At 63.4% G+C, this 115,343-nt stretch carries 89 protein-coding genes and 3 pseudogenes (1 of these 92 running past the window's edge); 41 read left to right on the top strand and 51 right to left on the bottom strand.

Annotated elements, in window-relative coordinates; translation table 11 throughout:
- The 3 genes in view from eutC to doeB are tightly spaced (at most 38 nt apart) and all read left to right on the top strand, a layout consistent with a single transcriptional unit that may run on beyond the window.
- A protein-coding gene (eutC, locus tag D3227_RS08640; protein WP_120013707.1) for an ectoine utilization protein EutC crosses the window boundary here: on the top strand, positions 1–980 show its 3' portion. Its footprint begins 13 nt before the window's first position; the window shows 980 of its 993 coding nt (coding positions 14–993); the start codon falls outside the window, past its left edge; it ends in the stop codon at positions 978–980.
- A 38-nt stretch (positions 981–1,018) separates the two neighbouring features.
- On the top strand, positions 1,019–2,197 hold the full coding sequence (gene doeA / locus D3227_RS08635; RefSeq protein ID WP_120013706.1) for an ectoine hydrolase DoeA: 1,179 nt from the start codon (positions 1,019–1,021) through the stop codon (positions 2,195–2,197).
- A 5-nt stretch (positions 2,198–2,202) separates the two neighbouring features.
- Positions 2,203–3,204, top strand: a complete 1,002-nt coding sequence (doeB, locus tag D3227_RS08630; protein WP_120013705.1) for a N(2)-acetyl-L-2,4-diaminobutanoate deacetylase DoeB — start codon at positions 2,203–2,205, stop codon at positions 3,202–3,204.
- Positions 3,205–3,300: 96 nt separating this feature from the next.
- Here doeB and D3227_RS08625 read toward each other — a convergent pair whose 3' ends face one another.
- On the bottom strand, positions 3,301–4,518 hold the full coding sequence (locus D3227_RS08625; RefSeq protein WP_120013704.1) for an NAD(P)/FAD-dependent oxidoreductase: 1,218 nt from the start codon (positions 4,516–4,518) through the stop codon (positions 3,301–3,303).
- A 14-nt stretch (positions 4,519–4,532) separates the two neighbouring features.
- Positions 4,533–5,297, bottom strand: coding sequence for an HpcH/HpaI aldolase family protein (locus D3227_RS08620; RefSeq protein ID WP_120013703.1), 765 nt, complete (start codon positions 5,295–5,297; stop codon positions 4,533–4,535).
- A gap of 107 nt (positions 5,298–5,404) precedes the next feature.
- Between D3227_RS08620 and D3227_RS43730 the strand changes: the two genes are divergently transcribed.
- The 20 genes and pseudogenes from D3227_RS43730 (at position 5,405) to D3227_RS08525 (ending at position 26,194) form a co-directional block, all read left to right on the top strand.
- Positions 5,405–5,815: an NAD(P)-dependent oxidoreductase gene (locus tag D3227_RS43730; RefSeq protein WP_281034903.1), complete on the top strand. Its 411-nt coding sequence runs from the start codon at positions 5,405–5,407 to the stop codon at positions 5,813–5,815.
- A gap of 75 nt (positions 5,816–5,890) precedes the next feature.
- Positions 5,891–6,097 (top strand): annotated as a pseudogene (locus D3227_RS43725) (NAD-binding protein); the annotation flags it as partial.
- The gene (locus tag D3227_RS08610; protein WP_167480650.1) at positions 6,094–6,915 is read left to right on the top strand and encodes a shikimate dehydrogenase family protein; all 822 of its coding nucleotides are present in this window, start codon (positions 6,094–6,096) and stop codon (positions 6,913–6,915) included. The pseudogene D3227_RS43725 and the gene D3227_RS08610, both read left to right, overlap by 4 nt.
- Positions 6,908–7,711 carry an SDR family NAD(P)-dependent oxidoreductase gene (locus D3227_RS08605; protein ID WP_120013702.1) on the top strand — a complete coding sequence of 268 codons (804 nt, stop codon included), beginning with the start codon at positions 6,908–6,910 and terminating at the stop codon, positions 7,709–7,711. Before D3227_RS08610 ends, D3227_RS08605 begins: the two co-directional genes overlap by 8 nt.
- Positions 7,712–7,722: 11 nt before the next feature.
- Positions 7,723–8,070 (top strand): RidA family protein, encoded by a 348-nt coding sequence (locus D3227_RS08600; RefSeq protein WP_120013701.1) that lies wholly within the window; start codon positions 7,723–7,725, stop codon positions 8,068–8,070.
- Positions 8,071–8,146: 76 nt separating this feature from the next.
- Positions 8,147–8,935: a FadR/GntR family transcriptional regulator gene (locus D3227_RS08595; RefSeq protein ID WP_120013700.1), complete on the top strand. Its 789-nt coding sequence runs from the start codon at positions 8,147–8,149 to the stop codon at positions 8,933–8,935.
- Between the two features lie 289 nt (positions 8,936–9,224).
- The gene (locus tag D3227_RS08590) at positions 9,225–9,938 is read left to right on the top strand and encodes an SDR family oxidoreductase (RefSeq protein ID WP_120013699.1); all 714 of its coding nucleotides are present in this window, start codon (positions 9,225–9,227) and stop codon (positions 9,936–9,938) included.
- 11 nt (positions 9,939–9,949) lie between these two features.
- Positions 9,950–10,699 (top strand): SDR family NAD(P)-dependent oxidoreductase, encoded by a 750-nt coding sequence (locus D3227_RS08585; protein ID WP_120013698.1) that lies wholly within the window; start codon positions 9,950–9,952, stop codon positions 10,697–10,699.
- A gap of 76 nt (positions 10,700–10,775) precedes the next feature.
- Complete coding sequence (locus D3227_RS08580) at positions 10,776–11,726, top strand: LysR family transcriptional regulator (protein WP_120013697.1); 951 nt, start codon at positions 10,776–10,778, stop codon at positions 11,724–11,726.
- Between the two features lie 73 nt (positions 11,727–11,799).
- Positions 11,800–12,837, top strand: coding sequence for an amino acid ABC transporter substrate-binding protein (locus tag D3227_RS08575; protein WP_120013696.1), 1,038 nt, complete (start codon positions 11,800–11,802; stop codon positions 12,835–12,837).
- Positions 12,838–12,894: 57 nt separating this feature from the next.
- On the top strand, positions 12,895–14,058 hold the full coding sequence (locus D3227_RS08570) for an ABC transporter permease subunit (protein WP_120013695.1): 1,164 nt from the start codon (positions 12,895–12,897) through the stop codon (positions 14,056–14,058).
- 3 nt (positions 14,059–14,061) lie between these two features.
- Positions 14,062–15,141, top strand: coding sequence for an amino acid ABC transporter permease (locus D3227_RS08565; protein WP_120013694.1), 1,080 nt, complete (start codon positions 14,062–14,064; stop codon positions 15,139–15,141).
- An 11-nt stretch (positions 15,142–15,152) separates the two neighbouring features.
- A complete protein-coding gene (locus D3227_RS08560) occupies positions 15,153–15,908 on the top strand; it encodes an amino acid ABC transporter ATP-binding protein (protein ID WP_167480649.1) in 756 nt (251 codons plus the stop codon).
- A 68-nt stretch (positions 15,909–15,976) separates the two neighbouring features.
- Positions 15,977–17,401, top strand: coding sequence for an FAD-binding oxidoreductase (locus tag D3227_RS08555; protein ID WP_120013692.1), 1,425 nt, complete (start codon positions 15,977–15,979; stop codon positions 17,399–17,401).
- 193 nt (positions 17,402–17,594) lie between these two features.
- Positions 17,595–19,265: a thiamine pyrophosphate-binding protein gene (locus tag D3227_RS08550; RefSeq protein WP_120013691.1), complete on the top strand. Its 1,671-nt coding sequence runs from the start codon at positions 17,595–17,597 to the stop codon at positions 19,263–19,265.
- Positions 19,262–21,358: a hydantoinase/oxoprolinase family protein gene (locus tag D3227_RS08545; RefSeq protein WP_120013690.1), complete on the top strand. Its 2,097-nt coding sequence runs from the start codon at positions 19,262–19,264 to the stop codon at positions 21,356–21,358. Before D3227_RS08550 ends, D3227_RS08545 begins: the two co-directional genes overlap by 4 nt.
- Positions 21,355–22,974: a hydantoinase B/oxoprolinase family protein gene (locus D3227_RS08540; RefSeq protein WP_120013689.1), complete on the top strand. Its 1,620-nt coding sequence runs from the start codon at positions 21,355–21,357 to the stop codon at positions 22,972–22,974. Before D3227_RS08545 ends, D3227_RS08540 begins: the two co-directional genes overlap by 4 nt.
- Positions 22,971–24,173 carry a pyridoxal phosphate-dependent aminotransferase gene (locus tag D3227_RS08535; protein WP_120013688.1) on the top strand — a complete coding sequence of 401 codons (1,203 nt, stop codon included), beginning with the start codon at positions 22,971–22,973 and terminating at the stop codon, positions 24,171–24,173. The genes D3227_RS08540 and D3227_RS08535 overlap by 4 nt, the downstream gene beginning before the upstream one ends.
- Before the next feature lie 3 nt (positions 24,174–24,176).
- Positions 24,177–24,992, top strand: coding sequence for an NAD-dependent epimerase/dehydratase family protein (locus D3227_RS08530; RefSeq protein ID WP_120013687.1), 816 nt, complete (start codon positions 24,177–24,179; stop codon positions 24,990–24,992).
- A complete protein-coding gene (locus D3227_RS08525; protein ID WP_120013686.1) occupies positions 24,989–26,194 on the top strand; it encodes an NAD(P)/FAD-dependent oxidoreductase in 1,206 nt (401 codons plus the stop codon). The genes D3227_RS08530 and D3227_RS08525 overlap by 4 nt, the downstream gene beginning before the upstream one ends.
- Before the next feature lie 61 nt (positions 26,195–26,255).
- Here D3227_RS08525 and dhaL (D3227_RS08520) read toward each other — a convergent pair whose 3' ends face one another.
- The 8 genes from dhaL (D3227_RS08520) to D3227_RS08485 all read right to left on the bottom strand — a co-directional run bounded on the left by dhaL (D3227_RS08520) (position 26,256) and on the right by D3227_RS08485 (position 35,397).
- Positions 26,256–26,912, bottom strand: coding sequence for a dihydroxyacetone kinase subunit DhaL (gene dhaL / locus D3227_RS08520; protein ID WP_120013685.1), 657 nt, complete (start codon positions 26,910–26,912; stop codon positions 26,256–26,258).
- A gap of 63 nt (positions 26,913–26,975) precedes the next feature.
- Positions 26,976–29,072, bottom strand: a complete 2,097-nt coding sequence (locus tag D3227_RS08515; RefSeq protein WP_120013684.1) for a bifunctional sugar-binding transcriptional regulator/dihydroxyacetone kinase subunit DhaK — start codon at positions 29,070–29,072, stop codon at positions 26,976–26,978.
- A gap of 160 nt (positions 29,073–29,232) precedes the next feature.
- Positions 29,233–29,895 carry a dihydroxyacetone kinase subunit DhaL gene (gene dhaL / locus D3227_RS08510; RefSeq protein WP_120013683.1) on the bottom strand — a complete coding sequence of 221 codons (663 nt, stop codon included), beginning with the start codon at positions 29,893–29,895 and terminating at the stop codon, positions 29,233–29,235.
- A gap of 11 nt (positions 29,896–29,906) precedes the next feature.
- Positions 29,907–30,899 carry a dihydroxyacetone kinase subunit DhaK gene (locus D3227_RS08505; RefSeq protein ID WP_120013682.1) on the bottom strand — a complete coding sequence of 331 codons (993 nt, stop codon included), beginning with the start codon at positions 30,897–30,899 and terminating at the stop codon, positions 29,907–29,909.
- Positions 30,900–30,921: 22 nt separating this feature from the next.
- Positions 30,922–31,692: an SDR family oxidoreductase gene (locus D3227_RS08500; protein WP_120013681.1), complete on the bottom strand. Its 771-nt coding sequence runs from the start codon at positions 31,690–31,692 to the stop codon at positions 30,922–30,924.
- Positions 31,693–31,753: 61 nt separating this feature from the next.
- Positions 31,754–32,740 (bottom strand): substrate-binding domain-containing protein, encoded by a 987-nt coding sequence (locus D3227_RS08495; RefSeq protein ID WP_120013680.1) that lies wholly within the window; start codon positions 32,738–32,740, stop codon positions 31,754–31,756.
- Between the two features lie 133 nt (positions 32,741–32,873).
- Positions 32,874–33,878, bottom strand: coding sequence for an ABC transporter permease (locus D3227_RS08490; protein ID WP_120013819.1), 1,005 nt, complete (start codon positions 33,876–33,878; stop codon positions 32,874–32,876).
- Between the two features lie 40 nt (positions 33,879–33,918).
- The gene (locus tag D3227_RS08485; RefSeq protein ID WP_120013818.1) at positions 33,919–35,397 is read right to left on the bottom strand and encodes a sugar ABC transporter ATP-binding protein; all 1,479 of its coding nucleotides are present in this window, start codon (positions 35,395–35,397) and stop codon (positions 33,919–33,921) included.
- A 256-nt stretch (positions 35,398–35,653) separates the two neighbouring features.
- Between D3227_RS08485 and D3227_RS08480 the strand changes: the two genes are divergently transcribed.
- Both D3227_RS08480 and D3227_RS08475 read left to right on the top strand, forming a co-directional pair.
- Entirely contained in the window at positions 35,654–37,045 is a 1,392-nt protein-coding gene (locus tag D3227_RS08480) for an FAD-binding oxidoreductase (RefSeq protein ID WP_120013679.1), read from the top strand.
- A 385-nt stretch (positions 37,046–37,430) separates the two neighbouring features.
- A complete protein-coding gene (locus D3227_RS08475; RefSeq protein WP_120013678.1) occupies positions 37,431–39,980 on the top strand; it encodes a caspase family protein in 2,550 nt (849 codons plus the stop codon).
- Here the strand turns inward: D3227_RS08475 and D3227_RS41525 are convergent.
- Both D3227_RS41525 and D3227_RS08465 read right to left on the bottom strand, forming a co-directional pair.
- Positions 39,925–40,170 carry a hypothetical protein gene (locus D3227_RS41525; protein ID WP_167480648.1) on the bottom strand — a complete coding sequence of 82 codons (246 nt, stop codon included), beginning with the start codon at positions 40,168–40,170 and terminating at the stop codon, positions 39,925–39,927. The two genes, D3227_RS08475 and D3227_RS41525, sit on opposite strands and share 56 nt — an antisense overlap.
- 426 nt (positions 40,171–40,596) lie before the next feature.
- Positions 40,597–41,178, bottom strand: coding sequence for a DUF6931 family protein (locus D3227_RS08465; RefSeq protein ID WP_208646351.1), 582 nt, complete (start codon positions 41,176–41,178; stop codon positions 40,597–40,599).
- A 182-nt stretch (positions 41,179–41,360) separates the two neighbouring features.
- Here D3227_RS08465 and D3227_RS08460 point away from each other — a divergent pair, with 182 nt between their 5' ends.
- Positions 41,361–41,897, top strand: coding sequence for an OmpA family protein (locus D3227_RS08460; protein WP_120013675.1), 537 nt, complete (start codon positions 41,361–41,363; stop codon positions 41,895–41,897).
- Between the two features lie 46 nt (positions 41,898–41,943).
- On the opposite strand, the gene D3227_RS08455 is transcribed toward D3227_RS08460, so the two are convergent.
- The 8 genes from D3227_RS08455 to tagH (D3227_RS08420) form a co-directional block, all read right to left on the bottom strand.
- Positions 41,944–43,590, bottom strand: coding sequence for a caspase family protein (locus D3227_RS08455; RefSeq protein WP_120013674.1), 1,647 nt, complete (start codon positions 43,588–43,590; stop codon positions 41,944–41,946).
- A 212-nt stretch (positions 43,591–43,802) separates the two neighbouring features.
- On the bottom strand, positions 43,803–46,166 hold the full coding sequence (locus D3227_RS08450; protein WP_120013673.1) for a M23 family metallopeptidase: 2,364 nt from the start codon (positions 46,164–46,166) through the stop codon (positions 43,803–43,805).
- Positions 46,163–46,573: a DUF1036 domain-containing protein gene (locus D3227_RS08445; protein ID WP_167480647.1), complete on the bottom strand. Its 411-nt coding sequence runs from the start codon at positions 46,571–46,573 to the stop codon at positions 46,163–46,165. The genes D3227_RS08450 and D3227_RS08445 overlap by 4 nt, the downstream gene beginning before the upstream one ends.
- Before the next feature lie 165 nt (positions 46,574–46,738).
- Positions 46,739–49,198, bottom strand: a complete 2,460-nt coding sequence (locus tag D3227_RS08440; RefSeq protein ID WP_120013672.1) for a serine/threonine-protein kinase — start codon at positions 49,196–49,198, stop codon at positions 46,739–46,741.
- Positions 49,199–49,203: 5 nt separating this feature from the next.
- Complete coding sequence (locus D3227_RS08435; RefSeq protein WP_120013671.1) at positions 49,204–49,977, bottom strand: PP2C family protein-serine/threonine phosphatase; 774 nt, start codon at positions 49,975–49,977, stop codon at positions 49,204–49,206.
- Positions 49,978–50,130: 153 nt separating this feature from the next.
- On the bottom strand, positions 50,131–53,679 hold the full coding sequence (gene tssM / locus D3227_RS08430) for a type VI secretion system membrane subunit TssM (RefSeq protein WP_208646350.1): 3,549 nt from the start codon (positions 53,677–53,679) through the stop codon (positions 50,131–50,133).
- Between the two features lie 25 nt (positions 53,680–53,704).
- Positions 53,705–55,210: a type VI secretion system protein TssL, long form gene (tssL, locus tag D3227_RS08425; RefSeq protein WP_120013670.1), complete on the bottom strand. Its 1,506-nt coding sequence runs from the start codon at positions 55,208–55,210 to the stop codon at positions 53,705–53,707.
- A gap of 324 nt (positions 55,211–55,534) precedes the next feature.
- Complete coding sequence (tagH, locus tag D3227_RS08420; protein ID WP_120013669.1) at positions 55,535–56,578, bottom strand: type VI secretion system-associated FHA domain protein TagH; 1,044 nt, start codon at positions 56,576–56,578, stop codon at positions 55,535–55,537.
- Positions 56,579–56,868: 290 nt separating this feature from the next.
- On the opposite strand from tagH (D3227_RS08420), the gene D3227_RS08415 reads away from it, so the two are divergent.
- The 3 genes from D3227_RS08415 to D3227_RS08405 are packed head-to-tail and all read left to right on the top strand — an operon-like array spanning position 56,869 to position 59,973.
- Positions 56,869–59,196 (top strand): type VI secretion system Vgr family protein, encoded by a 2,328-nt coding sequence (locus D3227_RS08415; RefSeq protein ID WP_120013668.1) that lies wholly within the window; start codon positions 56,869–56,871, stop codon positions 59,194–59,196.
- Positions 59,197–59,209: 13 nt separating this feature from the next.
- Positions 59,210–59,632, top strand: a complete 423-nt coding sequence (locus D3227_RS08410) for a DUF6484 domain-containing protein (RefSeq protein ID WP_120013667.1) — start codon at positions 59,210–59,212, stop codon at positions 59,630–59,632.
- Positions 59,632–59,973 (top strand): hypothetical protein, encoded by a 342-nt coding sequence (locus D3227_RS08405; RefSeq protein ID WP_120013666.1) that lies wholly within the window; start codon positions 59,632–59,634, stop codon positions 59,971–59,973. Before D3227_RS08410 ends, D3227_RS08405 begins: the two co-directional genes overlap by 1 nt.
- Here the strand turns inward: D3227_RS08405 and D3227_RS08400 are convergent, their stop codons facing one another.
- Genes D3227_RS08400 through tssA form a run of 17 tightly spaced genes read right to left on the bottom strand, consistent with a single transcriptional unit; the run spans position 59,974 to position 79,968 of the window.
- A complete protein-coding gene (locus D3227_RS08400; protein WP_147377586.1) occupies positions 59,974–60,885 on the bottom strand; it encodes a hypothetical protein in 912 nt (303 codons plus the stop codon).
- Between the two features lie 9 nt (positions 60,886–60,894).
- Positions 60,895–61,971, bottom strand: a complete 1,077-nt coding sequence (locus tag D3227_RS08395) for a DUF4150 domain-containing protein (protein WP_245451698.1) — start codon at positions 61,969–61,971, stop codon at positions 60,895–60,897.
- Positions 61,866–62,885, bottom strand: a complete 1,020-nt coding sequence (locus D3227_RS08390; RefSeq protein ID WP_120013663.1) for a beta-ketoacyl synthase N-terminal-like domain-containing protein — start codon at positions 62,883–62,885, stop codon at positions 61,866–61,868. Before D3227_RS08390 ends, D3227_RS08395 begins: the two co-directional genes overlap by 106 nt.
- Positions 62,882–63,979, bottom strand: a complete 1,098-nt coding sequence (locus D3227_RS08385; protein ID WP_120013662.1) for a DUF2169 family type VI secretion system accessory protein — start codon at positions 63,977–63,979, stop codon at positions 62,882–62,884. Before D3227_RS08385 ends, D3227_RS08390 begins: the two co-directional genes overlap by 4 nt.
- Positions 63,979–64,506 (bottom strand): type VI secretion system-associated protein TagF, encoded by a 528-nt coding sequence (tagF, locus tag D3227_RS08380; RefSeq protein ID WP_120013661.1) that lies wholly within the window; start codon positions 64,504–64,506, stop codon positions 63,979–63,981. Before tagF ends, D3227_RS08385 begins: the two co-directional genes overlap by 1 nt.
- Positions 64,503–68,042 (bottom strand): type VI secretion system membrane subunit TssM, encoded by a 3,540-nt coding sequence (tssM, locus tag D3227_RS08375; RefSeq protein WP_120013660.1) that lies wholly within the window; start codon positions 68,040–68,042, stop codon positions 64,503–64,505. Before tssM (D3227_RS08375) ends, tagF begins: the two co-directional genes overlap by 4 nt.
- A gap of 1 nt (position 68,043) precedes the next feature.
- Positions 68,044–69,372, bottom strand: coding sequence for a type IVB secretion system protein IcmH/DotU (gene icmH / locus D3227_RS08370; RefSeq protein WP_120013659.1), 1,329 nt, complete (start codon positions 69,370–69,372; stop codon positions 68,044–68,046).
- Positions 69,373–69,376: 4 nt separating this feature from the next.
- Positions 69,377–70,711 (bottom strand): type VI secretion system baseplate subunit TssK, encoded by a 1,335-nt coding sequence (gene tssK, locus D3227_RS08365; RefSeq protein ID WP_120013658.1) that lies wholly within the window; start codon positions 70,709–70,711, stop codon positions 69,377–69,379.
- A 39-nt stretch (positions 70,712–70,750) separates the two neighbouring features.
- A complete protein-coding gene (tssJ, locus tag D3227_RS08360) occupies positions 70,751–71,203 on the bottom strand; it encodes a type VI secretion system lipoprotein TssJ (protein ID WP_120013657.1) in 453 nt (150 codons plus the stop codon).
- Positions 71,204–71,206: 3 nt separating this feature from the next.
- Positions 71,207–72,592: a type VI secretion system-associated FHA domain protein TagH gene (gene tagH / locus D3227_RS08355; RefSeq protein WP_120013656.1), complete on the bottom strand. Its 1,386-nt coding sequence runs from the start codon at positions 72,590–72,592 to the stop codon at positions 71,207–71,209.
- Positions 72,589–73,656: a type VI secretion system baseplate subunit TssG gene (gene tssG, locus D3227_RS08350; RefSeq protein ID WP_120013655.1), complete on the bottom strand. Its 1,068-nt coding sequence runs from the start codon at positions 73,654–73,656 to the stop codon at positions 72,589–72,591. Before tssG ends, tagH (D3227_RS08355) begins: the two co-directional genes overlap by 4 nt.
- The gene (tssF, locus tag D3227_RS08345) at positions 73,620–75,494 is read right to left on the bottom strand and encodes a type VI secretion system baseplate subunit TssF (RefSeq protein ID WP_120013654.1); all 1,875 of its coding nucleotides are present in this window, start codon (positions 75,492–75,494) and stop codon (positions 73,620–73,622) included. Before tssF ends, tssG begins: the two co-directional genes overlap by 37 nt.
- A 1-nt stretch (position 75,495) precedes the next feature.
- Positions 75,496–76,251: a type VI secretion system baseplate subunit TssE gene (tssE, locus tag D3227_RS08340; RefSeq protein ID WP_120013653.1), complete on the bottom strand. Its 756-nt coding sequence runs from the start codon at positions 76,249–76,251 to the stop codon at positions 75,496–75,498.
- Entirely contained in the window at positions 76,238–76,693 is a 456-nt protein-coding gene (locus D3227_RS08335; RefSeq protein ID WP_006204798.1) for an Hcp family type VI secretion system effector, read from the bottom strand. Before D3227_RS08335 ends, tssE begins: the two co-directional genes overlap by 14 nt.
- A gap of 47 nt (positions 76,694–76,740) precedes the next feature.
- A complete protein-coding gene (tssC, locus tag D3227_RS08330; protein ID WP_120013652.1) occupies positions 76,741–78,246 on the bottom strand; it encodes a type VI secretion system contractile sheath large subunit in 1,506 nt (501 codons plus the stop codon).
- 3 nt (positions 78,247–78,249) lie between these two features.
- Positions 78,250–78,789, bottom strand: a complete 540-nt coding sequence (gene tssB, locus D3227_RS08325) for a type VI secretion system contractile sheath small subunit (protein WP_120013651.1) — start codon at positions 78,787–78,789, stop codon at positions 78,250–78,252.
- A gap of 6 nt (positions 78,790–78,795) precedes the next feature.
- Positions 78,796–79,968 (bottom strand): type VI secretion system protein TssA, encoded by a 1,173-nt coding sequence (tssA, locus tag D3227_RS08320; RefSeq protein WP_120013650.1) that lies wholly within the window; start codon positions 79,966–79,968, stop codon positions 78,796–78,798.
- A gap of 334 nt (positions 79,969–80,302) precedes the next feature.
- Between tssA and tssH the strand changes: the two genes are divergently transcribed.
- On the top strand, positions 80,303–83,143 hold the full coding sequence (gene tssH / locus D3227_RS08315; protein ID WP_120013815.1) for a type VI secretion system ATPase TssH: 2,841 nt from the start codon (positions 80,303–80,305) through the stop codon (positions 83,141–83,143).
- 174 nt (positions 83,144–83,317) lie between these two features.
- Here the strand turns inward: tssH and ftsZ are convergent, their stop codons facing one another.
- The gene (gene ftsZ / locus D3227_RS08310) at positions 83,318–84,325 is read right to left on the bottom strand and encodes a cell division protein FtsZ (RefSeq protein ID WP_120013649.1); all 1,008 of its coding nucleotides are present in this window, start codon (positions 84,323–84,325) and stop codon (positions 83,318–83,320) included.
- Positions 84,326–84,651: 326 nt separating this feature from the next.
- Between ftsZ and D3227_RS08305 the strand changes: the two genes are divergently transcribed.
- Positions 84,652–85,527, top strand: a complete 876-nt coding sequence (locus D3227_RS08305; protein WP_245451697.1) for a hypothetical protein — start codon at positions 84,652–84,654, stop codon at positions 85,525–85,527.
- A gap of 89 nt (positions 85,528–85,616) precedes the next feature.
- Here the strand turns inward: D3227_RS08305 and D3227_RS08300 are convergent, their stop codons facing one another.
- From D3227_RS08300 to D3227_RS08290, 3 genes are all read right to left on the bottom strand, one after another.
- Positions 85,617–87,164, bottom strand: coding sequence for a hypothetical protein (locus D3227_RS08300; RefSeq protein ID WP_120013647.1), 1,548 nt, complete (start codon positions 87,162–87,164; stop codon positions 85,617–85,619).
- Positions 87,165–87,224: 60 nt separating this feature from the next.
- Complete coding sequence (locus D3227_RS08295; protein ID WP_245451696.1) at positions 87,225–88,292, bottom strand: glycoside hydrolase family 5 protein; 1,068 nt, start codon at positions 88,290–88,292, stop codon at positions 87,225–87,227.
- A 75-nt stretch (positions 88,293–88,367) separates the two neighbouring features.
- Entirely contained in the window at positions 88,368–90,530 is a 2,163-nt protein-coding gene (locus D3227_RS08290; RefSeq protein WP_281034902.1) for a GumC family protein, read from the bottom strand.
- Positions 90,531–90,842: 312 nt separating this feature from the next.
- On the opposite strand from D3227_RS08290, the gene D3227_RS08285 reads away from it, so the two are divergent.
- Together D3227_RS08285 and D3227_RS08280 are read left to right on the top strand one after the other, a co-directional pair.
- Positions 90,843–92,186 (top strand): lipopolysaccharide biosynthesis protein, encoded by a 1,344-nt coding sequence (locus D3227_RS08285; protein ID WP_245451695.1) that lies wholly within the window; start codon positions 90,843–90,845, stop codon positions 92,184–92,186.
- The gene (locus D3227_RS08280; RefSeq protein ID WP_120013643.1) at positions 92,183–93,277 is read left to right on the top strand and encodes a glycosyltransferase family 4 protein; all 1,095 of its coding nucleotides are present in this window, start codon (positions 92,183–92,185) and stop codon (positions 93,275–93,277) included. The genes D3227_RS08285 and D3227_RS08280 overlap by 4 nt, the downstream gene beginning before the upstream one ends.
- On the opposite strand, the gene D3227_RS08275 is transcribed toward D3227_RS08280, so the two are convergent.
- Positions 93,263–94,741, bottom strand: a complete 1,479-nt coding sequence (locus D3227_RS08275; RefSeq protein ID WP_120013642.1) for a glucosamine inositolphosphorylceramide transferase family protein — start codon at positions 94,739–94,741, stop codon at positions 93,263–93,265. The two genes, D3227_RS08280 and D3227_RS08275, sit on opposite strands and share 15 nt — an antisense overlap.
- Positions 94,742–95,032: 291 nt before the next feature.
- Between D3227_RS08275 and D3227_RS08270 the strand changes: the two genes are divergently transcribed.
- Positions 95,033–96,187: a GNAT family N-acetyltransferase gene (locus D3227_RS08270; RefSeq protein ID WP_120013641.1), complete on the top strand. Its 1,155-nt coding sequence runs from the start codon at positions 95,033–95,035 to the stop codon at positions 96,185–96,187.
- A 76-nt stretch (positions 96,188–96,263) separates the two neighbouring features.
- On the opposite strand, the gene D3227_RS08265 is transcribed toward D3227_RS08270, so the two are convergent.
- The 3 genes from D3227_RS08265 to D3227_RS08255 form a co-directional block, all read right to left on the bottom strand.
- On the bottom strand, positions 96,264–97,490 hold the full coding sequence (locus tag D3227_RS08265) for an FAD-dependent oxidoreductase (protein WP_120013640.1): 1,227 nt from the start codon (positions 97,488–97,490) through the stop codon (positions 96,264–96,266).
- A complete protein-coding gene (locus tag D3227_RS08260) occupies positions 97,487–98,224 on the bottom strand; it encodes a WecB/TagA/CpsF family glycosyltransferase (protein ID WP_120013639.1) in 738 nt (245 codons plus the stop codon). Before D3227_RS08260 ends, D3227_RS08265 begins: the two co-directional genes overlap by 4 nt.
- A 569-nt stretch (positions 98,225–98,793) precedes the next feature.
- Positions 98,794–99,588 carry a SapC family protein gene (locus D3227_RS08255; protein ID WP_120013638.1) on the bottom strand — a complete coding sequence of 265 codons (795 nt, stop codon included), beginning with the start codon at positions 99,586–99,588 and terminating at the stop codon, positions 98,794–98,796.
- A 393-nt stretch (positions 99,589–99,981) separates the two neighbouring features.
- Between D3227_RS08255 and D3227_RS44265 the strand changes: the two are divergent.
- Positions 99,982–100,098, top strand: a pseudogene (locus D3227_RS44265) (DUF6916 family protein); the annotation flags it as partial.
- Positions 100,058–100,294, top strand: coding sequence for an invasion associated locus B family protein (locus tag D3227_RS44040; protein WP_342633995.1), 237 nt, complete (start codon positions 100,058–100,060; stop codon positions 100,292–100,294). The pseudogene D3227_RS44265 and the gene D3227_RS44040, both read left to right, overlap by 41 nt.
- Positions 100,295–100,390: 96 nt before the next feature.
- Here D3227_RS44040 and D3227_RS08235 read toward each other — a convergent pair whose 3' ends face one another.
- From D3227_RS08235 to D3227_RS08220, 5 genes are all read right to left on the bottom strand, one after another.
- Positions 100,391–101,728, bottom strand: a complete 1,338-nt coding sequence (locus D3227_RS08235) for an HlyD family type I secretion periplasmic adaptor subunit (RefSeq protein ID WP_120013636.1) — start codon at positions 101,726–101,728, stop codon at positions 100,391–100,393.
- A 19-nt stretch (positions 101,729–101,747) separates the two neighbouring features.
- A complete protein-coding gene (locus D3227_RS08230) occupies positions 101,748–103,421 on the bottom strand; it encodes a type I secretion system permease/ATPase (RefSeq protein ID WP_245451692.1) in 1,674 nt (557 codons plus the stop codon).
- A gap of 188 nt (positions 103,422–103,609) precedes the next feature.
- Positions 103,610–107,497 carry a beta strand repeat-containing protein gene (locus D3227_RS08225; protein WP_120013634.1) on the bottom strand — a complete coding sequence of 1,296 codons (3,888 nt, stop codon included), beginning with the start codon at positions 107,495–107,497 and terminating at the stop codon, positions 103,610–103,612.
- A gap of 1 nt (position 107,498) precedes the next feature.
- Positions 107,499–107,639, bottom strand: coding sequence for a hypothetical protein (locus tag D3227_RS41520; RefSeq protein ID WP_167480646.1), 141 nt, complete (start codon positions 107,637–107,639; stop codon positions 107,499–107,501).
- Positions 107,640–108,229: 590 nt separating this feature from the next.
- Positions 108,230–109,027, bottom strand: coding sequence for an IclR family transcriptional regulator (locus D3227_RS08220; RefSeq protein WP_245451691.1), 798 nt, complete (start codon positions 109,025–109,027; stop codon positions 108,230–108,232).
- Positions 109,028–109,269: 242 nt separating this feature from the next.
- On the opposite strand from D3227_RS08220, the gene D3227_RS08215 reads away from it, so the two are divergent.
- From D3227_RS08215 to D3227_RS08200, 4 genes are read left to right on the top strand one after another with little or no spacing between them, the layout of a single operon-like run.
- Positions 109,270–110,322, top strand: a complete 1,053-nt coding sequence (locus D3227_RS08215; protein WP_120013632.1) for an ABC transporter substrate-binding protein — start codon at positions 109,270–109,272, stop codon at positions 110,320–110,322.
- A gap of 27 nt (positions 110,323–110,349) precedes the next feature.
- Positions 110,350–111,849: a sugar ABC transporter ATP-binding protein gene (locus tag D3227_RS08210; RefSeq protein WP_120013631.1), complete on the top strand. Its 1,500-nt coding sequence runs from the start codon at positions 110,350–110,352 to the stop codon at positions 111,847–111,849.
- Positions 111,846–112,811: an ABC transporter permease gene (locus D3227_RS08205; RefSeq protein ID WP_120013630.1), complete on the top strand. Its 966-nt coding sequence runs from the start codon at positions 111,846–111,848 to the stop codon at positions 112,809–112,811. Before D3227_RS08210 ends, D3227_RS08205 begins: the two co-directional genes overlap by 4 nt.
- Complete coding sequence (locus D3227_RS08200) at positions 112,808–113,779, top strand: ABC transporter permease (protein WP_120013629.1); 972 nt, start codon at positions 112,808–112,810, stop codon at positions 113,777–113,779. Before D3227_RS08205 ends, D3227_RS08200 begins: the two co-directional genes overlap by 4 nt.
- Here D3227_RS08200 and D3227_RS08195 read toward each other — a convergent pair.
- A complete protein-coding gene (locus tag D3227_RS08195; protein ID WP_120013628.1) occupies positions 113,753–114,694 on the bottom strand; it encodes an amidohydrolase family protein in 942 nt (313 codons plus the stop codon). The two genes, D3227_RS08200 and D3227_RS08195, sit on opposite strands and share 27 nt — an antisense overlap.
- 77 nt (positions 114,695–114,771) lie before the next feature.
- Between D3227_RS08195 and D3227_RS08190 the strand changes: the two are divergent.
- Positions 114,772–115,343: pseudogene (locus D3227_RS08190) on the top strand (amino acid deaminase); the annotation flags it as partial.

The raw sequence follows: 115,343 nt of genomic DNA, 5'->3' as shown, positions 1-115,343 counted from the left end.
CCATCCTCACCGAAGCCGACCTGCGCAACATCGTGAAGCTCGATCTCGATGCGGTCGCCTGCGTCGAGAACGCCTTTCGCGCGCTTGCCACCTTGCCGGTGGCAATGCCGCCGATCCTGCGCCTCGACATCCCCGAGCATCGCGGCGAGGTCGACGTCAAGACCGCTTATGTGCCGGGTATCGACGGCTTCGCCATCAAGATCAGCCCCGGCTTCTTCGACAACCCGAAGCTCGGCCTGCCCAGCGTCAACGGCATGATGGTGCTGCTGTCGGCAAAGACAGGACTGGTGGAGGCGCTGCTGCTCGACAATGGCTATCTCACCGACATTCGCACTGCCGCAGCCGGCGCGGTCGCGGCAAAGCATCTGTCGCGACAGGATTCCTCCGTTGCCGCAATCTTCGGTGCCGGTGTCCAGGCCGGGTTGCAGCTCCAGGCACTGAAACTGGTGCGACCCATCGAAGAAGCCCGCATCTGGGCGCGTGATGCCGCCAAGGCGGAAGCCACCGCGGCCAACCTGCGCAAGAAGCTGGGCATCATGGTGCGCGCCGAGTCCGATGCGGCAAAGGCGGCGGCCGGCGCCGACATCATTGTCACCACTACGCCGTCGACCGAGCCGCTGATCAGGGCCGGCTTCATTGTGGCCGGCCAGCACATCACCGCGATGGGCTCGGATGCCGAGCACAAGAACGAGATCGCGCCGGCGATCCTGCGCATGGCCGATCTCTATGTCGCCGACAGCGCCAAGCAGACGCGGCGTCTGGGCGAATTACACCATGCCATCGCCACCGGCGTGATGGCTGAAGACGCCGACGTCACGGAACTCGGTCAGATCATCGCCGGCGAGAAGCACGGGCGGCGTTCGGAGAGCGACATCACCATCGCCGACCTCACCGGCACCGGCGTGCAGGACACGGCGATCGCCACGCTGGCTCGCGACCGGGCGCGGGCGGCCAACGCCGGTACTATTTTCGAAAGCTGATGCTGGCCGCGAGGCCCAACAAACGAGGAACAAGAACAATGCAGCCTACCTTGAAATTCTCGCGCGGCGAATATGCGGAGCGCCTCGCCAAGACCCGGAAGGCCATGGAAGCCAAGGGCGTCGATCTGCTGATCGTCAGCGACCCTTCGAACATGGCCTGGCTGACCGGTTATGATGGTTGGTCCTTCTACGTGCACCAGGCGGTCATCGTGCCGCCGTCGGGCGAGCCGGTCTGGTATGGCCGCGGCCAGGACGCCAACGGCGCCAAGCGGACCGCCTATCTCGCGCACGACAACATCGTCGGTTATGCCGACCATTACGTGCAGTCGACCGAGCGCCATCCGATGGATTTTCTCTCCAGCGTGCTGACCGAGCGGGGCTGGGGCAAGCTCAGAATCGGCGTCGAGATGGACAATTACTGGTTCTCGGCGGCGGCCTTCGCCTCGCTGCAGAAACACTTGCCAAATGCCCGTTTCGTCGACGCCACGGCACTGGTCAACTGGCAGCGCGCGGTGAAGAGCCCGACTGAGATCGACTATATGCGAAAGGCCGCCCGCATTGTCGAAGCCATGCACCAGCGCATCGTCGACAAGATCGAGGTCGGCATGCGCAAATGCGATCTCGTCGCCGAGATCTACGATGCCGGCACGCGTGGCGTCGACGGGATCGGTGGCGACTATCCGGCGATCGTGCCGCTGCTGCCATCGGGTGCCGATGCCTCGGCGCCGCATCTGACCTGGGACGACAAGCCAATGAAGTCGGGCGAGGGCACCTTCTTCGAGATTGCCGGCTGCTATAATCGGTACCACTGCCCGCTATCGCGCACCGTCTTCCTCGGCAAGCCGACGCAAGAATTCCTCGATGCCGAAAAGGCGACGCTGGAAGGCATGGAGGCGGGCCTTGCCGCCGCCAAGCCCGGCAACACTTGCGAGGACATCGCCAACGCCTTCTTCGCCGTGTTGAAAAGGTACGGCATCGTCAAGGACAACCGCACCGGCTATCCGATCGGCCTGTCCTATCCACCGGATTGGGGTGAGCGAACCATGAGCCTGCGCCCCGGCGATCGCACCGAGCTCAAGCCCGGCATGACCTTCCATTTCATGACCGGCCTGTGGCTGGAAACGATGGGCCTCGAGATTACCGAATCCATCCTGATCACCGAGACCGGTGTCGAGTGCCTGGCCAACGTGCCGCGCAAGCTCGTGGTGAAGGGTTGAGCCCGATGTCAGCTCTTCGTCCGTCACCGATCGCGCCGACAGTCGATTTCGACAAGGACGGCGTCCAGCACGGCTTCCTGCGCCTGCCCTACAGCCGTGACGATTCCGCCTGGGGATCGGTGATGATCCCCATCTGCGTCATCCGCAACGGCAAGGGACCGACAGCGCTGCTTACTGGCGGCAATCACGGCGACGAATATGAGGGACCGCTGGCGCTCTACGAGCTGGCCAGGACGCTCGACCCGAAGGAGGTCAGCGGCACGGTGATCATCGTGCCGGCGATGAACTATCCGGCCTTCCGCGCCGGCTCCCGCACCTCGCCGATCGACAAGGGCAACCTCAACCGCAGCTTTCCCGGTCGCCCCGATGGCACCGTGACCGAGAAGATCGCCGACTATTTCCAGCGCGAACTGCTGCCTCGCACCGACATCGCGCTCGATTTCCATTCCGGTGGCAGGACGCTCGACTTCGTGCCGTTCTGCGCCGCCCATATCCGCCCCGACAAGGTGCTGGAGGCGAAAGGTTTTGCGGCAGTTGAAGCGTTCTCTGCGCCATGGTCGATGAAGATGCTGGAGATCGACGCTGTCGGCATGTTCGACACCGCCGCCGAGGAGATGGGCAAGCTGTTCATCACCACCGAGCTCGGTGGCGGCGGGACGTCCCGCGCCGAGACGGTGCGGATCGCCCGGCGCGGTGTGCTCAATTTGCTGCGCCATGCCGGCATAGTTGCTGGTGCTGTCGAGAAGACTCGAACCCAATGGCTCGACATGCCGTCAGGCGATTGCTTCTCCTTCGCCGAGGACGACGGCATGATCGAGACGATGGTCGACCTCGGCGAGAAGGTGGAGGAGGGGCAGGTGCTGGCACGCATCCATTCCGTCGGCCGTACCGGTGTCGCGCCGCACGAGATCAGGGCCAGGATGTCGGGCCTGCTGGCGGCGCGGCATTTTCCTGGCTTGGTCAAGGCCGGCGATTGTGCCGCCGTCGTGGCCGTGCTGGTTGCTTGATGATTTCCGATGAAAGCTTGTCATGGCCGGGCAATCGTCGCATGCGCGTCAAAAGGCACACGGATCTTTCGCTGAAGCGCCAGCGCCTTCGGAAATTCAGATCACCGCTTCCTCGAGGAACGGCTCGTTGCGCGGGATCCTTTCATAGCCGAAGGGCGACAGATCGAGCGTCTGGAAGGCGCCGTGGACGATCAGTTCGGATACCGCGCGACCGACGGCCGGCGATTGCTGCAGTCCATGCCCGGAGAAACCATTGGCGAACATGAAGTTCGTCACCTCCGGATGGAAGCCGACGATGCCGTTGTGGTCCAGCATGTTATATTCATAGTGGCCGGTCCAGCTTGTCTGGACCTTCAAGGCATCGAACGCAGGAATGCGATGCCAAAGGGCAGGCCAGATCCGCTCTTCGAACTCCTCATGATGCATCTCGAAGTCGTCGTAGTCCGCCGGGCCATCGTCGAGCGGCGTATTGCCGGTCAGGAAAAGCTCCCCTTCCGGCCGCACGAACGTGCCCGAGAGGTCGATCACGTTTGGCATCCGGCCGGGGATCGGCGTGGCGCTCGAAAAGACGAAACTGTATCGCTTGTAAGGCGCAACCGGGATCGAAAGCCCTGCCATCGCGGCCACTTGCTGGGCACGCGGACCGACTGCATTGACCAGCGTTCCGCATGAGACTGTCTGGCCGGTCGCCAGCCTTGCCGCGATCACCTTTCCGCCCGCGACGTCCAGTCCGGTCACGGCGTTGTCGATGTACTCCACGCCCGCGGCACGCGCCGCGCGGCGGAAGCCGTTGAGCAGCCCCATCGAATCGAACCAGCCTTCGTCGCGCGATCCCCAGGCGCCGCCACCGAGATCCTCGACATTGAGCCAGGGGAAGCGGTCCTTCAGCAGGCCCGGTTCGAGGAACAGAGTATGAGCGCCGAGGCTGCGCTGCAGGTCGACGCGGGCGCGAGCCGCTTCCACGCCCTCGGGTGAGCAGCAATAGAGATAGCCATGTTCGCGGAAGCCGAGGTTGGGCGCCGGTTCGCCCTTGAAGTAGGGCGCCATCCGCTCGGCAAAGCCGCGGATGATCTCGATGCCGAACTGGCTGATCTTGACGTTGATCGGGTTCGAATATTGCTGGCGGATCGCGCTGGTGGACAGCGCCGTGGAGGAGAACTCGTAGCTGCTGTCGCGCTCGACCACCAGGATCGATGCGCTGGCGCCGAGCGCTTGGCTCAGCCAATAGGCGATCGACGACCCGACCGCCGCGCCACCGACGATGACGATGTCGTAGCCGGTGCTGGCAGGGGCCTTGTAGGGCGGAATGGCCATGGCTCGGTCTTTCGTCAGCGATTGAAGGAAGCAATCAAGGCGTCGGAGCCGCGCGCCAGAAGGCCGAGATCCGAACCGACCGCGACCATGGTGAAGCCATCCGCAATATAGCGGTCGGCATCGGCCTTCGCGGGCGCCAGGATGCCGCTTGCCTTGCCGGCCCTGGCAGCTGCCTGCCGCACCGACGAAATTGCTTGCTGTACATGGTCAGCGCCCGGATTGCCCATGGCGCCCATATTGGTCGACAGGTCGCCGGGACCGACGAAGAGGACGTCGACGCCGTCCACTGCCGCGATCTCCGCTGCATTGGCAACGCCGGTTTCGCATTCGATCTGCACGGCCAGCAACTGCTGCTTGCGGGCATTGGCATGATAGCCTGCAATGCGGCCGAAGGCATTGGCACGATGGCCGACTGAGAAGCCGCGGAAGCCGAGCGGTGCATAGCTCATCGCGGCGACGATGGTGTGGGCCTGGCCCGCCGAGCGCACATTGGGGATCATCAGGCTGCGGGCGCCGATATCCATTGCCTGCTTGATCAGGTTCGGGTCGTCCGACGGCAGGCGCACGACACCTTCGCAGGCAAAACCGCCAAGCACTTGCAACTGCGCCATCACACTGCGCAAATCGTTGGGGCTGTGCTCGCCGTCGATCAGCAGCCAACCAGCGCCTGAGCCCGCCACGACTTCCGTTGTCAGGGCGGACGCCAGCGAACACCAGACGCCGATATGCGGCCGTCCGTCAGCCACGGCGGCTTTCAGAAGATTGGGGCGCTCCTGCATTTCGTCAGACTCCGGCAAAACATGGATTGAAATTTGTATGATGTCATATATCATACCTATATCGAGCCGCAACTGATCTTGCAGGCCGTGTGACAAAAAGGTGGTGCATGAGGGTCGGCTTTATCGGGCTGGGCGTGATGGGTGCCCCGATGGCTCGCCATCTGGCTGCCGCGGGGCACGAGATCGTCACCGTTCTCAACCGGTCGCCCCTGCCGGCGGATCTCGAGGCCGCCGTGGTCGGGTCGGCGGCGGAGGTGGCGCGGCGATCCGAGGTCGTCATCACCATGCTGCCCGATACGCCTGATGTCGAACGCGTGCTGTTCGGCAAGGATGGCGTCGCCGAAGGGATATCTGCCGGCACTTTAGTCATCGACATGAGCTCGATCAGCCCGATCGCCACCGAGCGGTTCGCGGCGAAGCTTCGCGAGGCCGGCGCCGGCTATCTCGACGCTCCGGTTTCCGGAGGCGAGGTCGGCGCCAAGGCGGCCAGCCTCACCGTCAGGTGCGGACAGCGCTGATGGGCGGGTTCGCGTCCTCGCGCGTGCTCGAAGTGCATGGCGAGCGCATGATTTCGCGCAGCTTCGCGCCCGGCTTTCGCATTCGCCTGCACCAGAAGGGATCTGGGCCTGGCTATGGAAATCGCACGCGCCCTCGGCGTCTCGCTGCCAAACACGGCCACGGCGCAGGAACTGATGAACGCCTGCTCGGCACGAGAGGGCGGGGCGGATGCGGACCATTCCTCCCTGGTCCGGGCGCTGGAAGCGCAGAGCGGCCACGAATTGTCAAACGAAAGGGTATGAATACGATGCGCGGAACCGGCAAGGCGGATGTTTTCGTGATGCTCGCCCACCCTGTGGGTCATGCGAAAAGTCCCGGAATGTTCAACGAGATCTTCGAACAGAAAGGCCTCGACAGCCTGATGGTGCCGTTGAGCTGCCGTCCTGAGGATTTCGAGACATTCTGGGCAGGCATCACCGCCGCCGAAAACATCCGCGGCGTGATCATTTCGGTGCCCTACAAGACGGCGGTCTATCACAAATGTGCCGCCGCGCATGATCGGGCAGCACGCGTGCAGAGCGCCAATTCGGTGCGCCGCCAGGCGGACGGCAGCTGGTATGCCGACAATTTCGACGGCGTCGGTTTCATCGACGGATTGAAGGCTGGTGGCCATCAGATCGCGGGCCGGCGCATCCTGCAGGTCGGGGCAGGGGGTGCCGGAGCCTCATTGGCCTACTGCCTTGCCGAAGCCGGTGCCGAGGAGATCCGCCTGGCGGACATCGATGCCGACCGCGCTGGGAAGCTGGCGGTGCTGGTAGCCAAGGCGTTTCCAAAATGCCGTATCCAGGTCGGCGCTGCCGACCCCTCGGGCATGCATATGGCGATCAACGCGACGCCAGTCGGTATGCACGGCGGCGATCCACTGCCGCTGGATGTAAGCAAGCTGACGCCGGACATGACGGTCGTGGACATCATCATGGAACCGGCCGAGACGGCCTTGCTTCGCGCCGGGCGCGAAAGAGGCTGCCGTATCCAGCCGGGGCGCCCGATGATGGATTTCCAGGTCCGCGGCATGTCGGAATTCTTCGACATCGAGCGCAAGGACCGCGGCAATGGCTGAGGCGCAAACGGCCGTCGTGATCGGTGGCACCTCCGGTATCGGCCATGCAATTGCCTTGCGCTTTGCCGAGGACGGGTTCCGTGTCGCCGTGTCGGGGCGCGATGCGGCGCGGGGCAATGCCGTCGCGGCTGCTTGCCAAGCCGCCGGCGCTCCCGCCGCCCGCTTTTTCGAAACGGATGTCGGTGATGCCGCATCGGTCGAAGCGCTGGCACGGTCGGTAGAAGAAGCGTTCGGCGTGCCGCATGTCGTCGTCAACTGCGCCGGCATGCTGCAGAGCGGCAAGCGTGTCCTCGACCAGGGCCTGGACGAGGATGAGAAGATGTGGCGCGTGAACTATCGCGGCACACTCCTCGGCTGCCAGGTGTTCGGCAGGCTGATGTCGGCCGCCGGACGGGGCGCCATCTTGAATGTCGGCTCGCTTGCGTCGTTCGCGCCGCTTTCGCTTCCGGCCTATACGCCCGGCAAGCATGCGGTGCTGGCGCTGACGCAGATTCTTGCCGCCGAACTCGGGCCGCAAGGGGTGCGGGTGAACGCGGTTGCGCCCGGCTATACGCTTTCGGACGGGCTGAAGGCCAAGATCGCCAGCGGCGAGCGCAACCCTGACGCCATCAAGGCAACCACGGCGCTGCGCCGCTTCGTTGATCCGCGCGACGTGGCGGAGGCTGCCCTGTTCCTGTGTTCGGAGCGCGCTGCGTCGATCACCGGCGTGACCTTGCCGGTCGATGCCGGCTGGCTGGTCCAGGCGCCCTATGCGCAGTACCTGCAGGGCAACCCTATCCGCTCCGCCAGTGAATGACGAGGAAGCCAATGAACGCTATCCAGCGGCTTGAATTCGACGCGCGCATCCATCACGGCGTCATCCACAATGGCACGCTCTACTTGACCGGGCAGGTCGCCATGCCCGGCCAGTCCGCGGCAAACCAGATGCGCGAAGTGCTCGGCAAGATCGACGCGTTACTCGCCAAGGCCGGCACCGACAAGACACGCATCCTGCACGTGCAGATGTGGCTGGACGACATCCGCGACTTCGACGAGGTCAACGCAGTCTGGGACGCCTGGATGCCGAAAGAGCATGCGCCGGCCCGCTCGTCCGGCGAAGGCCGGATGGCGAAACCCGGCATGCTGGTCGAGTTGATCGTGACGGCCGCGGTTTGAAAGGCCTTGCCGGTTGGGGCATCATTCCGGCATTCGGACCTTTCATTTGGCATCCGGGCATGGTGGAAGGAGACCGATGACCAAGCGCAAGCCACTTTCCACCGTCGTGGCCGAAAGCTTGTCGGAGAAGATACGCTCAGGCAGGCTGCAACCTGGTGCGCAGTTGCCGACGGAGGCCGAGCTTTGCGCCGAGTATGATGTCAGCCGCACGGTTGTGCGCGAAGCCGTGGCGCGGCTGCGCTCCGAAGGCATGGTGATCCCCCAGCAGGGCCGCGGCATGTTCGTCAGCGAAGCGCCGGCGCCGCGCAATTTTTCGATACCGCAGGACGCGCTCAAGACCTTGCCGGAAACCGTGTCTTTGCTGGAACTGCGGCTGAGCGTCGAAGTGGAGGCCGCCGGCCTTTGCGCCGAGCGCCGGACGGAGGCAGAGGCCGGCACCATTCGCACGCTGATGGAGCAGGTCGACGCCCGCAGCGAGGATCCCGGCGCGGTGCCGGTCCACTACGATTACGATTTTCACCTGGCCATAGCCAAATCCGCGCGCAACGAATTCATCCACGGCTTCCTTGAGTATTTGCGCCCCGTCATAGTGCCGCGCTTCCAGCTTGGTCACGTGGTGGTGCCCGAACTCAAGGATGCCTATTACGCGCGCATTCACAGCGAGCACCGAAAGATCGTCGAAGCCATCGAGAAGCAGGATGGCCGCGCCGCGCGGGACGCCATGCGCAAGCATCTTCAAAACAGTCTCGAGCGTGTCCGTGCTCTTGCGCTGGCATCCGGCGTCGAAACGACGGATGCGGCACAGAAGGCCGCCGCAGCCTCGCTTTTCTCCGATCTGAAAGGGTCGGCTGTCCCGACGCGTTGATCTTGCGGAAGCGGTCCTGCCAACACGTGCCGGCAGGCGGTTTCTCGACCAAAGGCAAAGCCAGGTTTTTCGCTCAAGACGGTTGGCCGCGGGCAATTCCGCGAAGGAAAGGTCGGACAGTACTTTGAGATGCCTGACTTTTGCGGGGATGCAGCATTTGCGGACCGCAGTGCAGCAATGGCAGGCCGCCGGTCAATGAGAAAGCTTATCTTTCCTTTTTCCTGGTTTTCTTGGTTTCACTGTGCCGGCTAAAGCCACACACTGACCTCCAGAAAACGGGGAAGCCCACGTGACGACAGCCTTCATCACAGGAGCGACGAGCGGCATCGGGCGAGCGATGGCGTTGGCGCTTAGCGAGGCCGGCTACGATGTCTATGCCGTCGGCCGCAGCAAGAGCGCGCTGGAGGAGTTGCGGGCCACGCGACCCGGGATCACGCCCATCGCCGTCGACGTCACTGACCGGGAGGCGCTCGAGGCCGTGGTGAGCGATCTGCACATAGACGTGCTGATCAACAATGCCGGTGTGATGCCGCCGTTGGGCAATTTCGCCGACATGAAAATATCGGACATCGACGCCACGCTGGAGGTCAACCTCAGTGCGGCGATCATGCTCACCCGGCTGGTCGTGCCGCAGATGCGCGATCGCGGGGCAGGGCACATTGTGTTTACCGGCTCCTCGGCCGGCCATGCCGCCTTTCCGAATGTAGCCGTCTATTCCGCGACCAAGGCGGCGATCTCGGGTTTCGCGGCGGCACTGCGGGCCGATCTGTCCAGCCACGGTATCCGCGTGACTGAGATCGTGCCGGGTCGGGTCGAGACGCAGCTCTACAAGGACATCCTCGACGCCAAGTCCCGGGCCGCCATGTATGCCGGCAATTTCGCGGTCCAGCCCGAAGATGTGGCCCGGATGGTCGTGGCCCTGCTCGGTTTGCCCGCCTGGGCCGACGTTACCCGTTTCGACATCATGCCAACCCGCCCGACCACCCCGAGCGGCAGCAAGTAAGGAAATAGGACATGCAGGGTCTTTCCATACTCATCGTTGGCGGCGGTTCCGGCCTCGGCGCGCTTCTGGTCCGCATGGCGGTCGACAATGGCGCTTCGGCAGTCGGCATCATCGACATCAACCCGGAGGCGGCTGAAGCAGCACTTGAACCGGCGCGCACGAAAGGTCTGCCGACGGCTTTTGCCAAATGCGACATCCAAATAGGGCCGCAGTGCCACGCCGCCTTCGAGGCAATCGCTTCGAAGCTGGGGCGCATCGACACGCTGATCAACTCCGCCGCGATCTATCCCCGCCGCCCGCTGCTCGAAATCACTGATGCCGAATGGGATGCCTCCAACGGCATTAACGTCAAGGGCACCTACCACATGATGGTCGCGGCCGTCAGGCATATGCAGACGCAGGAACCCAAGGCCGAGGTTCGCGGGCGCATCGTCAACCTGACGTCGGTGGACGCCTTCAAGGCGCATCCGCAGAACGCCCACTATGCGGCAACGAAGGCGGCGGTGGTCAGCCTCACCCGCTCCTTCGCGCATCAGGTCGCCAAGGACGGTATCCTCGTCAATTCCGTGGCTCCCGCCGGCATGGCGACCGAGCGCGCGGCCGCGCTCGGCTTCTTGGAGGAACTGGCCAAGGCGAGCCCGCTGGGCCGCGGCGCGCAGCCGACGGAAATCGCCGAATGGGTGCTGATGGCCGGTGGCCCCAAGAACACCTACATGACCGGTGAAAACATAATTGTTTCAGGTGGTTACATCTACGCTTGAGGTCTGGCGACGGCCGCAGTGACCGTGACGTGCCGTGCATGACGGAGTTCGAAAACCGGAAGGAGTTGAGCGAACGATGACTGGCAAGCCGCGCCTTCCACCGCTGAATGCCCTGCGGGTTTTTCACGCGGTCGCGCGGCATAAGAGCTTTCGGCAGGCCGCCGACGAGTTGCTGGTGACACCTCAGGCTGTCGGGCAGCAGATCAAGCTGCTGGAAGACACGCTGCAGGTGACCCTGTTCGAGCGCAAGGGGCGCTCGATCGAGTTGACCGAGTCGGCGATCCTGCTGTCGCACTACGTCAAGGCAGGGTTCGACGAGTTTGCCGAAGGCGTGCGCCGGGTCACCAAATCTACCTACCGGGATCGCATCAATCTCAATGCGAGCCCGTATTTCGCCACCCACTACCTGCTGCCGCGCCTGTCGCTGTTTCGCGAGATATTGCCAGGTGCCGACCTTCGGCTGACGACGATGGTCGATCTGCCGGATTTCGGACGCGACGACATCGATATGACGGTGCAGTGGGGCTACGGCGGCCTGACTGACTATGACGTGACGCTGCTCGTGCCGGACCCGAAGATCATCTGCTGCACGCCGGCGATCGGCGGGCAGATCAGCTCGGCGAAGGACCTCACCCGCTTCACGCTGCTGGATACGGTGAAGTCGAAACGCCTGTGGCCTGACATTCTGCGGCACCTCGGCGTCGAGCTGGCGGATGGCGACCGCAGCATCGGCTTTGACGACGCCGCGACGATGCGGCGCGCGACGCTGCAGGGCATCGGCATCGGGCTCGTCTCGGTCATCGACGCCGAAGAAGATTTGCGATCGGGCGCGCTCGTCGCGCCGCTTGGGCGCGACGCCCTCGTCGACATGAAAGAGGAGGAAATACCGGGCTTTTACCTGGTCATGCCCAGAGGGCACCTGCGCGTGAAGGCCGTCGCTGCCTTGCACCGATGGCTGACGCAACAAGATTGGGGCAGCGATCTGAAAATCTCTGCCCTACCGAAGCCGACCCCCCTTCTCGAGTGAAGGCGGCTTTCAACCCGGGCTAGACAGCCCCAACAACATAAAAATCCAACAACCTCAACAGCGGAGAATGACTATGCAGTTTCTCAAATGGGGGGCGGCTGCCGCCCTTGCGCTCAGCCTTGCCCAAATTTCGGCGCCAGCTCAGGCGGCGGGCGGCAAGACGCTTGAAACCGTCAAGGCGCGCGGCGTGCTCAATTGTACCGGCCATGACGGCTCGTATCTCGGCTTTGCCGAAGTGGACGACAAGGGCAACTGGAAGGGCATGGACATCGACCTGTGCCGTGCCGTCGCCACAGCCGTCTTCGGCGATCCGGCGAAACTGAAGATCGTGCCGATCAGCTGGGCGCAGCGTTGGCCCTCGCTTCAGTCGGGCGACGTCGACATCGTCATCAAGGCTTCGGGCGGCACGCTGAGCCGCGACACGGAACTGGGACTCCAGTTCTCGATGTCGTACTACCTCGGCACGACCAAGGTGATGGCGCACAAGGAGCTCAACCTGAAGTCGCTCAAGGATGCAGAGGGCGGCACGATCTGCATCCCGGCAGGCACGACCATCGAACAGCAGGTCGCGGCCTACAGCCAGAAGATCGGGATCAAGCTCGAGCCGGTCGTCATCGAAAAGACGGAAGAGCTTGAGCAGGCTTACTTCTCCGGCCGTTGCGACCTCTATGCGCAATGGGGTCCAGTCCTGGCCATCGCTCGTGTGGCCAAGGGCAAGGTCGAAGACCATGTGATCCTGCCTGACGTGATCGCGGTCGAGCCGGAGGTCATGATCCTGCGGCAGGGTGACGACAATTGGGTCGACGTCGCCAACTGGACTCTCAGCGCCCTGCTGTTCGCGGAACAGGAAGGCATCACCTCCAAGAATGTCGACGAGATCAAGGCCAAGCCGACTTCGCCGGCGGTCGCCAAGTTCCTCGGTGCCGCGCCGGGCATGGGCAAGGGTCTCGGGCTGCCCGACGATTGGGCCTACAACGTCATTAAGAAGGTCGGAAACTACGCGGAGATATTCGATCGCGATCTCGGCAAGGACTCGCCCTACAAGATGGATCGTGACCTGACCAACCTTTGGAACAATGGCGGCGTTCTGTTCCCGCTGGTGGTCGACTGACGCATAGCCGGCTCCGCCAACGCGGAGCCGGCCCTCCCTCCCAGGAAAGGTCGGTCGATGTTTAAGCTGCTGAGAAATCAGAAGGTTCGCAACGCATTGCTGCAGGCGCTCTATGTCGGCGCGCTCGGAGCGCTGGTTATCGCCGGCACCCTGATCGCTAGACAGAATCTCGCCGCCCAGGGCATCACCTCCGGTTTCGACTTCCTTTTCAAGTCGACCGGCTGGGACCTGGGCTTCTCGCTTTTGCCGGCATCGGCCAATGATCCCTATTGGTGGTATTTCATCATCGGCATCCTCAACACGCTGTTTCTTGGCAGCTTCGGCCTCGCGCTGGCGACGCTGGTCGGAATGATCGTGGGGCTTGCGCAGACGTCCGCGAATGATCTGGCGAAGCTGCTCGGCCGCACCTACGTCGATGTCTTTCGAAACATCCCTCTGATCCTGCAGGTGTTTTTCTGGTACGCGCTCATCACGCACCTGCCGCCGCCGCGCAGCGCGCATGAGGGCTGGGGCATGCTGCTCACGAGCCGTGGGCTTTATCTGCCTGCCCCGAACGTCGGCGGGCTGGCACTGCTGGCGGCTTCGTTGGCCGTGGTCGCGGCAATCGTTCTGCCGATCTGGTTGGGTCGCACATCCCTGCTCAGCCGTCCACTGGGTCAACGGTTCTCGGTGCAGCTTGCGGCCGTTGCAGCCGCGCTCGTGTGCGCTGTGCTCTTCCTGTTTGCCGGTCGCCTGCCCGACAGCCCTTTGCTGGATCTGCCATCGCTGCAAGGCCTGAACTTGCGAGGCGGCCTGCGCATCCCTCCGGAATTTTCCGCACTCGTCGTGGCCATCGCGATCTATGGCGGTTCCTATATCGGCGAGATCGTGCGCGGCGGCTTCAAGGCCGTCGGCAAAGGTCAGGTGGAGGCCGCCAGTTCGCTGGGGCTCACGCCCTGGCAGGTTTTCACGCTTGTCCGGCTGCCGCTTGCGCTGCGCGCCATGCTGCCGATCCTGGCCAACCAGTATGTCTGGCTGATGAAGGCGACCACGATGGGCATAGCGGTCGGCTTCACCGACTTCTTCATGATCACCGCGCTGACGATCAACCATTCGGGTCAGACGCTCGAAGCAATCGGCATACTGATGGCTGGATTCCTCGCCATCAATTTGAGCCTGGCGGCTCTGTTCAACCGCATCAACAAAGCGATCGCCCTCAAGGGCAATCAACTGAGGGGATGAGAGATGGAAATGGTCGTTGTCGCTCCGCCTGCCTCAGGGAAGCTTGAGGATCTGAAGAGACGCTTCTTCGCGACGCCTCGTCAGGCCGTGATTTCACTGCTCTCCCTCTCGGTGATTGTCTTTCTGGTCTGGAAGCTGCTGAATTGGGCTGTCTTTTCCGCGGTGTTCGATGCAAGCGGAGGGCCAGACGCCTGTCATGCGGCATCCGGAGCCTGCTGGTCGGTCATCGCCGCCCGGTGGCGCATCATCTTTTTCGGATTGTACCCCTATGAGGAACAATGGCGCTCCGCGCTTGCCTGCGTCACGGTCGTGGCCATGACGGTGCTGAGCTGCATTCCGGCCTTCTGGACGGGGCGTCGCATCGCGCTCGTTTGGGGGGTCGGAGCCGCCGTCTTCTATGTGCTGATGAAAGGCGGACTGCTCGGCCTGGGCTTCGTCGGCGAGGAAATGTGGGGCGGGCTTGCGCTGACGCTCTTCATCTTCGTGACGACCTGCCTGGTCGGCTTTCCGCTGGCAATCTGTCTTGCCCTGCTGCGCCGCTCCGAACTGCCCTGGATATCGCGCACGACAGGCCTCATCATCGATGGCGTGCGGTCGCTTCCGCTGATCTCGATCCTGTTCACCTTCGCGATCGTCCTGCCTTTCGCGCTGCCGCAGTGGCTGCAGGGCGATAAGCTCTACCGGGTGATCCTCGGCTCGGCGCTGTTCTTCTCCGCCTATCAGGCCGAGATCGTGAGGGGCGGCATGCAGGGCGTTCCGAGAGGACAGGAGGAGGCGGCGATGGCGCTCGGCCTCAGCTATTGGCACCGCATCAGCCGCATCCTCCTGCCGCAGGCAATGCGCAACGCACTGCCGGCCACGATCAACCAGTTCGTGATCTCGTTCAAGGAGACGTCTCTGGTGATCATCGTCGGCTTCTTCGAGATCCTGGCTTCCGGCAACGCCGCCTACGGAACCGGCGAATGGCGGTTCGCCTATGTCGAGGTCTACGCCTTCATCGCCATGATCTATTTCGTCTTCGTCTTCAGCCTGTCCCGCTACGGCGCCTTCCTCGAACGGCGCATGTCGGTCGGCGAGCGATAAGGAATTTCGTGATGACCGTTCCAACTACGCAGGAAATAGCCGTCCGAGTCGAAGGCATGAGCAAATATTACGGCACCTTTCATGCGCTTCGTGACATCAACCTGACCGTCGCACGCGGAGAGAAGATCGTCGTGTGTGGCCCCTCCGGCTCCGGCAAATCCACCATGATCCGCTGCATCAACCGCCTGGAGGAACACAATGCCGGCAGCATCATGGTGCTTGGCACGGAGTTGAACGATGACGTCGGAAACATCGACGAGATCCGGCGCGAAGTCGGCATGGTGTTCCAGCACTTCAACCTGTTTCCGCATATGACGGTACTGGAGAATTGCGTGCTTGCGCCAATGCTGGTGCGCAAGATGCCCCGCGCTGAGGCGGAAGCGACGGCGCGCCGCTATCTGGAAAAGGTCCGCATCCCCGAACAAGCCTCAAAATATCCCGGCCAGCTTTCGGGCGGCCAGCAACAGCGTGTCGCCATCGCGCGATCGCTTTGCATGCAGCCGCAGATCATGCTTTTCGACGAGCCGACCTCGGCATTGGATCCTGAAATGATTTCGGAAGTGCTGGACGTGATGGTTACGCTGGCCTCCGAAGGCATGACGATGATCTGCGTCACCCATGAGATGGGTTTTGCACGGCGGGTTGCGGACCGGGTGATCTTCATGGATGCGGGCGAGATTGTCGAAGAGGCGCCGCCCGAAATCTTCTTCACTTCGGCCAAAAGCGAACGAACGCAACTTTTCCTGTCCCAGGTTCTGGGGCATTGATCAGGCTCCATGCCGCATGGATGCAATTGCGGCGCATGTGAGCCTCCCGAACTCGTACAGATTATCCCATGATCGATCCCGTCTCTGCCTTGTCGAATATCCTTGGTGCGAAAGGCTGGCTTTCGGGCAGCGATGTCGAGCCCTATCGATGGGACTGGCTGCGGCGCTACGGAGCGGTTCCGCTGGGCGTCGCTCGTCCGGCAAACACGCAGGAGGTGGCGCGGGTCGTCGAAATCTGCCGTGAGGCGGGCGTGGCGATGGTGCCCCAGGGCGGCAACACCGGCCTGTGCGGTGGTGCCGTCGCGCACGAATCCGGCGCCGTGATCCTGTCGCTCTCGCGCATGACGGCGATGGAGAAACCGGACCTCGCGAGCGGTTCGATCATTGTCGAAGCGGGCGTGGTTCTATCCACACTGCACGAGGCCCTGGAGCCGCATGGTCTCATCTTTCCGATGCATCTCGGCGCCGAAGGCAGCGCCAGGATCGGCGGGTTGATCGGCACCAATGCCGGCGGCAGCCACGCCTTGCGCTATGGCATGATGCAGGATCTTGTCCTCGGCCTGGAAGTTGTTCTGGCCGACGGCACGGTGTGGAACGGGCTGCGCTCCGTGCAGAAGGACAATGCCGGCTACCAGTTGCGCAAGCTGTTCTGCGGCTCGGAAGGCACGCTGGGCATTGTGACGCGCGCGGTGCTGAAGCTCTATCCCGCGCCCAAGCAGCGGACGACGGCGCTGCTTACCTTCGCCGATTGCGGCGCGGCGGTCGCCTTCGGAACATATTTGAGGGGCGAAGCCGGTGAGTTCCTTTCCGGCCTTGAGTTCTTTTCCGATTTCGGCCTCAAGCTGGTCCTGAAGCATTTGGCGGAGCTTTCCTTTCCACTGGAAACCAGGGGCGGGGCCCACCTTCTGGCCGAGCTCGCGTCGAGCTCGGCCAGGGTTCCGCTGGACGAGATCCTGACCGCGGCGCTGGAGTGGGGCATGGAGCAGGAGTTGGTGATCGATGGTGCGCTTGCAATGTCGGATGCCCAGAGGGCGCACTTCTGGCATCTGCGCGAGGAGCAGCCCGAAGGGCAGCGACTGGAGGGGCAGCAGCTCAAGCACGACATTTCGGTGCCGCCAGGCAAGATCGCCGAATTCATCGAGGCGGGGGAAGATATCTGCAGCAAGATCCTGCCGGGCGTGCGCACCAATCCCTTCGGCCATCTCGGCGATGGCAACATCCACTACAATCTGAGCCCTCCCGAAGGGCAAAGCGACTTTGCCGACAAGGCGTTGGAACTCGGCCAGGCGCTGGCCGCGCTGGCCACGGAAATGGGCGGCAGCTTTGCGGCCGAGCATGGTCTCGGCCGCTCGAAGATCGTGCTCGCCGACACCAACAGAAGTCCGGTGGAGCGAAACTTGATGGCGGTGGTGAAAGATGCCCTTGATCCGTCTGGCTTGATGAATCCGGGCGTTCTGATCTCTTCCTTTAGACAAAGAAAAACTTTCCAATAGACGAGATTTCTTGATTTCGCCGCGTCTCGCCAACGTGCAGGGTCAAAACGACAGGGTACTTTTCGACAATTTCCTCCATTCGCCTCTTGCCGGTTTGACCTGCCAATTAGGGGCGATCCAAACTTGTAGGCGGCAAAGTCTGTTCACGCCCATCCGCCGGCCCCCTCCCGCCGGGCATAGAGAAAGTTGATGCATGATGCGCAATGGAGGCCAGCTTCTTGTCGAGTGCCTGATGGCGTTGGGCGCGACCAAGAGCTTCGGCGTGCCGGGAGAAAGCTACCTGGCTGTTCTTGACGCTCTGCACGACACCGAAGGCAGATTGGATTACGTGCTCTGCCGCAACGAAGGCGGTGCTGCGTTCATGGCGTCCGCCTATGGCAAGCTGACCGGCTCTCCGGGGATCTGTTTCGTGACGCGCGGTCCCGGCGCCACCAATGCCGGCATCGGCGTGCATACCGCCATGCAGGACAGTTCGCCGATGCTGCTGTTCGTCGGCCAGGTGGGCACGGACATGAAGGGCCGCGAGGCGTTCCAGGAGGTCGACTATCGCGCGGCGTTCGGCACGCTGGCGAAATGGGCGGTCGAGATCGACGAGGTTTCGCGTCTTCCCGAGATCGTGGCGCGCGCATGGACGACGGCGCTGACGGGACGGCCTGGCCCGGTCGTCGTGGCGTTGCCGGAGGACATGCTGACCACGATGACGGGCGCCGCCCCGCTCCGTGGACCGGCTACCATGTTCGAACCTGCCGCCACTGCTGCTGCAGTTGCGGCAACCCATGAAATGCTTGCCGCAGCGCGCCGGCCGGTGATCCTGATCGGTGGCACCAACTGGACGGCCGAGGGACGCACTGCGCTGCAGGCCTTCACTGAGGCTTCCGACATTCCGGTGGTGGCGGCCTTCCGATTCCAGGATCAGTTCGACAATGGCTCGCCGGTTTTCGTCGGCGAGGCCGGCGTGGGCATGGTGCCTCACGTCAAGGCGCTGATCCGCGAAGCCGATGTGATCCTGGCCATCAATGTCCGCTTCGGGGAAATGACGACTGATGGCTACACCTTGCTGTCGGTGCCCGAGCCAAGCCAGAAGCTGATCCACGTCCATGCGTCGGATCGCGAGATCGGCAAGATCTACATTCCTTCCGTCGGCATCCATGCCGGCCCCAATGCTTTCGCCAAGGCGATGACCCCGGTCGAGGGCGGGTGGGCCGAATGGCGTGCCAAGGCCAGGGCAAGCTACGAAGGTGCGTTCAAGGCGCCCGCCCAGCCTGGTCCGGTCGACATGGTCGAGGTCAGTGCGTGGCTGCGCGAAAACCTGCCCGACGATGTGATCCTGACCAACGGCGCCGGCAATTTCACGGTCTGGCCGAACAAGTTCTTCAAGTTCGGCCCCAAGGCGCGGCTGCTCGCGCCGCAGTCCGGCGCGATGGGCTACGGCCTGCCGGCGGCGATTGCCGCCAAGGTGGCGTTCCCCGAGCGCACGGTCGTCTGCTTTGCCGGCGACGGCGATTTTCAGATGAACTGCCAGGAACTAGGCACGGCTATGCAGGCCGAAGCGCAGCCCATCGTGCTCATCCTGAACAACGGCATCTACGGCACGATCCGCGCGCATCAGGAGCGGCACTATCCGGGGCGCGTTTCCGGAACGAACATCGAGAACCCGGATTTCGTCGGCCTTGCCAGCTCCTATCGCTTCCATTCTGAACGCGTCGAATCCACCGCGGATTTCGCCGCAGCGTTCGGGCGGGCGCTGGCATCGCCGACAGGTGCGGTTCTGGAACTCGCGATCTCCCCCGAGGCGCTGACTCCGCGCCAGACTCTTTCCCAGATGCGCGAAGCCGCGCTCGCTTCGCAGAAGGCCAAGGCATGACCAGCAAGACAGACGACATCCGTCTCGGCGCAGACATTGGCGGCACCTTCACGGACATCGCGCTCGATGTGCGCGGAACGATCTTTTCGACCAAGGTGCTGACCACCTATTCGGCACCCGAGCAGGCGATCCTCGATGGCATCGCAATCGTGGTGCGCGATGCAAAGATCTCGGCCGCGGACATCGGCATCGTCATTCACGGCACGACCTTGGCGACGAACGCGCTCATCGAGCGGCGCGGCGCCAAGACGGCCTTGATCACCACCGAGGGTTTTCGCGACGTGATCGAGATGCGGACCGAGAACCGCTTCGAGCAGTACGACCTCAACCTCAAACTGCCGACGCCGCTGATCCCGCGCGAGCATCGCTTTACCGTCAAGGGCCGCATCGGCGCCGAAGGCCAGGAGTTGCAGTCGCTCGATGAGGTTGCTCTCGAAGAGATTGCAGACCAGATCGCAGCGGGTGGCTTTGGCGCGGTCGCCATCGGTTTCATCCATTCCTACATGAACCCGGCGCATGAGCAGCGGGCCAGGCAAATCCTGGCGCGGAAGCTGGATGTTCCGATTTCCGTCAGCGCCGAGGTCTCGCCGCAGATGCGGGAGTTCGAGCGCTTCAACACGGTCTGCGCCAACGCCTATGTCCGCCCGCAGATGGCCAGCTATCTCGCCCGGCTGCAGACGCGGCTGAAGGACATGGGCGCGGATTGTCCGGTCTTCATGATCCATTCGGGTGGCGGATTGATCTCGGTCGAAACGGCGTCCGAATTTCCGGTGCGGCTGGTGGAGTCCGGACCGGCCGGCGGCGCCATCTTCGCCGCCGACATCGCCCGGCGTTTCGATCTGGATACCGTCGTCTCCTACGACATGGGCGGAACGACCGCGAAGATCTGCCTGATCGAGGACTATGCGCCGCAGACGGCCAGGACTTTCGAGGTCGCGCGCACCTACCGGTTCTGCAAGGGCTCCGGCATGCCGATCTCGATCCCGGTGATCGAGATGATCGAGATCGGTGCCGGCGGCGGCTCGATCGCCTGGGTCGACGCGATGGGACGCATCCAGACCGGCCCCGAAAGCGCAGGCTCGGAACCGGGACCGGCCTGCTATGGGCGCGGCGGTAAACGGCCTGCGATCACCGACGCCGACCTGGTGCTGGGCAAGCTCGACCCCGACAATTTCGCGGGCGGCGCCATCAAGCTCGACGCTTCGGCTTCTCAAGGCGCGATTAGCCGCGACGTCGGCGCCCGCCTGTCGCTCAACCCGCTGTCGGCAGCCTTCGGCATCAGCGAGGTGGTGGACGAGAACATGGCCAATGCTGCCCGTGTCCACGCCGTCGAGAACGGCAAGAACATTTCGGACAATGTCATGATCGCCTTCGGTGGCGCAGCACCGCTGCACGCGGCGCGGCTCTGCGAAAAGCTCGGTCTCGACCAATGCCTCGTGCCGCAGGGCGCGGGCGTCGGCTCGGCGATCGGCTTCCTCAAAGCGCCCTTCGGCTATGAGGCGCTCGCGTCCAAACTGATCCGGCTTTCGCAGTTCAAACCAGATGAGGTGAACGCGCTGCTCGACGATCTGAAGGCTTCTGCCGAGAGCTTCGTGCGTGCCGGCACCAGCGGCAAGATCGTGCGCGAAATCACCGCCTTCATGCGCTATGCAGGCCAGGGCTGGGAAATCCCCGTCGCTCTGCCCGACAAGCCTTTCGGGGTAGACGCCGCCATCGCCTTGTCAAATGCCTTCCGCAAGAATTACGAGCGCTTTTTCGGCCGCGCCATCGACGGGCTCGACGGGCTGGAGATCGAGGTCGTCACCTGGTCCGTGAAGGCAAGCGACGAGAGGCCCGCGTCCGCGAAGCACAAGATCACCACCGGCACGCGCAACATGCCGGCTACGGTCACGCGGGAGGTTTTCGATCCGGGAACCGGAACGATGCAGACAACGGCGATTGTCGAACGTACCAGCCTCGCGGCGGGCGACCGCGTGAAGGGGCCGGCCGTGATCGTGGAGCGAGAGACATCGACAGTCGTCAGCACCCCGTTCGACGCCGTTATGCAGAGCGACGGTGCCATCCTGATGATCCGCAAGGAGCGCGTAGCATGAGCGACATTGGCGAAATCCGCATGCAGGTCATGTGGAACCGGCTGATCTCCGTCGTCGAGGAGCAGGCGCTGACCCTGCTGCGCACGGCTTTCTCCACTTCCGTGCGCGAGTCGGGCGACCTGTCGGCCGGCGTGTTCAACCCGCGCGGCGAAATGCTGGCGCAAGCGGTGACCGGCACGCCCGGGCATGTGAACACCATGGCCGAAGCCGTGCTGCAGTTCATGAACGAGATTCCGCGCGAGGAGATGTACGAGGGCGACACCTACGTCACCAACGATCCCTGGCAAGGTACCGGCCATCTTCACGATATCACGATGGTCTCGCCGTCGTTCCTGAATGGCGAACTCGTCGCCTTTTTTGCCTGCACCGCCCATGTCGTCGATGTCGGCGGGCGAGGCTTTGGCGCCGACGGCAAGTCGGTCTACGAGGAAGGCATCCAGATCCCGATCATGAAGTTCGCCGAGAGGGGCGTGGTCAACCGCGATCTGGTGAAGATCCTGCGCTGCAACGTCCGCGAACCGAACCAGGTTGTCGGCGATTTCTATTCGCTTGCCGCGTGCAACGAGGTCGGCCATCGGCGGCTCGTCGGCATGATGACCGAGATCGGCCTGACATCGCTCGACGGTCTCGGCGCGTTCATCTTCTCGCGCACGCATAACGCCATGCTGGAACGGATCAAGGTCCTGCCGAAGGGGACATGGTCCAACGGATTGGTCACCGACGGTTACGACGATCCGGTCAAGCTGGCGGCGGCCGTTTCGGTGCATGACGACCATCTCAATGTCGACTTCTCCGGCAGCGCGCCGATGAGCCGCTGGGGCATCAACGTGCCCATCATCTACACCAAGGCCTATGCCTGCTATGCGCTGAAATGCGTGGTGGCGCCCGACATTCCCAACAATGCCGCCTCGCTGGCCTTCTTCACCGTGTCGTCGCCTGTCAACATCCTGAACGCGGCCCGGCCGGCGCCGGTATCGCTGAGGCATGTCATCGGTCACATGGTTCCCGATCTCGTGCTCGGCGCGATGGCCCAGGCACTGCCCGGCAAGATCCTGGCGGAAGGTGCGGCCGCGCTGTGGAATATCCATATCTCGGCCCGGCCGGTTGCCGGCGGTACCGGTCGTCGCGCCGAGGTGCTGATGTTCAATTCCGGCGGCATGGGCGCCCGTCCCGAACTGGACGGATTGTCGGCAACAGCCTTCCCCTCCGGCGTTCACACCATGCCGATCGAAGCGACGGAGCATACCGGCCCGATCGTCATCTGGCGCAAGGAGCTCCGGCCTGGCTCGGGCGGCGATGGCGAGTTTCGCGGCGGTCTCGGCCAGGTTTTGGAAATCAGTGCGCTTGACGGACATGAGTTCGATTTCTCGGCCATGTTCGATCGCGTCAAACATCCGGCAAAGGGCCGCAATGGCGGCAAGAATGGCCAGGCTGGCGTGGTCAAGCTCGATGACGGCACGCTGATGCGGCCGAAGGGATGGCAGCATGTCCCGGCGGGACGCCGGCTGATCCTGGAGTTGCCGGGCGGCGGCGGCTATGGCGATCCGGCCAAGCGCAGCGCCGAGGCGAGGGCGCAGGACCAATCCAGGGGATATGTTACGGAGGACGGCAAATGAGCTACATCTCCTCGCGCCTGTCCGTGGTCAAGCCGTCGGCGTCGATGGCCGCCTCTCAGGCCGCCAAGGCACTGAGGGCCAAAGGCGTCGATGTTATCGACCTTGGCCTCGGCGAACCGGATTTTCCGACGCCTGCCCACATCACCGAAGCGGCCTATGCGGCCGCCAAGGCGGGCCAGACCCTCTACACCGCCGCGGCCGGCACGCCGGAAGTGCGCGAGGCAGTGGCGGCAAAATTCAGGCGCGAAAACGGGCTGGACTACACGGCCGACGACATCGTCGTGGCCAACGGCGCCAAGCAGATCATCTTCAACGCCTTGATGGCGACGCTGGAAAGCGGCGACGAGGTGATCCTGCCGGCGCCCTATTTCGTGTCTTATCCCGAGATGGTCAAGCTCCTGGGCGGCACGCCGGTCGTCGTCGAATGCCCGGAAGCGACCGGGTTCAAGCTTACGCCCGAACTGCTCGAGCGGGCGATCACGCCGAGGACCAAATGGCTGTTCCTGAACATGCCGGGCAACCCGTCGGGCGCGGTCTATTCCGAGGCTGAGCTGAAGGCACTTGGCGCAGTCCTCGCCAGGCACGGCCAGGTGCTGGTGCTGTCCGACGAAATCTACGAGCACATCATCTTCGACGGTCGTGAATTCGTTTCGTTCGGCAAGGCTTGTCCGGAGCTGAAGCACCGAAGCCTGATCGTCAACGGCGTGGCCAAGGCCTATGCGATGACCGGCTGGCGTGTCGGCTACGCCGCCGGGCCGGCGCCATTGATCAAGGCGATGTCGACCATCCAGAGCCAGTCTGTCACCTCGGTGTGCTCGATCGCCCAGGCGGCGACGGTCGCCGCGCTGAACGGCCCGCAGGACGAGGTGACCCGTTTCCGCGAGGCGTTCGAGGGGCGCAGGAACCTGGTCGTCGATGGCATCAGGCGCATCAACGGCCTGACGCTGCCGCCGCCGGAGGGAGCCTTCTATGCCTATATCGGCTGCGCCAGCCTGATCGGCCGCAAGACGCCCAAGGGCGTCGTGCTCGAAGACGATACTGCGGTTGCGAGCTATCTCCTGAACGAGGGCCGCGTGGCCTCGGTGCCCGGTGCCGCCTACGGACTTTCACCCTATTTCCGCATCTCCACCGCCACCAGCGAGGAGGTGCTTGCCGAAGCGATCGCGCGGATCAATGCCGCCGTCGCGCAAGTGGAGTAGACCATGCCCCAATACGAACGCATCCTGATCACCGGCGCGGCCGGCCGCCTTGGCTCGGAACTGCGCAAGGGGCTGGTGCCGCTGGCAAAGACGATCCGGCTGGCCGGCCGCGAACCGTTCGGCGATCTTGCCCCGCACGAGGAAGAAGCGGTGTTCGATCTCGCCGATATGGAGGCGACGATCGCGGCCACCAAGGACTGCGACGCGATCGTGCATTTCGGCGGCGCGCCGCTCGAATGCGCCTGGCAGACGATCCTGGATTCCAGCATCCGCGGCTCCTACCATATCTATGAAGGCGCGCGGAAACATGGCGTCAAGCGCGTCATCTATGCGTCGTCAGTGCACGCCATCGGCTACCATGAGGTCGAGGCGCATATCGGCGTCGACGCGCCGATGCGGCCCGACAGCCTCTATGGCGTGTCGAAGAATTTCGTCGAAAGCCTGAGCCGGCTCTATTGGGACAAGTTCGGCATCGAGACGGTGTGCCTGCGCATCTTCTCGTCCTTCCCGGAGCCGGCCGACCGCCGCATGCTGTGGTCGTACCTGTCCTTCGCCGATTGCGTCCGCTTGGTCGAGGCGTCGCTCACCGCGCCACGCGTCGGCCACACGATCTCGTTCGGCATCTCCGACAACAGATTGAAGATGGTCGACAACAGCGGCGCGAACCATCTCGGATTCTATCCGCAGGACAGCGCGGAGCCGTTCCGCGCGGCGGTCGAGGCGAGGACGCCGGTTCTGGATCCGAAGGCGCCGTCGGTCAAATATCTGGGCGGCTGGTTCTGCGAGCTAGGACATCCGGACGACGAGCCGAAATCGTGAAGCAGGGTTACGATGTGGTCATTGTCGGCGGGGCCGTGATCGGCTCCGCCGTCGCCTATTTCCTGGCCGCCAATCCGGACTTCAAGGGATCCGTCCTGGTGGTCGAAATGGATCCGACCTATGCGAAGTCGTCGACCTCGCTGTCATCCTCGTCGATCCGCAACCAGTTCTCCAACCCCATCAATGTCCGCATCAGCCAGTTCGGCACGGAATTCATCCGCAACTTCGCCGACATCATGCAGGTGGGATCCGACAGGCCTGCTCTCGCCTTCCACGAGGGCGGCTACCTGTTCCTCGCCAACACCGAGGAGCAAGCGCAGACATTGCGCGAGAACCATGCCGTGCAGAGGGCTTGCGGCGCGGACGTGGTGCTGTGGCAGCGCGATGAAGTGGCCGCCGCGTTTCCGCATCTGAATGCCGACGACATCCTGCTTGCCTCCTATGGCCGGTCCGGCGAAGGCTGGTTCAACAACACCGGCCTGATGTACGGTTTCAAGAACAAGGCGCGGTCGCTGGGCGTCGACTACGTCACCGATGAAGTGGTGGCGATTGGCCGCCAGGGCGGCAAGATTACCGATGTCACCTTGAAATCCGGGGCGGTGATATCGGCCGGCGTGCTGGTCAATGCTTCCGGTCCCCGGGCGGCGCTCACTGCCCGCATGGCCGGGCTCGATGTTCCCGTCGAGCCGCGCAAGCGTACTTTGTTCGTGTTCGACTGCGCCCAGTCTCCCGAGGGGTCGGCCACCGTAAACCAGGGTCGCCTGCCGCTGATGATCGACCCGTCCGGAGTGTTCTGCCGGCCGGAAGGCCGCTTCTTCCTGACCGGCTGTCCGCCGGTGGAAGATCCGTGTTCCGACTGGGACGATTTCGAGCCGCGCTACGACGAGTTCGAGGAGATCATCTGGCCGGCGCTGGCGGCGCGTTCACCCGCATTCGAGGCGATCAAGGCCGTGAACCAGTGGGCCGGGCACTATGATTTCAACACGCTCGACCACAATCTTGTCGTCGGTCCCCATCCGGAGGTCAAGAACTTCATCTTCGCCAACGGCTTCTCCGGACACGGTCTGCAGCAGGGGCCGGCGGCCGGTCGCGGCGTGGCGGAGCTCGTTGTCTATGGCGGCTTTCAAACGCTCGACCTGTCAGAGGTCGGCTACGAGCGCATCGTGGAGAACCGACCGTTCCTCGAAAAGGCTGTTATCTGAACCTGGCGTCGTGATCGAAGGGCTCTGACTGCAACACCAATTTCCGCGGCCGCGCCGAAGACTATCTTGCCGGTTCGCCTTCGCCAAAGGTGTCCTTCATCGCGCGCAGGATGATCACGGCCGAGGCGGCACCCGGGTCCATGTGGCCCAGGGACCGCTCGCCGAGCCTGGCCGCCCTGCCGCGGGCCGCGACCATGGACCGTGTCGAATTCGCGCCGGCTTCAGCGGCCTCCAGGATGCTGTTCCACATCTCCAGGCATCCGGCAGAACGGGCGCGTGCGTTGACGGCCGCTTCCGTGGCGGGGATCCAGGCATCCAGCATTGTCTTGTCGCCGCGCTGTCCCTTGCCGCGCTCCTTGATGCCGGTGGTCATGGCCTCGACGATCATTGCCTGATCGGCGGCCGAAAGACATTCATCCTGTTTGAGCGCTTGTGCCGCGCGCCGGAAGGCGGCCGCGTAGAGCGGCCCCGTGGAGGCGCCAACGGCGTCGAGAAAGGCCGACGCGGCGGCTGTGAACACCTCCGACGGCTGCGTTTCGTCGAGGTTGAGCTTGGCCAGTTCCGCATTCACCGCCATGAAGCCGAGCGACATGGTGATGCCATGGTCGGCGTCGCCGATGGCGCCGTCCAGGTCCGAGAGGTGGTCCTTACCCGCCTCGATCGCAATCGATATGCGATAGAACATCCTGCTCAGGCGTCGCGCCGCATTGTCCGACATCGTGTTCCTCCCAGTTCAAGCAGGATGCCGCCCGTCTTCACGGGGGGCGCCTAGTCCCTATCTTCAACCAATCCGCAGGACGGCCGTGTCGCAGGGGTGATGCAACAATTCTGTAAGCTCGGAGTCGAGGTGCATGACCGTTATCGACGCACCGACCATGTCGAGCGAGGTGCAGTAATGTCCCACCCAGTTCGCCTCTATCGTGATGTCCTTGGCGCTCAGCCGTTGCTCGACACGCCTGAAGAGAATGTACAGTTCCATCAACGGCGTTGCGCCAAATGAATTGACCAGCACCGCGACACGGTCTCCCGCCGCCGGCTTCATTTCCGAAAAGATACGGTCCATGATCCGGTCGGTGATCGCGTCGGCGCTCATCATCTTTTCGCGGAGGACGCCAGGCTCGCCGTGGATGCCCATGCCGATCTCGATGTCGTCGGGGCCGATCTCGAAATTTTGGCGGCGGGTCTGCGGCATGGAGCAAGGCTCCAGCGCGACGCCCATGGTGAAGGTTCGTGCATTGGCCTTGCGCGTCATTGCCTCGCAGGCGTCGAGCGACAATCCGCGGTCGCAGGCGGCCCCGGCGATCTTGAACATGAAGAAGTTGCCGGCAACGCCGCGCCGGCCCTCTCTGTCTTCGAGTGGAGACGAGGCGATATCGTCCGTCGTCACCACCGTGCGAACCTCGATGTTGTGTTCCGCAGCGATCTCGGCCGCCATCTCGAAATTCATCACGTCGCCGGCATAGTTGCCGTAGACGAAGAGCACGCCTTGCCCGCCCGATGCGGCATTGGCGCACTGGAAGATCGTGCCGGGAGGCGGTGACGAAAAGATGTTGCCGACCGCAACGGCGTCGGCCAACCCCTTGCCGACATAACCGAGAAAGCAGGGCTCGTGCCCGGTGCCGCCGCCGACCACAAGCCCGACCTTGCCGGGCCTCGGTCCGGTGCGGGCGACGAGGGCGCGATGCGACCCCTTGATCGGCATGACATAGGTGGCATTGGCCTTCACCACGCCGTCAAGCATTTCCTCGACGACATCATTCGGATCGTTGAGGAACTTCTTGATATGAGTGCGGAAATTGCTGGGCAGGGCCACCGTGTTGTCGACCCTCGGGCGTTGCGAGAGCTTCTGGTCGAGTTCAGTCACGCCGTCGGCATTGAGGATGCCGCGGCCGGTGGCGGCATCGGTGATCAGCACGTTGACATAGCCGCCGCGCAGCGTCGCCAGGATCGCCGGCACCTTGTCGAAACCGCCGGCGACCGCGATGCGCAAGCTGATGGCCTTAAGCATGTCGAGAGATATGCCGATCGTGCGGTCGTCGAGCGGGCCGGCCACCGGTTTGCCTTGCCCGTCGATGAAGCGGCCGGCGACGACGCCGACGGCATCCTTGGCGAGATATTGCTGCAGCGAAACCGATTCAAAGAAGCCGCTGGTGTGGATGGTTGAATTCGGACGCAGCGACGAGATGCCGAACAGCGCCTTGTTGGCTTTGGCTAAAGCGCCGAACTGGCTCTGGATCAGCGTCTCACGCAACAGCATGTCGCGAACCTCGGCCGTGGAAACGACCGCCGGCGCCGTGATGTTGATCAGCTTCGCCTTGACCGCGCCGGCGATGGCGGAGGCGCAGAGTTCCGGTGTATAGGCGAAGCTGGCGGCTGTTCCGCCGGTGGCCTGGACTATGGTGACGTCCTGAAGACCGGGCACCGATGCCTGCTCTCCGATCGCCAGGATCGTGCGCCCCCAGGCGACGGCGAGCGTGTCACCGGATTTCAAAAGCTTGGCAAGGGCTTGCGCGGCAGCTCCGCCAAGGCGATCGATCAGCGGACGCGTGTTATCGTCGCTCGGCACGACGAGACAGTCATGCAGGCCGAAGTGACGTTTGAGTTCCTGCGCGATCGACAGCGAACTCAGCCGTGACGGCTCGAGCGAGATGTTGACGATGCCGCGTGCGCGGGCATCGGCCAGGTAGCTGTTCACAGTTGCGCGCGAAATGCCCATGATCTCGGCGATGTCGCCTTGCGTCATGTGGTCTTCGTAGTAGAGCCAGCAGGCCCAGACATACGGGTCGTCGCCATAGCGTAGCGGAATGGGCTCGGACGCAGCCTCGGCGCCCGCCCGCACGGTGCCGTTCTTGCGCGCCGATGATGTCTTGACGGTCATGCAGCCAAGTTTCCCCGAATCCAAGATCGATCGCCAAGATGAGCGTAAATGGCGGAACACTCAATCTTGGTCAGATCGGGCCTGGTCTGATCGGGCACCAACCCGGCTTCCGGCTGGAAATCAGCCGGAAGCCAGTGCTCGGGAGGAGCCCTGTTCGTGTTCAGCGTCCCACGGTCGCGGACAGCTGCAGTTTCTGCTTGGCGCCGAGCGCCAGGGTTTCCAGGATCAAGGCGCAGGATGTGGCGCCGGCGTCGAGGACACCGACCGAGCGCTCGCCGAGCCGGCTGGCGCGGCCGATCCGCGCCACCAGATCCTTTGTGCTGTCGCGGCCTTTTTCAGCCGCGACGACCAGTGCATCCAGAGCTTCCGGGAACGGCTTACCGCCGGCATTAGCGGCGTCGAAGGCCTCGATGGCTGGGACGAGCGTGTCGAGCAGCGTCTTGTCGCCGACCTTGGCCGAGCCGATCGACTGGATACCGTCGAGACCGTTGGTGAGCATGGCACTGAACGTCCCGGCATCGATCGACGAGGAACCTTCGATCGTTTCGGCGAACTGCGTGAACATGACGCCATAGAGCGGACCCATCGAGCCGCCGATCTCGGTCATCAGCACGGTGCCCAGCGTGTCGAAGGCCGTGGCCAGCGACATGTCGTTGCCCCGGATCCTGTCCGCCGCCATACCGAAACCCTTAGCCATGTTGACGCCGTGGTCGCCGTCACCGATCTTGCCGTCGATCTCGCTGAGATAGGCCCGGTTCTCGATAATCCTGTCGGCCAGCGAAAGAACGATGTCGCCGGCGGAAGCGTTGTCAAACTGCTGCATGCGCCTGTTTCCTAAAGCCTTGCCGGACAATCGACATCGACGTCCAGCAATCGTTTCAGCTCGGTGTCGAGCGCCATGACCGTGAGCGTGGCGCCGACCATTTCCAGCGAGGTGAAATAGTTGCCGATATAGGTCTTGTGGATGGTCAAGCCGCGTCTACTGACCTCCGTCTCGATCGTGTCGTTGAGGATGTAGAGCTCGTTGACCGGGGTGGCGCCGAGGCCGGACACAAGCACCGCCACTTCGGTTCCGGCCGCAAGCGCATGATCGTCGAGGACGACCTTGACCATCTCGCGCGCTATTTCGGCTGCCGGCTTCAGCGGCTCGACACGCACACCCGGTTCGCCGTGATGGCCGATGCCGACTTCCATCGTGCCCGGCTCGATCACGAAGTTGGGATGCCCGACCGCCGGCAGCGTGCACGGGCCAAGGCCGACGCCGATCGAACGGCAATTGTCGATCGCCCGCTGCGCTATCGCCTGCACCTCCTGGAGACCGGCGCCTAGCGCGGCCTTGGCGCCGGCGCATTTCCACATGAAGATCTCGCCGGCTACGCCACGGCGCTTCTCGCGTTCTTCCGGTGGCGCCGAACAGACGTCGTCATTTGCGACGACGGTCGCGATCTCGATGTCTTCCTTGGCCGCGAGCTTTATGGCCATTTTCACGTTCATGTTGTCGCCGGCATAATTGCCGTAGAGGCAGACGACACCCTTGCCGCCATTGGCCTCCCGCGCGGCGTCGAGGAAGCTCTTTGCGGTTGGTGACGAGAAGAGCTCGCCGACCGCGACCGCGTCCAGCATGTTGCGGCCGGTGTAGCCGATGAAGGCGGGCTCGTGGCCGGAGCCGCCGCCGGTGATCACGCCGACCTTGCCGCCGACCGGCGCATGGCGGGCGGCGATGACGCGCGGATTGCTGCCCAGCCTGACCAGGTCGGCATGCGCCTTGACGAAACCCTTGACCGTATCCTCGACGACCTCGTCGGGGTTGTTGATGAACCGCTGCATTGTTACTCCGATCCTTCGCCGCTCAGACAATGGTGTAGCCGCCGTCGACCAGGAGGTCGGCGCCGTTGATCATGTCGGCGCCGTTCGACGCCAGGAACACCGCCGCCGCGGCGATCTCCTGCGGAAAGGCGAAACGGCCGGTCGGAATGCGCTGCTTCAGCGCCTCGCCGCGCGGATTGTCCCAGGCCTTCCTACCGAGGTCAGTGAGCACCACCGTTGGCGAAATCGTGTTGACCGTGATGCCGTGCTTGCCCCATTCGGCCGCAAGCGTCTTCGACAGACCGATGACGCCGAATTTCGAGGCGCAATAGGCGGCATGCTGGTCGATCGCGACGCTGCCGGCCTGCGAGGCCATGTTGATGATCTTGCCGCCCTTGCCGGCCTTGATCAGGGCGCGTCCGGCGGCTTGGCAGACAAGGAACGTTCCCTTGAGATTGATGTCGATCGTCTTGTCCCAGGCGTCGAGGGTGAGTTCCTCGGCGGGAGCAAGGATGGCGACGCCGGCACTGTTGACGACGATGTCGATTTGGCCGAAAGCCGCTTGCGCCGCGGCGAACACCGCCTCCACGGACTTTGGATCGGCCACGTCGCAGACGAAGGATTTCGCGCCGTTGCCGAGTTCGTCGGCCTTCGCCCGCGCAACCGATTCATTGATGTCGATCACGCCGACGACGGCCCCTTTCGCGGCAAATGCCGACGCAATGGCACTACCGATGCCGGAGGCGCCGCCGGTGACCAGGGCGACCTTGCCGCCCAGCGAAAAATTGAGATCGACGTCTATTGAATCGGTCATGGTTCTCTTCTTCCAGTCCTGATGGAAAGTGGGGCGGGCGGGCGGCCCGCCCACGGTTGTATCACTTGCGCGTCGCCAGCAGCTGGTCGACGTTTTCAGCCGTCACCGGCGTCCACGGGACATTGTAGATCTTCTCCTTGCCGTCGTTCCACGGCATGTCCTTGTAGGTTGTCCAGATATCGGACTGAGGCTTGTAGTCGCCCTTCCTGGCATTGAAGATTGCGAGGTCGAGTGCGCCTTGAGCCTGGGCGCGCGCGTCCTGGAGGATCGAGGTCATCTCGCCGGCCTTGACGGCGTGGAGCGCGTCGGTGATGCCGTCGATACCGGCAATGGCGAAACTCTTGACGTCAAGGCCGGCGGCCTTGATCGCCTCGATCGCGCCGAGAGCCATTTCGTCGTTCTGGCCGATCACGCCGTTGATCTGCTTCGGGTGGGCGGTCAGCCAGTTTTCCATCAGCGTCTGGGCTTCGGCGCGCGACCAGTTCGCCGTCTGGTCCTCGAGAACCTTGACGTCGGGGCACTCGGCAAGCGCCTTCTTGTTGCCTTCGAGGCGGGAAATCTGCGCGGACTGACCGACTGGCCCCTCGAGGATGACGACGTTGCCCTTGCAGCCGATCTTGTCGAGCACGGTCTTGGCTTCCAAATAGCCCGAGATCGTGTCGTCTGATCCGACATAGGAGGTCAGCAGATCGGAGTTGACGCGGGTGTTCGAGCCGATGACCGGAATGCCGGCGTCGGCGGCCGACTGTACGGCGGCGGCGCCCGCGTCGACGTCGATCGGTGCGAAGATGATCGCATTGTATTTCTGCGTGACCATCGTCTTGAACTGGTCCTGCTGGACCAGCGCATCATAGCGGCCGTCAAACACCGTCAGCTCGACCTCGCCGCTCTTGACGGCCGGGTGCTCCTGAAGCGCCGCCGCCCAGATCTGCATGAATTCCGCATTCAAGCCGTAGGGTGCTGCACCTATCTTGATCTTCTCCTGCGCCATCGCAGACGAAGCCAGCAGCGCGGTCGCGGATGCGAGCGCAATCATCCATCTTTTCATTTTGTTACCTCCACTTGAGTGAGCGACCGACATGGTTCGCCTTTCAACGGACGCGCGTGATGCAGGTCCGGTGCCTGAAGGGGCTGTCGAGCATCGATATTGCCAAAGCAGAATCCGCTTTGACTCCAATGCTCTAAGCCCCGTAGTTCCTCTTCTGGTCGAGCATCACAGCGCCAACGATCAGGGCGCCCTTGAGCACTTGCTGGTAGTAGGATTGGATGCCCATGAGATCGAGGCCGTTGTTCATGACGCCGATGATCAGCGCCCCGATCAATGTGCCGGTGACCCGGCCGACGCCTCCCGAAAGACTGGTTCCGCCGATCACCACCGCCGCGATCGCGTCGAGTTCGTAGGCGATTCCGGCCTGGGGAAGTGCGGAACCGGTACGGGCGCTGAGCAGCATTCCGGCGAAACCGGCAAGGCCGCCGGAGATGACATAGACGACGAACTGGATGCGGGTGATGTTGATGCCCGAGGTCCTCGCCGCATGCGGATTGCCGCCCACGGCATAGATGTAGCGGCCGAAACGGGTCCGGTTGAGGATCCACCACGAAACGGCGAACACGATCGCGAGAATGATGACCGGCGCGGGTATGCCAAAGACGTCGCCCGTGCCGATCCAGCGGAAGGCCGGCGTCAGCGCCGGGACGGGACGGCCCCCACCATAGATGAGGGTCAGCCCGCGCGCGGCCGACAGCATACCCAGCGTCGCCACGAAGGCCGGCACCGAAAACCGCGACACGATCAAGCCGGAGACGGCGCCGCAGGCTATGCCGACCAGCAGGCCGATGCCGATCCCCAGCGCGACGGGATAGGGCGCCCCGGAAATTCCGGCGGTCGCGGAGCTGGTGACGAAACTGGCGCTGACGATGCCGGCAAGCGCGACAACAGAGCCGACGGAGAGATCGATACCGCGGGTCAGGATGACGAAGGTCATGCCGATGGCGAGGACACCGTTGATCGAGGTCTGCAGCAGCACGTTCGAGATGTTGCCGGCGGTCAGGAAGAACTCGTTGGAGACCGACAGAACCGCCACCAGGATCAGGAAGGCGAGGAAGATGCCGTATTCCTGGATCAACAGCCGGCGCTGCTCGGAACCCAGCCAGCCCTTGGCCTTCTTGTCGTCGCCAACCGACATCATTTTCTCCTCTGCCGCCGAGCGAACGCCCTGTCCCGGTTCAGGTTGATAGGTGGACGAGTGATTGGGCATCCGTTTCCTCCCGGCTGAAGATTCCGGCGCTCCTGCCGGCCCGCATCACCATGATCCGGTCCGACATGCCGAGCACTTCGTCGATTTCCGATGAGATCATCACCACCGTGCCGCCGGCGGCGGCAAAGTCGCTGATGATCCGATAGATTTCACGCTTGGCGCCGACGTCGACGCCGCGGGTCGGCTCGTCCAGCAGCAGGACTTTCGGGTTGCGCAGGAACCATTTGCCGAGCACCACCTTCTGCTGGTTGCCTCCCGAAAGACCGGAGACCGGCATCGTGTCGCGCGCCGCCTTGATCTGAAACTGCTCGCGCATGTCGCGGCTTGCGCGCGCCTCCCGGGTCCGATCCATGGCGAAGGCGGGGCTCATTTCCGGCAGGCTCGCCATGCAGATGTTCGCCCGCACGGAATCGGAGAGATTGAGGCCGGTCAGCTTGCGGTCCTCGGTGACCAGCGCCAGGCCAAGCGCCATGGCGTCCGCCGGCTTGGAGATGGTGACCTCGGCGCCATCGACCGCAACACGTCCCGCCGACGGTTTGTCGAGCCCGAACAGGCAGTTGAAGATTTCCGTTCGCCCGGCGCCCATCAGGCCATAAATGCCGAAGATCTCGCCCTTCCGCACCGAGAAGGAGATGTCCTCGATCTTGTTCGGGCAAGAGAGCGCGACAACCTCTATGCCGGTTTCCGGCGTCGGCGCGTTGGTCTTGACGTACTCCTCCGACAGCTCGCGTCCGACGATCATGCGAATGAGGCCGGGCCGGTCGATGTCGGCAAGTGCGCCACTGCCGACATAGGCGCCGTCGCGAAAGACCGTGTAGGAATCGGCGATCTGGAAAATCTCCGACAGACGGTGGGAGACGTAGACGATGCCGCGCCCTTGCGCCTGCAGGCGGCGGATCGCGTCGAAGAGGTGTTGGGCCTCCCGCTCGCCGATCGCCGACGTCGGCTCATCCATGAAGATGACCTCCGCGTCGTGACTGAGCGCCTTGGCGATCTCGACCAGCTGCATCTGCGCGACCGAGAGGTTCATCATGTAGCTTGTGGCGCGAATATCGAATTCGAGATCGTCCAGCAGCTTTTGCGCTGACCGGTTCATCGCCCGGAAATCGATGCCGCCGAAGCGCGCCTTGGGTTCGCGGCCGAGATAGATGTTTTCGGCGACCGTCATATGGGGAACAGGGCTAAGTTCCTGTTCGATGATGGCAATGCCCGAGGCGAGTGCGTCGGCCGGGCTTGTGAATTCCACCTCCTTGCCGCGACGGCGGATTGCGCCGGCATCGCGCTTGAAGATGCCCATCAGTATCTTGAGGAAGGTCGACTTGCCGGCGCCGTTGCCGCCGCAGAGCGCATGAACCGTGCCGGCGCGAAGCTGAAAGCGGCCGTCGCGCAAGGCGGCGACGCCACCAAAGGACTTTTTCAGCCCTTCCACCTCGAGCAAAAGCTCCACGTCGTTCTCCTCCCAGGCATTCGGCAGTCCCGTTGGGGAGCCGATCGGCACGAGGGTCTTCGCCCCATACGTCGATGCTGACAATAGTCAGTTGATGATCGACAAATGTCAAGCGCATGATTTTGTGATGCCTGGATTGACGGTTTTGCTCCGCGCGTCCAACCTCATTGGCAAGCGTAGTTCGTGCAGCGCTGACCCAGGCTCTGCCCACAGGTAGGACGCCGGGAACAGGGCTTCTTCCAGGACATCCAGACCTATGACGCGACCGGTGGAACAGCTTCTTTCCCAGCTCCATGCGCGGTTCGACACCGCTTCTGTCCTGGTCGGTGACGCGGTCGACCCGCGTTACAGCGACGACCTTTCCGGAAAGAACGGAGTGCGCCCGGAACTCGTCCTGCGTCCGCGCACCACGGCGGAGGTGGCTGAGATGCTGCGGCTCTGCAACGACATCGGCCAGCGGCTTGTCGTCCATGGCGGCCGTACCGGCCTTGCCGGTGCGGCGCGCGTCGAGCCGGGCGAGGCGGTGCTGTCGCTGGAGCGGATGACCGCGATCGAGGCGCCTGACCGGGAGGCCGCGACAATCGTCGCCGAAGCCGGCGTGCCGCTGCAGGTGGTTCAGAACGCGGCCGATGCGGCCGGCCTGCTGTTCGGCGTTGATATCGGGGCGCGGGGAACGGCCACAGTCGGCGGCAATGTCGCCACCAATGCCGGCGGCATTCGCGTGCTGCGCTATGGCATGTACCGGGCGCAGGTGCTGGGTCTGGAAGCGGTGCTGGCGAACGGATCGATCCTGACCTCGCTAAAGGGGCTGCCCAAGGATAATTCCGGCTATGATCTCAACCAGCTCTTCATCGGCAGCGAAGGTACGCTCGGCGTGGTCACGCGCGCCTGCCTGCGGCTGCACCCGAAGCCGGCCACGGAGGTCAACGCCTTTTGCGCACTCGCCTCGCTCGAAGCGGCAATCGCCCTGCTCGGGCTGCTCAGGCAAAGGCTCGGGCCGTTGCTGTCGGCCTATGAGGTGAACTTTTCGCCCCTCTACGGCGCCATGATCGCCGGCATGCAGGCCCCGGCGCCGCTGCCTGCCGGTGCGCCCGTCTATGTGCTGGCCGAAATACAGGGCACCGAGTCCGACCGGGACGGAGAGCGGTTCGCCGCGGTGTTGATGCAGGCCGTCGAGGAGGGTGTGATCGATGACGTGGTCGTCTCGCAGTCGCCGCGCGAGTTCCGCGCCCTGTGGGATGTGCGGGAAGACGCCAACCGCTTCCTGTTTTCGATCGAGGGCCTGGTCGGTGTCGACATCAGCATCCCGCTGGCGCGGATGGCAGCATTCCTTCGAGATGCGGAAGTAGCGATCCGCACTGCTGACCGCAATGCCGAGATCTACGTCTTCGGCCATCTCGGCGATGGCAATCTCCACTATCAGGTGCAGACCAGCGAGCCGGCATTGGCCTATGATATCGTCTATCGCGGCGTGGCCGCCGCCGGCGGCGCCGTCTCGGCCGAACACGGCATCGGCCTCGACAAGAAGAAGTGGCTGCACCTGGTGCGCAGCGAGGCCGAGATCGCCGCCATGCGGCGCCTGAAGGCGGCCTTCGACCCGACCAACATCCTCAATCCCGGCCGCATCTTCGACGCCGCGCCCCGGTGATCGCAAGCGTGCTGACGCGGTGAGCGCGGCCGCAACTGCGGCCGCGTCGCCGCTTGTGGATACGCCCCGCGGATGCTTTGTGCGTCACGCAGACAAGGATGCGCGTTATCGCCTGACGGTGTTCAAAAGAGCTTCGCCGGTGGTAGCGACCACGTGTTGCGGCTCGCGACAGATGCCAGTCCGCTCGAGCCATTGACAATCATTGCGGACAGCCCGGCTCTGAGCTAATTTAGAGCCTAATCAGACGAGGAATGTGCCCGCTGTCGCGACGGCTTTTCTCTCTCTCTCTTTTCCTGTCTCGGCAGATTGTGACCTTTTTAACAGACCTCGATACCGCAAGCTGCATTCTTGTGGTCTCCGGGTAATAGCAGTTAAGGGATCTGCCATGCTCCGATGCTGCGCGTTCATTGCAGCCTTGATCCTCGCGGGCTTCACGGCGTTCGAAGCTTGCGCCGATCGAAGGGTTGCCTTTGTCATCGGCAATTCCGACTACCGGGACATTCCGGCGCTGAAGAACCCGGACAAGGATGCCGAGGACGTATCCAAAACGTTTCGGCTGGCCGGTTTCGAGGTCTTCGTCGCCAAGGATCTTACCAAGCTCCAATTCGAGGAGCAGTTTCGCAACTATCTCTCGGCGGTGGACGGCGCGGATCTGTCGGTCGTCTACTATTCAGGCCATGGCTTTCAGGTCGGTGGCGAAAATTTCCTGATCCCGGTCGATGCCTCGTTGAAAAAGGCGGCGGACATCGAGGTCCAGGCCATCAAGCTCAACGATGTGCTGGAGCAGTTGCGTTCGAAGTCGAAGATCCAGGTGATCATCCTCGATGCCTGCCGCAACAATCCGTTTCCACGCAAGGATTACTGGCTGCGAGACCAGCTTCTCACCGCGGGGAATACCGGCCTTGCGCAGGTGCGAAGCTCGCTGAACACCTTGATTGCCTTTGCCACCGAACCCGGGGCGGTCGCCTATGATGGCACCGGCGACCTCAGCCCGTTTTCGGCGGCGTTCTCGCGTCGCGCGCTGGCGCCGAACCAGGAGATCCGCACGGTCATGGCGGCGGTGCGCCGGGATGTGGTCGAGGCCACGAAAGGCCTGCAGGTTCCCTGGGAAAACTCGTCGCTGATCGACGAAGTCGTGTTCATGCGCCGCAGCAACCGCCCGTCGCTGCCGCCGGTGCTGGAAAAGGTCGTGTTGTCGGGGGTCGGCCCGGTTGATCTTGGCTTGCCGGAACCAGTCGATGTCGACGGCGGTACGATCACCGTAAGTGTCGAGAGACCGCCCGCGCTCGGGCGCCTGATGCTCGACGGCAAGCCTGTCGAAGTGGGTGAGCCCATCCAGGGCAGGGACCTGCCACGCCTGAAGATGGATGTCCCGAAGGGGGTCGCCGCGCAGGACGAGGTGGACATGCTGGCCTATGCCACCCATGACAATTGGGGCGGCCAAACCCAGGGCATACTGGTGTTCCGCGTCAAAAGCGGCGAAGGCGCCGAGGGCCAGCAGGTCATGGCTTCGCTCGAGGCCGAGCAGAAGCAGCAGGTTCTGGAGCGCGGCATTCACATCACCGGTGCGGCCGAAGCGATCGAAAACCGTGACATCGATATTCCGGTCGGCGTCGGCCCGGTTGCGCTGAAGCTGGATTTCCCGACCGACGATCCCGCGGTCAGCCTGAAGGTTTCGGGATATCCGGCGACGGGAACGCTTTCGCTGCCGGACCGGACCCTGTCGCCCGAATCGAGCCTGATGGCCGGTGAAGTCGACCGGCTGCGCTACGAGCCCCAGATCGGCGCCGGCGCGCCGGTCACGGTCGGCTTCGAGATCCGGGCGGACAGCAACTCGTCCAAGCCCGCGACGATGAAACTGTCGCCGACGGTTGACCCATGCGATACGGCCGCTGGCGAACCGCTCGACCTGCAAGGCGTCGTCCCTGGCCTGCTGCCGAACGAAATCGGCGCCACGGCGGTGAAGGTCTGCGAGGCCGCGGTGAAGGCTTATCCGGATGTGCCGCGCTTCCGCTACGAACTGGGGCGCGCTCTGCTTGCGGCCGGCAAGGTCGAGGAAGCGAAGACGGCCGTCGAGGAGGCCGCCAAGAAGGGACATGTCCGCGCCGTGTTCGAACTCGGCTACATGTATGCGACTGGAACCGGAATGGCGATTGACCGGACGCAGGCCAATGCCCTCTACAAGGCGGCGGCCGACAAGGGCGATCCCTATGGCATGACGTCCTGGGGCCGCGCCCTGTTCAATGGCTATGGCGTCAAGTCCGATACCGCCAAGGGCCTGGACCTGCTGCTCAAGGCGGCGGCGATGGGGCATACCTACGCCATGAACGATCTCGCCGCGATCTTCACCGAGGGCCGCAACGGCGTGACCGCCGATGCGGCTCGTGCCGTCGCCTTCCTGGAAGCCGGCGTGCAGCGGCAGGACATGTATTCGATGAACCTGCTCGGCCGCAATTACCTCAATGGTCAGGGCGTGGAGAAGGACCCGAAGACGGCGCTGGGGCTTTTCCAGAAGTCCATGGACCTCGGCCAGCCTTACGCTCCCGGCAGCCTTGCGCGCATGTACCGCGACGGTGTCGGCGTGGAGCAAGACCTCGGCGAAGCGCAGAGACTGTTCGAACTGGCGACCGCCCGCGGCGACCAGTCCAGTGCCTATGACCGCGCGGCCCTCGAAATGCAGAAAGGCGACACGGCCGATCAGGCCGTTGCCGTGCGTTTCCTTGCATTCGCGGTCGCACTCGATCGCCGCAAGGAGCTACCGGACGCACCGAAAGTACTGGCGCAGTTTGGAGCGAAGCCGAAAACGGCGGCGTTGAAAGAGCTGCGCCAGGAGCTCAAGTCAAAAATTTCCGCGTCCGGTTCGCTGGACGCACAACTGGTCAGCGTGGCCAGGCGAGTCTGGGAAGAAGCCAATCCGCGTCGGGACGTGTTTTGATCAACTGGGAGGCAATGGTGGGCAGGACATCGAAGCAGGCAATCATCGGAACAATTTTGTCCGGCCTTGTAGCGGGGCTCATGGGCTGCACGTCCTTGGTGCCCCAGCCTGAACCGACGCCACTTGTGGCGAAGCCCCAGCCGAAGGTCGTACGCACGGTGCCGCCGCCAAAGAAGAAGGTGATCGTCAAGAAAGTGGCCCAGCCGGCTGAGGAGGTCCAGCCGGTTGAAGAAGCCCCTGTGAAGCCGCCCGTCGTTCCCACTGCGGGTGGAGGCGGAAGCGGAGGCGGAAGCAGCGGTGGCGGCGGCGGCTGGGGAGGTTGATCAGTAAGTGTTAGGCGGGGAGGCGTTTCCGCCGCAGGCAGCAATCCAAGCGCCGAACACCGCGGTCCGCCAGCAAGCGCTGGCACTACGCGGGCAGGCTTCGTGTTCCTATGACTGCCTTTGCGCGCCATCCCGCAACTCAGGCCGAGCGGGTGTTTCAGCTTTAGGAACGATCGGGGGCGGATGCTCTCCGGGGCAAGTGTTCCATGGTCTCGGCCGGCATCGCGTGGTGCCGGTATCGAAGCGGAAGTCTGTGGTCCTGGGCAGGGGGCCATGCCCGAAATCGGGCAGAACTAATACGTGGCCGCCGATTGGTGCTGTGCCTCGATCTCCGCCATCTGGATGCCCATTTCGACAAAGGCGGAGAGAACGGCAAAACGGTCCTCGAGCGCAACACGCGCCAGTCCGGCCAGAACCCCTGCGTTGACCGCGTGGGCGGCGGGGAAGGCTTGCAAGTCCGGTGCCGCTGCCGGGTCCATGGTCGCCAGGCCGATGTCATCCCATCCCGCGGCCAGGGCGATCCAGCCGCCCGGCGTTACCGGCTGCATTGCGGCAGCCGTGCTCACCGCTGCGCGATGGTGAGGACTGTCGGGTTCGCCGACCCGATCGCGAACCAGTGCGAGCAGCTCCTGATCATTCCCGTCCAGCAGTTCGGTCAGATGGCTCAGGCACTCATGCGCCCACCAGAGGGCTGCCCGCTCGGGAAGCAGATAGGCGCAGAACGTGATCGCCTCCTCCGGCACGCGGCCGGCGAGGAGGGCGCGGCAGAATTCGATCGAAGCCTGTTCGGTCGGCGGTGTGCGCATGTCCCGGGCAATAGCGGGACTAGCCATGAAAAGATCCCGTGCCGTTCTGAATCGGAGCCCGTTGGCCATGGCCGCCACGCTTTCCCCCAGGGAATATACTCCACTCAAGCGCCCGGCGAGGCGCGGGTCAAGTCTCTCCTTTGGCTAGGCCGAGGCCGACCGGCCGCGTGCGTTTGTTCACAGACAATTGCCGCAAGATTTGGTATAGTCCGCGGCTGGCAAAATCGGATGCTCAGACAGGAGTAACCGCAATGCATTTCGGCAGTTCAGCCCTCGTGTTGGCGGTCGTGGTTTTTGCGACCCACGCCTCCGCCGATCCAACTCAGAAATCGGAAGACATCGTGAAGTTCTTTGCCGGAGCAGGCAATCTCGGCGCGGCGCGCGGCATCTGCGTCGGCACCGAGGAAGAGTGCAAGAGCAAGAGCGAGACGAACAAGGCGCCGGCCAAGAAATCCAGCCTCGACATGCTGATCAATTTCGGACTGGATTCGGCCGAGCTCAATGCGACCGCTCGCTCCGAGCTCGACGAGTTCGCCAAAGCGCTGAAAGACAGCCGGTTGAGCACACTCAGCTTCGTCGTCGAGGGCTACACCGATGCCTCCGGCTCGGCCCGCTACAATGAGGGACTGTCGCAACGAAGGGCGCGATCGGTGACCGCCTTCCTGACGTCCAGCGGCGTCGACGTCGCCCGCATCAAGGCGATTGGCATGGGCGAAAACAATCCGCGCGCGCCCAATCCCTATGATCCGGTCAACCGGCGGGTGGAGATGCGCATAAGCGCGCAATAGCCAGCGCCGGCCGGCGCATATCGCGCCGGCTCAAGAGCCCAGTCCGTCAGTCCTTGTTGAGCACGCCGCCCACGGCCACGCCGGTGCCGAAGATCAGCGCCTTGGTCAGGAAGTCGTTGTTGTTGTTCTCAGGCGGCGGGGAGTCTTCCCGCCCGACCAAGGTATCGCGGTTGGTGCGCTTCTTCTGAACGACCTGCTGCTGCTTCTTGCGGGGTTTCTGCGCCACCGGCTTTTGCGCGCGGGCCTTCTGCACCGACTGCCTTTTCGGCTGCTCCGCTCGGACCTGATCGGCGGCGTGCCTGGCGCGTACGGCGTCCATCATCGGATCCGTCTGGACAACCAGGAACGCCAGTTGCTCGCGCGTCAGGAAGGTGGTGGGCGGCAGCCCGTTCTTCTCTTGCCAGTCGCCGATCGCCTGGCGGGTCTTAGGCCCGATGTTTCCGTCGACGCGACCAAGTTCGTTGCCCAGCGCTTCGACGCGCAACTGCAGGTCGATGCGACCCTCGCGATCGAGACCGATGGCACTTTCCGTCAGCTCGGAACCGAGCGCCTGCTTCATATCGTCCGAAATGCCGACCGTCGTGCGCACGGCAGAGCCGGAGTTGGCGTTCGCCTCGTCCGCATCGAGTGCCGCGACCTGCCGGTCTTCGGTTTTGGGGTCGTTCAATTCATCGATGCTCAGCCGGGCCACGGTGGCAAAGCGGCCACTTGGAAACTGCTCCAGATAGGCTTCGTAGAACGGCACCGAGTTGCGCTTGGAGGCTTCATCCCAGAGGCGCTGCTCGACTTCCCAGGACGGAGGTTCACCAACCACCAGGGCGGGAGCGGCTGCCGCCGCGGCGCCGGCTGCGTCGGTGGCCGGTTTTGTTACAGGCGCCGCCACGACGGGTTTGCCAATGAAGACCTCGCGCCCCAGCGATGCGTTGTGCCATGGCCGCTGGCGACCTTTGGTGGTCTCGGTCACTTCGCCGCGCACGCGGGTCAGCGCGCTCTGGATCTCAATGCCTGGTTCGGTCAGGTGCCTAGCGAGCGCGGTGGAGTAGGGGCTGTTGACGCCGTTGCCGTCGAAGGCGATGGCGCCCGGATCCGTTGCATAGGCAATCAGGATGCCACCGGTGCCGACGCCTTCCGATCTTGCTTCGATCGGCGCCAGGCCGGAGCCCAGCGAGCGCGACTTCGGCAGCGAGGCAGCCAGCGTCCTGGCGAGCGGATTGTCGCGGCAGGCATCGAGGATGATGACGCCAACCGCCGGGTCGGCTGGCAATGCTGCCATGAACTCGTCGATCTGGACGGTGCGGGTCTTGAGATAGGCGGGCGACGTCAGTTCGGCGTCTACCGGGATGAGAAAATTCTTGCCGTCGACCTGCATGCCGTGGCCGGCATAGAAAATGACGGCAAGGTCGGCGTCGTAGGATTGCTCGGTGAACCGGCTGATCAGGCTGTGCATGCCCGCATTGTCCTGATCCACCCCCTCGATCACCTCGAAGCCGGCATTGCGCAGGGTCGATGCGATCAGGTGGGCATCGTTGGCAGGATTGGGCAAGGCAACCGCATGGACGTATTTGCTGTTGCCGATCACCAGCGCGACGCGTTTAGCATCAGGCGCGGCAGCATCGGGTGCCGCAGCCTGGGCGCCAAGCGAGGCCAGGACAAACAGGATAATTCCGCTCACAAGGACGGCGAACGCTTTCATGGATCAGCCCTCCGCCCCACCCGGGGCGCGCTATTGATGTCTGCGCATGCTAACTTTCACTAGCGACACAGTCGCTTCTGCCAAAACGGCTCTTGAGCGTATGTGATCTCGACCACAGTTTTGGTTCACAAAGAGCCCGAAAAAAGTTCGTTATTGTAACACTTGGCGGCAGGAACACCAACGATGACGGCGAAACGCTGCAAGGGGCAGGTTCAAAGAGTCTTCTGAATCGAGCCTATGAGGGCCGTGACGGCCTGCTTGTATTTTTCGAACTCCGGCGATGTCTGCCGGATTTCCACCGTGGTCGTTCCCTGGCCTGTTCCGGTCGTCGGCGGGAGCTTGCGGCCCATCTTCCTTTCGGCCCAGTCGACGACGTAGCTGGCGGACTTGCCGGTGAGAAACGGATTGGCCTGGATGACGGCCGACCCGAGCACGGCGCTCAATTGCGACGACCCCGGCGACGCCAACACCTGATGCGCGCCTTCCATGCCGAGGAAATGGCAGAGATAGAGCCGGCCGGCGGTGATCTGGTGGCCGCGCGCCCTGAGATAGGCTTCGCCTTCGCGCGCCAGGTTGCGCACCATCTCGCGCGAAAGCGTGGCATCGTAGCGCAGCGCGAGCAGATCGGCGGTCGACAGCGTGCGGGCGAGATCGGGGCGGTAGGTGTTCATCATCCGGATCCAGGTCTTGGATATGAACTGGCCGGCGCCGGTTGCCGAGGAGAGCGGATTCTTGGCGCGGGCACTGCCGCCGCTTTCGACATGGACGATACGGTCGGTCAGCGTTTCGACGGCAGGATCGCTCGTTGTTGCGATTGCCGCGGTCACGTTGCCGAGCGGATCGATCGCCTGGCCGTTCTGATAGAGTTCGAAATGCAGATGCGGTCCGGTCGACAGGCCGGTGGTGCCGATATAGCCAATGACGTCGCCGGCCTTCACCTTGGTGCCGACACCGCTCGCTATCGCGAATTTCTGCATATGCGCGTAGCGCGTCTCGCGCCCGTTGCTGTTCGCGATCTTCACCAGATTGCCGTAACCGCCGCCGTCGCCCTGGAAGGTGATCTCGCCATCGAAGGCGGCTGCGATCGGTGTGCCCACGGGGGCCGCCCAATCGACGCCCTTGTGGATACGAACCACCCCCAGAATTGGGTGCTTGCGCGGGCCGAAGGTCGACGTCATGACGCCGTTGACCGGCGTGACCATGCCGTTGGTGACCGTCAGCGAGCGTACCTGATCGTCGCCGCCGACGCAGGCGAACTGGCCGTCGCTCTGTTGGAAGACGAAACAGTCGAGGCTTTTTTCCGTACCCTGCACACCGACATACAAGACCCGCCCGTCGGTCTCACTCTTGCCGCGCGGTGTTTGCGAATAGATCAGGACCAGACGCTGGTCCTCGCTGGCGAAGGCATCCAGGTCCTGTCCTCTCGACAGATACATGATCGCTTCGCCGATCACGCCGGTCGGAACCTTGTTGCGCGCGGCTGTCGAATAGATTGCGTCAAGCAGGCGATACTGCCGCTTGTGCGTGCCTTCCTCCTGTGCCCCCGAATAGTTGAACAGATCCTCGCGCACCCAAGGGTCGACACCCGATACGAATGCGCCCGTGGCGTTGCGCGTCAGCGTGCCGACAAAGATGTTCTTGGCGTAGATCGAAACCTGCATTAGCGACATCGTCGTCGTCTCGCGCGTCGGCCTGAACCCACGCATGGCGACGACATAGCCCGGCTCCAGGCCGTCTCGGTTGAACAGGCTTTTGAGGGCTTCTCCCGCCTGTTTGGCATCCTCGGCGGAGAAATGCGCGTCGAGCGCAACGCTGTCCAGGCTGCGATCGTTGAGGATCTTCACGAACGTGTCTTCGGTCGCCTCGAAGCGCTGATACTCGCTGGTGACGGTCGCGACGCTGGTGTTGTTTTCGATCTGGGTCTTCTGGAACGCGGGAAGGGCGGCCTCGCCGGCATCGATTGTTTCGCCCCAGCCGGCTTCAGGATCGTCGGCATCCGCCTGCGGCTGCGCAGTGGCCGGAGCCTCTCCCGCTACCGGCGATGGCTGAAGTTCGTTCTGCAGGTCGCTGGCTGGCGCGTCGCTGGACGGCACGTCGCCGGACGGTGGCGGCGCGGTCTGCCGCTGCGCCTGGAAGAATGCGAAATCCTCCTGCGTCGACGGGATGGTGGTCATGAATTTTTCACTGGCGCTGAGCATCACGTCCGACAGGATTTCGATCTGCGGAGAGACGCCGGCCTGATCGAGCTCCGCCGGCCGCGCGATCGACTGGGCCTTCGACGAGGTGTCGGCATCGGGGGCAAGGGTGATCCACATAGGGTCCCCGGCAAGATCGATGATGGCCGGCACATAGACCGACGCGTCGGCCGGCACGTCGTCGGCGCCTTCGACGGCATGCAGTTCCTCGTCCTCGTCGCCAAAGGACCAATAGTCCGCGGTAAGATAGAAGCCGACGCCCAACGAAATCACCGCAAGCACGGCGAAGCCGGCAGCGAGGCTCAGCCACAGCCTGCGCCTGCGAAGCGCCAGGCGTGCCTGCTTCTTTGCTTTGAAGCTGGTGTCGATGCTGTGCGTCACGGATTGCTTCCGGTCAGGAAAAACGTCCACCGCGCCTGTTCGAGCGTGTCGACTTCGAGAAAGCCCGCGGCGATATGGCCGCGCTGCCAGCATTCATCGATGCCGCGGATCGAGAAGCGCCGTCGCTCGATGCACATTTCGGTCGACCCGTTCAGGATCGCATGACCGAAGACATCGGTCGCATAGATATAGACGTAGCGGTTGGTCAGCTCCTCGCGGATCACGTTTACGCACTGGTTCGCGCCGATGGTCCACCAGCCGTCGGTCTGGTCGGCATTGTCGACCTTCTGGCCGACGGCGAGATTGACGACGTCGAGCGTCTGGTTGCAGACGGTGAATTCGGCGCGCGCGGGATTGGATGACAGGATGGCCAGCAGTGCCGCGCCCAGGATCACGGCAAGCTTCATGCGCCCCGTCAGCAGCGCTCTATCTCTTTGTTTTGACGCAATTCCGGACGGAAAACCGCTACGCACTTTTCCTGGAATTGCTCTAGCCCAATCACGCTGTTGCTTGGGCGAGAGGACGGGCGGGAAGGAAGAACGCATGCGGCGGAGTTCCATCGGGCGCCCATGCTACCCGCCGAGCCGGAAATATTTGGCGGTGGCGGAGAATTCTGATCCGCTGGTCTCGATCTCCTCGAGAATCTTGGGCAGCACCACCGAGGCCGGCGTCGGCGCGGAGAAGGCCGCCGCCTGGATGTCCTGCGGGCCGGTGATCACCAGGATGATCTGCGGCACGGCCTTGCCGGCCGCCTTGTCGGCGGCGCCGAGGCCGATCGGGATTTTGAAGGTCGCTCTGTCCGATTGCACGACCATACGGTCGTCAAGGTTGAAGGCCATGCCCTTGTGGTCGATCAGCAGCACGCTGGAGATCAGGCCGCCATGCGTCACCAGCGTGCCGCCGATCGGCGAGCCGTCCGGCACCGATGTCCGATCGAGAACGAGCTCAGGCTTGTCGGCGGCGGTCCGGCCTAGAAAGCTCAGGAAACTGGTGATCTCGCACTGGGTCGGTTCGATGAGGCGGACGCTGATGTCAGGCTCGACCTGGAACCTCGCCTGGAAGTCATGCAGCATGCGTTCGAAGGGCTGGACTTGCGTGCCAAATCCCTCGATCGCGGCGGATTTGTCGGTCGCGGCCGTGAGGGTCGCATAGAAACAGTCGCCGCCGCCGAAGTCGCGCACCCAGGAGGCGCGCAGCGCCATCGCGCCGACGGGGGGCGGTGCCGGCGGCGTTTCCGGCTTGGGCACGTTCAGGGCGACATCTGTGTCGTCCGGCTGCTCGGCCGCAGGCGGTTCGGTTGGCGGCGCTGGTGTGGTCGTGGCTTCCGGCTGGCTTGCGTCCGGTTGTGACGTTTGCGCCGTAGTATTAGGCTTCGCGGGCTGGCCCGCCGGTTGCTCGGGCTTCTGGGTCACCACGATGTCCGGCTGCGGCGGAGGCGGTGTCACAGCTTTCTCGGCCGGTGTCGGGGCAGGTGCGACTTTGACGGGTGGCGGGGCGGGAGCGGCCTTGGCGGGCGGCGTAACCGTCTCCTGGCTGTCGCCTGTCACGGCCTCCGGCTGGTTTGCCGGCGGCACCTTTTCGGCCGGCGCCAGTTCGATTGGCGCTTGCGTCTCGCTTGCCGTCGGCTTCGGGGTTTCCTCGACTGGCGGGAGAGGTTCGGGCGGCTGTGCAGGCTCCGGCTTTTGGCCGGCCACGGTATCCGCCTGATTTTCAGCAGGCGGCGCAGTTGTCTGCGCTTGAGGCTGCTCTGGCGGTGTCGGCTTTGCCGATTCCGGCGCGTTGGACGCGCTATCGTTCGGGGCCGGCTTTGGTGCCTCCGGCACCGAAAGCGTTGTCTTGCCGGCAGGCGCTGGCGGCACCGGCGTCAGGATGCCGCTGAGATAGACGCCCGCCCCCGATACCACGGCCAAAGCCGCCACGGCGGCGATCGCGATGTTTCGGATCCTTGCGGGCTTTGCGGCGGCAGGAGGCGCGACCGCGCGTGGGGCGGCGGCCGAAGGTCGCGGTTCGGACAGATGCGCGGGTCGGACATGCGGAACGAAGCGCTGTCCGTCGGGGGCCCTTGAAGGCTGCTCCTGGGTTCTGGAGCCAGGCGCCAATGTTCCTCCAGCTCGTGGCAAGCCCGGCCGCTCGCGCGGCTTAAGCGAGGCCGGCGGCGCCGTTGCTTCGCTGTCGGTGTCGTCGCGAGTCATCCTGGCGATTTCAGCCATGCTGGCCGGCCGGTCGCGCGGATCCGGCTGCAGCATCGCTTCGACAATGTCCCTGAAATCGGCATCGATGTCTGAGAGGTCAGGGACGGTCCGGCGCTTTTCCACGATCTCGAACTGGGAGCCGCTCATGTCGATCGGCTTGCCGCGGAGCGCCGCGGCCAGCACCAGTCCCAGGCTGTAGATATCGGACTGCTCGCTGACATCGCCGCTGTAGAGGCCAAGTTGCTCGGGCGAAACATAATTGTACTTTCCAGCGAACTTTCCGCCGATCAGCGTCTCGCCGCCCACGGTCGCCGAACGCGCGATGCCGAAATCGATGATCTTGGCGCGGTCGACCCGGCCGCCTGGCAGGATGATGTTATCGGGAGAGAGGTCGCGGTGTATGGCACCCGCCTGGTGCACTGCGCTCAGGCCGGAGGCGAGGCGATGGCACAGCTTGCGCACGTCCTGCAGCGCCATGGCGCCGCGCCGCATGACGTCGAACAGCGATTCACCGTCGACGAACTCCATGGCGAGGTAGGGGCGGCCAATGCCTGGATCGATGGTGAAGACGTGGTAGCGAACGACCGCGTCATGCGATAGGTGATTGAGGATCGACGCTTCCTTCTTGAACAGGGACAGTATCGTCTGGTCGCGGGCGAACTCGGGCAAGACGATCTTGATCGCGACATGGTCGCCGGTCTGAATGTTGTGGCCACGGTAGACCTCACCCATACCGCCGAATGCAATGCGCTCGTCGAGTTCGTAGATGCCGCTGAGCTGCGTGCCCACGCCGGTGCTGGCCAGGTTCGGCGAGATTCGCGTCTTGTCGTCGGCGCTCATCAGCCTCAATTCTCTGTTCTGTGCTGGCTCGGATGCAGCGTCTGCCCGTTGCGCGCATCGCCGATCTTCACCAGCACGATGGTGACATTGTCGGTTCCGCCGCGCGCCAGCACCGTTTGAAGCAGGCTTTCGCATGCCGCGCGCGGTTTGCCCGACACCGCCGCGGCCTCGATCTCGGCGTCGCTGACATGCGCCGTCAGCCCATCGGTGCCGAGCACGAAAATGTCGCCCGGCATGAGCTCGCCCTGCTGGAAATCGATGACGACATCATCGCTGACACCGACCGCATGGGTGATGACATTGCGGCGCGGCCAAGTCAGTGCTTCGGCCTCGCTGATGACGCCGCGGTCGAGAAGCTCCTGAACCTCGGTATGGTCCCTCGAAACCTGCGAGATCGACGCGTTGCGGATCAGGTAGATACGGCTGTCGCCTGCCCACAGGCAGGCAAAGCGCCCATCCATCGCCAGAAGGGCGGCGAAGGTCGAGCCGATGGTTATGCCGCGTGTTCGCGATATCCTGCGGATTTCGGCATTGGCCCGGCTCAGCCTGTCCTCGAAGCGTGCGCGAAGGTCGGGTGCCGAACTGGCTATGCCGATCGTTGCCAGATGATCGACGATGCTGGCCGAAGCAACCTCTCCAGCCTCATGTCCACCCATGCCGTCGGCCACCACCCAGAGGCCGGTTTGCGGCTCGACCAGATAGTTGTCCTCATTGTGCTCGCGCACACAGCCCTTGTGACTGACGCCGAAGCTCTCAAAGGGAAGGGCGACATTGTTCAACTTGCCACCAAGCGCTTCTCAAGCGTCCTCTGTGGCGCACCGTCGGGCGCTCGCATGCGCCAGTCTGCCACAAGCGCAAACATTAGAGTATCGAAATCAAGGCTCGGGGGTCTGTGGGCCGGGCAGGGTATCGTCAAGGACTGAAAGGCCATCTCAAAACGCTTTCGGACAGCTGAACGCGGAAAGTGCGGGAAGCAGGAAGGGGACGGGGCCCGAGCCGGCCTGCAACGTATAAGCGACATCGCGTCCGCCGATGACAAAGCGCGCCGCCATATTGCCTTCGCTGCCAGTGATGGCCGCCTTGTCCAGCAGCCGCTTCAGCGCCCACGGACCGTCGAACTTGATGGCGGATTCGCGGCCCGGCATTTCCGGCGTGAGGCTGAGGCTGGCGGACGAGGACGCCGTGCCGTTCGGCCAGGCCACCGTGCTCGGCGTGTTGCCCGCCTGGCTGCTCTGGACGGTCTGTCCGTCGACGTCGAGCACCGCTTGATCGGCGTCGCCATGCAGTGAAAACGGCGTGAAGGTGATACTGATCGAGGGCACCGATCCGCCGAGCGGGAAAAAGGCGGTGCGGATTTCCGCAGCCAGCTGGAAGTCCTTCAAGGTCGACTTCGAGAGGTCGCGTCCGAAGCGCGCCTCCTGTTTCCAGCTCCAGTCCTGGCCGGTCATGTCGATCAGCGAAGCGAGGTTCTGCGCGAAGAACCGGTCCATCACGCCGCCGGGTGCGAACAATTTGGCGAAATCCGCCATCGCAATGTCTTCTGTGCCGTTGTTGGCAAAAGGATAGCGGCCGTTGACGGCCTCCTCGCAGGGCTGCGTGACCGTCTGATCGAGCGCCTGGTTCAAATTCGCCACCGAGGTCTCGGTGACGTTGCCCTCGAACTCGTCGGCCGTGGCATTGACCATCCGGGCGAGTTGCTTGGGCAGACGCGAGACATTGGCGCGCAGCGTGGCGATCTGCAGCTGCAGGTTCGCGTTGATGCGTTCCGTCTGCGAAGGGACGTCGACCGCCAGTTTCAGGCTCTGGTGGATGTCGCGGAAATTCTGGGTCAGCGCATCGATCGGCCGGCGCCCGGCGGGGCCGCCCACCAGAGCCTGGAACGACCTGAACTGCGCCTCGATATTGGCGCCAGGATGTTGGCCTTGCGTGCCCGCGGTTCCCGTGCCGGCACGGCTTTGCGATTTTCCGCTGCCGATCTGTAAGCCGATGCGAGCCAGGCCCCTGGCGATATCCGCAGTGTCCTGCGGCTGGTTTCGAGCCGTGCCGGTGTCGGCCTCGTTGCCAGGGCCGATGTCCCGGGTCAGAGCTGTCTCATCGGCGATCGCGGTAAAAAGCCGGTCGATCGGCGAGCCTGGCGAGGAGGCGGCGGACAGCGCAATGTAGTTCGGCTTATCCTTCAGCATCGCCTTGAATCTCAATTGGTCGAGAATGGCGTTCCATGCCGCGGCGAATTCCTTGCCGTAGCGGTCGAGCAGTTCGGGGCCGAGCTTGAGCAATTCCTGGTCGATGCCACCCTGCTCGCCACCGCCGCCCAGAACCCACTGGTCGTCGACCAGCATCTGCGCAATGCGCGAGAGCTGTCCGAGGTAGAAGTCACTGAAGCCGGCATGCGTGTAGAGACCGGGAACGCGAAGATCCGACAGCTCGCTGCTATCGATGCGCTCGAACAGCAGCTGTGCTTCCGGGCCGGCTTTCGCGGCAACGGAAAAATCCTGCAGTGCCGCCCCGTAAATCGCCGATTTGATCAATGCCGTGGCACGATCGGCAAGGCTCATGCGTCCGAGCGAGCGCTGCGCGGCTTCGACAAGCGGCCGGTTGAGTTCGAAGACCGGATCATAGGCGTCGTCCAGCGCAAGCATGGCGCGCAGATGCTTTTCGAGTTGCGCCCGTCCCTCGCGGTTGTTTTCGCCCGGATACCGGTTCTGCTCCCAATCCTGCCTCATCCAGGAAACGATCAGCTCGTCGTCGACCTTCGGCGCCTTGCCGCCCAGCATCAGATAAATTTTCAACGGTTCGTAGAGCGCGGCGGGATCAGCCATCTTGGCCTGGATCGTGCGTTCGGCCTGAATGAGCAGCCGCGAGCGGAACGTTCGCTCCAGCGCCTGACGATAGGCCGCCTTTGATGCCGATAGCAGTCTTTCGCGCTGGCTGAGGCCGAAGGTTTCCTCGACCGGTGCCGGCACGTCACCCGTCTCATACCCGGCAGGCAGGTTGCGAAGCTGGTCGAGTGGGCCGAGGACGTTTTCGAGGTCGACGTCGGTAACCGTCGTGCTCTTGAGCAACGCGTCTGCCGTCTGGCGATATTGGCTGATGGCTTGCGTGGTGGAATCGATCAGCGACCTGTTGTCGGCAAAGCTCAGCGCCAGCGTGCCCAGCACCGCAGCTGCGATCAATGCGATCGCGCCAAAGCCGCCATATCTGGCGATCGCCGCACGCCGCTCCGCCGCCCTGTCGTAGGAGACCCAGCCGGACTCGGCGAAAATGACGCCGGTCAGCAGGTCATGCAGAAAGAAGCTCTTGCCGGTGCCGGAAAGATGCGCCTGGGAGCTGCTGCCGAAACTGCGGCCGATCGTGCCCAGCAGCTGGTCGATCGGCGTTCCCTCCTGCGTGCCCGACGAAAAATAGAGGCCGCGCAGGGTGACGTTCACCTGGCTGCGGGCCGGATCGAATATGCCGGTGACAAACCCGGAAATTCGGCTCCTCAGCGCGGCGAATTGCGCCGGAAAGCCGAAGATGGCGATGCGCGCGACCGGATCGGCTTCTTCCTGCAGGCGGTCGGGGATCTCTTCCGCCAGTTGGCTTGCCAGTGCGTCGAATTCCGTGGCGGCCTCGCCAGCCATGTTCTTGTTGCGATCCGCGGTCTGGAAGGTCGCGCCCCAGACTTTGCGCCGGCGCGCTTCGTCGAAGTCGCCGAAATAGTCCATGAACCCGGAAACAAGATCGGCCTTGGTGAAAAGCAGATACACCGGAAACTGGATTTTCAGTGTCTCGTAGACTTCGCGCAGACGACTGCGGATCTCCGTGACATGGGCCTCGAGTTTCTGATCGTCGAGGCTGATGAGATCGGCCAGACTAATTGCCAGAATGACGCCGTTGATCGGTTGCCGGGCGCGGTGCGTCTTGAGCAGCGACAAGAAGGCGAGCCAACTGCTCTTGTCGCGCTGTGCGTCGGACTCCTGCATCGTGTAGCGCCCGGCGGTGTCGATCAGCACGGCCTCGTCGGTGAACCACCAGTCGCAGGACCGCGTGCCGCCGACGCCGGCCACCGGCTGGGCATCGCCCGAACCGGCAAGCGGAAATTTCAGGCCCGAATTGACCAGCGCGGTCGTCTTGCCGGCACCTGGCGGGCCGATGACGATGTACCAGGGGATCTCATAGAGGAAATTGCGCTTGCCGCTCGAGCGCTTGAGCGTCGCGATCGCCTCGTTCATGCGCGCCTCGAGCACCTGCGAATCGTCATTCCTGTCGCGGTTTCCGGTGATTGCAGTTTCGAGTGCCTTTTGTGCCTTTCGCATCCGCCAGAAACGCCAGCCCCAGGAGAGCGCCACGATCGCCACGATCACGCCGATGATCGTCGCGCGCAGCCAGATCGGTCCCAGCGGGCGGGTGTCGGCGAAACGGATCAAGGGGCCGGCAAACCACACCGCCGCCGAAAAGGCGGCCAGCGCGAGGATGCTGACTATCCGCAGCAGCCAGTCCATCAGCGGCGCCTCCAACTGGGCGCGCTCACAATGTCTCCTCCCGCGGGATCATCACGTCGACACGGCGGTTCCTGGCGCGGCCTTCCGGCGTCGCATTGTCGGCGATCGGCTCGTCTTCGCCCTTGCCGTCGACCATGATGCGCGAAGCGTCCTTGAATTGCGGTGCGATGATGGTTTCGACGGCCTTGGCCCGAGCGACGGAGAGGTCGAAGTTGGATTTGAACGCACTCGATTTTCGCGGCTTCACATTGTCGGTATGGCCGACAATCCTGATTGGTCCCGGTTCGGGATTCAGAGCGGCGGCGATATCCGCGGCAATCGCCTTGAATTCGGGCTTCACCTCGGCCTTGCCGGGCTGGAACAACACCAGATTGTTGATTTCCACCACGATGAAATTGCCCTTCGTGCCGACGCTCAGTCCGCCGCCCTCGACCTCCTTGGCGAGTGCCGCGCGGATGCGGTCGAGCTGGGTGCTGGCGGCGGGCGGGGCGGCTTTCACCGGTTTGGCCAGCGGCGCCACGCTGGCGCGTTCTATGGTGATTGGCGTCGACGGATTGAGCGCCAGCAACTCACCGGCGAGCGCATCGCCCTCATCGGTGATGGTGACCCGCAAGGCGAAGAATGCCGCCGTCAGCAGCGCAGAGGCGGCGGCGGCAACGACCCAAAGCGGCAGCCGGGCGGAAGGCGGCGCCATCGTCGCCGCCAGGCCTTGCCAGTGGGGGGAAATATCTTCGCCGTCACGCGGCTTGAAATAGCGAAGCGTCTCATAGACGTCGCGCCGGACGCGTTCGAGATTGTTGTCTTCGCGCGGCAACCCCCGATACTGGCCTTCGAAGCCGAGCGACAGGCAGGCATGCATCAGTTCGAGCAAATCGTAATGCGTTTCAGGTTTGGCCAGAATCTTGTTCAGCGCCTCGTAGAAGCCGGTACCGGTGGGTTCGACATGGAAGAAACGCGACACCATGCCGTGCTGCACCCAGGCGTCCTCTTTGGGCCACGGCAGGTTGCCGACGAGGTCGTCGACGGTTTCGCAAAGAGCAAACTTTGCGATCCGTGCATCCTCATCGGCAATGCCGGATTTCTCCAGCGACCGGTCGAACTTTTCGATCGCTTCGGCGATGTGTTCTGAAAGTGGCTGCGCTTCTCTTTCGACCGGGATAAGCCTGAGCTGGCCAAGCAGCATCAGCACGGGAGCTGCCGCGGCGAGGATGGGGTTTTGGGCCGCATATTTGACGCTGTCGGCGGCATCGATCAGCACAGCCTGCTGCAAGACGGGCGCTGCCGCGGAAGCGCCGGTTGCGCCGGCGACACTGGGTGGCGCCCCTTGATAGATCACAGTTCCGGACGTCCAGCCCACCGGCGCATGGCTGCCGACGCCGGGATCGAAGACCGTTGACTGCTTGGCCGGCGCCGGCTGTCCGCCATCGGAGCCGGGTTCCTGCGGAATCGGCGCCGGTTTGCGCTCGCGCCGCGGCGTTGCGCGAATGACGGTCTTGCCCGCGGGGCCGAAAGGATCGTCCTTCGAGCTCATTGCCGATCCGCAGTCCACGCGCGGTACCTGCGTTCGTGCCAGATCGGCGCGAAACGGTCCCTGGTCAGGTGCAGGAAATGCGACCTCCGCTGACGAGGGCAGTGTCCGGAGGAAGATTGGCTACGAAACGCTATCCCGCCGTAACATGACATTTGCCGCAGACCCCCAGGTCAATCAGCCGTACCCGCTTGGCGAACTGTCGTATGTGATCGTAATCTCAGAGATCGCCGATGGGAAGGACGCTGTACGCCGAGAGCTTGTTCTTCGCCGGCCAAGCGTAGGGCATGGTTTCCGGGACCTTGCACCAGGCTTCAGGTTGGCCGTCTATTTCTGCTTGTCGGCCTTGGCATAGGCGTCGCTGAAATAGGCCAGGAATACATCCAGCATGCCGTTTTCGTGGGCTTCCTCCATGCTCCGCCATGTCGCGACAAGGGCATCCCAGGCCTGGCTTTTCTTCGACGTGAACGAGGCAGGCGGCAGCTTCCTGGCCACCGCTTCGGGCGACAGGTCGTCGAGCAGCCGGGAGAGCGCGGCCTGCATGGCGGCATAGGTGGCGAATTCATGCGCCTTCAGGTCGCGGAAAGCGTCTTCGACGCTGTGCCTGGCGTCGAGATAGCCGGCCCTGCGCCGCGCGAACATGATTTCAAGGATGTCGTCGGTTCCAGGCACGAACTTCAGGGGATTGTTGTCCGTGGCGCTGATCATCGTGCGGTGCGTACTCTTGGCCAGGATTTTCGCGGCCGCACGGGCTTTCAGCAGCATCGCCAGTTCCTCGACCACTATCCGCAGCACCGCGCCGATCTCGGCGGCGACCTCATGCGGGTCCCGCGATTGAAGCAATTCCGGCGAGATGCCGGCCGCGATGGCGATTTCGCGCAGCACCTCGTCCCTCGTCGAGGGGAGGGACATGGGTTGCGGCGACGGCGCCGACACCGGCGCTCGCTCCGCCGAGCTGAAAGAAGGCCTGTCCGCGAAGTCCTGCGGCCGGCCTGTTGCGCTCGGCATTTCCCGTTGCGTCGAGCCATGGCCTTGAGGATGACCGGTCGTGGCGCGTTCGTCGTCGATCGATACGAAAATGACATAGCGGCCGATCAGCAACCGGTCGCCGTGACCGAGCCGATGCGGGTCGGCCATGCGCTGGCTCGAACCATTGATGAAGGTCCCGTTGCGCGAGACATCGTAAAGCCAGAACGCGCCTGCCTGGTAGCGGACCTCGCAGTGCCGGCCGGAGATGAACTTGTCCGGGTCGGACAAAGTCCAGTCGCAATTTTCGCGGCCGATCTCGAAGCTGCGGTCACGGGCAGCGTAGCCGGGCGAGATGTCGGCGGGCAGGGCGTCGACGTTGTTGATCTGGAGACTGATGAACATCTGCAATAGCCGCGGACCGCTAATCGATACTTCGCCATTCTAGCAGCTTGTGAGCACGGCGGGACAGCGGCGTTTCAGCCGGTCGATCGCTGGAGCCTGTTACCGATTTTAACCCCACTTTAGGGCAAGGTTCGGTCGCCGCTTGTTCTTTTTGGCCGGCGGGAAAACATATGCTAGGCTGAATAAGGCCTTGTGTGGCGATCCAAGAAGCTTCCGAACGTGATGCGGTTAACATAGCGGGAACTTCAAATCCATCACACTGGCGGCCGCGTCCTGGAGGGGCACGACCCATGCCGAACGAACGTGCCACGGTTGTGCAGACGCCGGTTGGCGCCGAGCTGTTGACGTTTACCCATCTTGTCGGTCGCGATGAGATCAGCCGCTGCTTTGCCTATACGGTGGGTTTCGTCAGCACCAGCCAAGATGTCGATCCGCTGAAAATGCTGGGAGGCACCGTTTCGGTCGAAGGCGAATCCGATCCGAAACGTTGGTTCAGTGGGCTTATCTCCGAGTTTCGGCTGACCCGCATCGAGGACCGGTTGGCCTATTATGAAGCGGTCGTCAGGCCGTGGTTCTGGTTTCTCGGCAACACCACGGATTGCCGTATTTTCCAGAAGAAAAGCGTCCCCGACATCGTCAAGGAGGTCTTCAACGATTCCGGCATCGCGGATTTCAGTCTGCGCCTGCAAGGGTCTTATCCGCCGCGCGAATATTGCGTGCAGTATGACGAGACCGATCTGGATTTCGTTCAGCGCCTGCTCGAGCATGAAGGCATCCTGTATTTCTTCGAGCACGATGAGGGCAAGCACACGCTTGTGCTCACCGATGCGATGAGCAAGCTGAAGCCGGCGCCGGGTTACGATAAGGTGCCATATCATTTCGAGGGCCAGGGCTCGCGGCGCGACGTCGAATACATCACCGAATGGATTCCGGGAAGTTCGGTGCGGCCGGGCGCCTACGTCCACACCGACTATGATTTCGAGAAGCCGGGCGCCAGCCTCATGGCCAAGTCCGCTCAGCCGTTCGGTCACAAGCAGGCTGCGGGCGAGAATTACCGCAACCCCGGCGCGCATCTCGAATTGGGGCGGGGCGACACTTTAGCTGCGATCCGGCGCGAGGAAATTCAGGCCGTTCACCAGCGCATTTCGGCGGTCGGAACGGTGCGCGGCCTGTTTTCGGGCTGCACGTTCAACCTGGAAGGCTTTCCGCGCGAGGACCAGAACCAGGAATATCTGGTGGTCAGCGCCGAATACAGGCTGTTCGACCCCGGCTACAGGGCTCTTGCCGACGTCGGCAGCGAGAACTTCAAGGTGATCCTCGGGCTGGCGCCGACCGCCTTGCCCTATCGCCCGCCACGCATCACGCCGCGGCCGATCATGCGCGGGCCGCAGACGGCGACGGTGGTCGGCCCGTCCGGGCAGGAGATCTTCACCGACAAATATGCCCGTGTGAAGGTGCAGTTCCACTGGGACCGCCTGGGCAAGAAGGACGAGAACAGCTCGTGCTTCGTGCGGGTCTCGCAGACCTGGGCCGGCAGCAACTGGGGTTTCATCCAGATACCGCGCATCGGCCAGGAGGTCATCGTCGACTTCATTGAAGGCGATCCTGACCTGCCGATCATCACCGGCCGGGTCTACAACGCCTCGCAGATGCCGCCCTACGGGCTGCCGGGCAACGCGACGCAATCCGGGTGGAAGTCGGACTCCTCGCTCGGTGGCGGCGGCTACAACGAGCTGATGTTCGAGGACAAGGCCGGCTCCGAACTGGTCAACTTCCAGGCGCAGAAGGACCACAAGCTCCTCATCAAGAACGACCGCACCAAGCTGGTGCAGCACGACCAGTCGGACCGCATCGACCACGATGCGAAGCACTCCGTCGGCCACAACCTCGACGAGGACGTCGGCAACAACAAGACGGTCAAGGTCGGCGTCGACCAGACCACGAATATCGGCAACAACGATACCGAGACGGTGGGTGTCAATCGCTCGCTGACGGTGGGGTCGAACGAGACGATCGGCATTGGGTCGAATTCGACTGAAACCATTGGCATCGCGCACACGCAAACGGTGGGAGCGGTACAAACGATCACTGTCGGAGCGGCTAGGGTCGACAGTGTCGGAGCATCCGAGACCCGAACCGTGGGTGGCCCGCAAGCGAATACGATCGGTGCGACACGGTCGGTAACCGTGGGGGCGGCGCAGAGCCACGACATCGGGGCTGCCGACAGCTGGAACATCGCGGCGGCGCAGAGCGTGCAGATAGGCGCCGACCAGAGCTTCAAGATCGCAAAGAATCAGGGCACCGACATCGGCGCAGATCGCTCTGCTAAGATTGCCAAGGATGATCTTACCGAAGTTGGCGGCAATCGCGCGCTCAAGATTGCCAAGAAGAGTTTGGTGGAAATTGGTGAGGATGGCGGGATCAAGGTTGGGAAGACCTTGTCGATTGAGGCGGGCGACGCGATCGTCATCAAGTGCGGATCGGCTGCGATCGGCATGAAGAAGGATGGGACGATCACCATCGAGGGAAAGGACATAACCATCATCGGGTCAGGCGAAATCGAGATGAAGGCTTCAAAGAATATCACGATGAAGGGCAGCAAGATCAACCAGAACTGAGAGACGGTACAGGATGGCCAGAGCGGTCACGAAAATCGAGGGCGTGGTAATCGGGATATTCTTAGGATTCGATGATACCATGCCACTGGTCGTTTTTCCCGGTAACCCGAAGGAGACAGCGCTTCCGGCGCGCAGCCTCACCGAACTGACATCTTCGATGATTGGCTCGGAAGTTGCGCTGCTGTTCCAGGGAGGTGACCCACGGATGCCTTTGATCGTCGGGCGCATTGTCGATCCTGGCCGTAAATCGGCGGCGCGGGTCATTCGGGACGGGGAGAGTGTGCAAATTAACGCCGACGAACGTCTTGAGCTGCGTTGCGGCAAAGCCACGATTGTCATGGAAAAGGACGGGCACATAACAATTCGCGGCACCTACCTTGTCAGTCACGCGAGCGCATCGAACCGCATTCGAGGCGGTTCGATCAACCTGAACTAATGTCTGTTCCGGTCCTTCGCGAGATCGTGCGCCAGCACGCGGAGATGGCTGCCTTCCTTTGGACGGCTTACGACTACCATCTGCTTCATCCAGAAGAGAATCCCGACATGGACGAAGATCGGCTAGCGCGATTGGTAGAACGGCTGGAGGCGCACCTGGACGGATTGCGCGTCGCGGGCGATATAGGTCGCGAGATCGCCAATGAACGATTTGCCGAATATCCGGAGGCGGGCGAATTATTCGTCATTAGGATGCTTCAACCCACAGCTCAGCCGATTGCCGTATCACAGCTGAATCTTGCGAGTGTGCGGAAGTATCTCGCCGCTCATCTGCCACGCTGACTATTGGATCAAGCGAAGGTCGGTGCCGTCATAGTCAAGCTGTAACGAGTTCCATTTCTTGCCGTCGAAGCGCCAGGCAATGCCATTTCCGACAAGATAGAGATACTCAGCGTCTGAACGCATGTCCCAGCCTGTACCGGCAGGGTGGAACTGGACGAGCTGGTCGCCTTGCTCTCGGTAGATGCCAAACTCGCTGTCGCCCCAGTATACCTCCCCCTGAAACTGGTGAACGCAGAAAAATCTGCTCTTTGGGGCTTCCAGTTCGATCATTTCCTCGTTCACCACACGGATACACGTGCCGTCGTTGCCGCAGGCCCGAACGACGCCATCCGGCGTTACGAACACGCCCCAAAGATCGTTTTCGATGGGCAGATCGATTGCCCTCCATCCGTCTCCGGCCAGCCGCTGCAGAGTTCCTACCTGCCCCACGCAGTGGATAAGATCGCGCCGTGCTCCATGGACGTCTCGCAAGCGATGAGGGCGATCGGGTTTCAACGCCGACCAAGCATTCCCGTCAAACGCCCATGACTGCCCCTTGTCTCCAACCATGAGAGTGAGACTGTCGCCGTAGGACCACACACGCTGCATCAAATTCTTTGCAACTTTCGTCGAGGTCCAACTGCCATTGCGGTAACGCCAGACCACCCTTCCCACTTCAAGGGCAAAAAGGTTGGTGAGGCTTGGCGAGGCGAGAGATGCAAGCCAGTCGTTAAGCTTCAAGGTTTGGCTCTGGGTTCCGGGAGCGAAGCTACTGACTTCGAAAACAACGGAATAGGCGATGTCGTGGTCCTGCGTTCCCAGTTCGAAAAGGAGGGCGCAGTGATCCCGTCCGAACGGTACGATCTGCATACATTGCGCATGATACCGTGGGTCCCGGAGGATCGTTTCGATGTCGTCGGTGAACTTGCTCACGGCTAACTCCTACCTTGTCATGGCCCGGACGTCTTTGATGCTCATAGGCGGCTTGCCGGTCGCCTTCCTATGCTCGTTGATCTTTTCCTGTATGTGAGCAAGGAAGACCGCGACCAAACAGGCGGCCACTCTTGCCTTCTCCGCAGCGGATTTGCCGGCCATGTTCTCGTGATTTTCCGCGGATGCTTCTGCGCAGGTGTCGGTGAACTCACCTAGGTTTGGATCGTCATTCTTCAGGCTGTCACGACATACCTTGCTCTTATCGTAGTGGTCCGTTCCGGTGGTTTGACCGTTTCTGATGCCACTAGGCTTGGTATCGCCTTTGGTCCATTTGGAGTGCATGCAGAGGCAGGGAGCGTCGTCACATTTGTAGTTCTTGAACTTAGCCTTGGTCTTATTGCGATTACCGGACACTGCCATGAACTGATTTTCTACGTAGTGTTCCGACCATTCCCCTTTCTTGCTGTCGCACGTGCTGTCACCGTGGCGGTGAAGAACCATGTCGTTTCTGGTCAGGATCGTTTTGCACGAGACGCCATCGACCTCCCACTGCGCCGCATGCGTCATGGGCGGCGTATTTCCCTGGGGCGAGGCGTGATTGTTCGTTGCCAGATCCGTATGGCGAACGACGGGCTCGCCGTCGAACTTAACGTCGCTCGACCAAGAATTGAAATATTCTTTGCCGGTGTTCTTGGACGTAATGACGCCCTTCTTCGCCGCGCATCCGGCCTCGGTGCCGGAGGTCTTCGTCAGATACGACTGGTTCTTAATGTTAACGGTCTTGTTGGCGATCTTGACGGTACCCGTTCCTTTGTCGGTGTCCGATGCGAAGCCGAAACTTGGGTAGGGGACCGGTACGCCCGGTGGCGTGGCCGGATTTTCGGGCGGCGTGAAGCACACGTCCGGAAACGCCCCCAAGGTTTTTGCGTCAACGGCTTTGCCGGAAATTTCCAAACCATTGGCAAAAACGTTTGTCGACATCAGCTTGCAGCCGCAAAAATGGCGGCGCCGCATGCGCCACTGTCGTTGGATGCTTCGATAAGGACCGGATTGCCCTTGTCGTAACCCTTCCAGGTTGCGGTCCATGCCATCCCGATCATCATAGGTACGACCGCCGCGCCAACGTTGCCCACGAATTCGGTCGGCGACAACAGATCTTGGAAGGCATGGCGTCCCCGGACCAATCTCAATGACGCCAGTGCTGTCTGCCGGAACCAATACTGCTCGCCTACGAGATCAGATATCCGGTAACCAAGCCCGTTCATTTCGATGCCGGTCTGGTCTAGCGCAGCGCGGTAGGCGGCCGTCATCCCATCGCCTCGAAGAGGAAGATCCTCTTTGTTGTAGATTGCGGCAAGCTCGCGGGTCAGACCGAGGCCAGTCAATCGTAGAGTCCTGCTGCTCCGTTTCGACAACAAGACCGCGGCGCCCGCTTCGCCTGGGATGAACCCATTTGGATTTTGCGGCGCAAGAATGCGGTTCTCGCCGACGTAGTGGCGAATGGTCTCCGAGGTCAGATAGCTGTCGACGCCGACGATCATAATGTAAGACGTTTCGCCGGAAGAAATGAGCCGCCGCGCCTGCTCGAGAGCGACATGCCCGGAGGGGCGACCATGAGCGATTACCCTAGAGCGCGAATATGCCTCGACCTCCACGATGTCGGCGATGCGTCGCAACAGGTTGGCAGGATTGCGGACGGGATGGCCTGGCCTGCCTTCTTCACCGATGCATAGGATCAAGGCTGTTTGACCGCGTGCTTCAGGAACTCCGCCGAACGCTTCGACAATTGCGCCTGCGGCGAGATGTGCAATGCGCTTCTCCCCGATCCAAGTTCTGGGAAGCGGCACCGGCGCCCCGATCAGCCAGCCGCCACGCGGCCCACGAAAACGTGTCTCTTGAAACCCGTCTAGTTTCGCACGCATGGCCGCGCACGAAGATGGGGCATCGAGGCCGACAGCCGTGACCATGCCGATCGAGGCGATTTCAACCGACTCGTTCATGCGTCGGTGTCCGTGGGTGTTTTCAGGTTTGCGCGGATGTACTCTTTGCCTCTGTCTATTGCCCGCAACATTGACTCACTAGGCGGGCCGACCCAGCACTCTGTAAACTCCAGGATCATGCGCTGGATTCTATGTGAGACACGCCAGACCAAGGAAAATCGCCGATTCTCCGCATCTACAAGTAGTGTATCCGGCAGCACGCTCCCATCGAACACCCTTTGCTGTTGCTTGAATAACGTCATCGAGAGTCCAGCCGAAGGAAGGCGAAAGCCCAGCCGTCCTTCTGGCGTCAGATTGACCAACTGCACCTCTTCGCCACCGCGCGGGTGGTCGATCTGCTGGTCGACTGGCGCCATTTGGAAATAGCGCTCGTCGAAATCCGGCGGCAGGAACGGAAAGATGCTCTTCATCCAGTTGTCGTCATAGGTGCCGCCATACTCGATGCGGCCGGGCCAGCCCCGGCCCATCGGCCCGAAGCTCATCGGTCTGTAGTCGCCGAAGGGCGAGCGGATCTCTTCGCCTATGGCCTGTGTGTTCGGCAACCGCAGGCCCGGAATGAGACGCTGGTTCTTGGTACGCGACCAGCCAGTGCCGACCGGGTTGTATTTGTAACTGGCGGGCAGCTTGTCCTCGGGGTCCAACCGGTCGACGCCGCCCCAGGCAACGTCATAGGAGATCGGCAATTTCAAGAAAGGCTGCGGCGACGTCGCTGTAAATACGGGCCCGATGGCGCGCCACTCACGGTGACCAATGACTTCGAACAACTTCGACCAGTTGCCAACCTTGATGCCCACCGGCACCCGCTCGGTTGGGCGCCCTCCGGGCGCATGGGCAAAACCATTAACGACCACGTCGCAACGTGGCTTGCGGAAGGCGAAATCGGACTCCCACAGCGTGGCCGAGAACCCGGGCGCACCGGTGGACATGTCGGCCATGACGAGAGGGACTTGCTGGGCCGATTTCTGCACTGCTCCGCCAGACGTCGCTGGAAAATCGAACGTACCCTTGACGATAACCACGATGTGCTCATGTCCTGCGACATCGGTTGCCGTCGTATACTCGTGCGGATAGCCCATCTGGTTCCAGATCTGCATCAGCTGGTTTCCAAGCTGGCGGCGAAGATCTGCTCCAGCGTCGCTTGCGGCGACAGCGGATCGATGTCGAAAATGTCCGAGCGGCTGGTCCACATCACCAGGTCGTTGACAACCTCGTCGCCCGGCTCGACATGCGGCACCTGTAGTGCGGACAGTGCGGCATCCAGTTCGTCGGGCGTCAGCTCGCCCTGCTGGGCGGCGGCGGCTGTCTCCTCGATCCCGACGAACCACGCCTCGGCATGAGCCAGTTGCAAGGAAGCTTCTGAGAGCTGCGCGACCACACTCAAAGGGAATTGCCTGCCGACCCTGTCGGCGCTCTGCAAGATGATGCCCGCCGATGCGCCGAAGGTGGCCGGGCCGGCCAGAAAGCGCAGCGCGGTGCTGCGCGGCCAGGAGTCCGAGCCGATCAGCGGGACGAGATGCTGCGCCAGCCAGCGGTCCCAGACGCGAACAAAATCCCCCGTCAGCCGCCGCGACACGAAATCGCCGGTGGCTGGCATTTTGCCGTAGAGGCCGGGCAGGATCATATCTGCGACGGACATGTAAATTTCTTGAACATTTGCAAATTGTAAGGGTTCTCGACGCTGGCCGCCTTGAGCTCGAAATCGGCGTACATGCCTTTCGTGCCCAGCCGCAGGCTGTAGACGTCGGACAGCGAGGTTCCGGTGAAACGACCGCCCTTCAACATCCTCAGCCAGGCCCAGCTGCCGGTTTCGTTGAGCATGATTTCGGGCGAACCGTCGATCGGCTGGAAGGCGAGCGAGATCACTCCGGTGCCGTCCTTGCCGGGCCAGGTCATCGGTTGCGGCCGCGTCGCGTTGTTGTAGTAGACGAGGCTCTGGCCATCGAGATTGAGCGTCACGCGCGTCACGTTGGGAGACAGGTCTTTCGGTTCGAGCGTGAAGCTCATCACCGGGCCCGTGCCGCCGGGGAAGAGGTCGTCACGGATGCGCCTTGCCTGTTCGAATGCCGCCAGCGCCGAAGGGTCGAGGCCGAAGTCGGCGCGCCATTTCCAGGGCTGGCTGGCGGTGTCGACATAGCTGATCAGATGGTCGTTGGTGAAGGCGTCGATCAGGCCGGCCGGTCCGAACAGGCGGGCGAAATCGCGGACATTGACGTCCACAGCGCTCTCAGGGCTGAACGGATAGCGGTCGTTGAGCGCCGCCTGGCAGAAGGGCAGGATGTCGGCGCGCCAGATGGCGTTGAGCTCAGAGGTGACCGCCTTCTGCGTCAGTCCGCTGGTGTCGCCGGCGATGCCGCCCAGCCAATCGTCGATCGGGTCGGGCAGGATCTGCGCTTGCCTGGCGACGGCGCCCGTCAGTTCGGCCAGCCCGCCCTGCTTCTTGATCGCATCCTGCGGGTCTGGATTGGCGGTGACCGTCTGCAGCACGTTGGACAGTGCCGTCAGCGCCACCACGGCGGCGTCGAGCGCCGGCGGCTGGCCGTCGACCTCGGCGATCGCACCCTTGAGCGGCTTGAAGTGTTCGGCCACCAGGCTGCCGGTCAGGTCCACCTGGTCGGCGGAGCCGGCGCGCGGCAGCAGCTTTGCTCCTGTCTTGACGACCTTGCCGAGCTTGCCGAGCTTGCTGAGCAGTTTCGAGCCGCCCTTCGCGGCCGCCTTGTTATCTCCTGCGGGCGCCTCATCCGACCGCGTCAGTTCGGTCTCCTGCATCACCGCCGTCAGCAGCCGCTTCAGCGCGGAGTCGGCGCTTGAAAGGTCCTTCAGGTTTTCGCTGGCGACATTGAGGTCGCTCAGTGGTGCCAGCCTCATGTCGCGCAGGAAACTGTCCCATTGCGCGATGTAGTCGTCGTAATAGAGCTTCAGAATGTCCTCCGACAGTGCCGAGACCGAGGTTTCGGAATTCTCCGAGCAGCCGCCGGCAAACACCGCGCGATCCAGCGCCGCCTGTGCCGCCACATCCTCGACCCGGTCGAGAATGGCATCGTGGAAGCCGGCATAGGTGAAGGCGCCTGAAACGCCGACGCGAAGCGTCTTGTCGGAACGGCGGGCAAAGACCTTGGCTCCGTTGGGGCCGGCGAAATTGGCGGGGATCCATTCCTTGACCGCGGCCACTTCCGGGTCGGCCAGCAACTGCTTGTAGGCGCGTTGCGGCAACGAAATCGTGCACACCGTCTTCAGCGCTTCGGCGACCAGCGCCTTGTCGGGCGCGATGTAGTTGTCGTCGACCGCCATGCGGCGGATCGCGGCAAGCTGATGCTCCTCCGCATCAGTGGTCGGGAAGGGCGGCGCGGGCGCGAATTCGGGCAGGCTGTTCACCCACCAGTTCTGCGCGAAGTCGGCATCCATCTGCGACAGGCCGGTCATCATGCGATAGGTCTTCAGCGCGCCGAGCATGAAATCCGGATCGCGGATCTGCCGCCACATCGTCGCCTCGAGCAGCGCCACCATGTGCGGCTCGAGAACATTGCGCAGCGCGTGGTCGTAGGTGTCGGCCTGGGCCCGCACCAGTTCCGCCGAGGCCGAAGGGCCAAGCAGATCCTGGACTGCATCCGGCGGTGTCGTGCGCGCGATCGCGACCTCGTCCATGGCGCCGAGGGCCCCGTCGATGGCGGGCTGCTCCACCGATGGCGGGTTCTCGCCGGCCGTGGTCAGCGGCGCCTGCAGCGCCTCGAACTGGCCGGCCTGGGCCGTGATCGCGTTGCGGTTGTCAAAGTAGGACCAGGTGAACAGCCCGCCGGCAAGCAAGGCCGCCGCCGCGCATGCGGCGGCTGCGCCACGCCAGATCCAGGTGCGGCGGCGCTGCGCCAGCGGATCGAAGGTACCGAGACCGGCCTCCTTGAAGATGACCTCGGTCAAAAGGTTCTTCAGGAAGAAGCTGCGTTTTTCGATCCTTGGCGCCGGCATGGCGCGTCGCGGCGGCAGGCCGAACGAGGAAGACAATGCCGCGGTCAGCCGGTCGATGGGCGCGCCTTCCTGGGTCGCCGACGTCAGATAGAGGCCGCGCAGCCAGGCGGCTTCCTCGTAGCGGCTTTCGCCGAACATCGCCTCGATCAGCACCTGGATCGGTTCGGAGAGGCTGGCAAGCTGGGCGGGAAAGCGGAAAATCTCGGCGCGCGAGGCAAGCTTGTCCTCGTCCTCCAGGCGCGGCACCAGCCGCCGCTCGAGTTCGGCCGCGAGCGTGGTGATTTCCCGTTCGATCGTCCTGGCGTCGACGCGCGCATCGAGCGCGAAGGTCGTCCCCCACACCTGCTCGCGCGAGGCCGTCGACAGGCCGCCGAAGAAAGGCTCGAAGCCCTTGATCAGGTCGGCCTTGGTCAGCATCAGATAGACCGGCAGCCGGATCTCGAGCCGGTCGTTGAGCTCGGCCAGCCGGCGGCGGATCTTGCGGCCATGCGCCTTGATCGCCTCGTCGCCCTCGGAAAGTGTGTCAATCGACAGCGCGACGATGACGCCGTTAAGCGCCCGGCGGCCACGGTGCTTCTTCAACAGGTCGAGGAAGCCCAGCCATTCCGTCGCATCGACGTCGGGCTGGCTTTCCTGCTGGACATAGCGGCCGGCGGTGTCGATCAGCACCGCGTTCTCCGAAAAGAACCAGTCGCAATTGCGGGTGCCGCCAACGCCTTGCAAATCGTCGGTCAGGTCGATCGGAAAGGTCAGCCCGGACTGCCTGAGCGCCGTGGTCTTGCCGGTGGCCGGCGGCCCGACGATCACGTACCACGGCATCTCGCGCAGGAACTTGCGCCCGCCCAATTTGCGCCGCTTCAGTTCGGCCATCACCTCGGCGAACTTGGCGCCGACGGCGGCGACGTTCTCTTCGCCGGGGCTGAGCGGCTTTTCCACCACCGGCGCCGCGATCTCGGCCACGAACAGGCGGTTGGCGCGGATGGCGCGACGCTGGGCAACGATCAGCCAAATCAGCCAGAAGATGACCAGCAGCGCGATGATGACAATGCGCACATTGTCGGAGGCGAACGGCTCATAGGCGCCGACCTTGACGATCGGGCCGAACACCCAGATCACCAGCGAAAGCAGGGTGATGCCGATCAGCGTCCACAGCCAGCGCGATGTCAGGACCGCCCAGAGGAAGCGCAGGATGAACATGTCACAGCCTCTTCTCGACCAGCACCTCGACGCGCCGGTTCAAGGCCCGGCCCTCGCGCGTGCTGTCGTCGGCCACCGGATCGGTGGCCGCGCGGCCTTCGGAACGAACGCGGTCCTGCGCCACGCCGTTCTGCACCAGCATCTCGGCAATGGTCGCAGCGCGCTCTTCCGACAGCCGCTGGTTGGTGGAGAGCGGGTTGGACCTTTGCAGGGGAATGCTGTCGGTGTGGCCGACCACGGTGATCTTGCCGATCAGCTCCTGATTGGCGAGGATCACCTTGGCGATCGACCCGATCAGCGGTTCGAAGCCTTCGGTCAACGTCGCCCGCGACGACTGGAACAGTTCGGGGTTGGTGGCCTGGATGACCAGCCTGGCCAGCGAGACGCTCTCGGTGCCGCTGAGCGCCCGCTTGAGGTCGGCCGGCGCGCCGGCCTCGAATTCCGGCAGCAAGGCGAAATCCACGGTCACTGCCTCCGGTGGCGGCTCGTCGACCTTTGGCGAGGCGCGGGTGATGTCGGCGCGGGTGGGTGGCGGCAGCGCGCGAACCAGCGCGGAAAGCTCGACCGCCTGGCTGCTCAGCCCCATCGACAGCCCAACATGGATCGCGGTGGCGATGACGGCGGCGGCGAGCGCCATCACCCAGATCGGGACGATGAAGCGCTGCGGCTCGTCGGATGCGATCACGCCTTTCCAGTTTGGCGACAGCGGCGCGCCTTCGGCATCGGCGTCACGCAGGAAGCGCGCCGCCGCCACGCGCACGGCATTGATCGAGCGGTCGCCCGAGCGGCCGGGCACGCGGTATTTGCCGCGGAAGCCGAGCGCCAGGCAGTGATATTGCAGCTCCAGGAGTTCGCGATCCCGGTTCGGGTGACGCTCCAGTTCGTCGAGACGGGTGAAGAACTGCGTGCCTGCATCGACGTCGCCGCGCAGCATGACCACAAGCGGCTGGCGCGGCCATGCGCTGGCGCCGCCCCATGGCGTGTTCAGGGCAAGGTCGTCGAGCAAGGCCGCGACCACCCATGCCGCCTGATCAGCCCGCTCCATCGAGGAGCCCGCCGCCATTGCCGTGTCGCGGGCGCGAACCAGTTCGTCGAGCAGCCGGGTGCGCAACGCTTCCGGGTTTTCCGGCGGCAGCGCGCTTTCAAGCTCGGGTGCGAATTCGAGCAGGGGCGCGAAGGCGTTGACGAGTGCGTTCGGGTGCGCACGCGCGCGCTTGACCGGCGCACCAGGCATGAGCGGCGCCATCGGCCGCGGCATCGGCGACCCCGTCAACCGAATGCGAGTGCGTTCGCGATCCTCCGACAGTCCGAAAGGATCATCCCGGCTCATGATCTCACCTGTTCACCGAATAGCAGTCCACCTGCGGCTCGCTCGGCAATACGCCGGAGACGCCGATGACGAAGCCGGGAGCATCGAGCAGCGAGGCCCAGTGCTCGCTTTTCTGGTCCAGCTCCAGGCACAGCCTGTCGCCGTCATAAGGGATTTCGCGGGGCTGCGAATGCAGCGGCTTCAGCGGAATGCCCGGCAGGCGCGATTTCCACAGGCCCTCGAACTGGTCGGCCGAGCCGACGGTGGCCTGATTGACGAATATCTTGCGCAAGGCATCCTCCGACAGCTCGGAGCCGACCCGGATGACGATGCGGCTGGCCACCAGCAGCTTCGGGTTGTCGATGCGGATTTTCCAGACATTGGTCGAATGCCGCATGACGGGCAGGGCGCGCGATTTCGGCTCGATGTAGCGTAGGCTGAGGATGAGCGAACGCAGCGCATCCGCCAGCGCCGAATAGGCGGGGCCGGGCGCCATGTGATCGTAGGCCGGCAACTCGCCCAGCCGCCGCGCGCTCGAACCATAGGTCGCCATCGAACCGGCGAGACCGGCAAGCTCCAGGTAAAGCTCGGCCGGATGGAAGACATCCTGCGCCAGCATGTGCGCCAGCCGCGGGCGCGCCGCATTGGCGAGGTTGAGCATCAGGAGGTCTTCGACGCTGCGCCCCGGTCCGCCGAGCACCATCTTGCCATGCGCCTCGGCGATCTGGTCGAGCCCGGTGACGACTTCCAGAAGCAATTGCCGGTACCACGCCACGGCCCCTGTAACCAGTGTCGGCGGCAGGAACGTCTCGTCGAGCGAAACGCCGCCATCGGCCCGCACCCCCTTGACGTCGGCTATGGGCAGAGCGGTGTAACCACCGACCGATTTGCCCGGCGCAAGCAGCAGCGCCTGGGGGCGGGCGATTTCGATTTCTTCCGCGTCCGATCCGCCCTGCACGGCGTCGCGGACCGAAACGATCCGCCCATGATAGCGTGCGCCGGCGGATGGGGCATGCGCCGGGTCGAAGCCGACACCGCCGGCAGGCTCGAGCGGCAGGGCGACCAGAACGGCTCCGGCACCGGTGTCGGCGGTGACCGGCAGCGGTCGCGGCGCGTCCATCAGATCCGGAATGGAGAAAGGGGTGCCGTCCGGGAAGATGCCCCGCGCCGACAGGATGGATACCTGGCCGGCATCGAGCAAGGCTTGGTCCAGCGTCAGCTGGGTGAAGCCGAACGTATGCAGTTGCCCGGCCTGCAACGCGCCGCGCACGGTCGCCTCGAAGAACCGGTCCTGCTGCTGGAAATGCTGGGTCCGCAGAAACAGCCCTTCGGACCACAGCACCCTGTTTGCATCGCTCATGCCGCTACTTCCTGCATCGAGCACCCCTTGCCCTGGCCGCTAGGCGGATATGCCGCCGCTGCCAAGCGTGACGTTGACGGTGAATGTCGAGCCGGCCGAAACCGACTTGGTTGTCCGCCAGTTTCGTCCGCCAGGCTCGCGAATGAGGGCGACGAAGCCCAATGCGGCCGCGTCCGGCTCGACGGTGATGGTTTTGGACGCGGACTTGCCCGGCCCGACGGAGACCTGGTCGGAGCCGATGAGGTCGCCGGCCAGCGCCGAACCAGCATCGCCCTGCAGGGCAAAATAATCGGCCGAATTGAACTTGCCGGTACTGCGCAGCCGCATTATCAGGACCGTCACCGGCCGATCGCCGCCGCCTGGTCCCGGGTTCATGCCGGCCGCGCCGGTCAGGTTGACTGTGATCACGGACGGTTTCGGCGGGCCGCTCTGGCAAGCCGCAAGCAGCCCGGTCGCACCCAGGGCAATGACAAATTCGCGTCGATCGATCATGTTTCACTCCTCCTCATATGCGTCACGAAAATCAGCGCCGATTTCGCCAAGGAAGCTCTTCTCCGCGCTCTCGGCGATTTCACGATGGCGTTTCTGGTAAAGTTCCCACAGCTTGGCGCCACGCCCGCCCGAAAGCAGGGTGCCGATCGCGGAATTCGATTTCAGCTCTTCCTCGATCATCGCCGGGTCGAAGCGGTCGATCATCTGGCGCAGCGCTGCCTGCACGCCGCGCCAGGCGCGCACGTGATGCTGCGCAAGATCGCGGACGGCATCGGCGATCGCCGGTTCGCCGGCAAGAAATCCGGGGCTGCGCTCGGCGATGATGGTCACGATCGCGTCGTCGACCGTCGGCAGGAATTTGAGCGGATTGACCTCGGAGGCGCCGACCATCGTCTGGGCGACGCGAGCGTTGCCCTTTTCCTCGGCGCGCTTGCGCAGAAGCTGCATCAGGCCTTCCATCATCAGCCGGTATTCGCGACCGAATTTTTCCATTTCGGCGATGGTGTCGCGTCCGGGAAAATCGGCTTCCTCGACGCCCATTCCGCGTAGGAATGCGCTGCGAAGCGCCATGTCTTCCTGCGGTGCCGCTGCCGGCGGGTGGGCAGGCCGGGCAACGGCGGCCGGGCGTGGCGGGGGAGGTGGCTCCGGCGCCTGCACCGGCAAATCCCACGGGTTCGTCGGTTGCGGCCTCTCGGCGGCGCGCTCTCGCTGGCCGCCTGGCGAAGCGCCGTTCGCCGAAACGGGTGGCTCGGCCGGCCCGAAGCCGAAATCGTCCTCGAATGAAGGCGGCTTCGGCGAGGCGGGCTCGGCCGCGCCGTTGAGCGATGGCACCGGGTCGAGGCTGAACGGGTCGTCGAAGGCCGGAGAATTGCGCTGGTCCGCGCTGGCACGCTCGAAGGCGCCCGGCACAGGCTGCTCGAACGGGTTCGGCAGATCGGCCGGCCGCGGCCGTCGCGGCTCCTCTTCGGTCCTGGCGGAGAAGAAATCGTCGTGGCCGATGCTCACCGGCCCGCGCGACGGAGGCGGCGACCGCTCCGGCATGGCCTGGCTCGCGGCGAGCGAAGGGCCGGTCGGCGTCTGCAGATCGACATGCAAGACATAGTCGCCCAGCCGCAGCCGCATGCCGCTTTGCAGACGGGTCGATTTGCCGGCGCCGAGCGGGCTGTCGGAATCGTTTATGAACAGCCCGCTGCTCGACGTATCGGTGACGAAGTACCCATCCTGCCCGCCGGAGATCTTGCAATGGGCACGCGAGACGAACATGTCGGGATCGTCAATCTGCCAGCCCGCGTCCGCACTGCGTCCGATCACCAGCTCACCCTCGTCCAGCCGGGTCTGCCGCACCGCCTGGGTGCGTGGGCCTTGCTCCAGCGTCAGCAGCAGACTCATGCCGCGACCTCCGCCATGTCGGGCCGCCATCCAACGATCGTCCGCAGCCGCAGATCGTCAGCATCTCCCCTTTCGGCGGGCCGCGCAAGCCAGGCGGTCCGGGCGAGCTGGACGGTTCCGATACGCGGTGGCGGCACAGCTTCGCGCGCCAGCACGATGCGCAGATCGACGTCGAGCGTTTCCCCGATCATCTCGCGAACGGCCTGTTTGAACAGTTTCAGACGCTGGCCGCCCGGCAGGAACGCCTTGAAGTCCTCAAATCCGAGCGGGCCGACGCGCAGTTCGATCCGGCTTTGACGGCTGAAAACGCGCGGCCCGATCGTCGCTCCGCGACCCAGTGCCGCGTAGGCCTTGGCCACGCGGGTCTGGAATGTCGCCGGTATGGTGATCCAGACAGCGACGAACTCCTTGATCTGGACCGGCACCTTGAACGCTTCCGCGAGGAACAGCGTCAGCCGCTCCGGGCCGTCGACCTGACTGGCCAGCGATCCGGCCTGGCGCAGCTTCACCGTGTCGAGATCGGGATCCTGGGTGCCGGGAAGGCCGATACCCGCCATCGCCTGGAGCATGGCGCGGACGCGGCCACCGACAGCGCGTTCGACCTGTACCGCCGGATGCGCATCCGCCCATGCCCGATAGTAAAGGGCGATCATGCGGTGCTGAAGAATGTTGACGAAGTCCACGAACGTCGTGTCGCTGGTCTGCTGCGCCTCGGCGCCGGTGAACCAGCGCTGCGACAGACGATCGAGCACCCAGCGCGTCAAATGCAGCGGCATGGGCCCCTCAGGTCCCAGCAGGCCGAGATTCGCCACCGTGACTCGCGCCGGTGCCTTGTCGTCTGCCTCGCGGAAACCAACGACGTCCCTGGCCGAGAAACTGAGACGCACATGCTGTCCCAGCCTTGCCGGCTCGCGGGCCGGCTGGCCGGAATAGCCGAACAACCCGCCCTTCTGTTCGAGCCGGCGCAACAGCTCGAAGAAGTCGAACGCCTCGGACAGCCTCCCGGCCTGGTCTGGCTCGACCTTGTCTAGATCAGGTAGCGATTGCCGGGCGTCATCGGCCATGGCACATCCTCCTGCTTCTGCAACAGCCGCGTGCGGGTCCGCACGAAGCCGTTTATGCCGGCGTGGCGGGCAAACAGCCGGGCAAGCAGGCCCGAAAGCAGCAGCGTGCTTTGCCCCGCCAGGACCGACTGGTCCACATGCAACGTCACTTCCGTGCCGCGTCCAAAGCACATCGGCCCGTCGATCTGCAGCCGTTCGATGACCGGGCGCGAGTCGATGCGGACGATCGAGTGCACGTTGCGGGCGAGGCTCGGATCGCCGCGGTCGGCATAGAGATCAAGCAAAGCGTGCAGCGGGTCAACGCCACGACCTTCCTTGGCAAGGCTGAGGAAGTTGAGTGCGAGCTGCGCCACCAGCCGCCAGGCAAGATTGTCGGTCCGGGATTCTCCTTCGGCGCCGACCGGCAGCGCCGCTGGGATCGCCGGCTGCGGCGGACGCAACGCACCGAGAAGCCTGACCGTTTCGACCGGATCGGCTGTCTCCAGGGTCAAGGTCGGGTTGTCGTCCAGAATCGGCAGATCGCGATTGGTGCAAAGGGCCATGATATCGAGACGCTTGAGCGGCCGGTTCGCCGGGCTTGCGACCGGACGCGAAACCGCCAGGAATACGTCGTCGCCTGTGTAGGAGGTGCGGGTCAGGCCGTCGCGCCGTTCATCCTCGGTCGCCCGGCGAGGGCGCCGTTCGGTCGAATAGACCCAGCCGCTGCCGCGATTCTGCCCCAGGCTGAACAGTTGAGGGATTTCGGCGTCGTTGCCTTCCGTATCGGCGTCCTCGACACGTGTGACCCGATAGATTTCGAAGTCCCGCGCCCTTGTGCGGTCGGCATGCAGCACCTGTCGCGTCTTGCGCGCATCGAGTTCGATGACGTTGCACTCTCGTTCGAAGAGATTGATGATCGGCGTCGCGAAGAGTTCGAAATCGGCTGGCGCCAGGTCGGCAAGTTCAGGCACCGGGCGGCGGAACAGGAAGATGATCTCGATCCCGGCCTCGCACCTGCGCACGACCGGCTGCAGCCCTGAAACGCGCACATAGTGGAAGCGCTCGGGCATCATGAAATATTCGCGCAGCAGGCGGTAGCCTTCGAATGTCGGACGGGTGCGCGGCATCAAGGCTTCGTCGTCGCCGATGCCGACCATCTCGGGCTCGGGCAGGGGCGATATCGGATTGGTCTTGCCTTCCGCGCGTGCGCCAAGTGCGGAACAGGCGCCGAAGATGGCGTCAAAGATCAGCGGCGCCTTGGTGCGCCCGGCAAAATAGAGATCGAGCCGGTTGAGCGCCAATTCGTCGAGCTTGCCCTTTCCAGTGCGGGCCAAGGCGATGCGCAGTGCCGCCACGCCGGCAACGCCGCCGATCGGCCCGATGCCGGCCGCAGCCAGCCCGCTGCGATCCTGGAAATAGCTGACCGAAGTGATCGCGATCGGCCACAGTGCAACCTCCTGCCCGGTGGTGAAGGTGCAGCGCGTCGACAGGCCGGGTTGCAGGCTGGAGACCAGCCGCGTGCCCCGCTTGACGACATGGCCGGCAATCATTGACTGGACCTGCTGGCCGGGTTTCAGCACTACCATCGCGGTTGCCGGCGCCGGCGTGACCAGATCGGGATAGAGGACGTCGAGCACGCTGCGCGAGAAGCGCGAGCGTTCTGCATCGACCTTGAGCCGGGTGCGCGCGGCAAGGAAGGCAACGCCGTCCAGCAGCCGCTCGACATAGGGGTCGGGGCAGGGCACCGTATCGAGCGAAAGATTGCGCGCCACCGCCGGATGCATGTCGGCGAATTCCGCGGCGAGCGCGCGGATATGGGTCAGTTCCTCCTCGTAATATTCTACGAAGACCCGATCCATCTCAGCTTTCCCTAAGCTCGGTCCGCGCCAGGCCGTTGTCGAGATTGATCGTCGTGCGCAGTCGCATCCGTTCCGGTGTCGGCGTCATGATCAGCACGGCGTCTATCTCGATCTTCAGGCCCGCGGTCTTGTCGCCGAGGGTGACCGTCACCGTTGTCGCGCTCTCCTTCAGGCGCGGCTCGAACGTGGCAAGGACGGAGCGGATCTCGCGCGCCAGCACATCGCGGTCGAAGTCCCGCGACGAACGGCCCGAGAAAGAGGGCACGCCATAATTGACCACGCTGCGGCGCACTTCCGGAAAATCGGCGAGCGATGGCGGGTTGTCCATTGCCTGTTCGTTTTCGAGGTCGGAAAAAAGCGGCGTGGCTTCGAACCGTTCGGTGTTGAACAAGGCCTCGATATCGCGCCGCACGGCTTCTCTCAGCACGCGTGCGGACACCACCACGCCGCGGCTTTCGATCTCCGCGCGGTGCTGGGTCTGGAAGATCAACCGGTGCAGGCGCCGTTTCTGGTCCGGCGTCAGCTCCGCGTCGGCGTCGATGTGCCGCGCGCTGCCCGCAAAGAGGGTGTCCAGCCGATCCGCGCCAAGCTCGTCCTGCAACAGCTGGCGCAGCCCGTCTATTTCGGAGGTCAGGCCCGGCAGGTCGTTGACGAGGCGGTCCCAAAGAGAGGGTTGGACCGCCTCGCGTTTCGCGCGCGAACTGCCGGTAAGCTGCAGCTTGTTCGCGCCGGGCCGCCGGGCCTCACTTGCCGACATAGACATCCATTTCGATTTCGTCATCCTTGTCATAGACGAACTTGATCTTCTTGTAGGCGAAGCTGACCTCCTCCTCGATCAGGTCTTCCTCGTCCTCGGCCTGCTTCATGTCGTATTCCATGATCGAGGCGTCGGTCAGGGTAACGACCAGGTAGTCGCTGGTCTCTCCGTCGATCGTCCGACGGGCGGAGAACACGACTTCGTCCAGCGCCTTGTTGTCGAACAGCGCCTTTTTCAGATAGGGCGAGGCCTTGTCATAGTGTTTGGTGAACTTGATCATGCCCAGGGACACGCGACCACGGCGCGAGAGCGAATTCGGATCGTAGGGAGCGACGATCTTGTAATCGACCCCATGGATTTCGATTTCGTCCTCATGGCCGTCACGAACGCTTGGGCCCTTGATATCCGGAACCTTAAGAAAGCCATCGATTTTCACTGCCATTGTCTTTCTCCACCGCTTTCAAACAAAACAAGATGTGGTTGCTGCAATCACGTCTTCACGGACGGTAGTTCCGACACCAGCCTGAGCGAGGCGTTGATGCCTTCCAGCTGGTAGTGCGGACGCAGATAGAAGCGGGCATTGTAATAGCCCGGCCGCCCCTCCACGCTGTCGACCTGGACCTCGGCCGCGGCAAGCGGGCGCTTGGCGCGCGCCTTGTCGTCGGCGAAGGCCGGGTTGGCCAGCACGTAGCGGTTGATCCACTCGGTCAACCAGATCTGCATGTCGGAGCGTTCCTTGAACGATCCGATCTTGTCGCGCGCAATCGCCTTGAGGTAGTGCGCAAAGCGCGAAACCGGAAAAAGATAGGGCAGGTTGGCGCTCAGCCGCTCGTTCGACTGGGCGTCGGGATCGACCAGGCGTCCGGCACGCGTCTCGTCGTCCTGTAGTGAATGCGCACCGATGAAGGCAGCGAGATCGGTGTTTTTGCGGTGCAGGATGGGCATCAGGCCGAGCTTGGCCAATTCCGCCTCGCGCCGGTCGTCGATGGCGACCTCTGTCGGGCATTTCATCGCGATCGAGCCGTCGTCGGTCGGGAAGGAGTGCACCGGCAAATTGAGCACCGTGCCGCCGTTCTCGACGCCGCGGATCTGCGTGCCCCAGCCATAGAGCTTGTGGCTGCGGTTGATGTTGACGCCCATCGGGAAGGCGGCGTTCATCCAGACATATTTGTTGTGATCGGCCTGCACCTCTTCCTCGAAGGTGAAGCCCTTCACCGGAACGGTGTCGGTGCCATAGGGAAGGCGCGCGAGCACACGCGGCATGGTGAGGCCGATGTAGCGCGCGTCCTCGCTCTCGCGCAGCGATTGCCACGAGGCATAGGCCGGGTTCGACACGATCATCTGCAGGTCCTGCGGGTTAGGCAGTTCCTGCCAGCTGTCCATGCGGAACAGGCGCGGCGAGGCGGCGGCGATGAACGGCGTATGCGCGGAGGCGCAGATGCCCGATATGTTGCGCAGCAGGCCGACGTCACGCGGATGGTTCGAGAATTCGTAGGCGCCGATAATGCAGCCGATCGGCTCGCCACCAAGCATCGAATACTCGTCCGTATAGACTTTCTTGAAGATCGGGCTCTGGTCCCACATCTGGCCTTCATAGTCTTCGAGCGTGTCGGCCAGCTGCTCCTTGGAAATGTTCATCACCCGGATCTTCAGCTTCTGATCCGTCTCGGTGTTGTTGATGAGATACCAGAGGCCACGCCACGTGCCTTCCATTTCGCGCACTTCCGGTGCGTGCAGGATCTCGTTGACCTGCTCGGTCAGCATCTTGTCGATGCCCGCGATTAGCGACTTGATCGACTTGATCGCGTTGGACGAAATTGTCGTGGTTTCGGAGCGCGACTGCGCTGCGAGCGCGAGGTTGCGCACGAGCTGCTGCAGCTTTTCGCTGTCGTCTTTCTTGACCTTGAAGTCCTTCTCGAGGAGGCCGCTGAATTCTCCGAGGTCGATGGCTTCCGCCTCGGCGACGGCTGGTGCGGTTTTTTGCTGTTCGGCCATGACTTACTCTCCAGCCTTGTCGTCGTCGGACATTGCCTGGCCGGCGATCTTGCCCAGAAGCGGCTCATTGTTCAGCAATTGCGCGATGCGCTTTTCGGCATCGACGCGGCCGTCCATGAAGCCGAGCAGTTCCTCGAGTTGACGCCGCATCTTGAGGATCTCGGCCAATTGCGGAACCTGCGCGGCGATCTTGTCAGGCGCGAAATCTCCCATCTTGGTGAAGGTGAGATCGAGCGCCAGTTCCTCGTCGCGCTCCTGGCCTTCGACCTGCGGCAGCGTGTTCTTCACGCGTGCCTTCACGCGCGGCCCGAGCGCTTCCATGAATTTGGGGAAGCGGTTGGCGTCGGTCTCGACGAAGGCGCGGTCGAGCACCGACTTCGAGGCTTCCTTGGTTTGCGAGGCGCCGGAAAGGTCGGCCACCACGCCCATGACAAACGGCAGTTCGATCGTCGTCGGGCTGCCGTAGGTTTCCACGTCGTAGGCGATCTGTACCCGCGGCGCGCGATTTCGTTCGATGACCTTCGCTTTGCTTTCGGCTGGCATGTGTTGCTACCTTTCATCCTTCTGAGCGGCCTTCTTGGCGTCGGGAACGCCGGCCAGGAGCCGGAATTCCTTCAGCCCCGACGGGGCGAGATCTTCCATCAGTTCAACAAAATCCATGTGCACCATGCGGCGCACGCGGCGAGCCAGATGCGGGATTGGGCTCGACGGTTCGGTGCGGTCGTAGAAGGCGACCACGAGGTCGAGGCATTTCACGACGTCGTCGCGCGAGGAGATCCGGTCGGGCAGGCCAGTGCTGCCTGGCTCCGCGTAGCTTGCCACACTTGCCATCGTATCGGCTCCATGACCGTTTCGAGCAGGCATTGCCGGTTCGGCGGGCGCCGGGGCCGGCTTTGCCGCGCCATTCGCCGCGGCCCCGGCGGCCGCGTTGCGTTCGAGCGTCGTCAGCAAACGCTGGAGAAACCGCTTTAATTCCGGAACAGGGGCACCGCCTTCAAGACGGGCGTTGAGTGCGGCCTCGACCGCATCGAGGGCCGCGATCGCGGCGCGGGCGTCGGCGACGAGCGACGTCATCTCGGCACCGGCTTGATCCGCCTGTGCCGCGCAGCCGCTGCGCACCCGGTTCAGCAACTGGCTGTGGGCGCCGGCCAGCGCCGCCTTTTCGGCCGTGTTCAACCCCGAGGCGGCTTCCTGAAGCATGACGCGCTCGTCGAGCGCGGCCTGTTCCAGGTCGCGTCCGCTGATCGGCCCGATGCCGCGCGGCGCAAAAAGCGTCATCTGACGCAGATCCGACAGCAAGCCGTCCTGACCATTTTGCAGGTCGGCCAAGGCGTTGAGACGGCGCAAGGCGGCATCGCGTGGCGAAGCGCTCGGCCGCAACGCCGGATGCATCGTGTCCCAATGTTGGTCGATGCTTTGTGCAACAAGGCTCAGGCCAAGCGTCAGCCCGGCCAGTCTCTCTTCATTGGCCAGCGCCCGCGCGACAATGACAAGCAGACGCAGGTCACGGCCATGGCTGCGCAGTACTTCCGCCTTGTCGAGCACGGCAGGCCAGTCGACCGGAATGGTGGATTCGACTGGCTTGTTGTGACCCTCCTGGACGACCTTGAGCTGCGGTTCGGTGAGCCGCTCGATCTCGTGAAAGGCCGGATCGTTGCGCAAATCTTCCCCTGACGGGTTTTCACCGTTCAAAGGATTCAGCCAGAGTGCGAGATCAATCACACCAACCCCCAGCAAGCGGCCCTGAGACCTGCGTGATCAAACATTTATCACACTGCGTCACTTTATCACAATTCAACAGCTGCTCAAAAACTAACGGAAGCTAAACGCGACCATTCTTGGCTGCCGGAACCTGGCGTGGTAACCGAACCCCGTATGTGAAATGCATCGCATAGGCGGGGGCAATTTCATGTTTGTTTTCGCGGAGATGCGGGGCGTTCCGTGAAATGGCAGGCGCCGGCCGGATCGGCGTCCGAGCGGCTCATTCGTCGCGCGCTTTGTCAAGTTGCTGCTTATGTGGCAGGGTATCGGCTGGCAGGTTTCAGGAGCAGGTTCGATGGAACAGCGCCGGTCATCGCAGAGCTTCAAGCGCAAGGAACTGGTCGCTAAGCTCAACCCTGTCGGCGTCCGCGCCTTCAAGGCTGCGGCCGACACGGCCAAGATGCGCGGTAATCCCTACGTCGAACTCGTCCATTTCGTCCAGCAACTGGTGCTTTCGGAGCGCTCGGACGTGCAAATGATCATCGCCGACGCTGAGATTGATGTCGGCCGGCTGACGGCTGACATGACCCGCGCCGTCGACAAGCTCCCTTATGGCGCGACCTCGGTGGAGGAGTTTTCCGACCATATCTTTCACGCCATCCAGGAAGGCTGGAACCTGGCGGCGCTGGAATTCGGTGTCGAAGAGGTGCGCAGTTCGCACATCCTGCTTGCTTGCCTGAAGACGCCGATGCTGGAAGGCCTTGTGTCGAAAATCAGCGCCGAATTCGACAAGATCGATGCCGACGCTGTCATCAAGCGCTTTGCCGAGGTGACGGAAGGTTCGCTCGAAGCGGGCGCTGCTCCGACGGCCCCCGCCACCGAGGCGCCGATGAAACGGGGTCCGGGTGGGGACTCGGCTCTGGCCAAATATGCCACCAACCTGACCCAGCGTGCCGGCGACGGCAAGATCGACCCGGTCGTCGGCCGCGATCCGGAAATCAGGCAGATCGTCGACATCCTGATGCGGCGTCGCCAGAACAACCCCATCCTTACCGGCGAGGCGGGGGTCGGCAAGACGGCCGTGGTCGAGGGCTTTGCGCTCCGCATTTCCCAGGGCGACGTGCCGCCGACGCTGCAGAATGTCAGCGTGCATATGCTCGACGTCGGGCTGATGCAGGCGGGTGCCAGCGTGAAAGGCGAATTCGAGAAACGGCTGAAGGCGGTCATTGATGAGGTGCAGTCCTCCGAAAAGCCGATCATCCTGTTCATCGACGAAGCCCATACGCTGATCGGCGCCGGTGGTGCGGCCGGAACCGGCGACGCGGCCAATCTTTTGAAGCCGGCGCTGGCGCGCGGCGAGCTTCGCACCATCGCGGCAACGACCTGGGCCGAATACAAGCAGCATATCGAAAAGGATCCGGCGCTGACGCGTCGCTTCCAGGTGGTCAAGATCGACGAGCCGTCGGAAGCGGTGGCCGTTCTCATGCTGCGCGGCGTGGCTGGCGTTCTGGAGCAACACCACAAGGTGCAAATCCTGGACGAGGCGATTGAGGCCGCGGTCGGCCTGTCGCACCGCTACATTCCGGCCAGGCAACTGCCGGACAAGGCAGTGAGCCTGCTTGACACGGCCTGCGCCCGGGTCGCGATATCGCAGCATGCCACGCCGGCCGAGGTCGAGGATATATTGCGCCGTCGCCAGGCGCTGGAGGTCGAGAACGGCATCATCGGCCGCGAGGCCGCGATCGGCATTGAGGTGACCGACCGGCAGGCTCGGGTCGACGCCGGACTTGCCGAGACCGAAGGCACGCTGGCCGCCGCGCAAGCGCGCTGGGAGCGGGAAAAGGCACTGGTCGCCAAAATCCTCGAATTGCGCGCCAGGCTGCGCGGCGAGGGCGTGCCGCTCGATGCTGTAGCGGCGGATGAGGCCGCCGGCGAAATGGCGGCTGTGGACACGGCCGGGACGGTGGTGCCTGAGGCCAAAGCGCCCGAGAACGCCCAGAGCAAGGCTGCCGAGGCCAATGCCCCGAAAGCCAAGGCATCCGAGACGGAAGCTCCCAAGACCGAAAAGCCCGAAACCGAGGCGGCAATCGGCGGTGCGTCGCCCGATCCGGCCGTCGATCTCGCGCGGCTGCGCGAACTGATGGCTGAACTCGCCGAAGCGCAGGGCGAGACGCCGCTGATCCTGCCGTCGGTCGACCGCAATGCGGTGGCGGCCGTAGTGCAGGACTGGACCGGCATCCCGACCGGACGGATGCTGTCCAGCCAGACCGAAAAGGCGCTGCGGCTGGCCGGCACCTTGTCCGAGCGCGTGGTCGGCCAGGACCATGCCATGGAGATGATCGCCAAACGCGTGCAGACCAGCCGCGCCGGCCTCGGCGCGCCGGAAAAGCCGGTCGGCGTGTTCCTGCTCTGCGGCCCGTCCGGCGTCGGCAAGACCGAAACCGCGCTGGCGCTGGCCGAGACGCTCTATGGTGGCGAGCAGAACCTCATCTCGATCAACATGTCCGAATTCCAGGAGGCGCATACCGTCTCGACGCTCAAGGGCGCGCCGCCCGGCTATGTCGGCTACGGCAAGGGCGGCATCCTGACCGAGGCGGTGCGCAGAAAACCCTATTCGGTGATCCTGCTCGACGAGGTCGAGAAGGCGCATCCGGACGTGCACGAGATCTTCTTCCAGGTCTTCGACAAGGGCATGATGGACGACAGCGAGGGGCGGCGGATCGATTTCAAGAATACGCTGATCCTGCTCACCTCCAATGTCGGCTCCGAGGTCATCATGGACCGCACCAAAAACGGCACAATGCGGGCCGGGCTCGACGATCTGGACACCGCGCTGCGCAGCCCGCTGCTGAAGGTTTTCCCGGCGGCCTTCCTCGGCCGTGTCGTGACCATTCCCTATTACCCGCTCTCGGATCAAATGATCGAAGCCATCACCCGCCACCAGTTCGCCAAGATCGCGCGCCGGCTACGTGCGACCAACGACGCCGAACTGGTGATCGGCGACGGCGTCATGGACCTGGTCAAGGCGCGCTGCACCGAGATCGAATCCGGCGGGCGGATGATCGACGCCATCCTAACCAACACGCTGCTGCCGGAACTGAGCCGCGGCGTGCTGAACCGCTCGCTCGAGGGCGAGAAGATGACGAAAGTGACGGTTGGCGCCAACGGGGATGGGTTTACTTATTCTTTCGAGTAGGGATTTCTCTTGGGATCTTCCTGCCGCAGGGAATGGGTGTGCGCTGTGACTATAGCGGTTCATCGTTTCACGGAAACGCCGAACCGCTCTATCTCTCTATTGTTTTGACGCAATTCCGGACGGAAAACCGTTTCACACTTTCCCTGGAATTGCTCTAAAGGCTACCAGCCACGGTCAGTTCGTATGGATTTCCGATCCCGCAAAGGCCGGTATCTCAAGTCCTTGGCGCAAGCCGGTGGCCACGACCGACACCCTGAACTTTCCGGCGAGCGCCCGGTCGAATATGGCGCCGACGATGATGTCGGCGTCGGCGTCGACCTCCTCGCGGATGCGGGTGGCGGCTTCGTCGACTTCGAACAGCGTCATGTCCATGCCGCCCGAGATCGAGACCAGAACGCCCTTGGCGCCGATCATGGAGGCTTCGTCGAGAAGCGGATTGGCGATTGCCGCCTCGGCGGCTTTCTTGGCGCGGTCTTCTCCGGCGGCTTCGCCGGTGCCCATCATGGCGCGGCCCATGTCGCGCATCACCGATTTCACGTCGGCGAAGTCGAGATTGATCAGCCCTTCCTTGACGATGAGGTCGGTGATGCAGCCGACGCCAGCATAGAGGACGCGATCGGCCATGGCGAAAGCATCGGCGAAGGTCGTCTTGGCATCGGCGATCCGGAACAGGTTCTGGTTCGGGATGACGATCACCGTGTCGGCGCATTCGCGGAGCCGCTCGATGCCCTCTTCGGCCGATTGCATGCGGCGTTTTCCCTCGAAGGTGAACGGCTTGGTGACGACAGCGACGGTCAGGATTCCGGCCTTGCGCGCGGCATGCGCTATGATGGGCGCCGCGCCCGTTCCGGTTCCGCCGCCCATGCCCGCGGTGACGAAGCACATATGCGTTCCCGCAAGATGGTCCATGATCTCATCGATCGATTCTTCGGCTGCCGCACGGCCGACCTCGGGCAGCGATCCGGCGCCCAGGCCTTCGGTGACATGGGCTCCCAATTGGATCAGCCTCGACGACTTCGACATGGTGAGCGCCTGGGCGTCGGTGTTGGCGACGATGAACTCCGCGCCCTGCAGGCCCTCGGCAATCATGTTGTTGACCGCGTTGCCACCGCCACCGCCGACGCCGACGACGGTTATCTTCGGCCGCATCTCCGAGATTATGGGCCTTGTCGCGCTGTTCATTTGCCGTTTCTCCTGGAACGGACCCGGCGCAGGGGTCGACAGATATCTATTTGCGGCACGGGATGAAGGCTTGCTGGTGGGCGAATCAGAACCCGATGGCCGTGAGACAGGGAAACAGAGGCTGGACTCCGCCGCAAGTCCGATGTGCCTCTCGAAGCGCCTGATCGACCTGCCGGGCCGATGCCGGCGGGATGGCTGATCGGCGTTTGAGGGGCCGGCCAGCGGCATTTTTCCCGAAAGGGGGCAGGGATTGTTAATGGTTGTATACTATTATGCGCTTGGGGTGAAATATATCTAATTAGCTTGACAGTATTCTTGAGTTGATTATGGCCGCACCTGACGCACCCCCTGCCGATCTTAATTGTCGACCAATCCAGGAAAGTGATTGGGAAGGCGTGGTCGATTGTCTGCGCAGGGGCTTTCCGCTGCGCAGCCGCAAATACTGGATGCGCGCGCTGACCCGTCTGTCAGAGCGGCCCGCGGTCGACGATTTCCCGCGCTACGGCTTTGCGCTTGAGGCATCCGGGCGGATCGTGGGGGTCGTGCTCACCCTCTATGCCCGCTACCAGGGCGACGAAATCCGCTGCAACATTTCAAGCTGGTCCGTGGATGCAGCGTTCCGTCCCTATGCCATGAAGTTGATCTGGCCGGTCCTCAAACGCAGGGATGTGACCTACACGAACATTTCGCCGGCACCCTCGACCTTGAGCGCCAACAAGGCGATGGGCTTTCGCCTGTTTGCCAGCGGCCAGTTCGCCTTCCTGCCCGCCTTGAGCCCGGCGCAACCGTCATGCCGCGTGCTCGAAGTCCGCTCCGAGCTGGCCGAAATGGCAATGCTGTCCGACAGCGAGAGATATATCCTCCTGGAGCATGCCGCGCTGGGTTGCCTCTCGCTGATCTGCATTCGCGACGGAACGGCCTTTCCGTTGGTGCTGAGGTCGCGCCGGATATTGCACGGTCTCGTACCTTGCTCGCAGATCGTCTATTGCCGTTCTCTCGCGGATCTGAGCGGCTGCGCCGGCGCGATGGGGCGCTTTCTCCTGCGACGGGGAACCCTGCTTTGCCTCGTCGACGCCAACGAGCCGATCCCGGGTCTGTTCGGCCGGTACTTCCCAAGCAAAGGGCTGAAATACTTCAAAGGTCCAAAGCCGCCTTCGCCCGGCGACCTGACGTTCACCGAACTGGTGATATTCGGCCCCTGAAAAGTCAGGCCAGAGCGGTTCATCGTTTCACGGAAACGCCGACCCGCTCTATCTCTTTGTTTTGGCGCAATTCCGGACGGAAAACCGTTTCACACTTTTTCCTGGAATTGCTCTGGCAGCCTGGCCCGCACCGCCGCCATCTCACGCCAGCGTGTTCCCAGCGAGACACCAACGAGCAGCAGGCAGAAGCTGAGAGCGAGAGGCGAGTAAAATGCCTCTTCCTGCAACACGGCGTTGGCCGAGATGGTGACAATGCCGACGAAACCAAACAGGAAATTCAGGTCGCCGGTTTCGATCAGCTGGCGCCGGGCCGCCACGGCGAGCGCCGCCAGGAAGCCAAAGAAGACCAGGCTGCAAATTCCCATCTGGTAAAGCATGACGCCGACGGCGCTTTCGACGGGGATAGAGGCGGCGCCTTCCGCCTGGGCGGTCGACCAGCTGAGATTGATGCTGGTGCTCGACAGATTGCCGCCCAGCCCCAGTCCCTGGCCAAGCGGGTTGGCCAGGAAGTCGCGTATGCCCGCCGCCAGGCCGAGCACGTGATAGTCGCCATGGGTGGCGCCATAGGCAATTGCCGCGGTCGTCCAGACGACGGCCAGGGCGACGACACCAGCAAGCGTCAGACCGGTGCGGGAAGGGCTATGGAACAGCCGCACGCACAGTGCCACGAGGAGCATGAATGTCGCGCCCTTGGAGCCGATGACAAGCAGCAGCGGCAAGGCGGCGATGGGCAGCAGCCAGCGACCCCTGAAGAGCAGCCAGGCCGATATGATGCTGAGCGCATAGGCATAGCTGATCGAATGAAAGTTCGGACCGCCGATGCGAAAGACGCTGGGCAGGATGTCGTTGAAGAACGGCGTGTTGAAGAAGGTCGTCGTCATCACATCCTCAAGCCCACGGAAAACGAAGCCGGTTTCCTTGAGCGCCTTTTCCCACACGCCGGTCTCGATCTGCCGCGCGATGTTGCGTTCGATGTAGAGGTCGCCATGAAAGAGGCCGAGGAAATTCATCGTGAAGGTCAGTTCGACATAGCCGTAGATGACCGCACCGGTGCCTAGCCAAAGCATGCTTTTGCGCAGGTCGATGGGATAGAGGCTGGCGGCCAGGACCGCTATGTGGAAGCAGGCGAGCGGCGTGATCGTGTTGCGGAAGTAGACGACCGCGTCCTTGGGGCCGCCATGCACGACCCCCAGGGCAAAATAGAAACAGATCGTCCCGCACAGCACGATGCTCAGCAGCAGCCAGGCGCGCAATTCGGGCAAGGCGCGCACGCGGTGCTGAAACGACGCCGCCAGGAAAATGCAGAAGGCGGTCATTAGGATGATGAAGTTCGTACCGCGCAGCGCGTCGAACGTATCGTTGTCGGGGATGTAAGGCGTGTACCAGGCGACCATGAGGTTCTGGTAAAGAAAGGCGCAGATGATCACGACAGGAATGCCCGCGGGCACCGCATTCGAAACGATCAGCGTCAGTATGAACGTCGCGACGATCCCGAACGGCGTCCACACCGCAAAGGCCGAAACGCCGAGCGCAACGACGATGAGCGCCATCGAGACGTGCAGCAGGGCCTCGGCGCTCGACGCGTCCGGGGCCCGCGCGCTTAGCCCGGCAGGCGTATATGTCCCTGTGATGCTCATTGCCGGTCCGCTTTGATCCTCGCCTGCGCCAGCCTGCAGCCTTGGCGTCTGTTGTCCATTTCAGTCGCCGCCTTCGTCTCCCAGCAGGGCGGCGATCATCTGAGGATCGAACGCCTCGGTGCTTTGCCTGCTGGCGATGATGCCAAAACCCTGGTCGAGCTCCCAATGGGCCCAGCCGATGTGGTTCACCTCTGCCGCCTTGCGCACGGCGCGGACCCAGGCCGCGCGGCTTGCTGGATCCACGCAGAAATTGAGCACGCCGAACTCGTTCAGGATGACGGGGCAGTCATGGGCACTGGACCAGCGCCCGAGCTCGGCAAAGTCCGAAGCGATCCGCGCGTCTGTCCAGGGGTCTGACAGTTCCTTCTCCACCAGGGAGGCAGCCTCTTCGTCGCCCGTTGCCCGCAATCTGGAGACCAGTTCGCGCACCTGCGGCATTTCCTTTGTCGTGGGAAAGGGCAGGTTGGCGATGCGAGCGAGCGGCGATGCATCCCAGTTCTCGCATTGATGGGTGAATGCCATGGGTGCGTAGTAGTGGATGGCTGCAATCTGCCTGTCGTCGGCCAAGGGCGGCGTGTCGGCTATTTCCCATATGCCCTGGAAGCGTGCCGGGCCCCAGACCAAAGTGTGGAGCGGACATCTGGCGCGCAACGTCTCGGCGAGCTGTTGGCGCAGCTCAAGCCATGCGGCGCGCTCCATCGGCGGCTCGTTCAACAGTTCCGGGTAGACCGAACGGGTCGGCAGGTCGGCGATGACGGCGCGCAGGGCCGTCCAGGCCTGGACCACCCGCCTGGCCGCATTTGCCGGATCATGCTCGAAAGCCGCATGAAGATCGCCGGACGGATGCATGTCTACGAGTACGGCGAAACCCAGACCGACAAGGTCCGTGATCCCGTCGCGGATGCGGCGGAGCATCGCCCGGTCGCCGTCCGAGACAAGATCGCCATTCACCGGCAAGCGGATCGTTTCGAACCCAGCTTGGCGCAGCTTTTCCAGCGTCGCCGTGGCCGGAGCGATACCTTCCTCGCGTTCGAACCATCCGGGAAGATTGAAGCCACGCGACGGAACGGGGCGAGCAGTCGCTGCCGGCAGCGCCGTCGAGACAGAGAAGGGGAGGGTCGTAAGCAAGGCCCCGCCAGCCAGCGCAAGCGCGTGCCGCCGTGACACTGTCGGCGGCGATACAAGCTCAACCGCCCGCACCGGTCAGCTCCTTGCGACGGAACTGCGGCGCCATTCGCCGGCCCCGGACGCGACATCGGGCGTTGCCTTGCCCCCGGTGGGCTGTGTGCTTTCGATCACAAGCGTGGCGCTGCGTGCGATCTGGCCGGCGCCGAGATGCTGCTCGAGCAGGCCGGCAGCCGCCGACGCAGACTCGGATGGGCTCAGCGCGAAAAGCATGAGATCGGCTCTTGCAAAGATCTCCCGATCCCAACCATTCTCACCAAGGGACGGGGCAATCACGAGCACGAAATCGAATGCGCTCCCGGCCTCGGCCAAAATGCCGCGCAAAGTGTTGCGATCCCGGATTTCTGCACCCTTGTCCACGGCCGGACTGCATACGACCGTACGCAGACCGCTCGCGCCATCGATGAACAGACCGGGCCCGTACCCTGCACGGTGCGGCTGGCCTCCGATTTCAACCACAAGCACATTCTGCTCGGCTTGCTGGAGACCAATTCCGACCATCGCGCCCGCAAGCCTTGCGTCAACACTGCTGTGCGTCGACGAGACCAGGAGCAGGAAGGGTTTGGGGTGGTCGCTAAGGCGCTGGAGTATTTGCCGCATGAGCTTCAGCACGCCGAGCGAAAGCGCGTCGTTGCCGGCTTGAAACAGTGACTTCCTGAGCGCCTGGATGTTTGAATGCGCCGCACCGCCGGCGACCCCCGGCAGGCGGAATTCACCGAAATTGGCTGGCAACGGACGGGACATTGGACGTGCGCCGTCCTTTTTCGGCTCCCTTGGCTCGACCGCCTGCGGCACCTCTTCGCGAGGGCTTTGCGGGTCATCCTCGGGCTTGCGGACCGGTCCGAGCGCGAGAGCGATACCGCATCCGGCAATGAGGCCCAGAAAGGCGCTCACCGGCAGCAGCAGGGCAGGCTTCGGCCAGGTCGGCTGCAGCGGCGCGGAGGCGGCGCTGATCGTGCGCGCCTCGGACGTCTGGACGCCCTGCATCTGCGACGTTTCCTGCGCGCGCTTCAGGAAGTCGTCGAGCACGGTGCGGGCGGCCTGGGCCTTGGAGTCCAATTGCCGCAGTTGCACCTGTGCAATGCTCGAGTTCGTGGATTGCTGGCGCAGAGCCTCGAGCTTGGCCTGCAGCTTGGCGACATTCTGGGCGGCGAGATCATAACTCGCCTTTAGCTGCTGCCTTATTCGCTCCGCCTCTGCGGCCATCAGCCGGTTCATGCGACCGAGCTCGGACCTGAGCCGCGCAATGGCCGGATGACGAGGACCATACATGGTTTCGAGATTGGCGAGCTCTGCTGCGCGCTGGTTATAGTCGTCACGCAATTTGACGGCAGAATTGGAGAAAAGGATTTCCGCCAGCTTGGCCAGGCCGGCCGGCGAGGTGCCGGCGGCCAGCGCCTGATTGTATCGGTCCCTTGCCTGATCGGCGTCGCCCTGTGCGGTTATCAGCTGCGCCGTGAGCTGGTCGAGCTGGGACTGCAATGTACCGCCATCCGCCGAACCCAGAATATCGTGCTCGGCCTTGAAATCCTCGACCGCGCGCTCGGCGTCGCTGACGTCCTTCTGAAGACCCTTGATCCTGTCATTGAGGAGAGAATTCACATCGCTGTTGGCGGTTTCGCGTTCTCCGGCGAGGCCCGTTCTGTAGCGATTGACGATGGCGTTGGCGATGCGCGCGGCCTTGTCCGGCGACGGCGACGTGAAGGAGACATTTATGACATAGGTCAGTCCTTCGCGGTCCACCGATACGGCTTTTTGAAAACGTTTGAAGGCCGCGTCCGGTGAGGGGCCGCGTCCAGCTCCAAACATCGACAAGACACGCGAGACCAGGCCTTTGCCTGAAAATTCCGGATCGTTTTGGAGCCCCTCGCTCTCGAACACGGCACCCAGCAAGTCTTGCGATTCGATGACGAAGACCTGGCTTGCGATGGCGGCGCTGTCGGCGCCGATCCCGGGAAGAACGTCATTGAAGTTGGTCGCGCGCGCATCGCGCGGGTCGATCAACATCGAGGCGGTCGCCGTATAGCTCGGGCTCGTCACGGCAAGATAAAGCAGTGCAAGCAGCAGCGCCGCGCCGGCGATGGCAAGCACCATAACGCGTCGCCCCCATAGGACCGCCCATAGCGGTCCTATGTCGAACAAAGGTGGAAGCGTGCGGTCGTCGGTTCTGGCTGGCGTCATCGTTTTCCTCTGCAGAGCGCGCCTTCCGGCCTTACTCTACACCGCCAGTATTCAGAATTATCGTTAGTCTTCCGTTAAGGTTACCGCGCCCGATGCTCAAATTAACAAACTGGTGACGGTAACCATGCGGAGCGTTCGCGCTGGCGCGGTCGCAGGCTTTTGCTCTATCTAGGGACAGGTTTCAGCGTCGGCTCGCCTGCCGCGGGGGTAGGGCATCGCCGAACGCCACGGGAGCCGACGTTGGATGAAAATATAAGCAATCGCAGCGCGATATCGGGCGTGAGCACCAGTCCTGCAGCCGACGATATGCGCATGTCCATCGCGACGCTCGCCAGGAACGGCGCCGTGGCGGGCGTGATCAAGCTCGCCAGCGCCGGCTTGTCCTTCCTGATGTTCGTGGCCGTGGCGATGGTTATGGACGGAAGGCAGTTCGGCCTCTACAGCGCAACCTATGCCGGCGCCAGCCTGGTTTCCTTCTTCGCCTCGGTGGGCCAGCAGAGCACCGTGCTGAGATTCTGGCCCCAATATGTCGGGCTCGGCGACCACAGTTCGGCCCATGGCATGATGGCCCGCGCCATTCTCGTCGCGCTTGCCGGGCTCGTTGGCTCCAGCCTGCTCATCCTCATGGTCGGATTTTTGCCGTTCATCGGCAAGGACACGCCGGAATGGCTTTCGCTGTGCGTGGCGGCCGCGGTCCTATCGTTTGCGCTCGGCTGGTCGGAATTCACGTCCGGCGCTTTCCGCGCCAAGAATGCGCTCATATCCGGTCTGTTGCCGCGCGACATCATCTGGCGTGCAGGCACGATTGCCGCCATCGCCGCTTGCCACTTCATGCATATCGAGATGAGCGCAGTCGCGGCGACCTATCTGACTGCCTTGCTGCTCATCCTTTCGGTTGTTCCGCAGACGCTGCTTCTCGTGCGCGACACGGTGCGCGCCAAGCGCGGCCCACTTTCGGAGGGGCAAAAGAGGGAATTCAAGACAGTGACGCTTGGCCTGTGGGGCGTCACCTCGCTGCCGCCGGCGCTCGGCCAGGTGAGCACGCTGCTTGTGGCGGTGATCCTGGGACCTGAGGCGGCCGGCGCGATTTTCGTCGCCGATCGGACCACGCGTTTCGTGGCGCTTGCGCTCAACGGAATCAATCAGGCGCTCGCGCCGCAGATTTCGAGTGCCTTCTACAGCGGCGACAGGGCGCATGTTCAGCGCATCACCAATCTCGCCGCGCTTGGCAGCTTTGCAATTGCACTCTGCGTGCTGGCGGCGTTCTGGATGTTCGGCGGCCTTATCCTGTCCATGTTCAATCCGACCTACGACACGCCCACCATGCGGGCAACACTCGTCATCTTCGGCATAGGCGCAACATTTGCCACGGCTTGCGGCCCGATCGAAATCCTCCTGCAATTGACCGGGCTGCAGCATGCGCTGTTCAAGGTCCTCGTTGTCGTCAACATACTGGGGCTCGGCGCGACGGCGGTAACGACGTATTTCTTTGGCCCCATTGGCGCGGCAGTCAGCATCGCCGGAACGGTCATCGCCTGGACCGCCATTGCCGTGTCGATCGCCCGGCGCAGAATAGGCATAAATCCATCGGTCTTCGGCTTCACGATGGCAAGAGCTGCGCCGGTTCCCAGCGTGATGCTGAAAGGCCGTACGTGAAGATCGTCCAGGTACAGACCCAGGCGGAGGCCGCGGGCGCGCAACGCATTTCCGACATGGTGGGCGAAGGCTTGCGGGCGCGCGGGCACGACGTGCGCACCGTTTTCATGTATCGCAAGACGGACGCCTTCGACGCCGATCCTTATGCGGATTTCATCCTCACCCAGAGCCCAAGGGGCTTGCCTGGACAGATCCGGGCAACCATTGGCCTTACGACCTATCTGCGCAAGGCGCGACCGGACGCCGTCATCACCTATCAGCACTACGGCAATATCTTCGGCACGATCGGCGCCCGCCTGGCGGGCGTCAGGAAAATCATCGCCAACCAGAGCGGTTCGCCGCACACCAAAGGGGTGATGGGCGTCCTCTCCCAGATCGACAGGCTGATGGGCTTGATTGGCCTCTATCGGACGAATGTCGTCAACTCGGCCTGGACGGAAGCGCAATTCAATCACTATCCGCAAGCCTATCGGCGGCGCTTGCGGCGCATTGATCATGGCGTTGCCGCACCGCCTGAAGACTTCGACAAGGCGGCGGCGCGTGCTTCCTTTGGTTTGCCTCAGAATGCATGGCTCGCCGTCTCGTCCGGCCGGCTGACGCAAGCGAAGAACCAGATCGCGCTGGTTGGGGCGCTCGACCAGCTGCCTGATATCCATGTCGCGATTGCCGGTGTCGGGCCGGAGCGGGACACGCTTGTCGCCTTCGCCAAAAGCCGGGATGTGGCGGACCGGCTGCATCTGGTCGGCGAGGTTCCCCCGTCGCGTATTTTCGAGTTCCTGGCGGCAGGCGACATCTACGCGTTTCCGTCGTTGAATGAGACCTTCGGTCTTGCCTGCGTCGAAGCGGCAATTTCCGGTTTGCCTGTCGTGGCGAACGACCTCGCCGTCATGCGGGAGGTGCTTGCTGCCGAGGATGGCGAGACCGCAGCGATCTTCGTCGACGACGGTGCCACCGGCATGGCCAAGGGGCTGGCCGACTTGATGGCCGGGCCGGAAATCATGGCCAGGCTTTCAGCGGCAGGGCGGCGGCTCAGCGACAAATACGCGCCGGCCAGGATGTGCGCGGGCTACGAGGCGCTACTTCTTTCCTGAACGCCTTCGCACCGCCGCTATGCCGTCGATCACTTCCAACGTGCCCGAGCGATTGAGCGTGTGGATTTTCGGATAGGGCCAGTCGCCATCGGTGTCGATCGGCCGGGGCGCCGAAAGCCGCACCGTCTGCTGGTCGAGCTCCAGCAGTTCGCACAGGCCGAGCCCGCCGCCATAGCCGAGCGTTCCGTCCTGGACCGGGAGCAAGACTCGGCCCCCATCGATGCGAACGAAAGCGCCACCTGGACGAGCCATGCGATGGTCGATCATGACAGGGTTCATAGGGTGGGGTTGCCACGGACCGGCGAGTGCGGGAGCTGAGAAAACCACCAGCGTGTCGGAGGTGCTGCCATTGCCATCGCGATCGGTGGCGAACAGCCAAAGCAGCCCGCCATGCTCAAGCAGGGTCGCGTCGGAAATCTCGCCTTCGACCAACACGGTCTCGGCGATCCAGCGGTGGGGGAAGGCCAAGGCGCGGTAGAGCGTGAGCCTGCTGCTGGCGCTCGCCTCGGGAAGCATCCAGATCTCGCCGTCGCGCTCGAACACCTGCGGATAGGAGAGATGGTGCGGCTCTTCCAGGACGACCCGCGGCGCTTCGGGGGCGCCGGCCGCGTCAAAGGCAACGACGGAGATGACGGCCTTGCCGGTCGCATGGGGATAATCTTCGACGAACAGGAATGACCGGCCCTGCCATTGGAACGGGAACGGATCGGCATAGAAGTGGTCGCCCGGGTCGGGCAGAACCGACCAGCCGCTGCCTAGCCCGCCCGTATTCGCGACGCCTGGCGCATCGGCAAAGCGGTAGCCGACGCGCCAATGCGCGTGGCGGAAGCCTATGCGCCGGATGATCTCTTGGCCGAGCCGCGGCAGCGCCGAGCCCAGATAGGCAGATACGAATTGCATCGCCGTGCCGCCACCGCTGGCTTCAGGCATGCGTTCATCCTTGAGAAGCCGGCCTTCAGCAAATGCCCGAACCACCGAGACGAGCAAGGTGATGGCGCGGGCAAGCACGTCCTCGGCGCCAAGTGCCGCCGATTCCCGCTTGTCCACCATCGGCCGTGCCAAGCCCACCACCGTCTTCTTGTCGAGGACGGCTTCGATCAAAGGCAGTCTTCCGGCTGCGACCGCGATTGCCGCCGAGAGATCGGATTTGGATCCGTCGAACAGGAGGCCGACAGTCGGGACATCCGATGGGGCAGCGTTGCCGGCGAGATCGAGCCTTAGCGCGGCTGGCCGGTGGCCGCTCCGTGCCTCGATCTCATGCAGCGAGGCGGCAAGGTTGGGGCGGCGCCGTCGAAACAGGCGCTGTTCAAAAGCAAAGGCGGCTTTTGCCGCCAGCGGCCAGCTTGCTGCTCCGGGCTGATGGCGCACAGCCACATCATGGCCCTCCGCCTGAAGCCGCTCTATGGCGACCTTCTGCCACAGGCGGGGGCTCGATTGCGGAACAATCACCTCGATCGGCAGCATGTCATTCCCGTCCGACTGTAATGGTGCTCGGGTTCCAGACACTTGAAAAGAAATGATTTGGCCGAAAAAGCTTACATTGGAGTTACATTCAAAGTCCGGCTGCGTGGTTCACGAGAAAATAAACTGTCGACCGACCCATCTCGAACCAGCCACGGAGGGCACATTCTAAGACAGATTTGCAACCAGGGATCGATCTTTCGCATATACCAAGTTTCTAACAATCCTTGCGATTCGCCTTGACGCGGAACGCAAGACGTCGTCGATAGATCAGGCCCAGCCGGTTCGGATCACATGTTTGAAGTCACTGCCGAGGATTCATTCGATTTCCGTTCGAAGGAATATGCTGAACTCTTCGCCAGTTCGGCGGCGACCGCTTTTCAGCATCCCATATGGCTGAGCCAGCTCTATGAGAGGATCGTGCGGCAAGGCGCTGCGACGCCACTTGTCATCGTCGTGCGAAACGGCGCGGGCGGAAAGCTCGCGATGGTTTTGCCCCTGGTCAGGCGCCGGTACACACTGCTCAAAGTGGTCGAATTCGCCGACATGCGCGTTTCCGACTACGTCTCGCCAGTCGCCGACGAGGAGACCTTCTCGCGCATCGTGGCAGACAGTCGAGCCGTTGCCGCGATCCGAAAGCATCTGAAACCTTACGATCTCCTGCGCATCGGCAAGCTGGCGGACCGCTCATTGGCGATCGAGCGGCTGCTTGGCATCGACAAGCGCGAAAGCATGGGCATGAGCGCATACTCCAGCAAGCTGGAGCCGACATTTGCCGCCTGGCGCGAGAACCAGCTCGACCAGTCCTACCGCAAGGAGCTCGACAAGAAATCCCGGCAGCTTGGCCGAATAGGAGAGGCGCGCTTCGCATGCGCTGACAACGTCGCCGCCATCCGCACGACTTTCGATGCGCTCAAAGTCTATCGCGGCAAGCGTTTCGACGGCAGCAACGGCCCCGCCGACCTGCTGCAACTGCCGTCCTATTTCGATTTCTATCTGGCTGTGGCGACCGAAGGGTGCGGCGGTTTCGCTCGCACCTACACTTTTTGGATGAACGATCGGGCAATCGCGGGCGCGCTTGGCCTCGAGCATCGCGGCTCGCTGCTTGTCATTCTCGGCGGCTTCGACGAGGCTGGCTACAGGAAGCAGTCGATCGGCAGCCTGATGTTCGAACAGATCGCCCGCGACTGTATCGAGCGCGGCGACCATTCCCTCGACTTCACCATCGGAGACGAACCCTACAAGCGCATCTTTGGCGGCCGGCCATCACCGATGTGGCAGATATTCCTAGCCGGCAGCCCGCTCGGCCTGGCGGCGCATCTGACGGTCGAGAAATTGCCGGCGGCCAAAGCCCTGGCGCGGCGTGTGCTCGGTTCGCACGGGAAGAAGGCCGCACCTGGCCATGCGGTAACGTCGCCAGCCTCCACCGACGAGGTGGCGGGACCCTGAGGTCGGAACGAGCCCAGGGCGCGTCTCCCAAAACCACTGCGTAGTTTGGGCGACAGATTAGCTGATTGGTCTGCGATCACGCCACGGGTTCGACTGCGGGCTTTCTGAGGTTGCGCAGCCTGGCGGCGAAAGCGGGGCTTAGATTGTCGATCTCGTGCATGATGCGGCGGCGGCTGAAGTGAATTTGCCGGCGCGCGCGCCAGCGCAGGTCGGTGTCGATGGTCAGGCTGCGGCGAAAATGCGCCAGCTGGAGACCATGCTCGTCCATCGCCTGCTTTACCGGATCGGCGTAGAAGGTCGCAATCTTTGCGGCGGCCATGCCGGGTGAGGCCAGCCATTGCGGCACATGCACGGTGCACAGGCGCTCGACATCGGTGAGCAGCCGGCTGACACCCGTTCCGGCGGCCGGACAGGATGTCTGGTAGGCATCGCCGATCAGGACGGCCCCGTCGCGCACGCAGTTCTCGGCGACGGTGATGTCGGTGAGCCAGCTCTCGACCCGGTCGATCACTTCGAAATCGCCGAATGCCTTGACCAGACCCGGGAGCGTTTCGATGAGCGTTTGTTTGGGATTGTCGCGTAGGGCCTTGACCCACGGGTCGCGATGCTCGCGGAAAACGAAGAGATTGGCGCGGGTGACTTCGGCGGCGGGGAACAGGTTTAAATAGTCGATGCCGTCGGAAACCCGTTCGCCGTAATAGGTGAGGGCGGGATGTTGGAAGGCGCTTGCTCCCACAGGGCGCAGATTGAAGCCGAAGGTCAGCGACTGCCGCTGGTGGACGAACTTGCGCTCGATGCCAAGGTCGCGGCGCAGAATGTCACCCATGCCGGTGGCCAGAACGAGAAGCCGCGCAGTCACGTCGCCGTGTCCGAGGATCGACACACGCTGGCGTTCCGGGCCTGCTTCCAGTCCGCTCACGCGACCAGCGATGAAGCGCACGGTGTCGGGCAGTTCGGCCCGCATGGCGGCGACGAGGTCATCGTAGAAAATGCCGTAGTGCCGGGCGTGCGTGCGGTCGAGCAGGCGCCCCTTGCGTATGTTGACGATTTCGTCGAATGCCACGGCCGCTGCGGAAAGCCCGTCCAGAAGACCGATCCGGCGCAGTTTCTCGATCTGGTCGCCGGCGATCTTCTCGACCCGGAACTCGCGCGGAAAGACCTGATGACGGTCGATCAGCGTGACGTGATAACCGGACCGCCCGAGTACGTTTGCCGCCAGAGTGCCGGAAAGCCCGCCGCCGACTATGACGATCTCCGTGTCGGTTCCGTCAGGCAGCGGACGGTGGGAACGCTCGGCTGTCATCTGGAATACCTCAATATGGCGTAGATGGCTTGGGGACTTGTGGTGAAATAGCGCCAGAAAAGCCGGCGCGGCTCCATCAGCGCACGCCACAGCCACTCGAATCCGGCCTTCTGTACCCACAGGGGCGCGCGCCGGACCTTGCCGGCGATATGGTCGAAAAGCCCGCCAGACGTCTTGATCACCCCGACATTCTGGAGTCGCGATGCAAAGTCGCGGACGAAGATCTGCTCGCGCGGAACACCGAGGCCCAGCCACAAAATGTCGGGCGCAAGTGCGTTGATCTCGTCGAGCTTCCTTTCAAGCGCCTGGCCGGCAAGGAAGCCGTGGCAATGCCCGGCGATGCGCAGGCCAGGGTATCTGGCTTTGACGCTCGCAACGGCCTTGTTGTTCTCGGCCTCTGTCGACCCCAGCAGGTAGAAGGTCGTGCCTTCCTGTTCGGCAAGCTTGGCCACGTCGTGAAAGAGGTCGGTGGTGGCTACCCGTTCCGGCAGATGCGTTCTGCACAGCAAACGTGAGGCGAAGACAAGCGGCTGGCCATCGGCGAAGATCTGGTCGGCTTCGCGGAAGAGCACGGCCACGTCCACATTCGCGCGAGCCTGGGCGATGACGTCGCCATTGGCAGAGGTGAAATAATAGGGACGGCTGCTGCGGGTGTGCCCCCGTGCCGCCGCGATCATCAAGCGCGCGGCATTTGGCCGGTCGATCACCGTGATCGGCAACCCACCAAGCTGCACGGTTGGAAGAGCGAGAAGGCTCTCCTGGAAAGCAACGGTTTCCTGCAGCGCGATATCGGCCGCGATTGCGGGCCTGGCTGAAGGTTGACGATGCGAACGGGGAGACTGGGTTGCGTACGTCACGGCTTGCGCGGAACCGGGGGGCCCCGATCCACTTAGCGTGTCCTCATCTCCTCCAAGATCCCTTGGAGAGGTCTCTGAAATTTTGCTCATAGGAAAACTGCCCCATCCCAGTATATCCAACCTACCCCCTTGCTTGGCACCATAAGTAAAAATATCGGAAAGTTAAGCGATAGATTAATAGTTAGTTAATCCGTACATTTTGTCTAAAAATTTATACATCAGAGCGAATGGGAAGATCTGGGCGATCATCTGCCGGCCGCCGCCTGAGTGGCAGCGACACTGCCTGTGGCATGGCTGTTCCCTGGAGAACAATTGCAGCGATTTAGCGCCAGATAGAATCGCTGACCTGCTCTAACTATTTGTTTTTGCGCAATTCCGGACGGAAAACCAGGAATTGCTCTGGTTGTCGGCGCGTCTCGGCAGGCGGCACTCCATATCAGCCAGCGTCAGCGGCGCTGATTGCGTATCGAGGCCTGGTAGACCAACGATGTCCAGCTGTTGGAGGAGGCGAGGTGACAGTAGATCAGCCCCAGCACTCCTGATTTCCTGAGGTCGAGAAAGGCCTCATCGCTCAGTTTGTTGAAGGCTGGCTCGTCGATCACCTGGAAATCGGTGAGGTTGAGCACCTCGCCACCTTCCAGCGTCACCTTGCTCTGGCGTGGCGCGAACAGCCCGTGCGCATCGATCTTCTCGATCATGGCGCGGGTCGCGTTGAAGTCGACCTGGAACTGGTTGCAGAAGGTCAGCGCCTGTTTCGTCGCCTCTGCTGCCTCGGTCCCGTTGAAGAATGGAACGATTTTACTGCTGTCCCCGCGCAGTTGGTCGATGACGCGCTCGCTTGCCCGGTCGACGCACAGCGTCAGACGGCCGTTCGTCGTCGTCTCGTCGGCGAGGATGAAAGGATAGCGGCGGACATAGGCCGGAACATAATGCGGTTCGGTCCATCTCCCGTCGGCATCGACGAACAGGTTCTCATTCGGGCGCAAGCCGGTGATGATCACTGGTGCCTTGGCGGCGCCGATGAAGACGATGGGATAGGAGCGCATCGCCGCCGGCATCTCCGACGCCACCACCGGAATCGCGTGCGCCGAGCGGGCGAAGCCGAAGTCGGCCCGCGCGGCCAGGCCCAGCGAGCCGTGCCGTATCGGGTTGAGCGCTTCCGGCCTGGAGTAGAACAGCGGCAAGGCGGCGCCCGCCGCGTTTTCCGCTGCCGGTGCCGTCTTTGTGTCGCTGTCAGCCATCGTCCGTCTCCCCTTTGCCGCATCCGATCGCGTTGGCTCAATTAATGTATGATACCGAAAATCGAAAAACCGTTTTTGTTCGCTGAAACTTCGGTTGGCAAAGGATCATGCATAAAAACGAAGTAATGCGGGTTTACGCCACAGCATTGCAGCGTGCAATGTCTGGAAGACGTCAAGCGGCTATGGACAGCCTGCCGCGAAGCGGCGACATTGCCGTCGGTGCGTGTCGCCCAAAGCGTGCCGTCGGCCTCCGACCGAAGGCGCAGCGGTCTTAGGGCAATGCACAAAAACAAAGAATTGAAGCGCATCGCATGAAATCAGTGCCAACGCACCGCGCTGTGGCTGCAGGCAAATTGAGGCGGATAGCATGGTTTCGGTATCGGATTTCGAACGGTGGTCGGGTCGGTTTTCAGTGTTGCGGTTGGCGGCAGGCAGCTTTCCCTCGAACTGACCCAGGTTCGCCGCATCGATGCCAGTTCCCGCGACGGCGGCGGCTTTACGCAGCTGTTCAAAGGGCCACGTGACATTGTGCTGCCGCAGGCCACCTACCACTTCGCCGGCGACGATATCGCCGACGCCGGAACTCATCACGGCGATGAAGGTGGGAACCAATCTCAACATCGGCATGGAATCGGTGACACGCAAGCCGGTGACCATTCCGGTTTCACTGTCCGGGTTCACGGCCGCGATCGAAGCGATCAAATAGCCAACGAGCCCCTCGACCAGGCCGGTCTCTATCTCCAGCCGCTGGAACGCGGCTGGACCGCTCTCACCTGCTGCCTGTGGGACCTCCAGCCGCCGGCTATTTCTGGCGGAAGGCGGAGTGAAACGAAGTGAGCAGCGGGCTCAGTATGTAATCGAGGGCGGTGCGCTCCTCGGTGACGATCATCACCGAAGCCGGCATGCCCGGATAGAGCGCGATCTGCGGCGCCGCGGCCAGTTCGGCCGGATCGACCGCTATGTCGGCGACATAGTAGGGGAGGCCGGTCTTGCTGTCGGTGATGCGATCCGCCGAAATGCGGGTGACGCGTCCGTGGATGATCGGTATCGAACGCTGCTTGTAGGAGGTGAAGCGAACTTCCGCCGTCATGTCGGAGCGCAGGTTTGATATGTCCTCGACGCGAACCTGCGCCTGGACGATCAGCGAATTCTGCGTCGGCACGATGTCGAGGATCGTCTGCCCCGGGGCGACGATCGCACCGATCGAAAAGACGCTGAGATCCATCACCTGGCCGTCATAGGGTGAACGGACCTCGGCACGGTCCATGGCGGCCTGGGCAGCGAACATTTTCGGCACCAGGTCCGCCAGGCCCGACTGCGTATCGATCAGCATGGCGGAAAGCTTGGCCCGCCGCTCGTTGGTCAATTGGGCGATCTGGCTTTCCAGTTCGGCCTTCGCCTGACGGCTTCCGGCGATCGCGCCGAGATTCTCGTCGATCAGGCCCTGCAGGTCCGAGGCGGATCTGTCCAGTTCCAATATGCGCGGCCGCGTCGTCAGGCCGGCCTTGAGGAGCTTCGACAGGCTGACCTTTTCGTCGATCGTCGATTGCAGCTGGGCCCGGTAGGACTCGACGCGAGCCTGCTTGCCCTGGATCTGTTCGTCAAGCTCGGCAATTCGCCGCTGCAGGATCTGCGTGGCGCCGGCCATCGAGGCGCGCTGGCTTTCCAGGTCGGCGATCTGGTTTGCCATGGCATCCTTGAGATAGGGCTCGTGTTCCTTGAGGATGTCCTGCGGGAAGGCAACGGCGCCGCTGCCGTCCAGCTCGGCCTTGATCCTGGCGTCTGTGGCGCGCAGGAGCGCATATTGCTGGGCGTAGAGGTTGAACTCGGAACGGATCCTGGTGTCGTCGAGGACCAGCATGACCTGGTCCGCCTTGACGATGTCGCCGTCCTTGACCCGGATTTCCTTCACCGTTCCGCCGTCGAAGTGCTGAACGCTCTTGCGATTGCCTTCCACCTTGACGACCGCGTCGGCCAGCACGGCGCCGTTCAGCGGGGCAAAGGCGGCCCAGCCACCGAAGACGCCAAAGAAGGCGACGATGATCAGCAGGCCGATATAGGCCGGCACCCGGATGGAATCCGGGGCCGGGATGCCGGCTTCGCCGGGCAGGCTTCTGTAAATGAGGGCGCTGTCGCTCAACGGTCACTCCTCAGGCAGGTCATTGGGTTGCCACCGCAATTGAAGTCGCACGCTGATTGAGCCGTGCCACGATCTCGTTCCTCATGCCGAAGGCTTCGACGGCGCCGTCCCGCAGCAGCAGGATCTTGTCGACGTTTGCCAGCGTCGACGGACGATGCGAGACGATGATCACCGTGCTGCCGCGACGCTTGAGCTCGATCGCGCACTCGCTCAGCGCACGGTCGCCATCGGCGTCGAGATTGGAGCTCGGCTCATCGAGAACGATCAGGTTCGGCGTGCCAAAGACAGCCCGGGCAAGTGCGATCCGCTGGCGGTATCCTCCCGACAGGACGGCACCGCCTTCGCCGATCTGCGTCTCATAGCCTTGCGGCAGGCGGATGATCATGTCGTGCACGCCGGCGAGCCGCGCGGCCTCGATCACCTCCTGGTCCACGTTGGTCTTGAAGCGTCCGATGTTGGCGGCGACGGTGTCGGAAAACAGTTCGATGTCCTGCGGCAGGTAGCCGATGTGGTCACCGAGCGCGTCGCGCCCCCAATGCGACAGATCGGCGCCGTCCAGCCTGACGGTGCCGCGGCTGGGCTGCATGACGCCCGCGAGGTGACGCGCCAATGTCGACTTGCCGGCGCCCGAGGGTCCGACAATCCCCAACGCCTCGCCTGCCTCCAGCCGAAACGTTACGTCCCGCAGAAGCACCTTCTGCTGGCTGGGAATGGCATAGCTGACCTGCTCGACCGAAATCTTGCCTGTGGGCTTGGGCAGGTTGAACGATCTTTCGCTCTGTGCGCCGCCGTCGATCAGTCTGTGAACCCTCCCCAGTGCCGCCCGCGCCAGGACCAGGTTGCGCCACAGGCCAACGATCTGTTCGACGGGCTGCAGCCCTCTGCCCAGCAATATGCTGGCCGCGAACATCGAGCCGGCGGTGGTCTGCCGTTCGATCACCAGATAGGCGCCGAGGCCCAGGATCAGCGACTGCATGGTCAAGCGAAGGAACTTGATCGCCCCCGACATCAAGGCGGCGCGGTCGCTGGCTTGCGTCTGGCGCCGAAGCGCCAGGCTGCGGTCGCGTCCCCAGCGGCGGATGAGGCCGTCGATCATGCCCATGGCGCGAATGACTTCCGAGTTCCTCAGGCTCATCTCGGTGAAATTGTAGTTGGCCGTCGCCAGATCGTTGGCCTGCTTCAGCGGCGCGCGCACCAGATATTCGTTGATCACCGCCATGGCGACGAGCAGCAGGGACGAGCCGAGCGCGAAGAAGCCCAGCCAGGGGTGCAGCAGGAAGATGATGGCGATGTAGATGGGCGACCAGGGCAGGTCGAACAGCGCATTGATGCCCATGCCGGTGATGACCTGCCGGAACGTGTCGAAGTCACGCACCGGCTGGCTCTGCGAGGAGCCCGACTGCGAGGTCTCGACCGACGCGGCCACGATCCTCGCCGACAGCAGCCGGTCGAGCCGCACGCTGGCGCGCGTCAGGATCGTGGCACGCATGAGGTCGAGGCCGGCAAGCGCAAGGAAGGCCGCCAGCAGCGCGATGGTCAGCATCACCAGCGTGGTCTGGCTGCCGCTGGTCACCACCCGGTCGTAGATCTGCAGCATATAGAGCGGGGAGGCGAGATAGAGCAGGTTGATCGCCAAGCTGAACCCCGCCGCGATCAGGAAATAATGGCGGCACGCCAGCAGGGCGTCCTTCACGATCTGCGATTTTCTGTCGAGACTCAAATACCCAGCGGAGAACCGCCCCCCTGTCCACCTGTAAGCCGATACTACTCCTGATCCTTCCGCCGGCCACGCAGCCCGTCGATATTCCTGTCGTAAACCTTAACGGCTAGTCTGGATCAGGAGAGGTGAGCCGCGCATGTCCGCGCGGCTCGCCTTTTGGTTCACACCACAAAGTCGTTCGTCGTCACTTGAACCACCGTCCTGCCGGTTCCGTCGTCGGCAAGTGTGAAGCTGTTTGCATCGTAGACGCCGAGCAGGTGCAGCGTGGCATTGTGCGTTCCGTCCGTGACGGTCAACGTTCCTCCAGCGCCGTCCAGGTCTGTCTGATAGGCAGCGGATGTTCCGGTGCCGAACCAGATGTCGCCAAGGTCCAGCTTGTCGTCGCTGGTCATGCCGCCGATCTTGCCGCTGAAGTCGAAGGAATCGTCCAGTCGCAATATGCCGGCGGCATCCGCCGCGAAGGTGACGTTGATGGACGAGGCCTCGCCGAACTCCAGCTGTGACAGGTTGCCGATGGTGGCGCTGCCGCTGCCGGTGACCTCACCGCCAATCGTGACGTTGCCGCCGTTGGCCCATATCAGTCCGGAGTTGGCGAGCGCACCGGTGATCATCAGGCCGCCCGAGCCCGTCGCCTCCAGCGTTCCCGAGTTGACGGTGATGTTGGCGCCGGTGTCGATGACCAGAGCGTGCGAGCCTGTGGCGACAATCGTGCCCTGGTTGTTCAGGGATAGGGAACCGCCGCCCAGCTGGCCAGCGCCGGAGATGGTGTTGTCGACATTGGTCAGGGTGACATCAGCTGCCGTGCCCGAGATCACGTTCGCATTGCTGTCGGAGAGCACGACCTGCCCGCCGCCCTGCAGTGTTATCCCATGCTGAATGATCTGCAACAGGGTTTCGCCACCGGCGGAGTCGAGCGAGATGAGGCCGGTATTGCTGATCGTGCCGCTCAGCGGCAGCATTGCGCCGTCGCCGATCGTTATGGTGCCGGCATTGTTGACCACCGGCGTCTGGTCGAAGACGAAATTGCCGTCGGCGAGCGCGCCGGAATGCACGCCGTCGAGGGTGATCGACTGCCCGTCGCCAAGCGTGATCACCGCATTGCCGTTACCATCGTCGGCCATATGCGCCTGGACGTCGGCGAAACTCGCGAAGCCGGAATAGCCGATCAGATCGATCTTGTCCGCGGCCGTGTCGAAGCTGTGGACTGTGTCATTGCCGATCGGTTGCGAGAAGACGAATAGGTCGTTACCGCTCGAACCGGTCAGCACGTCGTCGCCCGACCAGGCGAAGATTGGCGAGCCGGGCGCATAGGCCTCGACATTGTCGGCGACCGACATGCTTCCCGTCGTGCCGTCCGCGTTGGTCCAGGTCATCTGGACGTCGAGTACCGCCGCCCCGGCGAATTCGGACGGTGTGGTGACCGTCAGCCCGTGCAGGTCGTTGGTCTCTATAGTCCAGGTTCCGTCGGCGTTGTGCGTGGCGCCGTCGATGGTCCAGCCCGAAGGCACATTCTTCACCGTGACGGTGATGAGCGCGCCTTCATGGGATGGATCGGTGAGGGCGAGATTGATGGGCTCGCCCGAGGTGCCGGCGGGCTTCAGGCCACTGACCTGCGCATGCGCGGTGTTGGGATTCTGGGCTAGGTCTTTGAATGCACCACTTTGAACAGTAACGGCATAGGTAGACCCATTGTTGCCGGCCTTAGTGACGGGAAGGGTATAGACTTCCTGGTAAGTGGTTCCGTCTATCGTGACTGGCCCCCAAGCTCCAACTCCAGTAATTGAGCCGCCACTTATTGTGATCTTAGAGGCGTCGAAAAACGTATGGTCCATGGTCTCGCTAAACACGAGATAAAGGCTGCTGCCGCTTCCTTGGTTATTCTGTTTGCTATCGATAAGAGTGATGCTGGGCCCCGTTGTGTCGCCACCTGTCACATTAATCGTCGCCGTGGCAATTCCGGTATCCGAGCCGCCGTTGGCCGTGCCGTCACCGTCCACCAACGTATAGGTCACTGTCTTGGCGATGGTGGGGCTAGTCGCATTTGAATAGAGGATGTGGTCCATCAGGGCCTGCGTCGCCGCTTGGGTGGCGCTTGCATTGAAGGTGACAACGAGGTTCGTCCCGTTCGTTCCGCCAGTGAACGTTCCTATGAGCGTGCCGCCATAGCTCACATTGTTGCCGCTGACGGTTATCTGGCCAGCGCCAGGGGCTTGGTTCTGGATCGTCAACTGGTCGGTCGGCGTGCCGTTGGCGGTGAAGGCGACGGTGAGCGTGCCGCCGCCGAAGTTGGCGGAATCGATATCTGCCACCGTTGCCGAAGGAGCGATGGCGGTTGCGGCGGATCCGGTCGCATAGTTCAGGGTTGTCGATGTTCCAGCAGACGCGCCATTGAGATCTACCACCGGCGCGTCGTTGGCGCCGTTGACCGTCAGCGTCAGCGTCGAGGAGGACGGCGCACCCTGGTCGTCCGACATGGTGTAGTGCACCACCACGGTGGCGGTGTCGTCATGGTCGAGCTTGTCGAACAGCACGCCGGGATTGAACTGGATCTGGCCAGCCACGATCGAGAACGCGGTCGAGGCGTCGATGCCGTTCACGTCGCCGTTGGCGCTCGTCACCGTCACGACGCCCAACGAGTCCAGCGTCTTGGTGGCGCCGGTGTCGACATCGGTGTCGTTGGCCAGCACGTCGAACGACTTGGTCTCGTTCTCGCCAGCCGAGCCGGTGTCGGCAACCGCAACCGGCGCGTCGTTGGCGCCGTTGACCGTCAGCGTCAGCGTCGAGGAGGACGGCGCACCCTGGTCGTCCGACATGGTGTAGTGCACCACCACGGTGGCGGTGTCGTCATGGTCGAGCTTGTCGAACAGTACGCCGGGATTGAACTGGATCTGGCCAGCCACGATCGAGAACGCGGTCGAGGCGTCGATGCCGTTCACGTCGCCGTTGGCGCTCGTCACCGTCACGACGCCCAGCGAGTCCAGCGTCTTGGTGGCGCCGGTGTCGACATCGGTGTCGTTGGCCAGCACGTCGAACGACTTGGTCTCGTTCTCGCCAGCCGAGCCGGTGTCGGCAACCGCAACCGGCGCGTCGTTGGCGCCGTTGATGGTGATGGTGAGCACCGCCGTGTCGGTCAGGCTGCCGTCGCTGACCGTGTAGTTGAATGTGTCGGTGGTCGAACCGCCGACATTGAGCGCCTGCACCGTGTTATCGTTCTCGTTGACGACATAGGTGTAGCTGCCGTCGCTGTTGAGCGTCAGCGTGCCGTGCGCGCCCACCAGGCCGAAGCCGACCGTGCCGGCTGAGCCCGCGCCTTCGGTGCCGCCGGTGCGGACCGCGCTGACCGTCAGGCTGCCGCCGTCGATGTCGGTGTCGTTGCTGATGACATTGCCGGTCGCGTTCGAGCCGCCAGAGCCGTTCAGGGTGCCGCCCTTCTCGGTCGCCGCCGTGGCGCCAGCGCTAAGGCTGGTGTCGTCAACGCCGATCGGGGCATGATTGGTGGTCTGGTCGACCTTGATCGTTTCAATATTCTCGATCGCCGAGATCTTGAGGTTAATCGTTTTGAATTCATAGACGGATTGGTCCGCCTGGCCCGTGCTCTTGTTCACGTGGGCCGGAAGCCAGACATTCTTGAAATAAGAAATCTCTGCGTTCAGCGCAGCCATGAATGCGGCATCGTTCGACTGTTGGACGCTGACGACAATTCTAAGCGTGTCGATCTCGGCCGTGCCGCCTTTTACGGTTCCGTTGCCACCGTCATAATTGTCATATCCAGTGAACGCGGTTTGCCCGGTTTGCAGCACCCCATCGTCGTATACGGCGCCGCCTAGCCGGTACTGGTTCTCATAGGATACGAAAATCAGAGTATCGGCACCCGACCCACCCAGAACAGTGTCGATGCCGCTCCCGCCGTCCAGGATGTCAGCGCCAGACCCACCGTTGATGTAGTCATTGCCGTCACCGGCGTCGATGACGTCGGTCCCGCTCCCGCCGATAAGCTTGTCATCCCCATCAGTCACCACGCCGACGTAGCTGCTGCCACTCGCACCCATATCAACCTCCCAAGATCATGGATTGAGACGCGGAAGCAATGACGACCGTGTCCTCGGTGTAGTTGAGAACGTCATCCTTCGCCTGCGGTGTGTTGGAAAACGATGTCGTGGTGCCGCCGGCACCGGTGACCTGAGTAGCCATGTTTCACCCCCTGATTGTTTAACGACAGACGCCCCACCGCCTGTCGACCGATGTTGAAAGACCAGTCGCGTCCTGCCGAAAATTGTCGCACGCCCGGAATGCCGGGTTAGGCAGACATCATTTGTGTCAGCGTACCTGTATCAGCACACCTGAAAGCCCCAACGCCGCCCGGCCGCGGCCAACGGAATGCGTGGCCGGTCACAGGCGCGTGGTGGCTCAAATGGTGATGGCTGCAGCGAGAATGTTCGCTGCGCTGCGCTCCCCAGCCCCTAATGGCGTCGCTTTACCCGTTGTTGCCGGTCGGGCGCTTATTTTATGCAACGCTCATATTAGGATATTATTAACCCTTCCGGAGAGGAAGCGTCAATAACCAACATAGCATAACAGTTAATATCTGGGGGCGACGTCCGTTCCGGCGCATCGCCACAGGACCAGCGGCACCGTGACCAGAAGCATCCGGAATATATCCGCCGAGCACGACTCCCGAATTGGGGCAGACGGCTATCAGATCAACTCGCCCTCAGCGTTTTTTCTTTGTACGGCGAAGAAAACTGGGGCGCCGATCCCGGTTCTGCGGCGGACAGATCGGGCTAGCCTCCGGCCAGCGACAGGCCGCGGGCACGCTCGCGCAGCAGGGTCAGCAATTCGCCGCGCCGGGCTTCCGGCGTGTCGACGGGCAGGACGAAGCACAGCGTCTTGTTGATGGCGCCGTGGCCGTCGTGGATCGGTGCGGCCATGCACCAGGTGAAGCGGTCTGCAAGGGCGGCGGTTTCGCTGAAACCCTGCCGGCGCGCCAGGGCGACGTCGGCGAAGAATTCCTCGGGCGCGATGATACGGCCATCGGGAAGCTTGTAATCGCCGGCGGGAATGAAGTTCTTCAGCTCCTCCTCGCCCATATGGCCGACCAGCAGCCGGCCCGACGCCGTCCACGGGATCGACACCTCGACGCCGACATCGCTGGAGATGCGGAACGGGCCGGGCGAATCCCGGCAATCGAGGACGACATATTTGTTGCCGCGCAGGCCGCACAGCTGGACGGTCTCGCCGGTCTCGGCGGCCATCCTGTCCAGCGTCTCGAGGATGCGCCGGTAATGCGCGTTATGGTGCGAATAGGCCCAGCCGAACAGATGCATCGCCCTGCCGAAATAGACGTAGCCTTCGGTGCCGACATTTTCGAGCATTTCGGCTTCGAGCAGACTGTTGACGATTTCATAGGTGGTCGAGCGCGGCGCGCCGATCATCTTGGCAATGTCGCCGACACGCATCGGCGCGCGGTGCCTGAGAAGCGCTTCGAGCAGCATTATGACGCGGTCGATGCCGCGGCGGCGCTCGCCATTCTGTGGCGCCGTGCCGCCCGCTTCGATCAGTTCAGTCACGCCGTCGCTCATCATTAGCATCCGCTCAAAATCATTTTTCGGTCCTCGTCCCAAGACGCTTGAAAGATGTCAAGGCTCAGTCTAGCATCCCGATTGTCCGATATACAGACATGATGTCTGAAATATCAGACAAAAGTGAACCGGGCAGAGAAAGTCCAGACGAGAAAGACGGGCGGTTGCCGCGACACGGCAACCGACGGGTTTTCTCGTGCCGACCCTTCGCGTCCGGACACAACCACAGAAGGGGAACAATCATGATGAAACCATCGTTTTTCGCATCCGCCAGCGCCCTTTGCCTCGGTCTAGTCCTGGCTATCGGCGCCGGCTCTGAGGCCAATGCCGCCGCCAAATGCATCAAGGGCGACCGCAAGGCGCCGTACACGATCGGCTGGGCCAACATCTATTCCGTGCCGACCTGGATGAAGCAGACGCAGGGCACGATCGAAGCCGAGGTCGAAGCGCTGAAGAAGCAGGGGCTGGTCGACAAGCTGGTCGTGACCGACGCCCAGGGCGACGCCAATGTGCAGATCCAGCAGATACAATCGATGATCGATTCCGATGTCGACGCCATCATCCTGATTGCCGGTTCCTCGACCGCGCCGGCGCGCGTAATCGCGGACGCCTGTGCCAAGGGCATCGCCATCATCAACTTCGACAGCCTCGTCGACACCGACCAGGTCACCGCCAAGGTCAACACCGACTCCTCGCAATGGGGCGACCAGGCGGCCAAGTTCCTGATCGATGCCATCGGCGGCAAGGGCAAGATTCTGATCCTCAACGGCCCGGCCGGCGTTTCGGTCAGCGACGACCGGCGCAAGGGCGCCGACGCAGAGCTCAAGGCCCATCCCGACGTGACGGTGCTGGCCGAGACCAACACGCCCTACAATGTCGCTCCGGCGCAGGAAGCCGTGACCAGCCTGCTGTTCGCCAATCCCGAGATCGACGGCATCCTGTCGCTCGGCGGTGCGCTGTCGGCGGGCGCGGTGCTGGCGCTTGACAAGCAGGGCCGCGACCAGGTGCCGATCACCGGCGAGAATGCGCGTCAATTCCTTGAGCTGTGGAAGGAAAAGGGCCTGAAGAGCTGGGCAACCATGCAGCCGAACTGGCTCGGCGCCTTCGCCGCCTACACCGCCGTCCAGGCGCTGGAGGGCAAGGACGTGCCGGCTTTCGTCAAGATCCCGCTGCCGGTGATCGACAATTCCAACATCGACGAATACCTCGCCCGGGCCAAGGATTTCCCGACTGACGGCTACATCTATTCGCCCTACGATGAGGAGCTGTTCAAGAAGCTGCTGGCCCAGAAATAAGCCTGAAGGGTTGTAGCATTGGCAACCATGGCTCCGCTCCTCGCGGCTCGGGGTGTGTCGAAGGCGTTCTTCGGCAACCCCGTCCTGCGCGACGTTTCGATCGCTCTCCGGCCGGGCCGCGTGCATGCGCTGCTCGGCGAAAACGGCGCGGGAAAGTCGACGCTGATCAACCTGCTGTCCGGGGCCTTGCGCCCGGACGGCGGGACCATCGAGGTTGACGGTCGTGAGGTCTCGCGCATGACGCCGGTGCATGCGCGGCAGGCCGGCATTGCCGTCGTGCAGCAGGAGCTCAGCCTGACGGCCAGCCTGTCGATCGCCGAGAACATCGGGCTAGGCGCCTATCCGAAACGGTTCGGCCTGGTCGACTACCGTGAACTTGCCGCGCGGGCGAAGGCAGCATGCGAGTTGGTCGGCCTTCACGAGCCGCTGTCGACACCGGTCGGACAGCTTCCGCTCGGGCGCCGGCAGATGGTGGAAATCGCCAAGGCGCTCTACCGCAAGCCGCGCGTGCTCATCCTCGACGAACCCACCTCGTCATTGTCGGCCACCGAAACGAAGATCCTCACCGATCTGCTGGAGCGTTTGCGTGGCGAAGGCATCGCCATTCTCTACATCTCGCACCGGCTGAACGAAGTCATGACCCTCTGCCAGCATGTCACCGTGCTGAAGGATGGCACATGTACCGCCGACCAGTCTTTGGAAGGAACCGATGCCGCCGGGCTGGTGCGGCTGATGGTCGGGCGCGACCCCGGCGACCTCTTTCCGCAATGGCGGCCTTCCGCGTCGCCCGCCACCGCCATCTCGGTGCGCAATTTTTCGGCCGGCCTGATGCACGACGTCGATCTCGACATCAGGACAGGTGAGGTGCTGGGCATTGGCGGCCTGGTCGGTCAGGGGCAGGAGGATTTGCTGCTCGGCCTTTACGGCGCCATCCCGGCCAGGACGGCATCGGCAACGGTCAACGGCGCGTCGGGCCTGCCGGGCGGCGTGCCGAAAGCCAATGCGCTTGGCCTTGCCTATGTGCCGGCCGATCGCAAGCGTGAAGGGCTGCACCTGATCCACACCATCACGACCAACATGATGTTGCCTGCCTTCGCCAGGCTGCCAGCACTGAAGCTGCGCAGCCGCCGGGCCGAGCGCGAGACGGCAAGAGGCTTGGCCGCCCAGCTTGGCATCAAGGGCGACCTCGCACGGCAGGCGCAAGCACTTTCGGGCGGCAACCAGCAGAAGGTCGCGCTGGCGAAATGGATGCCGCATGATCCGCTCGTGCTGCTGCTCAACGATCCGACGCGCGGCGTCGATGTCGAGACCAAGCGTGAGATCTACCTGATGCTTCGCGCCTTCGCCGCCGCCGGCAAGGCCGTTGTTCTGCTCAGCTCAGATACGCCCGAACTGGTGCATCTGTGCGAGCGCGTCGCGGTGGTGCGGGACGGCCGCATCGCAGCCATGCTGGACCGCGCGGCGCTGAGCGAGGAAGCCATCGTTTCGGCCGCGATGGGCGCTGAGAACCGGAAGGTCGCGGCATGAGCACTGTGTCTTCCGCGCGGCCCGCCGGCGCGCTCTACTGGCCGGTGCAAGCGCGCCGCAATATCGGCGTGCGCAGCCTGTTCGTCGTGGTGCTGGCTTTTCTCATCGCCTACGGTGTGCTCTTCCCAGGTCTGTTCACGGCCTCCGGCTTCGCCAAGTTTACCCAGAGCTGGTTCCCGCTGGCGCTGGTGGCGATGGCGCAGGCGATCCTCATGCTCACCGGCGGCATCAGCTTGGCGATCGGCGCTACCGTCAGCCTCGGGGCGGTCATCGCCGCGACGACGATGGCGGGACCACTGGGCGTTGCAGGCGGCGCCGCCGCGGTGGCGCTGACCGGCCTTGGCATCGGTGCGGCAACCGGCTTCATCGTGGTGCGGCTTCGCCTGCCGGCGATCGTGGTGACGCTTGCCGGCTCCTTCATCATCGGCGGCGCTGCCCTGCTGATCCTGCCCAGGCCCGGCGGCGCCATTCCGGAATGGCTGTCCGACCTGCTTGCCGGCGACACGCCGGCGGCCTTCGTGCTTTTGGTGGCGATCGTGCTGCTGTGGAAGCTCTATCTCGCCACGCCGCTGGGCTTGAGCCTCTATGCCGCCGGCGAGAACCCGGTCGGCGCCTATCGCTCCGGCGTGCCGGTCGATGGCGCGCGGGTCGCCGCCTATGCGATCAGCGGCCTTTTGTCGACAGGCGCCGGCCTGTTCGTCGCCGCGCAAACGGGCTCGGGCGATCCGGTCATCGGAGCGGCCTTCACACTCAACTCCATCGCCGCGGCCGTGCTCGGCGGCATCGGCTTCCTTGGCGGGCAGGGCACCATGCGCGGCGCGCTTGCCGGCAGCCTGCTGCTCAGCCTGATGATCAGCGTGATGTTCTTCCTCGGCTTCACGCCGGTTGCCCAATATGTCGCCCAGGGTCTCATCATCATCGGCGCGGTCGCCATCCCGCAATTCCGCAAGGTGCAGCAATGACAGCATGGAAAGACAGCGCCGGCGGCAGGCGTGTCATGGCCGTGCTCTCGAGCCGGCCGTTCCTGACGGTTGCCATCGTTGCCGCGGTCTGGATCGCGGCAAGCTTCGCTTCGCGCGGCTTCGGCGCCTATGGCCATCTGCGCTATCTGGTCGAGCTCGGCGCCGTCATCGGCCTGGTCGCGGCCGGGCAGACTTTTGTCGTGATCGCCGGCGGCATTGATCTTTCGGTCGCGGCCATCGTCACCGTCAGCGCCATCAGCCTGCCGCTGCTGTCATGGGGGGCCGATCCGACCGGCCTTGCCCCCGTGCTTGCGGTGCTGGCGCTGACCACGATCATTGGGCTGGTCAACGGGCTCGGCGTGGCATTGCTGCGCGTTCATCCGATGATCATGACGCTGGCCATGGCGACCTTCCTGCAGGGCTTGCTGATCATCATTGCCGGCGGTAGCGCCGTCACCGCCGAGAACCCGCTGGTCCACTGGCTCGGCAATGCGCGGCCGGCCGGTATTCCGGCCGGCGTGCTGTTGTGGGTGGCCGTTTCGGTGATCGTGTTGACGGTCATGCACGCAACGCCCTTCGGCGCCCGCATCTTCGCCATGGGCGCCAATCCACTCGCCGCTGCATTGTCCGGGGTGCCGGTCACGCCGACGACGCTCGCCGTCTACGGCATCAGCGGCTTCACCTCGGGCCTCGCCGGCGTGCTTGTGCTGGGCATGAACGGACAAGGCTATGTCGGGATCGGCGATCCCTATCTGCTCGCCTCGATCGCAGCCGTGGTGCTTGGCGGCACGTCGATCCTCGGCGGGCTCGGTACCTATGCCGGCACCATTCCAGGCGCGATCCTGCTGGTGACCATCACCGCCCTGATCACCGTCGTCAACGCGTCGCCCGGCTGGCGCAGCATCCTGTTCGGCTCGCTGATCCTGGGGCTGCTGCTCCTCTCAGGCCGGGAGCAAGCCCGCCGATGACAGGTCGTCCAGCCGATAGATGCGTTTTGCGTTGCCGAAGAACAGCGCCGCCTGCTCGTCCGCGGAGAGGTCGGCTGCAATGGCCTTGAAGCTGTCGTACACCTCGTCGAACGAGGCGTGCAGGCCGGCGACCGGAAAGTCGCTGCCGAACATCGCTCGCTTCGTGCCGAAGCAGTCGATGCAGTGCAGGACGACCGGCCGCAGGCTGTCGAGCGTCCAGTCATGATCGTAAGCGACCAGATCCGAGATCTTGATGACGACGTTGTCGCGCTCCGCCAGAACCCGCAACCCGTCACGCCACCTGCGCATCCCTTCGGCGTCGCGGTCGATCGGGCTGCCGCAATGGTTGACGACGAATTGCTGGTCGGGGAAGGCCGCCGCAAGCCGCGCCGCCTCGCCGAGCTGACGTGGAAACACCATCAGGTCGAACGACAAACCGTGGTGGGCAAGCAGCGCCAGGCCGGCGCGCCAGGCCGAATCGTCCATGATGCCATCGCGAGCGGCAAAGCGACGCGCAGGATCCGGATCCCAGCTCAATATATCGCGTACGCCGACGACGCGGTCGAATGCCGCCTGCGAGTCGATCAGCGCTGGGGCTTGTGGACTGGCAAGAGGTACGTGCACGACATAGCGGGCTGCGACGCCACGCGACTTGTCGAGCGTCTCCAGCCACTGGGTTTCGCCGACGCAGTCGTCACTCGCCCAGCCGGCCTCGACATGGACGGTGGCAACGACATTGTGCCTGATGGCGTCGCGCCGATAATCCTCTGGAAGGCAGTTGCGACGCAAAGGACCAAGCTCGCCCAGGCCGCCACGCTCACCAGCCGTGGCTGCGAGCCAGGGATGCCGGCCAAGGCCAAGATCCCAAAGATGGTGATGGGCGTCGATGATCGGTCCGGCGTAGGGTTTCGGCAAGGATCTCTCTCAAGGTCGGACCGGCTTCGGCATTCGATACGGGCTTCTACATGCGACGGCGAAAGGGGTAGCATCGGATGAGCGAAAACACACCGGTCCCGCCGCTCGTCGTGCATGAGAATTTTCTGCTCGACGACCGTATCCGCGGCGTGCCGCCCGGCACCTCGGGGCTGCACAGCAGCCTTGTCGGAGAGCAGCGCTGGCACCCGGCCGATGGCCGAATGTCGCTGCCGCTGCTGACCCTCGACGAGAGCGCCTTCGCCACCAATCGCGACATGTTCCTGCGCTATGCGCGCGAGCAGGGCGTCGCGATCGCCCCGCATGCCAAGACACCGATGGCGCCGGACCTTGCCCGGTCGCTGGTCGAGGCCGGCGCGTGGGGCACAACCGTCGCCGATATCAGGCAGGCCACGGTGATGTTGAGGGCCGGGTTGACGCGATTGATCATCGCCAACGAGGTCGGCGGCGCCGGCGGCGCGAGCCGGCTGGCGGCTCTGGCCGGCGCCTGGCCGAATGCCGAACTTCATGTCTTTGCCGACTCTGTCGCGGCCGTGAATGCGCTTGCCGGGGCCTGGCGTGCCAATGCGGCGCTCGCTCCATTGCGCGTGCTGGTCGAACTTGGGGCGGGCCTGTCTCTTATACACATCTC

It is taken from the genome of Mesorhizobium waimense (assembly GCF_003601975.1).
Classification (GTDB): Bacteria; Pseudomonadota; Alphaproteobacteria; order Rhizobiales; family Rhizobiaceae; genus Mesorhizobium; species Mesorhizobium waimense.
This window is presented reverse-complemented; position numbering and strand designations above follow the sequence as displayed.

What these genes read in the sequence shown, in the direction of transcription:
- D3227_RS08600 (WP_120013701.1), top strand. Translation starts at nt 7,723, where the DNA reads ATGAACGCTATCCAGCGGCTTGAATTCGACGCGCGCATCCATCACGGC.
- D3227_RS08390 (WP_120013663.1), bottom strand. Translation starts at nt 62,885, where the DNA reads ATGAACGAGTCGGTTGAAATCGCCTCGATCGGCATGGTCACGGCTGTC.
- D3227_RS08445 (WP_167480647.1), bottom strand. Translation starts at nt 46,573, where the DNA reads ATGAAGCTTGCCGTGATCCTGGGCGCGGCACTGCTGGCCATCCTGTCA.
- D3227_RS44040 (WP_342633995.1), top strand. Translation starts at nt 100,058, where the DNA reads ATGCCAGTTCCCGCGACGGCGGCGGCTTTACGCAGCTGTTCAAAGGGC.
- D3227_RS08555 (WP_120013692.1), top strand. Translation starts at nt 15,977, where the DNA reads ATGATCGATCCCGTCTCTGCCTTGTCGAATATCCTTGGTGCGAAAGGC.
- D3227_RS43730 (WP_281034903.1), top strand. Translation starts at nt 5,405, where the DNA reads ATGAGGGTCGGCTTTATCGGGCTGGGCGTGATGGGTGCCCCGATGGCT.
- D3227_RS08475 (WP_120013678.1), top strand. Translation starts at nt 37,431, where the DNA reads ATGCTCCGATGCTGCGCGTTCATTGCAGCCTTGATCCTCGCGGGCTTC.
- D3227_RS08620 (WP_120013703.1), bottom strand. Translation starts at nt 5,297, where the DNA reads ATGCAGGAGCGCCCCAATCTTCTGAAAGCCGCCGTGGCTGACGGACGG.
- tssB (WP_120013651.1), bottom strand. Translation starts at nt 78,789, where the DNA reads ATGCCAGCCGAAAGCAAAGCGAAGGTCATCGAACGAAATCGCGCGCCG.
- doeA (WP_120013706.1), top strand. Translation starts at nt 1,019, where the DNA reads ATGCAGCCTACCTTGAAATTCTCGCGCGGCGAATATGCGGAGCGCCTC.
- tssG (WP_120013655.1), bottom strand. Translation starts at nt 73,656, where the DNA reads ATGGCCGATGACGCCCGGCAATCGCTACCTGATCTAGACAAGGTCGAG.
- D3227_RS08225 (WP_120013634.1), bottom strand. Translation starts at nt 107,497, where the DNA reads ATGGGTGCGAGTGGCAGCAGCTACGTCGGCGTGGTGACTGATGGGGAT.
- D3227_RS08290 (WP_281034902.1), bottom strand. Translation starts at nt 90,530, where the DNA reads ATGACGCCAGCCAGAACCGACGACCGCACGCTTCCACCTTTGTTCGAC.
- D3227_RS08625 (WP_120013704.1), bottom strand. Translation starts at nt 4,518, where the DNA reads ATGGCCATTCCGCCCTACAAGGCCCCTGCCAGCACCGGCTACGACATC.
- D3227_RS08305 (WP_245451697.1), top strand. Translation starts at nt 84,652, where the DNA reads ATGGCCGCACCTGACGCACCCCCTGCCGATCTTAATTGTCGACCAATC.
- D3227_RS08535 (WP_120013688.1), top strand. Translation starts at nt 22,971, where the DNA reads ATGAGCTACATCTCCTCGCGCCTGTCCGTGGTCAAGCCGTCGGCGTCG.
- D3227_RS08565 (WP_120013694.1), top strand. Translation starts at nt 14,062, where the DNA reads ATGGAAATGGTCGTTGTCGCTCCGCCTGCCTCAGGGAAGCTTGAGGAT.
- D3227_RS08605 (WP_120013702.1), top strand. Translation starts at nt 6,908, where the DNA reads ATGGCTGAGGCGCAAACGGCCGTCGTGATCGGTGGCACCTCCGGTATC.
- tssJ (WP_120013657.1), bottom strand. Translation starts at nt 71,203, where the DNA reads ATGATCGATCGACGCGAATTTGTCATTGCCCTGGGTGCGACCGGGCTG.
- dhaL (WP_120013683.1), bottom strand. Translation starts at nt 29,895, where the DNA reads ATGCAGCAGTTTGACAACGCTTCCGCCGGCGACATCGTTCTTTCGCTG.
- D3227_RS08575 (WP_120013696.1), top strand. Translation starts at nt 11,800, where the DNA reads ATGCAGTTTCTCAAATGGGGGGCGGCTGCCGCCCTTGCGCTCAGCCTT.
- D3227_RS08285 (WP_245451695.1), top strand. Translation starts at nt 90,843, where the DNA reads ATGTCCATCGCGACGCTCGCCAGGAACGGCGCCGTGGCGGGCGTGATC.
- D3227_RS08405 (WP_120013666.1), top strand. Translation starts at nt 59,632, where the DNA reads ATGTCTGTTCCGGTCCTTCGCGAGATCGTGCGCCAGCACGCGGAGATG.
- tagH (WP_120013669.1), bottom strand. Translation starts at nt 56,578, where the DNA reads ATGTTCATCAGTCTCCAGATCAACAACGTCGACGCCCTGCCCGCCGAC.
- D3227_RS08495 (WP_120013680.1), bottom strand. Translation starts at nt 32,740, where the DNA reads ATGAAAAGATGGATGATTGCGCTCGCATCCGCGACCGCGCTGCTGGCT.
- D3227_RS08560 (WP_167480649.1), top strand. Translation starts at nt 15,153, where the DNA reads ATGACCGTTCCAACTACGCAGGAAATAGCCGTCCGAGTCGAAGGCATG.
- D3227_RS08530 (WP_120013687.1), top strand. Translation starts at nt 24,177, where the DNA reads ATGCCCCAATACGAACGCATCCTGATCACCGGCGCGGCCGGCCGCCTT.
- D3227_RS08255 (WP_120013638.1), bottom strand. Translation starts at nt 99,588, where the DNA reads ATGGCTGACAGCGACACAAAGACGGCACCGGCAGCGGAAAACGCGGCG.
- D3227_RS08490 (WP_120013819.1), bottom strand. Translation starts at nt 33,878, where the DNA reads ATGTCGGTTGGCGACGACAAGAAGGCCAAGGGCTGGCTGGGTTCCGAG.
- D3227_RS08385 (WP_120013662.1), bottom strand. Translation starts at nt 63,979, where the DNA reads ATGCAGATCTGGAACCAGATGGGCTATCCGCACGAGTATACGACGGCA.
- ftsZ (WP_120013649.1), bottom strand. Translation starts at nt 84,325, where the DNA reads ATGAACAGCGCGACAAGGCCCATAATCTCGGAGATGCGGCCGAAGATA.
- D3227_RS08210 (WP_120013631.1), top strand. Translation starts at nt 110,350, where the DNA reads ATGGCTCCGCTCCTCGCGGCTCGGGGTGTGTCGAAGGCGTTCTTCGGC.
- D3227_RS08460 (WP_120013675.1), top strand. Translation starts at nt 41,361, where the DNA reads ATGCATTTCGGCAGTTCAGCCCTCGTGTTGGCGGTCGTGGTTTTTGCG.
- D3227_RS08480 (WP_120013679.1), top strand. Translation starts at nt 35,654, where the DNA reads ATGACGCGACCGGTGGAACAGCTTCTTTCCCAGCTCCATGCGCGGTTC.
- D3227_RS08200 (WP_120013629.1), top strand. Translation starts at nt 112,808, where the DNA reads ATGACAGCATGGAAAGACAGCGCCGGCGGCAGGCGTGTCATGGCCGTG.
- doeB (WP_120013705.1), top strand. Translation starts at nt 2,203, where the DNA reads ATGTCAGCTCTTCGTCCGTCACCGATCGCGCCGACAGTCGATTTCGAC.
- D3227_RS08505 (WP_120013682.1), bottom strand. Translation starts at nt 30,899, where the DNA reads ATGCAGCGGTTCATCAACAACCCCGACGAGGTCGTCGAGGATACGGTC.
- D3227_RS08410 (WP_120013667.1), top strand. Translation starts at nt 59,210, where the DNA reads ATGGCCAGAGCGGTCACGAAAATCGAGGGCGTGGTAATCGGGATATTC.
- D3227_RS08455 (WP_120013674.1), bottom strand. Translation starts at nt 43,590, where the DNA reads ATGAAAGCGTTCGCCGTCCTTGTGAGCGGAATTATCCTGTTTGTCCTG.
- tssC (WP_120013652.1), bottom strand. Translation starts at nt 78,246, where the DNA reads ATGGCCGAACAGCAAAAAACCGCACCAGCCGTCGCCGAGGCGGAAGCC.
- D3227_RS41520 (WP_167480646.1), bottom strand. Translation starts at nt 107,639, where the DNA reads ATGGCTACTCAGGTCACCGGTGCCGGCGGCACCACGACATCGTTTTCC.
- dhaL (WP_120013685.1), bottom strand. Translation starts at nt 26,912, where the DNA reads ATGTCGGACAATGCGGCGCGACGCCTGAGCAGGATGTTCTATCGCATA.
- D3227_RS08465 (WP_208646351.1), bottom strand. Translation starts at nt 41,178, where the DNA reads ATGGCCAACGGGCTCCGATTCAGAACGGCACGGGATCTTTTCATGGCT.
- tssH (WP_120013815.1), top strand. Translation starts at nt 80,303, where the DNA reads ATGGAACAGCGCCGGTCATCGCAGAGCTTCAAGCGCAAGGAACTGGTC.
- icmH (WP_120013659.1), bottom strand. Translation starts at nt 69,372, where the DNA reads ATGAGCCGGGATGATCCTTTCGGACTGTCGGAGGATCGCGAACGCACT.
- D3227_RS08265 (WP_120013640.1), bottom strand. Translation starts at nt 97,490, where the DNA reads ATGACAGCCGAGCGTTCCCACCGTCCGCTGCCTGACGGAACCGACACG.
- D3227_RS08595 (WP_120013700.1), top strand. Translation starts at nt 8,147, where the DNA reads ATGACCAAGCGCAAGCCACTTTCCACCGTCGTGGCCGAAAGCTTGTCG.
- D3227_RS08440 (WP_120013672.1), bottom strand. Translation starts at nt 49,198, where the DNA reads ATGAGCGCCGACGACAAGACGCGAATCTCGCCGAACCTGGCCAGCACC.
- D3227_RS08580 (WP_120013697.1), top strand. Translation starts at nt 10,776, where the DNA reads ATGACTGGCAAGCCGCGCCTTCCACCGCTGAATGCCCTGCGGGTTTTT.
- D3227_RS08500 (WP_120013681.1), bottom strand. Translation starts at nt 31,692, where the DNA reads ATGACCGATTCAATAGACGTCGATCTCAATTTTTCGCTGGGCGGCAAG.
- D3227_RS08610 (WP_167480650.1), top strand. Translation starts at nt 6,094, where the DNA reads ATGAATACGATGCGCGGAACCGGCAAGGCGGATGTTTTCGTGATGCTC.
- tssE (WP_120013653.1), bottom strand. Translation starts at nt 76,251, where the DNA reads ATGTCGGCAAGTGAGGCCCGGCGGCCCGGCGCGAACAAGCTGCAGCTT.
- D3227_RS08270 (WP_120013641.1), top strand. Translation starts at nt 95,033, where the DNA reads ATGTTTGAAGTCACTGCCGAGGATTCATTCGATTTCCGTTCGAAGGAA.
- D3227_RS08215 (WP_120013632.1), top strand. Translation starts at nt 109,270, where the DNA reads ATGATGAAACCATCGTTTTTCGCATCCGCCAGCGCCCTTTGCCTCGGT.
- tssM (WP_208646350.1), bottom strand. Translation starts at nt 53,679, where the DNA reads ATGGACTGGCTGCTGCGGATAGTCAGCATCCTCGCGCTGGCCGCCTTT.
- D3227_RS08515 (WP_120013684.1), bottom strand. Translation starts at nt 29,072, where the DNA reads ATGACCGTCAAGACATCATCGGCGCGCAAGAACGGCACCGTGCGGGCG.
- D3227_RS08300 (WP_120013647.1), bottom strand. Translation starts at nt 87,164, where the DNA reads ATGAGCATCACAGGGACATATACGCCTGCCGGGCTAAGCGCGCGGGCC.
- D3227_RS08585 (WP_120013698.1), top strand. Translation starts at nt 9,950, where the DNA reads ATGCAGGGTCTTTCCATACTCATCGTTGGCGGCGGTTCCGGCCTCGGC.
- D3227_RS08570 (WP_120013695.1), top strand. Translation starts at nt 12,895, where the DNA reads ATGTTTAAGCTGCTGAGAAATCAGAAGGTTCGCAACGCATTGCTGCAG.
- tssM (WP_120013660.1), bottom strand. Translation starts at nt 68,042, where the DNA reads ATGTTCATCCTGCGCTTCCTCTGGGCGGTCCTGACATCGCGCTGGCTG.
- D3227_RS08395 (WP_245451698.1), bottom strand. Translation starts at nt 61,971, where the DNA reads ATGGACCGCAACCTGGAAGGGTTACGACAAGGGCAATCCGGTCCTTAT.
- tssF (WP_120013654.1), bottom strand. Translation starts at nt 75,494, where the DNA reads ATGGATCGGGTCTTCGTAGAATATTACGAGGAGGAACTGACCCATATC.
- tssK (WP_120013658.1), bottom strand. Translation starts at nt 70,711, where the DNA reads ATGAGCGATGCAAACAGGGTGCTGTGGTCCGAAGGGCTGTTTCTGCGG.
- D3227_RS08415 (WP_120013668.1), top strand. Translation starts at nt 56,869, where the DNA reads ATGCCGAACGAACGTGCCACGGTTGTGCAGACGCCGGTTGGCGCCGAG.
- D3227_RS08335 (WP_006204798.1), bottom strand. Translation starts at nt 76,693, where the DNA reads ATGGCAGTGAAAATCGATGGCTTTCTTAAGGTTCCGGATATCAAGGGC.
- D3227_RS08550 (WP_120013691.1), top strand. Translation starts at nt 17,595, where the DNA reads ATGATGCGCAATGGAGGCCAGCTTCTTGTCGAGTGCCTGATGGCGTTG.
- D3227_RS08205 (WP_120013630.1), top strand. Translation starts at nt 111,846, where the DNA reads ATGAGCACTGTGTCTTCCGCGCGGCCCGCCGGCGCGCTCTACTGGCCG.
- D3227_RS08220 (WP_245451691.1), bottom strand. Translation starts at nt 109,027, where the DNA reads ATGAGCGACGGCGTGACTGAACTGATCGAAGCGGGCGGCACGGCGCCA.
- D3227_RS08545 (WP_120013690.1), top strand. Translation starts at nt 19,262, where the DNA reads ATGACCAGCAAGACAGACGACATCCGTCTCGGCGCAGACATTGGCGGC.
- tagH (WP_120013656.1), bottom strand. Translation starts at nt 72,592, where the DNA reads ATGAGTCTGCTGCTGACGCTGGAGCAAGGCCCACGCACCCAGGCGGTG.
- D3227_RS08275 (WP_120013642.1), bottom strand. Translation starts at nt 94,741, where the DNA reads ATGCTGCCGATCGAGGTGATTGTTCCGCAATCGAGCCCCCGCCTGTGG.
- D3227_RS08540 (WP_120013689.1), top strand. Translation starts at nt 21,355, where the DNA reads ATGAGCGACATTGGCGAAATCCGCATGCAGGTCATGTGGAACCGGCTG.
- tssL (WP_120013670.1), bottom strand. Translation starts at nt 55,210, where the DNA reads ATGAGCTCGAAGGACGATCCTTTCGGCCCCGCGGGCAAGACCGTCATT.
- tagF (WP_120013661.1), bottom strand. Translation starts at nt 64,506, where the DNA reads ATGATCCTGCCCGGCCTCTACGGCAAAATGCCAGCCACCGGCGATTTC.